Raw genomic sequence first — 115,343 nt, forward strand, 5'->3', positions numbered from 1 at the left:
CAGCGGTAGTGAAAGCAGAAGGGTCGAAGCTCCAAGCAGATGTTACGGCAGCCCGTACCTTGGTGAATGCCCTCAACGCATCGGAAAAAACACCGTTGAGCGCTCGTTTGGATACAGTGCAAGCAGCGATTGATTATGCGGCAAAAGTAACTGCCGCGACAGCAGCGGTAGTGAAAGCGGAAGGGTCAAAGCTCCAGGTAGATGTTACAGCGGCGCGCACCTTGGTGAATGTCCTCAATGCATCGGAAAAAACGCCGTTGAGCGCTCGTTTGGATACAGTGCAAGCTGCGATTGATTATGCGGCAAAAGTAACTGCCGCGACAGCAGCGGTAGTGAAAGCGGAAGGGTCAAAGCTCCAGGTAGATGTGACGGCAGCTCGCACCTTGGTTGATGCGCTGAATACGGCAGACAAAGCTCCCCTTATCGCCCGCTTGGATACAGTGCAAGCAGCAATTGATTATGCGGCAAAGGTTACGACAGCGACAGCGGCGGTAGTAAAAGCGGAAGGGTCGAAACTTCAAGTAGATGTAACGGCAGCTCGCACCTTGGTGAATGCCCTCAATGCATCTGACAAGGCAACGCTTGGAGCACGGTTAGATGCAGTACAAGCAGCAATTGATTATGCGGCTAAAGTGGCGACGGCAACAGCAGCTGTAGTGAAAGCGGAAGGAACGAGACTTCAGGCAGATGTGACGTCTGCGAGAACCTTGGTTGATGCGTTGAACACCGCAGAAAAAACACCGCTCATCGCCCGCTTGGACACAGTACAAGCTGCAATCGACTATGCGGCAAAGGTTACGACAGCGACAGCGGCGGTAGTGAAAGCGGAAGGGTCGAGACTTCAGGTAGATGTGACTTCAGCGCGCACCTTGGTGAATGCCCTCAATGCATCTGACAAGGCATCGCTTGGAGCCCGCTTAGATACAGTGCAAGCCGCGATTGACTATGCGGCTAAAGTTACTGCTGCGACAGCAGCTGTAGTAAAAGCAGAAGGGTCGAAACTTCAGGTAGATGTAACGGCGGCTCGCACCTTGGTAAATGCCCTCAATGCATCTGACAAAACGCCGTTGAGCGCTCGTTTGGATACAGTACAAGCGGCAATCGACTATGCGGCACAGGTTGCGACAGCGACAGCAGCTGTAGTGAAAGCGGAAGGAACGAAGCTTCAAGTAGATGTGACGGCGGCCCGCACCTTGGTGAATGCCCTCAATGCATCTGATAAGGCAACGCTTGGAGCACGCTTAGATACAGTACAAGCAGCAATCGACTATGCGGCGAAAGTTACTGCAGCGACAGCAGCTGTAGTGAAAGCAGAAGGGTCGAAGCTTCAAGTAGATGTAACGGCGGCGCGTACATTGGTGAACGCCCTCAATGCATCTGACAAAACGCCGTTGAGCGCTCGTTTGGATACAATACAAGCGGCAATCGACTATGCGGCACAGGTTGCGACAGCGACAGCAGCTGTAGTGAAAGCGGAAGGAACGAAACTTCAAGTAGATGTAACGGCGGCTCGCACCTTGGTGAATGCCCTCAATGCATCTGATAAGGCAACACTTGGAGCACGCTTAGATACAGTACAAGCGGCAATCGACTATGCGGCAAAAGTGGCGACGGCAACAGCAGCGGTAGTGAAAGCGGAAGGAACGAGACTTCAGGCAGATGTGACGTCTGCGAGAACCTTGGTTGATGCGTTGAACACTGCGGAAAAAACACCGCTCATCGCCAGGTTAGATACAGTACAAGCAGCAATTGACTATGCGGCGAAAGTTACTGCAGCGACAGCAGCGGTAGTGAAAGCAGAAGGGTCGAAACTTCAAGTAGATGTAACGGCGGCGCGTACATTGGTGAACGCCCTCAATGCATCTGACAAAACGCCGTTGAGCGCTCGTTTGGATACAGTGCAAGCGGCGATAGACTATGCGGCAAAAGTTACTGCTGCGACAGCGGCGGTAGTAAAAGCAGAAGGGTCGAAGCTTCAGGCAGATGTAACATCTGCTCGAACGTTGGTTGACGCATTGAATACGACGGACAAAGCTCCACTAAACACCCGTCTAGATATAGTGCAAGCTGCAATCGACTACGCGACACAGGTTACGACAGCGACAGCGGCTGTAGTAAAAGCTGAAGGGTCAAAACTTCAGGCAGATGTAAACGTAGCTCGTACATTGGTGAACGCCCTAAATGCGTCTGACAAATCAACGCTTGGAGCGCGTTTGGATACGGTGCAAGCCGGAATTGACTATGGAACAAAAGTAACTGCTGCGACAGCCGCGGTAGTAAAAGCGGAAGGGTCAAAGCTTCAGGCAGATGTAACATCGGCTCGAACGTTGGTTGATGCATTGAGCACGACGGATAAAGCTTCGCTGAACGCCCGTCTGGATATAGTGCAAGCGGCAATCGACTATGCGGCAAGAGTAACGACTGCGACAGCCGCGGTAGTAAAAGCGGAAGGGTCGAAGCTTCAGGTAGATGTGACATCCGCTAGAACCTTGGTGAATGCCCTCAATACATCTGACAAAACGCCATTGAGCGTCCGTTTGGATGCAGTGCAAGCGGCGATTGATTATGCGGCTCAGGTTACTGCTGCTACAGCTGCGGTAGTGAAAGCGGAAGGGTCGAAGCTTCAAGTAGATGTTACGGCTGCCCGCACCTTGGTGAACGCCCTCAATACATCTGACAAAACACCATTGAGCACTCGTTTGGATACAGTGCAAGCGGGAATCGACTATGCGGCAAAAGTGGCGACAGCGACAGCTGCGGTAGTGAAAGCGGAAGGGTCGAAGCTTCAAGTAGATGTTACGGCTGCCCGCACCTTGGTGAACGCCCTCAATGCATCTGAAAAAACTCCGTTAAATACCCGATTGGATGCAGTGCAAGCGGGAATCGACTATGCGGCAAAAGTGGCGACGGCAACAGCGGCGGTAGTCAAAGCGGAAGGAACGAAGCTTCAGGCAGATGTGACTTCTGCGAGAACCTTGGTTGATGCCTTAAACACGGCAGAAAAAAACCCGCTCATCGCACGCTTGGATACAGTGCAAGCCGCGATTGACTACGCGGCGAAAGTAACTGCTGCGACAGCCGCGGTAGTAAAAGCGGAAGGGTCGAAGCTTCAGGTAGATGTGACGGCGGCTCGCACTTTGGTAAATGCTCTTAATGCATCTGACAAAACACCATTGAGCGCTCGTTTGGATACAGTGCAAGCGGCAATCGACTATGCGGCAAAAGTGACGGCTGCAACAGCGGCGGTGGTAAAAGCAGAAGGGTCGAGACTTCAGGCAGATGTGACGAATGCGAGAAATTTGGTTGATGCGTTGAACACAGCGGAAAAAACCCCGCTCATCGCACGTTTGGATATAGTACAAGCGGCAATCGACTATGCGGCAAAAGTGGCGGCTGCGACAGCAGCTGTAGTGAAAGCAGAAGGGTCGAGACTTCAGGTAGATGTAACGGCGGCTCGCACCTTGGTGAATGCTCTTAATGCATCTGAAAAAACTCCGTTGAATGCTCGATTGGATATAGTGCAAGCGGGAATTGATTATGCGGCTCAGGTTACTGCTGCGACAGCAGCTGTAGTGAAAGCAGAAGGGTCGAAGCTTCAAGTAGATGTAACGGCGGCCCGCACATTGGTGAATGCTCTCAATGTATCTGAAAAAACGCCATTGAGCGCACGCTTGGATACAGTACAAGCGGGAATCGACTATGCGGCAAAAGTGGCGACAGCGACTGCAGCTGTAGTGAAAGCGGAAGGAACGAAGCTTCAGGTAGATGTAACGGCGGCTCGCACCTTGGTGAATGCCCTCAATGCATCTGATAAAACTCCGTTAAATACCCGATTGGATACAGTGCAAGCGGGAATCGACTATGCAGCAAAAGTGGAGACGGCAACTGCAGCTGTAGTGAAAGCGGAGGGATCGAGACTTCAGGCAGATGTGACTTCTGCGAGAACCTTGGTTGATGCATTGAACACGGCGGATAAAACCCCACTTATCACACGCTTGGATACAGTACAAGCAGCAATTGACTATGCGGCGAAAGTTACTGCTGCGACAGCAGCGGTAGTAAAAGCAGAAGGGTCGAAGCTTCAGGTAGATGTAACGGCGGCTCGTACATTGGTAAATGCCCTCAATGCATCTGACAAAACACCATTGAGCGCTCGTTTGGATACAGTGCAAGCGGCAATCGACTATTCGGCACAGTTTGCGACAGCGACAGCAGCGGTAGTGAAAGCGGAAGGAACGAAGCTTCAGGTAGATGTGACAGCAGCTCGCACCTTGGTGAATGCCCTCAATGCATCTGACAAGGCAACGCTTGGTGCACGCTTAGATACAGTGCAAGCGGGAATCGATTATGCGGCAAAAGTGGCGACGGCAACTGCAGCTGTAGTGAAAGCGGAGGGATCGAGACTTCAGGCAGATGTAACGTCTGCGAGAACCTTGGTTGATGCATTGAACACGGCGGATAAAACCCCGCTCATCGCCCGTTTGGATACAGTACAAGTAGCAATCGACTATGCGGCAAAAGTGGCGACGGCAACTGCAGCTGTAGTGAAAGCGGAAGGATCGAAGCTTCAAGTAGATGTAACGGCGGCTCGCACCTTGGTGAACGCCCTCAATGCATCTGAAAAAACACCGTTGAGCGCTCGTTTGGATACAGTGCAGGCGGCAATCGACTATTCGGCACAGGTTGCGACAGCGACAGCAGCGGTATTAAAAGCAGAAGGGTCGAAGCTTCAAGTAGATGTAACGGCGGCTCGCACATTGGTAAATGCCCTCAATGCATCTGAAAAAACACCGTTGAACGCTCGTTTGGATACAGTGCAAGCGGCAATCGACTATGCGGCAAAAGTGACGGCTGCAACAGCAGCGGTAGTAAAAGCGGAAGGGTCGAAGCTTCAGGTAGATGTAACAGCGGCCCGCACATTGGTGAATGCCCTCAATGCATCTGACAAAACACCATTGAGCACCCGATTGGATGCTGTTCAAGTTGCAATCGACTATTCGGCACAAGTTACGACAGCAACAGTAGCGGTTGTGAAAGCGGAAGGGTCGAAGCTTCAGGTAGATGTAACGGCAGCTCGTACATTGGTGAACGCCCTCAATGCATCTGACAAGGCGACGCTTGGTGCACGCTTGGATACAGTGCAAGCCGCGATTGACTATGCAGCAAAAGTAACGGCGGCGACAGCAGCTGTAGTGAAAGCGGAAGGATCGAGACTTCAGGCAGATGTGACGTCTGCGAGAACCTTGGTTGATGCGTTGAACACGGCGGATAAAACTCCGCTCAACTCACGCTTGGATACAGTGCAAGCGGCAATCGACTATGCGGCGAAAGTTACTGCCGCAACAGCAGCTGTAGTAAAAGCGGAAGGATCCCTGCTTCAAGATGATGTGGATGCAGCCCGTACCTTAGTGAACGCGTTGAATTCAGTAGAAAAAGATACACTGAATTCCAGACTTAGTAAGGTTCAGGAAATCGTAGATTATAACGTAAAAGTTCGAGCAGCAACCACCGCAGTAGATAAAGCTGAAAGTACGAAATTGCAAGTTGATATTAATGCAGCAAGAATTTTGGTAAACGATCTTCATACTGAAGACAAAGATGCTCTGAATACACGCCTCGATGGAATTCAGAAGGCAGTCGATTATTTGGCCAAAGTCAAGAAGGCAACGGATGCAGTAGTGAAAGCTGAGGAATCTAAGCTCCAGGCAGATGTAACGGCCGCAAGAAGCTTGGTGGGAGCACTCAACGAAGCAGAAAAGACAGAACTAAACTCCCGTTTAGATGCTATTCAGGAAGGTATTGACTATAATGCTAAGGTTAAAATCGCAACTGCAGCAGTCGAAAAAGCAGAAGACACCTTCTTACAAACAGATGTGACAGCCGCTCGAGTTTTAGTAAATGGACTAAAAGGCATCGATAAAACATCACTTACAGAACGGTTGGATGCGGTCCAGGAGATCATCGACAGTACAACATCAAACCAAGCCGCTACGCAAGCGGTGTTGAAAGCCGAAGTCTCTAAATCTCAATCAGATGTCAATACTGCCCGAGCTCTTGTCGATCAATTGAAAGATCTTTCTATGAAAGACAAGTTGAATCAGCGCCTTGATGCTGTGCAGAAACTCCTGGATTATAGTGATTTGATTGGTCAAGCCTATGCTGCGGTTATTAAGGCAGAAGGAAGCGAAAAGGCGGAAGACGTTGCGGCTGCTCTTGCTCTTATTGAGAAGTTGGATGAAGGTACGCTAAAAAATGCTCTTTCATCTCGTCTGAATGTTGTTCAAGCAGTAGTCAACGCCGTTATTGCAAACCAATTGAAATTTGATGAAGCGCGAGCTGCAGTCCAGAAAGCGGCAGAAAACACCAATAATGTGACCTATACTGCTGCACGTGATCTGGTAAACCAATTGCCAGCAAGTAATGCTAAGAATGAATTGGTCGAGCAATTGCAAGCGATTCTCGTAAAACTGAGCGAGGGTACAGCTATCAGTGAAGCGACTCAGGCTGTATTGAAGGCAGAAACGTCAAAAACGTTAGCAGATTACAAATATGCAATTGCTAAAGTCAATCCACTTAATTCAAGTGATCAGAAAACAAGCTTGGAAGGACGACTTGCATCTTTGAAGGAAACACTGGATTTGGCAGCTGCTAATGCTACAAAGCTCATCGATGCTAAAGTAGCAGTTGAAGGAGCTGAGAGACTTAAAACTCAGGAGGCAATCAATTTAGCAAAGACCTTGGTTGATGCGTTGAACACCGGTGCTGAGAAAACAAATCTGCTGAACAGACTTAAAGTGGTACAGGATAGTCTTACAAGTTCTTCTATGGTTGTTACGAACTTGGGTGTCACAAATCAAAAGGCCACATCATTGCGTATTACTTGGACAGCTCCAGCCAACGTAACCACATTCAAAGTGGAACGAGTACTGAATGGAACAGTCGAAAAGACAGTTTCACTAGTATCTTCCTCGGATGGATACAGTGACACAGGCCTGAAAGAGAAAACAGAATATGAATACCGTATCACAGTGAAGTACGGTACGCTGTCAGGGGAACCAGTTGTTTATAAGGTCCGTACACTCGCTGAAGGAGAAACACCTCCGGTTGAAGAACCAAAGCCGCAGCCGACTGACCCAGCAATGAATGTCTCAGGTTTCAAAACTAAGACTCAGACAAAGAACAGCATCACACTGGAATGGACAAAAGTACCTGGTGCGATCGGTTACAGATTGGAGCGAGTTAACGAAGACGGTATAGTTGAAAAGACTGTCAACTTGTCGACGGTGAGTTCGTACAATGATTCATCACTTGATCTGAATACGACCAATACGTATCGTCTTGCTGCTAAGAATAAGTTCGGTGCTTTCGGTGAAGTCAGTATCATTCAGGCGAGTACTCTTCAGGTAGAGGTTCCTCCAGCGCCTTCGATAACACAATTGGATGTAGATGGAGAAGGTGTCCTTCATTTTGTTGGACAAGGTACTGAGGGATATAATCAGTACATGGTCATTAAAAAAGCATCCGGCGTACAACTTGCTCGTTTAGCAGTTACGAATGACATTGAAAAGACTTACGTATTCAATCTTGCTGGCGATTACACTATCCGGATGGAGACGTACAATTCGGCTGAAAAAGTATCATCTTACAGTGCTACTCAAACCGTCACTGTCGCGACCTATATGGTGGAAGCACCAATTCCTCAAGACCTACAGGCGACTGTAGAGGTTGATGGGAATTACAATGCCTTTACCTCTTCGGTTATCAATGATGTGAATGGTTTAGCTGAAAAGTATTCCTTCGAGGTATACGATCCAAACGGAAAGAAAATCGCTTCAGGCATAGGGAAGGTAATTGGAGACCGTATTGTCTACACTTACAAAAAGTCAATTACAACAACTGTTACGGGGACGTATACGATTAAGGTCCGCGGCAAACATGGAGCAAGTACTTACGGCGAATATGTTACGAGTACTGTCGAAGTCCAATAAATAAACAATAAAAATACCCTTGCCAGGAATTCTGGTGAGGGTATTTTTATTGTTCGGCTCGGTCACAGGTAACGGAGGCCGGGTTTTATTTGCTCTCCAGACCACCTCTTAGAATGGATAACCGACTGCACTGGAAAGGATCAATTGTTTTTTTGGATAATACACGTTACTTCTTTAACTCTCCCTGAAGATTTGAAGAATAACAAAGTTACCCATAAGACACACTTCAGCATTGCCGATCGAATACGAATCATTTTCATATAGGATTTCACCCCCTGGATGTACCGGTTTGTCCGGGATTCCTATAATAGAATTTAATCGTATACGAATTATGGTAAAATGGAGAAGTTAGCAAAAAATGCGAGGATCGGGAAGTGAAAAGTGTGACAAATGAACGAATTCACGCTAGTTTAAACCGTGTCTCTAAGAAAAAACGAAGTAATTATGATATATCTGATGATACAAAGCGAGTGAATGAACTTGAATTAAACGAAAGCAGGCACCATCGAATTACCGCTTATCAAAAGGATCTGCTTGATTGGATTACAGCAGAAGGAAATGGTTCTTATCTATATTATTGGCTAAGTGATGCCTTAATAGGAAACGTAAGAAAAGATCCAGATGATATAAAAAAGATAAATGGATTTAAGACTTTGATACACCAAGCTAAAGAAAAGCCCAAAAGAGGAAGACCTAGGATAAATCCCTGATTTACCTTCTAAGGCTGAGCGATGCAGCTAGTAGATTTATAGAGTCTTAACCGCTCCTAAATGTATGCTGTAGGTTAGGGCGTTTATGTCAGTCACACACTTTATTTTCTGTTGATGAGTGAGTATTTTGAGTAATTGCTAGGAGAATTGATAGAACAGAAGTAGGGGATAAAAAATAATAGTTTGGAGGCTGTTATAAGCAGTTTTCTTCTATTTTTTACATGATATAATTAAGTGAGATAAAGTTACCGGTGGGAAAGACATGGCAAACCCGAAAGGGGGTGACGCCATGTCGCTTCTTGAACTGTGTCTTAAAATTCTGGAAGTATTCGTGAAGATGGTCAGCATTACGACTGGTTTATTGACTTTGCGAAACAGCTGGAAAAAAGCACGTAACAAGAAAAACCACCGGCAATAGGTTGGCTCCTGATCCGGTGGTTTTTCTCTTGTAGACAATCTCGCCGTGGTCGCCCACCGGCCTTTGTCTGAGGCGCGATGTTACAGCATCGCGTCTTTATTTTATGTTCTTATGCCAATAGTATACCATATCTATTTAATAATTATCCAAGTTGTCAGGAGAAAACAATAAATAATCAATGCAAAATCGTGGGCAGTCTTTTGAGTTCAATAATTTCCGCTGATTAGCTATAATTCTGGATTGGTTAAACTGAGACAGGTCGTTTAGGTTATAAATTATGTGTGCCATTAATCTTTCCCTGAACCGAATATATCGTTGTCGTGATTATATAGTTATTATTGAAGAGCTCCAGATTTAAAGGTATAATAGGAGTATATACAAATAATTACAACTTACAAGTATTCAATAACCTATGCACGTGTAAACATGAAGATAGGAATTTATTGAATACGGCGGACTGATGAATAATATCCATCAGAAGTGTAAGGAGTTGCTGTGTACATGTAGGCTAATTAAGTTACCCTATTCATGAAGACAGCAGACATGAGTTAGGTTAACTGAGTAGATGGCCAATCAAATTTTGATCATCCCAGCCCACCGCCCTCCTTGAGATGAAACACCATAAATTTATCGACAAATACAAGCTCTAACTCGAAAAATTCTCGAGTTGGGGCTTTTTCTATATACTGGCCCAGCTAAACGTTGGTTCAGCTAAAGTATGAGAAAAATAACGGATGGAGCGCGAAAAGAGACTCGTATTCAAAAGGGTCTTTTTTTGTGTTTCCTAATAAGAAGGGACGACGAAATGATGAATGAAGTTAATCCGTACCAACCCGATAGACGACGCATTATTAGCCTTCGGGAAGGAGAAGAGATTACCAGCTTCTATTTGATCAAAGATATCAGCTTTAATAAAACCGATGCTACTCCCAATCGGCCTGCAGCTGAGTACATGACAATTCATTTGATGGATGAAACGGGAGAGCTTCAGGCTAAAGTTTGGGGATTATCTCCAAAGGAGAAAGAAGATTATGAAAACCGATATAGAAAGTTTCGTCTTCTAAAAGTAAAGGCTTTGGTACAGCTTTATAAGCCAGCCAATAAGGAACCAATTTTACAGTTGAAATTAATTCAGCATCGACTTGCAGAGCGGACAGATGGATACAAACGACAAGAGTTCGTGCGATCAGCTCCTATCCAGCTTGACGAGGTGCTTGTAGCCATTAAAGAACGTCTTCAAGATGTGAGTGATCCAGTCTTAAGAAACATTGCTTTATTTTGCTATGAAAAGGCAGGAAAAAAAATAATCGAGTTTCCTGCAGCAAAGAATCTTCATCACGCATACTTCGGAGGTTTACTATATCATAAGTGGCGTGGTCTTGAAGCTATTGAATTTTATGGTGAGCAGCGCCCATTTTTGAATCTGGATTTAATGGTAACTGGCTGGCTCATTCATGACATCGCCAAAGTGGAAGAATTGCTTGTCGAGCTGGGGATCTGTTCGGATTATAGCCGGCGTGGTAAACTCCTTGGTCATATTGCAATAGCAACATTGTGGATCAGTGAAGCCTGTTTTCATTATGGTTTTGATATATATGATCATGTAGTGGAGGATCTAATGCACGTTGTCCTCGCACATCATAATAAAGCTGAGCACGGGAGTCCGGTACAACCGAGGTTACCCGAAGCGGTGGCTATCCATTACGTCGATATGATGGATTCAAGACTCCAGGGAATTGAAGATGCATTTATGATGATGAGACCTGAGGAAGAATGGACACCGAAGCTATTTATGTTAGAAAATCAATCCTTCTACCGAGGATCCATTTCAGAGGAAGCGGAGAAACCTCAGCAAGCCCCTTTCGCCGGACCATCAGATCCAATATTTGGAGGCGTGGCTTAATAGAAAATAATATAGAGTCGCTTACCCTGCGAACAACTACAAGAGATTAGGCGCAGCCCATAGAGGGCTGTGCCTTTTTCTATATTAAACACCATACCCGAACTTACATTCGGGATACGAGGGAGCGGAAAAAAGTAAATATGACAACATCGAATGAGAAAAAACAAAGTGAAAAGTCAAAATTTTTATGGTGGATGAGAATACAATTGAAGTTCGGAACAGAGGGCCTGTAAGTATGAATATCAAAAAATGTTTAGTTCCTATAATGGTTTTCATTACGATGCCAACACAGATTATCGCAAAGATAGAAATTCTATTGGACTTCTCAACCAAAGTAAGTGGGATTGAGTACAACGGAATTCTAATAGCACTCTGCGCCTTGTTATGGTGTATCTGGAAGACAAAAACAAAGCGGAAAGAAAAGGTGAGTTTTTACTCCAAGAATGCAAAGGAAATGATTCTGTCCACGGAAATTTCAGATAAAGTTCGGGAGGGATAATTGATGCTGTATAAAAAACGAAAATCTGACGTCGGATGTTCAATGATGCAAGTATTGACTGATCAAATCATCTATTTTGTAGGTGAAGAAATGGATACGCCAGAGGCTGCCTACCGAAAGGCAGCCAGTTTGATTGGTTTCGAAGCGGGAACCCTTCCGACATTTAAGGTTGTTTTAGGAAAGCTTATGGATCGATACAATCTCCTTGATAGGGAGGGATCAACAAGGCAGCTACTATTTAACGAGCGAGTAGAAATGAGGCAACTGAAATTAGTTCTTCAGCGGCAGTTAGAGCAGTTGATAATACAAGCTGGCGACCCCTCTGAGAAAGTCCGAGAACACGCATTTAGGGATTTGCAGACCCAGTTAAAAGAATATGGGGTACCGTATCGGACAATTGATGTTTATATGGAAGTTGGGAATCTAAAAGCCTGTATATGTGCTTTCGGTTGTTATCTTCAACTTGTTGAAGAATCAGGTGAAGATGTAATGCGCAGAGTGTACGGTATCTCCACAAATAAACCGGATTTTCTAATTCCAAGATTACCCAGATTAAAATGCTGCAGCTAATGACTTGGTAACAAAGAGTTGATTATCAAACACATTTAGTTTGTACAAGGAGGGAAAGATTTTGATCCTGAACTATATGACCTCTACAAAAGAAAAGAATCTGATTTTAAATCAAGGATTCATTCTTGAAGATGGAGCGATATTTGCAACAACTCAAGTTAAATCAATCATCTCTTCCAGTTTAGTGGAGTTTGAATTGGATGAAAATTGTTTTTATCATTTGTACGCTGGGGAATTAATTGATACGCTTCGCCAGATGGAAAAAGGAGCTGGACCATGTATGAGTATATTTGGAGTGCCCTTTGTCTGCGATCGCTCCGGACTACTCATGTTTGGTGAAGAGGTAATTAATCGGGGATATATGGGAGTCTGCTGTCCAACCATGGTTGGAGGAAATCAGCTACATTACAATGTCATCATTTTTGATATAGAAGAATTGAATAATCAGTTAATGGTCAATGTTTCAAACCAGGAGCAGTGATGACAATGAGATACTATAAACCAGAACTCTGGCCATCTATGCCATATGCATTTCATTAAACGGAAGCCTGTTATACGAAAGTATAACAGGCTTTTTCTATATGATTTAAGAATAACTTATATTGCTTATTGAGCTTTTATTAAGAATATGGTCCGCCGACTGACCAGATGCAGATCAGATCAAAAGTAAGAATTATCGATAATTGCTTCGCCATCCATAGTAAGTAGATTCATGAATATTTTACTTTATCCCACATAATTTGTACGCCTCATTAATGAGATTCCTAATAAGATCCGGAACTTCATCAGCATGCATTAACTCTGAGGCTTTTTTATTGAAACGAACCTTATCTAATTTTGAGTTGAAAGAATGTAGTACATAATTGATTTGTCCGATAATTCCTCGATTTTCATCAAAATTCGAAGCTGAAACGTTTCCCCCCGTCGGATACAACTCGTTTAATGCTTGGGCTACGATAGGAAGTGGTACCAGATCTTCAAATTCACCTTTGGGGATGAATGATAAGCTGAATCGGTCAAGACTTCCTTCGATCATTTTCTCAATCTCCCGCTTCTCCTTTTCAGCATCACTGTCAAGAAGAACACAGATTTTCACATTCGGAAAGTTATTGCGAAATAATTTAAAATTCTCCAGGACCTTTTGTTTTGATTTGCAATTCATAACGAGGATATTCCGACTGGCTAACGGTTTTCCAATTCGAATAGCCATAACAGGAAGTGCAGCTTCTTCCGAGGAGCCTTCGACAAGAATGATGCATTTACTGTTTTTGACCGTGTTTATGGTTAAAGTACTGTTTTGGAAAATATCATTTAGACGGATAGATATTCCTTGTCTGAATTGTTTATAGAGGTAGAATCCGACTTGAACATGAAGATCCATATGTGCTTTGGTAAGGTGTGCGTAGAAAACATCATTATGGTTAAGCGATACATCTCCATGAGGTATACCACAATGCGGGCAGATAAATTCTTTGTCTATTGGCATGGTGTTTGGAATAGAGTTTTTTAGCTTCTCTAGCTCTACAGCCATCGGAGCCAGTTCAGGCAAGTTTATCAATCCATCCATTAATCCCATTGCCTTATAAGTCTCTTGGCTGATAAAGGAAGTAGCTAAATAGAGAGCAAAATTAATCTCATATTTGGGCATCTCGACATCATTGAAATTGACTGTATTTAACAGTGATTTTGCACTTTGCGCCTGCCATCGGTACGATTTGGAGAAAAAATCATTCAATTGAATCAGCGGAGGAAAAAGCATAATTTGAAGAATATAGTTGGTAAAGTCGTCTTTGGAAGGGAGCAACTGTTCTTCTAGTTCTATAGAGTCATAGAGATCTTCGATATATATCAGATCTTCATTTTTTAAATTGAATTCATTTGTAATATCTTCGGCTAACTCAGAAGCGAAAAAATGAGTGAATGGAGTTAATTCAAATTTTATTTGGATTTCTGTTGGAACTTCGTGGGGTAAGTGGGTCTTGTACAAATCTAAAAGTGTATATCCCCAACTGGAATGATATAACTCTACCTTTTCCTTCAGGGATTTATCCTCCTGATCATTAGTACATAACTTGAACAGTTTTAAAAGTATTTCTTCGTGTTGAAACACTGTCATATCGTGAAAGACGCGCTTAATAACATCTAAAGGGAATATTTTCAAAGATTATCACTCCATTTGTTTATTGAGATATTTTCTATTATGAAATAAATGGTTATCAATCTCAATTCAAAATACTACTTTCAAAATCGATTGTATAGAACCGGCTACTCGTGAGTCATCTAAAGCTGAGGATTGTCTAACTATAAATTCCATCATATCAACAAATCCAATCATTTTCTTATCAAATTACAATTCGCCAAGATAATACACCTTATTATGTATACGATCGTTTACAGAAACAAGTGTGTGAGGTAATATAATCTTGAGGTAATGAAGATTTTTTTCTAAATCCTCCATTAGTCGGAAGTTGGATACGTGAACTTATATCTTAGTTTGACTCCGAAAGGACAAACATAGTGACGTAATTACCAGAATATGAGGGGGCTTTACAGTTGCGAGAAGGTGAAATCAAACGAATGTCTGCACCTCAAGATCTTCATAATTTTGAATTAATACCTCTGGACTATCTTATTCGAAATATCGGTGAGAATCATTTTTCCATCCACCGGGGGCCAACGGGTTTGGAGGTGCACGAGGCAAAATATGATAATGAAACCTTTCTATATGAAGGAAAGTATTATTTTGTCTCTGATTGCCCTACTTACAAATGAAGAAGAGGTAGTAAAGATGGTTTACTCATATTGGGAAGCGATTAAGACGTTAATCCTAATGTAGTTTTATATTTGATTATTAGCGGAGGGTTGAAAATGAAGAAATGGATCAATTTATCAATACTTCTTCTGTTGTATAAGATCTACATTGAGTTATTCGAGGTTTCTGAGCTCCCTACAATTGTCTCTATGACACACATACAGGCAATGGTAATCATTGACGTTGTATTAAAACTGATATTACATCCTGGTTTCTTTTATATTATCAATGCCGGCTGCCTCATGTATGTTTTGATTCGTATAGGCAAAGAAACTGATGAAAATGAGAAAATGAAATATACCAAGGATCTTTCAAGTCTAACTGTTCTTCTAATAGGATTTGTATTGTTCCCATATGTATCTGAATTGGTACATAATTTGACTTGATGAAATAAGACCTACAACAATAGAATTCTTCTTTTCTAATTCAATAGTCTACTAAAGAGTTGGAGCGTGTCTATAATGCACATTTTTTCAAGATTGAAATCCAAAAAGGTTGACGTTATTAAGGATGATCATCTTCTTATCGGTTCAACGCAATCGGGGAGAACTCACAATTGGTTAAATGAACGTGAAAAACTAAAAATGATTGCTAATTCACTTTTAGTTAAAGGCGAAGTACATTATGTGGACCTGTCCGTGAACGATAATAACAAATTTACAAATCTGCTACCAGGTTGCCAAACATATCAATACGCAAATGAATTCACTATTTTACTAACAGATTTTAAGAGAAAGTTTGATCAAAGAATCAAGCTATTCTCTGAGGGCAGATCGATTGCTGACCTTCCATTTATATATATGGTTGTGAACGAAACAGACGAGCTTCCTGAGGATTTAAGAATAAGTTTACAACTGTGTATGAAGTATCTGTTAGAAAAGCAGCGCATTGCCAAAATGGTATTTGTTTTGTACTCAAGTAAAGAGGATAGCTGGGATCAATACTACAAAATGAATAAATTCGTACCGATAAATTATTCCCCAAACCTTCTCAAGAGTTAAAGGACATATGAAGAAAGTTAGGATTCTCTCAAATCAACATTTATTGAATGAAGATAAGACGGATTTAAAACTTCGGCCATCATTAAACAGTCGCTTAATTATCTTCAATGAAAGGGAGCGTGCATCAGAGTGGAGATTATAATTTTTGTTGCTTCGATTGTCCTGTTCGTTTTGATAGGGCTAGGAATTAATATTTACAGCGCTTATTTGGACAAAAAGAGACATTGGGAACACGTTCAAAAGATGAAACATAAATGAATAGAACAGTATGTAAGGAATATAGACGCATTCGGCGTATTAAAAAGGGAGCATATCAATGGTTACAGTGACGGTGTATGTAAATAGCGAGGTGTTTTGTTGGATTGTAAACATTCTAAACAAAAGCATGACTTGTGAATGGGTGGGTTCACATAAAGACATGGAGTGATCATATGAAAGAATGGCTCTATGAGCTGCTTGAAAAATTGACAGGTAAGCACTATCACATTTTTGACAAACCATCACAAATAGAATACCTGGATGGAACCCAGTTTGTTTATTGCCGTTGCGGATCGATGGCAAAAATAAAAAGAATACAAGTCGTAACAATGTGGTGTCCACGCTGTCAAGTTTGGACGAATGAATATAATCGATTCAGTCAACATGATTGCGGAACTGATGTTCTTTCAACTAAAGACGGAGAATAGTTAAATCACGCCTATGAGGGCAATGATCTTCAATGAATAAATCAGTTCATAAGGAGAGATTCAACATGGAACTCGAAAATGATGAAATACATATTGTTTTGAGACATTTTCAGATATATAGCTCTGTAGAAAAAACCTTCACAAAAAAAGATATTGCCTTAAAGTATGCAGCCGAAATGGATAAACTTGAAAATAATAATTTGCCCGAACATGCAAGAGGATATCACACGGTTGTTACCTCAAAGCTGGAAGAAACATATTGAATAAATTAGTTCATAACAAAGGAGGATTAGTCCTATTAATATTAAAAATGAATTTATTAATGTGATAGGTAACACTTCAAATATACATCTTAATTTTGAAATTCGTAATAATGAAAAAACCATTGCTGATGTAAAAGAAATAATTGAGATTTTTTTGAAAGAGAATATATCTCTTAATAATTGGGGGCTATTTGAAAATCCTATTGATGGTTGCTATTGCTTTTTTAATAGTAAAGAACATCAATACGTATCTTTTGTAAATTATTTTACAGAAGATGAAAGATTTGTACCTACTCATTTGGATGAAGATAGTATTGAAGTACAATCGGACTCCATTAAACATGCAATTGAGCAATACTAAAAATAGAGTGTTCAAGAATCACAATGAATAATTCCGTGCATAAGGAGGAATGGATGTGAGTTTTAGATTTTTTATTTTTACAAACATTGTTCTCTGGCCACTAGCTATTATAAGTTACTTCAATCAATCAAAAGCACCCCTGGTAATAACCGCAATTTACTCAGTTGCATGGACATTATGGTTTATTACCTTTAATAAGAAATCTAGTAAAACAACATAGTGAATATTAAGTTGAATGGAGGTATCACATGGAACCAAAATTTTTAGTTACTGCTAAAAAATATATACATCCAAATGACGATGAAGCAAGGTGTAAAAAACTGCACTCTCTAACTGTTACAGTGGAATTTTATGACGAAAATTTAAAATACTGTTTGGAAAGCTTGTTCGAGGATCATCAATTTGGTTTGCATCTATTTAAGCGACCTCATAATTGGATTCCATTTGTAATGGTGAAAACATTGAGTGTGATGGATGAAGAGGATCTGTATACTCTAACTCTTGGTTCTCAACAGGGACATAGCTATTCCTTTACGGATGCGATAGCGCGGACAACAAAATATAATGTTGGTGATTTCGATATTCGACAACCCGCTGTAATTAACTTTCACCTTGAAGAAGATCTAAACGAAATCGAACCATTGATTATTAATACAGTTGAAAGATTTATACAAAAAGTCATGAAAATTGGACCACATCTGTCGGATGACAAGAATGTGTTCCGCATAGAACCCGCATAAATTGCGGGTTTTTCTTTTTTACGGTACATATTCTTGTCAAAAGCTAATGACAAGAATATGTACCGAATGCCGAAATAGGCCAAGAATATGTACCGTTAACCGATAATTAATATATTCAAAACCAAACCACCGGAAAGACGTCAAAAAAGCATGATATTACTGTAAGAGGGAGTAAGAATTTCTGGGCCGGACTAACAGGCAGGATTGTTCAACAATTTCACGAATAACCTTTAGGATAGACTTTTTACGAAGTTCGTAAAAAGGACGTTATACGCAATTGCACAAACACCTGAAACCATTTCCAAACACAATCGCAGCATATTGTAAATAAATTTCAATTAGGTGAAGCATGAAAGTTTTTGATTACTTAAGAGGCTCAACCTAAAAATTAGCGGTTGATATTTTCATCCTAATAAGCGTAGCCGATTGCATTCGATTAAAATACCAGCTTTGTAACATCGACGATTGCGCGTGAAATAATGTCGACGCTGATATGCTTTGATGCGATTATGTCTTCCTTCCAACGTCGCATTCGTCCAGCGGCAGCTATGGTAGTTCACAATTTCCTCTTCCCAATTTCGCATCGTTTTCAAGGCGCTTTGCATCGCTTCGTGCTCAAGGGCTTCCCCCTGCTGACACCAACGAGTAAACCCAAGCTGGGCCACATGGTGATTTGGCGAATAATCATACCAGTGAGAAACGCCTCTTTCCATTCCCATACCTCACGCAGCAGCGGCGAGAATGCCAGCAGTTGATCTAACTGAGTTCTGCTCTTTTCGGGTAAGGAATCTGCAGGCGGATTCAGCAGGCGATGATGACTTTTCAAGATGACTTTGGCCCGGGGGAAAAGGGTAGACTGAACTGATTTCCGGACCGCCTGGACACTTTCAATGACGCAACCGTGAACGTGGAACCGATCGGCAATTCGGAGCGCCCCCGGAAAACATTCGCTGAGCCAAGTGTGATACGTTTGAGCCAGATCCATAACAACTGCCTTGGGATTTAGGTTCAAAAAATCGGGATGTTGCTGGGCATACGCACGTAACGCATCCAGCTTTCGCCCAGCCAGCAGGTCTAGCATGGTTTCGCCTCGAAGATCGTGAATGCCAGTATTGTAGGTGTATCCTTTTTTGATCGCAAAGTCGTCGATGCCGAGCACCAGTTCTGGCGTGTCTTTGGCTTGACGCCAAGCCTGCTCAAGTAGACGCTCATTCTCTGCGGGCAAGGCCTCTTGATGCATGCGCTGAACCGTGCTGGCAGGTAGATCTTGCATTCTCGCCTATGCGCTGCCGTGGAGCCCAGTGCCTGGTTTACAGTCTGTGAGCGGAAAAAGACGGCTGTATTGTTCCTTGGGACCCACCCATGCATACGACCAAACAAACCCAATCTTGCACCGCGAGCAGGCTAAGCGCAGCGAGGGAATATGCAAAAAGCACTTTTTACCAAAGATGCTGACATGACGAATCTTGCGCGACTTATTGCGGCCATCTCGCTTCACCGCTTGTTCGGAGTGGCAGATTGGGCAGGGCTGTTTGTGTGCCACCGGTGAGGCTTCCAAATGCACTTCCGTTGCATTGTGGGAGAGAACGTTATGCAGTTGTAGCTCTGGTAATCCGAGCATTTCGTTAATATACTGGAGTGGCATCTGTCATTTCCTTTTCTTGTTGTTTGGTAGGACTTACAACAATACAGGATTTGCAGATGTTTTTCCATTTCTATCCTCGTTTTTTTTCCGCACTCAATTTTCAACCGCTAATTTTGGGTTTGAGCCTATATATGACTCAAATATGTAGCTATGTTACAACCGGAATATGTGAAAAGAGAAAATGTGAAGTGAATTTATTTTTAAATGATTTTATTAATAGAGTTTACAATACTGATTTACGAGATATTGGTTTCGAATGCTTAGATATTTCAGGAGCAGATGGAAAAAGGCCTGAAATTTCTTTCGTTTTTGGTGGACAAAAAACAGTAATAGAGGCTAAGACATTAGTTAATCCAGAAATAAATATAACAATATCCTTTACTGGTAGCGTCAAGAAGTTTGTGTAAAAGAGTAGAAGTAACTCTACGAGTGTGTTTTAGGTATGCAGGTGTTTCTGGGGCGGGGGAACCCCGCCCCCAGAAACAGGACGAGCGGAAGCTACTCTCCTTCCCGTGTTGGTATTGTTGGATAGCGGGCTTCGAACAGCTCATTCAGCTTCTTTTTCACCGCATCCACACCAAATCCTGGGACTACACGTTCTGCAAAGCGTTCATTGTAATCCGTCGCTTCCAAGTACACGATTTTCTCCGCCGCGTCCATATTGGTCAGACTATTCATTGGTTTGAGTCGCTTACGGATTTCCTTATTCATTCGCTCGATCGGATTCGACGTGTAGATGGCTTTGCGGATCTCCGCCGGGTACTTGTAGAACGTCAGTAAGGTTGACAACTGTTCTTCCCATGAGGCCATTTCTTTCGGGTACAGCTTGCCCCACCGGGCTTTGACCGTATCGAATGCGGCCCGGGCTAACTCTTCATCAGGTGCGGTATACACGGTCTTAAGGGCTTCAATGACATCGGTTTTGTGTTCCACCCGGATTTTAGGAAATGTCGCTCGCACTTTGTGAACCACACAGTGCTGCACATCGGCTTGAGGATACGTTTCTTTAAATGCAGCGTCGAGTCCCGGCAGGCCGTCAAACACCCCCAGCAGGACTTCCTGTGCACCACGGGTGTAGAGGTCTTTTAGGACTTCCCGCCAGCCCATTGGAGCTCTCTTGACCGCCGACGTAAAACCCGAGGATTTGACGATGTCCCTCTTCAATGCCCATGGCAAAATAGATGACTTCACCGTCGACGGTGCCTCGTTTGAGCTTCACATAGAGACCGTCCAGGTAAATCACGGAGTAGCGTTGGGCGAGCTGACGCGCCTGCCAGTTCTGAATGTCCTCCAGCACCGTTGCGGTAATGTTGCTCACGGTCGTTGCGGAATAATGGCTGCCGAACATACTTTCAATGAAACGGGCCACGTCTCGTGTGCCCATGCCGCTTTTGTACATTTGGATCACCGCCTCTTCCAGCCAGCCGTCTCTGCGTTGATACGGTTCAAACATTTGTGTCTGGTAGTATCCTTTACGGTCTCTAGGCACCTCTAGATCCTCCAAATGACCGTATTTGGTGTGCAGACTCCGTTTGTAATATCCATTGCGGCTGTTACGCTCACCCGCTTGCTCATTCTCCATGAAGTGCTGAATTTCCGTTCTCATGATAGATTCCAAGTTGTCTTTGACAAACGTAGTGACAAGATTTTCAAATAGATTATTCATGAGATTTTCGGGTACAATAGTCATCGAGTAGGGTTCCTTTCTTGGTGGTTTCGCAATCCCGAGAATACCCTACTTTTTTGTTGCCTGCTAGGCTCCAAATCTTGGTACACAACTTACTTTACGCCATCCCTTTACTGAAAAAATTGCTGAATTGATAGAGAACTTTAGGGGCAAAAATAAAGAGATACGCAAAAAGATTAACCGAAAAAATCCGAGATAATGGGTGTTAAACTGACTTTTGATGGAACAATATTAAGCTTATCAGCTATTTTAGGTAATAAATACAATGACTTAGAGAAGGAAGATCTAACCTCTAGAATATTTATGCAGTATACAATGAAGCTAAATATATGAGAAAAGGAAATGCAGAGTTCGGAAGTATAACTTTGGATGTTTCCAAATACATGAAGCTTAAGTTTAATAATCTGAATAAAGTGAAAAGAAATCTATATAAAAGACCTGAAATTAGTGATTTAGATGATATATATACTAATGGAGCTGAATTTTTAGAACATTCTATTAAAACTGAAGAGTATATTAAATCTGGTGAAAAGAAGTTAAATATTTCTCTTCAACTTACAGACTCAATTAGTGAAACCTTGGTTCCTTGTAGTGTACTAAGCTCTACGTTTTTATCCTCAACAAGCCACATTAAAGATACGATTAGATCAGCTGATAAAAAGCTGGGAACATACAATAACGAATATAAGAAAATTCTTATTTTTAACAACAATTTTTATAGACTGATGACGGGAATAAATGACGGATATGAAGAGTTAATTCGTGAGATACGCAATAATGTTAAAGAAAGTATTATAGATGAGGTATGGATTGAATACACAGAAGTGTTCACTGAACTTGATTATTCTGATTACATTGAAGCAGTTTCGGAAGACAGAAAAGGATATGAACGAATATTACGAAAAGTGAAAAATTAGTTCACTGAAAAAGCTTCTTTTAAGAAGCTCAGGCTGTCGAGAAAGTCTCGACAGCCTTCTTTATGCCCTAATTATTTAAGACGACACCGCGTTAATGTTGTATAATATAGGTAACTATTTATAGAACGGATGGTGTGTTGAATGTTACGTTCCAACCGAGAAAGACAACAATCCTACGAATTTGTTTCCATAGAAGATTTGGTCCCCGAAGACCACTTGCTTCGAAAGGTGGATAAATATATCGATTTTTCTTTTATTGATGAAATGGTTCGACCGCTATACTGCGCCGATAACGGACGCCCAGCTATAGATCCAGTTATTTTATTTAAGATGATTTTTCTTGGATACTTTTACGGTATTCGTTCCGAACGTCAATTGGAGCGAGAAATCCAAACCAACTTGGCCTATCGTTGGTTTTTGGGTCTAGGGCTTAGCGACAAGGTTCCTGACCATACAACGATTAGCTGGAACCGGCGGACCCGGTTTAAAGATACAACGATTTTTCAGGATATTTTCGATGAGATTGTTCTCCAAGGTATTTCGCACCGAATGATTGGCGGACGTGTTCTCGTGACCGATTCGACCCATGTGAAAGCCAATGCGAATAAACATCACTATACCAAACAACAAGTACTACAAAATACCAAAGATTACATTGACGAACTCAATACCGCCGTGGCTGATGACCGGAAAGAACATGGAAAAAAGCCCTAAAACCCAGAGAGGAAGTGAACGAAGAGAAAGAAATTAAAGTGAGCACAACTGATCCAGACAGTGGATATATGATTCGTGATGGCAAACCAGAAAGCTTCTTTTATTTGGACCACCGTACGGTCGATACCAAGTACAACCTCATTACCGATGTGCACGTAACGCCCGGAAATGTCCATGATTCCGTGCCCTATTTGTCGCGTTTAGGTCGCCAGCAAGATCGTTTTGGGTTTGCAGTTGAGGCTGTTGCACTCGATTCAGGATATTTGACTACACCGATTTGTCGGGGGCTACAAAGACGAAAGATTTTTGCCGTGATTGCTCACCGGAGGTTTCACCCCAAGCAAGGCTTGTTTCCAAAGTGGAAGTTTACCTTTGATCCCGAACGTAATCTATATGTTTGTCCAGCGAGTCACGAATTGAAATACAGAACCACAGACCGCAAAGGTTACCGACAGTATGCTTCCAATCCGGAGTATTGCAAGAGTTGCCCGTTGCTGGGTCAATGTACACAGTCCCGAAATCATCGAAAGGTGGTAACCCGGCACGTTTGGGAGGACAGTAAAGATTGGGTTCGGAACAACAGGCTCAGCAAGTCTGGCAAACAGCTGTACCGCAAACGAAAAGAAACGATTGAGCGAAGCTTCGCGGATGCTAAAGAGCTCCATGGGTTTCGCTATTGCCGTTTGCGCGGACTCCGGAACGTCAGGGAACAAGCACTGATGACGGCAGCCGTGCAGAACATGAAGAAGATGGCGATCCACCTGGATAGCCTGGAAAAGTAGGGGTAATCCCCCTACTTTCCCGATTTTACAGCCACCTAAACATGAAAAGAAACCCAAGATATTAAAATAACCTGGGTTTCTCGACACTCTGAGCTTCTTTTAAGAAGCTTTTTCTTTTCCTAAAAATTAACTTACATTTTTTCTACACAAAATTTATATATAATAAGGGAAATTGGAACGGAGCAGGTGAACATATTGTCTATACATCAAGTTTTAATTGCAGATAGTGAATGGAATATGAGAAAATCGCTTCGGTTTTATCTGGAGAAACAAGGGTTTTATGTAAAAGAAGCGACTACAGGAACAGAAGCACTGGAAATGTTAAAGAAGTACTCATTTGATATTATATTATTGGATATTATTTTGCCTGATATGGACGGATGGCAAGTCTGTAAGGTAGTCAAGGAAACCGTTTTTGTACCTATGCTGATATTAACGGAACAGGGAGATACTAAGGACAAGATTCGCGGGCTTAGGATTGGAGCTGACGATTACCTAACCAAGAATATTGAACCTGAAGAGTTATTAGCCCGCATATACTCCATTCTCCGGAGGGTAGCAATTACAAAATCCATGTTTGAAAAAGAAAGATCCCTTGAATTCCCTGGGTTAATAATATATCCAAAAAAGAGGGAGATTTATATTGATGGGATCTTGGAGGGGTTTTCTCAAAAGGATTTTGATTTGATTGTTACTCTTGCTCAAAGAAGAGAAAAAACTTTTACCAGAGAGGAATTGGTGGATAGTGTATGGGGATATGATTTCGAAGGAGAAAATCGTGTAGTTGATACCCATATAAAGAAAATTCGCCAAAAATTCCAAAACGCTGGGCTTAAATATAGTCCAATTCAGACGGTTCGGAGTATAGGGTATAGATTTTTTAAACAGGATTGAACAATTTATATAATTCAATATTACCTATAAGGACACCATGAGATTTTAGTGCTTGGTTATATGTTGATTGTTGTAGCTTTGACGTTAACTGGTAATCAGAATTAAATCATTTTAAGATGGTGAGCTGATGTTTTCTATTTATTCAAAACAAGTTGCAGAATTGTTAAGTGCGCTGGGGATATGGTCATTTCTGATAAGCATTGGAATTAGTATTTTTATAAGTATCATCGGAGTAATTCCTTCAGTTTTTATGACCACCGTAAATGTTTTGATTTTCGGATTCTACCCTGGTTTTTTGCTCTCGTGGATTGGTGAGGTCTTAGGTGCAGGGGTATCCTACAATTTATATCGATTAGGTGTTCAAAGAGTGAACAAGCTTAGAAGGGTAAATTATCTGTGGTTAAATAATCTTAACAATATGACTCCACTAAGGCAGTTTTTCATCTTGTTGTTGGCTAGGCTCATACCCTACGTACCATCCTCCATTGTAACATTGGTAGCCACCACATCCAGTATGACTTTCTTGAACTATATGTTGGCAACTGCTGTAGGCAAGCTTCCCTCCATTTGGTTAGAAACCTTACTTGCTTATGGATATGTAAAAGTAGAAAATAAATCAATGAAAATAATAATTACAATAATGTCACTACTTTCTCTATATATTATTATCCATACAAGTAAGATGAAAAATGGTAAGTTGAATGAAATTCACGAAAATGATCACTAATCCTAGAAATTTATGCATTGTACTATAAAATTGTGTGGTATTTGTGTTGTTTGAAAATAAAAATAGAAAATTTTATATCGGATTGACACAGTGAATATAAATACAATACTATAGCAATAGTTACAAAAAATTAATTAATTATTGCCGAATTTCGTATTGAAAACGGGGGAACCATTCTTGGGTGAATTATTCTTGAAAGCAAAGGAATATAGGGAACCTTTAACCGAACCCTCAGCTAACTCCGTAGGCATTGAAGGGAGAACCTGATTCTGAAAAAGTTTATTTTATCCGTAGTGGGGGCTGCAGTATTGTTCACTTCTGTTCCTGCAAGCACCTACGCAAGTGAAGTAAGTATTGAAAATGAAGTGAAAGAGGTATTGGGGACTCCTTATTTATGGGGGGGGACTACGGCGGCGGGTTTTGATTGTACGGGTTTCATATTGTATATATTAGATAAATTTAATGCAGGTGATTTACCGCGCACATCACAATCTCAAGCTAAAGTAGGCACACCCGTGTCTAAAGATGATCTTCGCGTAGGAGATCTGGTCTTTTTTAACACTTTTGGTACAGGAATTTCCCATGCAGGCATTTATGTAGGTGATGATCAGTTTGCTCATTCCTCAAGCAGTAAAGGCGTAAGAATTAGTAGACTCTCAGAGTCATATTATCGTGATCGTTATGTCACTGCTCGCCGTGTAGTGAGCGAAACTAGCTACCTCAAAATGATTAGTGAATGATGAGTTTGTAAGGTCAGCATCTGTTTTTTTACCTTTTTAATTTCTGGGTTTGTATGCATCCTCTTTAAGAAAAAGACTTCTCACAGGTTGTATTTTATTGTGAGAGGTCTTTTTGCGTCGAGGCTTAGTGTTTAGTGGAAGGTGTGAAAAAACGGTAATAATACAATTGACATACCCCCGAGGGGTACCCTTAGAAGATCGATTTTTCGGAAATGCCAACATTTTTTCTGAAGGTGAGAAAAGGTCTCTCGTTTCTTTCCATCCGGATCTATATAAATACTGGGAAACTACGACAGAAATCACGAAACCTATTTACGCGGGGCACAAAGGTTTAAAAGACGTAACCCGTATGCAGTTAATAGATCTTAACCTTTGGTTGCCTGGTGATATATTAATGAAAGCCGATAAGATGAGTATGGCTCACTCTTTAGAGGTTCGTGTTCCTTTCCTTGATAAAGAAGTGTTTGAGATTGCCCAGAAAATTCCTGCTTCATTATTGCTCGCAATAGGAACCACTAAATACATCTTACGTAAAGCCCTGGAGGGAATCGTACCTCATTCTGTGTTAGGTCGTCCAAAATTAGGCTTTCCTGTGCCTTTGAAAAAATGGTTATTAACCCCAATGGGTGATACCATCCTTCAACAAATTACAGAGAGTGGGGTGGACCAATGGATTCAACTAAATGTTGTTAAAGAGATGTTAAAACAACATCGAATGGGAACGGCCGATTATTCCCGCAAGATTTGGACGATTTATATATTTTCGTTGTGGCATTCCATGTATATTAAACAGTCTATATTCAGGCAAGCTCTAGTCAACTCATAACTCGATAATAGTAGTCAATTGTAGTCGCCTAATTTTGAGATAGCGTAAGCTACCGAGAGGAAAAATATTCAGATATGTGATCCTATCCATCTTAAATCGGGGACTAAATCAACAGTTGGTTGCGAATTATGGAATGACTGGAGAGGAAAAGGAAGGAACATGGTTGTTATTACCCGGATTGCTTTTTTCAATCACTTAAGCAAGGAACAATAACTTCATGAAATATGCAAACTTTCAACATCATATCCACATACAACTCTTCTACAATAAAAATATTAAAAGAAAGCAATTTACAGAGGAGGTACACAGATGGATTGGTCTTTGCTATTGCTGTTGATTTGTCCACTGATGATGGTATTGATGATGTTTGGGATGAGAGGAATGCATGGTAAAGACTCTCATTCAAACCAGTCACAATCCAACTGGACACTTCACGAAGACTATAATGAGTTAAAAGTAGAGAACGAACGAATGAAAAAGCAACTTCTAAGCTTGTCTAAATAACTCATATTAGAGAAAAGCATATAAAACTCCATTGAAATCGCCCATGGATAAATGGAAGACCTTATTAACCATTTTGACGGGGCGATTTCTTTGTACAAGCTATAAATCACGAACTCAGTCTGGCTAGATTTTGTATATAAATACACTTTTAGGATAATATAACTTAGGATGAACAAACATTAAAATTATGAAGGAGTAATAAAAATGACGACAATTTCACATTCTTCGGTTCAACATTTTCAAAGTTGTATTGATAGTTGTAACGACTGTATGCAAGCATGTGAAGAATGTTTAACCTCTTGTCTTAAAGAGACAGACGTGCAAGCAAGAATTCACTGTATCCACACTTTGCGTGATTGTGCGGATATCTGTGCAACAGCTGCCCAATGGATGGCTCGTGGAAGTATATACGCAAAAGAATTTTGCCAAGTCTGTGCAAAGATCTGTGACGATTGTGCTGCAGAATGTTCGAAATTTCAAGACGCACATTGTCAGAAATGTGTTGAGTATTGTCGTAAATGTGCAGATGAATGCCGTAAAATGGCTTCGTAAAGTTGAGGTTAGGTGATTGAGGGGAGCAATGAACGGAATTTTAGATAGTTGCACCCATGAGAAATAAAGAAACGACGAAAGCTAGTAAGAGCTTTCGTCGTTTTGCAATAGTTTATTATTTTTTAGTAACATTGACAGACTAATTCGCCCTTCGTCTAGTGTTGTCATCTAATTAGGATAGGCAATGTTAATTTGTGTTTAATTAGTAAGTCCATATGCTCCCTTATTTATCGATGTGTAACGGTGGGAATATGTTGATGTGTCATGGAGAATAATGGGATTAGATCTTGTCTAAGCCATCATACCAGCCGTATAACCATCCATAATGTTCGTTCGTTAATATTGTAATAATCTGAGGAGTTAAGATGGACAACAACCTAAATAATTCATTTCTGTCCCTATTCAAACCGGAAACAGCAAGCGGAAAAGCTGGAAAATGCTTCAGTCATACAGTCCGTGGTATATCTCTATGGCCTGCCGTGAAGCTCAAATGTGGCATCATCGATGGAGAGGCTGCCACTTTGCCATGGGATCGATGAAGAAGGAGTGCTCTAGAGGGATTTGAATGGGGAGGCCAGGAGGACCAAAAAAAAGGCCGGTAATGGGTTCAAAAAGACTTCTGTGACCATGATGCTCTTTGGGTGGAGGTTCCCCCCCATCAAAGGAAAATCACCCACCCAGCGACATACATATACTGACTTCCACTAACTTCTGTGTGAAGAAGGAAAAAATACTCAGTCCGCTAATCCGGTCTGCTTGTAAAACAGAAAGAGCTTTACTTTCCAAGCTCCATTGATAACTCTGCTTTGTTTGTTCAACCATAGCACCACGCAGAAAAAATAGTTAGGGTCAACACTGACAGAATAATAGCGATTAAGATGCTACATAATAAAGCAGCGCCTCCCCACTGCAAAAATGTTTCTAGCCCTTCGATAAACCTATAACCAAACCATAAAACATACTTACACTCCTCTAAACGGTTTATCTATTGATTTATTTGTGATGCTCTGAATGCTCCTCTTGTTGATTGTTTTGTTGTACGGGCTTATCCAGAAAATCCGAAATGGATTGAGGTACCGCTGTAATAACCAGGATGATGGATATGATCGATGAAATGAAATATACCCATGCCGCAGGACGATCTTTTTTCCACCTTCGTTTCGCTACAACGATAAACCATATGGACAAGAGAAGAGAGATGACTAAAAAAATGAGTTTAAGAGATGGAGCCATGGAGAAGAGCCCAGCACCTAAGGATGTTAATCCTAAGGCAATCAACAGGGTATGAAGCCAATGATGTGCAGATGCAAAGAGCGCGAAAAGGACAGAACTGATCGATTTGAGTAAGGTTCTTTCTTTTTTCAAGGGGGTTCACCTCCTTTATAAATTCTTTACACTTATTATAAGGATGAAATATGGAGTTGAGATGAAGTTATAACGAAGCGATGCCTGTTAGCAGAAACAACAAAGGAGCCATACCAATGTAATTTTAGCGGGGGATTTTGATGATCAGTCCATTGTAAAGGTAAGCGTCAAACGGCCCTCATCCTGATCTCAAGGTTTGGGCTGTTTGACGCTTACGATTTATTTGGTATGTAAGTAGCTCCTAGACCTTAATATCAACAGTTTGCCCTCGATACTGATCCGGTATTTTTGCCGTATGGTTCTGATGAGTGGCCTCAGTGTGTTGGTAATTGGTCGTTTGCTTAATTGCAGCCCCTCCATGCATACCTTCCATTCCACAATTTTTTGGCATATTACCTGCACTTGATACCTGGCTCAAACCTGTCATAAATAATTCCTCCTTGTTGTTTCATTTATTTAATTCCATTTAAAAATACCATTAATATGTGTCGGTTCAATGTAGACATTAAGGAGTTAAGCCAAGAATCAATAACTTCATGGAATGCCCAATGTTTCAACATCAAATCCACAAATCACTCTTCTATAATAAAAATATCAAAAGAAAGACAATTTACAGAGGAGGCACACAGATGGAATGGTCATTGTTACTATTGTTGTTATGTCCACTGATGATGATATTTATGATGTTTGGGATGAAAGGAATGCCTGGTCATGGATCTCATTCGAACCAATCACAAGTAGATTGGACACTTCACGAAGACTTTAATGAATTAAAAGTGGAAAACGAACGATTGAAAAAACAATTAAATATTGACTAGAAAATTTTATAACTAACAATCGAACAATCGTCCTAAGCTAAACGAAGGTGTCACACAACCTACCGTTTAGATAGGGCGATTTTTTTGTTCATTCACATATCAGGGCTATGCATCCCGATTATTTATATTTTTCCTTATTGTTTCTCCATACTTTCCCAAAATTCCGTTGGTATTCTTTTCTTACGGCAATAAAAAAAGTAGATAAATGTAGAGCTGCTAAAAGGAGGCGGGAATTTTGCTTTGCGCAATATTATTGGAATCGCACTTATCGTGATTATCATAATCAAGTAGCAGAATTAATGTCTTCTAGTTCTATCAATCCACTACTGATTGGGCGTTACCAAAGAGGTCTATATTTCCTGTCTGAGGGAGCATATCTTTTGGATCAACTTAATCAGAATATAAATAAAATGGTTAGATTGACGGAAGCGACGAACCTGGACTATCAAGTGTATGTCAATCGTTACAATGTATTGTTCCAAAACAAGGCAGTATTAAGTAATGTACCTCAAAAACTTACGATGCCAAGGAATTGTTTTTTATCTAATTTATCAGAGAATGCTGTAGCAGAGTCTACCGTAGTCGGAGATGTGCAACAGGCAAACAAGGCTATATATCAAATGGCTCAAGCGATAATGGAATTTGATAGCACAATTCAATGGGTAGATAACCAAACCAAGCAAACGATGTTGCAGGCACAACAGGCTTCCGAAGCAATGAATATGGAGAACGCAGCTACAACAAGTCAGACAAGTGGTTTAATACTGTAAAAAGTACTGTTATCATAGTGACAAGAGACGGTATTTGAACACTTCCAATCGAAAGAGCTGCTCATAGTCTGATTGCAACCAAACCGCAATAGGTTGAAAATGATCAGACGGTTTAATTTTTAGGAGGGATAAAAATAATTAGGTTTGATTTACCCTGAAATTGTATTGAATCTATGGAGAAAGATAGGAGTATAAAAATAATAAGGCTCGGCCAACCTATTTGTAAATTAATAGAAGGGGTGTTGAATTTGGGGGCATTGGGTACTCTTTTTCTTATAGCGGGTACAACTACAGTATGTTCTGGAAAGACTCAGCAGGTCTTTCCCATAGCACATGTGATTAATGATATATATTTACTGTCCCAGCTTTCGGATGAAGTCATACATATCTAAGGGAATATGAAGACGAGGAATTCATTCCATAAGTTACTGGCTCCAATCGAAGTATACGTTTGTGCGGATGAAGTAGGTTCCAACCATAATGAAGAACAGTTTAATACGAAGTATTACTCAGGATTGTTTCATGGATCAAAAACAATACGGGATGAATGTTCTAACCTCCAAATTATTGCAAAGTCGGTGTTGCCTGATGAGCAGTGGAGAATGGCTATAGGTACACCAGCTATTCTTAATGAGACATTCGGTGTCCACTAGACTTACTTTTATCGAATGGTTGTTGAATATGCTCAGGCTTCGGGGCAGACCTAGAGTCGATGAGTGAAGCTTCCTTACGTTCGAAGGTGATGTGAATTGAAAGAAGTATAACGGTTACAATGAGCATAAGCGCGGGACTGCGATATATCCATGGGGACTGGCTAAGGATTTTTTCTTCAATCTGCCCTTGAAGCATTAACAGGTGGACAAACTGAAAAATACCACTGATAACCATAAATGCTAAGATACTTTGGCTCCACTGTGAAGTGGGAAGCATATTAATGAGCATCGCGCCCGTCATCCCTGCCATCATGCCAGATAATGCCCCGTTCAGAAAGGCACCAATACTGATTATCGCCCCTATACTGCCACCTGCAATCATCCCGATAAGAACACAAATGAAAAGGGATAGCAGCAAGTTATGACTGAGTAACAAACCCGCAATCGTTCCTCCCCCAAAGCCGATGATCATGCCGCTTACCATTGGGGATATCATCGTGATCGTACTTGTAAGATTACAACGGTAGCGGTAAATGAAACCGAATGACCAACATGCCATGAAAACATAAAAGATTGTAGCAACCATCCAGCTTGTCATTTGTACAACCCCCTGTTTGTTGATAATGTATCGTATGGCCAAAGAGAGGGATTCATTCCACCCTAAAATATAGGGTAGAACTTCATAGTTTCCACACAATTTTTATGTAAAGTATAGTTAATAAAATTAAGATATTACAAATTGGAGGAAATGGAATGAAAAAGGTTTTAATCATTGGATCGTTAACGTTGTTATTAAGTGCCATTTTATCTGGATGTCAAGTAGGCAATAAAGACTCTGAAGCAGCAACCAATGAACCAAAGAGTACTACGATCTCAGAACCTTGGGTGGGGACTAAAAATACGACACGCATTAATACGTCTGATCCGACTCAGGCAGCAGTTCTGGTCTCCCGCACACTTTGGACGGCGGAGACAGAAAATAATAGACCCTCAAGTGTGGTTTTGACCGATGTGAGTAACTGGCAAATCGCTGCGGCTAGCACCGATTTGATTCATCACCCCAGCAATGGGCCGGTTCTCTTTTTTGGCAAAGAGAGTGTTCCTTCTGTAACAATAGAAGAGCTTAAGCGGCTGAAGCCGATGGGTGCTAAAGGGAATGAGAACATACAGATTGTTATTGTAGGGCCAGTATCGTCAAGCGTTGAAGAGCAATTGAACACCTTGGATATGAAGATCGATAAGATTGAAGGGGACGAGCCAGCAGCTGTTGCACAGGCCATTGATGCCTATTATGCAAAAGCAGCGGGTGAGCTTCCACAGGCCGTCATTGTTGGGTCCATGGATAGTCCTGAGTATACATTACCAGCTGTAAATTGGATCGCCCACATGCCAGAACCATTACTCTATGTGAAGAAAGACGAAATTCCTGCAGCTACAGTGGAAGCTCTGAATAAGCGCGGAGGAAAGGCGACCATCTATGTCCTTGGTCCAGACTCGGTTATATCCAGCAAAGTTGAAGAAGAATTAAAGTCTTATGGATCGGTAACCCGAATTGCAGGCGAAAATCCCTACGAAAATGCGATCGCTTTTGCCCAGTATAAAGATACTAACAATAATTTTGGATGGGGAATCACTACGCCCGGACATAACTTTTCGTTCTTGACGACAGATTCGACGATGCTGGCAATCGCTGCTGCTCCATTTAGTCATTTGGGCAAACACGCTCCGTTGATTTTTACAGAAAAGGATGGACTGCCGAATTCTGTGATGGAATATTTGATGAATGTTCAACCCAAATTTCAGAAATCACCTTCAGAAGGTCCCTACAATCATGCCTGGGTAACCGGTGAGAGCTCAACAATTTCTGCCACTACCCAAAGTGAGATTGATGATATGCTTGAGATTTCCCCTGCATCTGGCGGAAACCCGCATTCCGGCCATTAATTGTCATTCATAAACTGATATCAAATTCTTGATATCACTGAACAGGCTGGCACCGGTCAATTCTCGGTTGTCAGCCTGTTTTGGTACACATGATCCGTTGAAAGTCATGATAACCCAATCTTTACCCAATGTTTCAACATATTTTCTACATATTCAGTCCGTACAATAAAGATAGCTAATCAGATCATCAGGTAAGAAATGATAAAGTCGTATACCGAAGGGGAATCATATGAGAGTAGAATTATTTGAAATAGGCGGCTTTACAATTCGATCCTATGGAGTTGTCGTCACACTGGCGGTTTTGGCGGCGGTGGGAGTGGCATTATACATAGCAAGAGATACTTCTTTTCGTGAGCATATACCCAATTTGATGATTTACGTTATAGGTGGGGCAATTCTTGGAGCCAGAATCTGGCACGTGTTCTTTTTTCAATGGGACTATTTTTCGATGCATCCTTCAGAAATTATTGCAATCTGGAACGGTGGGATCTCTATACAGGGAGCATTGATTGGGGGGAGCGTTACCGCAGCAGCCTATGCCCGAATCCATCGGATCTCCTTCTGGGAATTAGCAGATATGCTTGCGCCAGCAATCATATTGGGACAAGCGATTGGTCGCATAGCCTGTTTTCTAAACGGAGATGCTTTTGGTTCACCTACTAATGCGGGTTTTGGAGTCGTTTATCCAGAAGGAACGTTAGCCTATGAGCAGTATGGAGCTGTTCCATTATGGCCGGCAGAAGTCTGGGAGGGACAGTGGGACTTTGTTGTCTTTGCTATTCTTCTTTCCTTAAAAAACAAGAAACTGCCTAGAGGTGTTCTTTTTCTATCCTACAATATTCTCTATGCAGCTGGCCGATTCTTACTGGAATATCTCCGTGGAGATTCTCCGCGGTATGCGCTCGACTGGACAGCTGGCCAATGGACTAGTGTTTCGGTAATGAGTGTGGCTCTGGTTCTTATGGTGTACTTTATAAGAAAACAAAGACTGGATACACCGATAACTAGCGGTACAGCGGGTTGAAGTAGATAAAATAAAGAATGGAGAGTGTGGGTATAATGTCAAAATTACAGGTATTGATCGTAGATGATGAGTGGAATATGCGGAACTTACTTCGTATTTATCTAATGAAAGAAGGATTTCGAATTCAAGAAGCTGCAACGGGTCAAGAAGCCCTGTCTATGATAAAAAAAAACACCTTTGATATCATATTGCTGGATGTAATGATGCCTGATATGGATGGCTGGCAAGTATGCAGGGCTGTCAGAGAAACAGATACCGTACCTATTCTGATGCTCACGGCACGTACGGAAACCAAAGACAAAATCCATGGACTTGGGGTAGGGGCAGATGATTATTTAACGAAGCCCTTTGAACCTGAAGAGTTATTGGCTAGAATGTATTCGTTAATCCGGAGGTCTACGATTACTCAAGTCTTGCAACCCCCACAATGGGTGCTGGATTTTCCAGAGTTAAATATTTTCCCGGATGCTCGAGAGATTCGTATTCATGAGGTTCCTGTAGATTTTACTCAAAAGGAATTTGATCTTCTTATGATGTTAGCCCAGAGCAAACAGCGTGCCTTTACCCGGGAGGAACTGGTTGAACGGGTTTGGGGACATGATTATGAGGGTGAAATTCGAGTGGTGGATACTCATATTAAGAATATTCGTGAGAAGCTGCATAGAGCTGGAATGAGTTATAATCCGATCCAAACGTTGTGGGGAGTAGGCTATAAATTTCAAGCGGCAGAGAATCAAGATGCGAAATAACCGTATAGGGTTAAAACTAGGACTTGTGATCATTACTGTACTCTTGATTGTTTTGTTATTCCTGGGCTTTGCCATCGACAAAATGTTCACAAATTTTTATACCGCCGAAATGCGAAAAGAAACCGAGGAGATTGCCTCCCACTTTTCGGTTATGGCTAATGCTGCCGATACGACATCCGAGCAGACCATGATGACTTTTGCGGAGTTTTCGAATGTTAGTATCTTTAATATTTTAGAAAATGGAAAAGTAAATCTTCACTCCGGTGTCCATGATTCAGCCGACCGAGCGTTTATTCGGAATTCTGACCTCGAAAAGATTTTTACCGGCAAAAAGGTTAGCTTGCTGTATGAAGATCCTGACGGACATCGTTATTTTGTTTCCGGTCAACCGATCTCTAGCGAAGGTGTCATTACCTCAGCCCTTTATGTAATGTCTTCTACGGAACAAATGGAGCAATCCCTATCTGGAGTAAGGAATTTGCTGATCCTCTCCGGGATGGGGGCATTTTTGCTAGCTTTGGGAATTACGTGGATTATCGCCCAAGTCTTGTCTCGTCCGCTTTTACAAATGCAAAAAGCTACTCGTAAAATTGCTATAGGTGAACTGGAAACCCGGATCGAGATCAAAAGTAGAGATGAAATCGGAAGTTTGGCGGAGGCCATCAATGATTTAGCGGCCGATCTTCAGCGTTACCGGGATACCCGTCAAGAGTTGTTCTCTAACATTTCACATGACCTGCGGACACCCATTACCTATTTGGAAGGGTACTCTAAAGTGGTTAGAGATCACCTCTATGAGACCGAAGAGGAGAAAGAACGTTACCTGGATATCATTTATCAAGAGGCGGTCCGGCTGCAGCATTTAGTCGATGATGTTTTCGATTTGGCAAAAATGGAAGAAGGGAAAATACCCCTTTTACTAGAACGGATCAACATGACGGACCTGGTGGAACAGGCTGTCCAAAAAGTTGAATTGAAGAGAAAAGAAAAAAGCTTAAGCCTGTCGTTCCATCCGTATGGCACCAGTTCTTTGGTTCTTGCAGATGGTAAACGGATGGAGCAAATCGTCTTGAATCTGCTGGAGAATGCCGTTCGCTATACAGAGAAGGGTAGCATTAATGTAGATTTGCAGTATACCACTACATCGGTAATCTTAATTGTTGAGGATACAGGGATAGGAATTCCTGAAGAAGACCTGCCTTATATTTTTGAACGGTTTTATAGAGTGGAAAAATCTCGTTCCCGTCAATTCGGGGGGACGGGATTAGGTTTATCCATCGTTAAAAAGCTAATTGAGTTACAGGGCGGGGAAATAACGGTTACCAGTAAGTTAGGCGAAGGTACCCGGTTTGAAGTTCACTTTATGCTGCAACCGAGCCATGGGGGGGAATCATGTGAAGAAAATTGAATGGCTTATATCCTTTCTCTTTATGGGAATAGGGGTCATGTGTATGACCCTGTCAGCCGTTTCTTTTCGGAGTGAGACGCTTCTTCAATTTGGCAGTTTCGTAAAAACATTTTTGATATGTGCAGTACTCATCGCGATAAGTTTGTTCCTGCTGCTGAGAGTATTGAATCTAAACAGAAGGTCAAAAAAATAAACCTTGCCAGTGTGGATAAAAGGGAGCAGTAGTTAATGCTGCTCCCTTTTTATTTCTATTTAAGAACGCTACCACCAAATAGAAAACGTTTTTCCCATTTGGTACCTTCAATGTTATCAATCCGAACTCCACCTGATTTTATGGAATAAGTTTGTATAATTTTACTGTTTCCGATATAAATGCCGTTATGCATAATTCGGGCCTTATTTTTGTTAATCCCCTTATAATCGGTTTCTTTGCTGCCACGGTAAGACATAAAGAACATAATGTCGCCCTGGTTTCAGGATTCTCCAGTTGGTTATGTCCATTCCGTTTTTTTGATATAAGCCCCTTGAGTCCTCGAATCTGCGGGTAGTATGATTCCCGTCCCTTCTAGATAAGCTTGTCTTACAAAATCAGAGCAATCGAAAGTTTTAGTGTTACTACGGATTGAACCAAACTCGTAAGGAGTGCCTAGATAATTCATTCCCTGTCTTATTACGTTCTCTCTCAGAGTACTCGCTGTTGCTGTCGACTGTAAAGGGAGCTCGCTAGCCGCATAGGTAGAAAGAATCCCAGATGGACTCGTGAATAATGTTATGGAGACGAAAAGATAGCTATTGTTTTTTTCATGTTGTGTTCCTCCTTATGTTGTCATGTGAATCTGCTCACATCCTAACATAGGGTTTTATAGATTTGTAAGGCGTAATATTTGGCACCATCATTTTCTATAAACTCCATTGAAACCACATAAAGTCCACATGATTCCCACAAGAACTTTAGCTACAATATGATTTTTTACAAGAACATTCTTTCTCCATACTTTTCCCAAAGTACATTGGTACGCTTGAAATACAGCAAGAGCATCAGAGTATTGTTAGACAAACTGTTCATTAAGAGGAGGAAATGATGCAGATGGACGAGTCGAGTATGCCGTCAGGGTTTAGAGTTTCTGGAAGTGCAGAAGGCATGATGGGCGCGGGGAACTATAATTCAGGTGGTGTGATGAGTGGCCTTTTATCTGGCTTGACTCAGTTGTTAGTTGTGGTGTTAATTCTTAGCCTGGCTATCGGACTAGGAGTATGGGTGAAGAACAAGTATTTTAAAGAATCATTTAACAGAGGGAAAGAATTCATTAGCAATGATCCTATGCTGAAGACGATAGTCGTTCTGGCATCCACCTTACTGGGTGTACTTGTGGTCTTGTATCTCTTGGGTATTCTGATGAATGGAGGATTTTATCCAAATCAAATTGGACTGATTTCCAGCTTAAGTGTTTCGGCAAAAATAACGTTTTTTATTATACTGTTGACCATCCTTATGATCATGGCATTGATTGCTTTCTTATTCAGCTATGTGAAACAATATATCACTATGGCTTCTTCAAATGGAGCTTTCCTTACCTCAGGAAAAAAAGAGAAGCCCACTCAAAAGGATAAAACAGCGAACGATTGAATCTAACATGGAATTGAAGAAATAACGATACGAAATTGGAGGGATTCAAAATGAAAAGCAATAATGGGTGGCTGAAACTAGCCATAATCTCGTTTGTTGGGTTAATTATCATGGTGGTAGGAGGAACCATGCAAGGGACTAGGAATGGTGTATCGATGGATCAGATGGAAAATATGATGCAACAGATGAACAAATTACAGCAGGAAATGATGCAAATGCAGCAAGGCTATATGGGACAACAGGGTTCTACTATGGGAAGCTCAGGCGGTATGATGGATGATGACATGAATATGAACAACGGCAATTCAAGCAGCAGTGGCGGCGGAATGGGAATGATGTAATCGTTCGAATAGTCAAATCCAATGGATTCAGGAAAAAGAACAAGCTGACTTCGGAAAAACCGGGTTACAGCTTGTTCTTTTCTTGTTAATAAATATTTGTGAATTTTTTCTATCTTTATGATTAACCCAATGTTTCTACATATTTTCTACATAGTCATTCCCTACAATGAGACTATAACAAATCATATTTTTATGGAGGTAACGATATGGATTGGTCTTGGCTAATCGCTCTGGTTTGTCCGTTAATGATGATATTTATGATGTTTGGTATGCGAGGTGGACACAGCCATGGTCCTCATAAGAAACAACTTTCCGCTGGTGAGGTACAGCAAGAATTATTGAATTTAAAAGCACAAAATGATTTATTGCAAAAAGAAGTGCAAGGGTTAAAAGATAAAGCAGTCGTAAGGGGGAATTAGGAATGAGTTGTTGTGGAAATCACAATCATGGAAAACAAGCCCACGAGGATAACGGTCATGATCACGGTGAAATAAAAAAACATGGTTGGTTTATGAAATTATGCTGCATCCTACCTATTGTTCTTATAGGGATTATGCTTGTAGCGAATTCTTCCAAAGGGGCATCTAGCAATATCTTAACATACAGCCTGTTACTTATTTGCCCGCTCTCACATTTAATATTGATGCCGCTAATGATGCGAAAGAGAAACATAAAATGATCCTTAATTACTTTAGTTGGAGGGCATAACTATACTATGAACAAAAAAATGATAATCGGTCTGTCTATCCTTATTCTTGCAGTAGGACTCACAGCATGTGGTAATGGTTCAAGTACGAAACTGAACTCTGCACTACCAGCTGCTAATAGTCAAACTGTAGAGTCGAATAAACCCTCCCCAGGAGAAGGAGCCTTGGAAGAAAGGGGAGTCTATTATACAGCGAATGAAGGAGGCAGCATCTCGAAGATAGATGCAGCCACCAATAAAGTACTAGATACCATTCAAATGGATGGAGCCGTTCACAATGTTCAGATTTCACCCGATGGAAAAACCGTTGGAGTAACGGTAGTCCCCGAAATGCCGGAGATGAGTGAGAGTGATGATAATCATAATTCCGATCATGACATGAACGGATCTGCGGTATTTTATGATACAGCAACAAACAATAAGATTCACCAGGTAGAGGTGGGATTACACCCTGCACATATCGTATTTACAGAAGACAATAAGTATATCCTGATCTCCAATAATGAAGATGATAATGTGACGGTTCTTGATGCCAAGACATATGGACAGGTAACAACAATTCCTACGGGAAAGGGACCGCATGGATTTAGAGTTTCTGCAGATAGTAAATTCGCTTATGTTGCTAATATGAAGGAAGATACCGTCAGCGTGTTAAACCTCCAAACGATGAAAGAAGAACAGAAGATTACGGCAGGACAGACTCCTGTTACAACAGGTATAACAAGTGATGGTCAAACCTTGGTTGTTACGCTTAACGCTGAAAATGCAGTTACCATAATGGATTTGGAAAAAGGTAGTAGTGTGAAAGTACCTGTTGGTGCAGGCCCTGCACAAGTCTTTATCCAGTCAGATGATCAATATGCCTTTGTTGCCAATCAAGGTACAGAGGAAAACCCTTCAAACAGCATTTCCAAAATCGATTTGAGTACACAGCAAGTGGTTGCAACCATAGAAACCGGCAAGGGTGCTCATGGTGTCGTAACAAGTACGGATAATATCCGCATATATGTAACGAACATGTTTGACAATACCGTCAGCGTCATAGATAACCAAGAAAACAAGGTGATCTCCCAGGTTAATGTAGGTGCAACTCCGAATGGTATTAGTTACACACCCTAAGCTGATATAGAGTTCATATTGATTTTCAATGAATGAGTACAAAGCGAGAGGGTAAGGACGTTGCAGAACATAAAACGTGGAGACGTTGTGATTATTGGTATCGTACTTTTCATTGTAGGTTTGATATACGGAGTGAAATGGTTTGATTCACGGAATGATACGTATGTTCAAGGCCAGTTAGTTGCCCAAATCACGGTGGATGGCAGAACATATAAGACCGTCAATTTAACAAAGGAAGAGCAAATTATCGATATCCAAACTAAATACGGACATGATACCTTGAAGGTATTTGATTACGGTATCCAGATGATATTTTCTGATTGTCCCAAAAAAATCGCCTTACAAATGGGCTTTATTTCGAAGCCTCATCAGCAGATCATTTGTATTCCTAACCGGGTGATGGTTGAAGTACTTAACCCAGGCGGTAATAAAAATGCGGATGAACTTGACGCTGTCATTTAACTTTTGGGATTTCCTTGAACAAAAATATTTATTTCTGAACTTCATTCATCCCCGTTTATTCAGAGAAGAAGAAAATATAGGAGGAGATACTAAATGAGAAAGAAGTTTTGGATTGGTCTTAGCACAGTTATATTAGCGATGGGTATTGGAACAGCAGTATATGCAGCGGGAGATGAAACATCCCACCTGAAGGACATGCTTCCCTTCATGAAGGAGATGCACCCTAATATGTCCGAAGATCAGTTATTAGACATGCATCAATCCGGAGACATGAGCAAAATGATGCAAGGTGCCGATATGAGCAAAATGATGCAATCGATCTAAGAGGGCTTTCAAATAACAAGCTGACTTCCCGTTTTGAACCGGTTGTCAGCTTTTTTCATTTTTAAGAATATGTATTCATACTTGTAGGAAGCACGAAGTCCTATAGAGTTTGTTGCATTTCCGACATCCATCACCTGCGAAATAAAAATCAGAAATTAAACTGGATCTTGATCGGTTAAACTGAGCTTAGGAGGGGGCATTATTCTCCTTTAAATTGCCCTAAAGGACTCCTCAGGCACATCGTAGAAGAGCAGTGTATGGATGTTGGGACTCACTGATTAAGATTTATGAGCCAAGAAGTAAATTCTCAATGTACTTTTCCAATAAATTCAGTCCCACTTGTCCAATACTTGATCCTGCTTTCACTGTGAATTCCTTGATTTTTTGCATAGCGGTAACCTTGTTAGTTTCAGGAGTTGTTTCATCTTTCAATTCATCAAGTGCAGTTTTTAAATTTAAATACTCTATCTTTGACGACGTTTTATCTTTGAATATTCTTAATAATTGTTCATCAAAATCATTATAATTTAAACCTCCATTTATTTCTTTTGCTATAATTCCCCTTACATTGGAGAGGATTTGTGGGTTGTGAATGTTTACTGTATCTACGTTACTAATGAATCCATTAAGATAGTCAGGACTTGTAATATCTAAGAAAGAGTCTGGTCTTGTCGTTGTAACCATGCTGTTGATTGGATCTGGTGAACCCAGGTCAATCATTTCAGAATGCAATCTATGTTTAATAGCTAACAACTTTGATTCTTGTTCATATTTAATATCTATTGCTAATCTTTTTGCTTCTCTAGCATATTTACTTATAATTTTACTCATCTCATTTACTTGATAAATTTGCATCCAATAGCATACTACTTGCTTGATTAACATCATTTGCACAAACTTCTAAAAAGTCAGTGAATTCAGTGAATGATCTTTCAAAGTTCTCTGAATCCAACGTTTGATCATCACAATAAAAAGAGTATATTACACCATTCTGAGTATTCATTTGATCTAGGTTTACGTTGAATCCCTTCGTTTTCTTAAGATAGTCTGAAAAAAGGGAGAGGAGCTTATCAATTTCATTTGACCATAACTGTTCATTGTTTACATATAACCTAAAAAGTAATCCTTTTGTGGTTTCTTTTAAAAAGGCTCTAGTTGATACTGAAATTTCTAATCTCCGATTATAAGGAACAATTTCAACCCCGCAGTTGATAAGATAATCTATAACTAATTTCTGTTGTGTTTTGCCTGCTTCCCGTTCTTTCTTATACTCTTCATCATCAAGTTCAAGCTCGACGTCAGAATTGAATATGTATTTCAAGTTATCTTCATACACATAGACTTTGTGAAAATATGGTTTCATTGCGGTACATATTCTCCTTAGGCCTTCGAAGTATTCGTCGTCGCAACATCTAAGAATAGCACTTTCAGTCAACTTCATAAAAACATGTGAAATATTCTCTTGTTTTCTGTTTAGCATCTCTCCAATTATCAGGAGAAGAACTTAATAGTTTATTTATATATACCTTATCTAATATCTTTAATTCATTGACAATTGATTCTGTTGTTAATTCACCGATTAACAATACCTTTTCCTGTAGGTTATTCATACGAAATCGCTCCTTATTTTCTTTTATTACTTTCATTTGGCTAATCTTAAGCACTATTAAACATGCTCTAATTTATGAACGTTGTAAGTAAGGTATTATCTTGATTGTATATTCGTGAAAGTTTTAAACTATCCTGCCATGAATACTGGAACGGACGTTGCGATGGAGGCAGTAGATGTAACTCTGATTCGAGGTGACTTGACGAGTATTCCTGATGCCATATATATGAGCCACAAGACAATGACTAAGACCCGCCAGAATCTGTTCTGGGCTCTTGGTTAAAATACTCTGGGTTATTCTTTGCTGCTGGACTCTTGGCGCCTTGGGTTGTAGGAGTGGCTATGGCACTTAGCTCTGTATCCGTAGTTCTAAATGCTCTTCGATTACAACGTGTAAAGCTATAAACATGAAGCGGGTCTGGTATCCCTTTGGTTATCAGAAGTTACGTGTCTCCTACTTTCGATGATTTCAAAAAAGACTTCGAAGAATATCGAGGCCACTGAAAAAGTCCCAATACTAATTTCTCTAAAGACTATACATCCAAGGTGTCAGTTGTAACTACGGGGAATATTTGGACTTCCGGCCGCTGTTGTCGTAAGAATTTCTTGAATTGTACCGCTGTTCGCGGATGAAATTCGGAGACAAAGGCGGTCGCTTTCGCTCCTACAGTTCCAAATTCCCCCTTCGCTACGCTCCTCTAATGTTTTTTAAATTCAAATTATACGGGCGTCTTTTAGAGGGCTATGAAAACTCCATTTCAGGACACCCTTCCTCGATCTTTTCGAGGAAGGGTGTCCTGTTTTGCTGTATATTTATTGTATTAATTCTAGGTGGTGACCCGGATGATTTCAAACCAACAATCCCTTAACCTCAGTCCATTTATGGCGTTTTACGATATCGTCGTACCTAAAGATAATATGCTACGACAAATAAATGACCTCGTAGATTTTTCTTTTGTCCATGAAGAATTACAGAATAAATATTGCCTAGATAATGGTCGAAATGCTGTGCCTCCCATTCGAATGTTCAAGTACTTACTTCTAATTCTCAAGGAATACATGCCTGAGTATCATGTTTAAGTTCTGATGTATGTTTTTCATAAGTTCGTTTGATATCAGTGCCCTTCCTCATCGCCAGTTTTCTCTCTATACCTATGGGAGTGTGGGATCCTGCCGTTTACTGTTGTATACCCTTCAAAGTGATGGTAATGACTGCCTCCTACCAAAGGAATTGCGGGCCCTGTTGTACCTCTAATTAGGTGAACATGCTGATCATTAAATGAGGTTTCTACATTATAATTATGAACATGCGGGACTCCACTAGGAGCTGGATTACGGAAAGAAACCGTTCGTCATCAACATTGAGCAAGTAACGAAACTGAATAATACCTTTCGAACTGCATTATGGTCGGGAGAATATTTTCAAGTTACAGTTATGAGCATTCCGGTTGGAGATGACATTGGTTTAGAAGTACACCCTCATACAGACCAATTTATCCGAATTGAAGAGGACCAGGGTCTCGTTCAAATGGGTGACTCGAAAAATAAGCTGGATTTTGAGACAATGGTCTACGATAACTATGCCATATTGATCCCTGCAGGCAAATGGCATAACTTAACGAACACTGGAAATATACCGTTAAAAGTTTATGTTATTTACGCGCCACCAGAGCATCCGACCGGAACCATACATGTTACAAAGGCGGAGGCAATGGTATCACATTGATAGACGACGCTTTAAATTTAGTATTTATAACTTCAGTTTCATTCAGCAGACAATTATCGAATAGAACAACTGATTTGAAGAAACATAATGTCAAACATGTACGCAATGCGCCAACATTAGTCCCCTCCTTAGTTAAATGAGCCTTTCACCGGATAAAGTTGAGTGAAAGGCTTCTTTCTCGTGTTCATATCCTTTTGCTATCTTCATAACTTCTTCATAAGCTGCAAATTTGTTCTTCATAACTCTCTTATATAGTGTAACTATAAGGAGGAGATACAAATGAAGAAACTTTGGATTGGATTATCAGCATTGGTACTTGTTATGGGGATTGGAACCGCTGGCGCTTACGCTGCAACAGCAAACAATGATACTAACGGCAGCAGTTTTTTCGAAAAAATGCTACCCTTTTCCAAACAAATGCACCCAAACCTGTCAGAGGACCAAATCAAGCAAATGCATGACAATTGCAGCACTTCAAACGGTACGGGAAGTTCAGGAATGATGCAGAATTCTCAATATAGCAGGGGTATGATGAACTTCTAATCCGATCATGATAAGATAAGACCTCATAGAAATGAGGTCTGTCTCATTTTAACAACAAAGCAGGTGATGAAGTTCGTGAAAATTTTAGTGGTGGATGATGAAGAAAATATCCTGCAGGTCATTAAGGCTTATTTGGAAAAGAATAATTATATTGTGTACAAAGCCGATACAGGAAGAGGCGCGATTCATCTTTTTGAAAACTTACAGCCCGATCTGATCGTGCTGGATTTGATGCTTCCGGATATGACCGGAGAGGAAGTATGCAGAATGGTACGTAAATCATCGAACGTTCCGATACTCATGCTGACTGCAAAGAGCAGTGAGGACGATATGGTGAATGGGCTCATGATTGGAGCCGATGATTATATTACCAAACCATTCAGCCCAAGAGAGCTGCTCGCCCGGGTGATTAGTCTTTTAAGAAGAACCAATCAGCGGGAACAAGGGAATATGTCACTGCTGTCATATGCGCAAGGCTGTTTAACAATGGATTTGGAACGTTATGAGGTGAGAATTCACGAGGAGCCCGTATCCCTTACCCATATGGAGTTTAAGCTGCTGGAAATTTTAGCGAAGCATCCGAAGAGAGTGTTCTCACGCCTTGAACTGGTTAACCTTACCCAGGGTGATACCTTTGAAGGATTCGAGCGAACCATCGATGTTCATATCAAGAATATTAGACAAAAAATTGGCGATGACCCTAAACACCCTGTTTTTATCGGTACAGTATTTGGAGTGGGATATAAATTCTTGGTGAGTCCGGATGAGAAATAGAGGCGGATTGAGCAGAAAGCTTCTTATATCCCATGCCGGTGTGGCTCTTGCTGCGCTTCTGTCTATTGTCCTGCTTGTCAACATAGTAATGAATGTTTCGTTCAACCAATATCAGAAAAACCAGGAGCGGGCGGAAATACAAACGTTACTGGAAGTTCTAAAAGAAGCTTATAATGAGTCAACCAGCCAATGGAATACAAATGTATGGATGATGATTTCGCACCAGGCGATGGTTAGTGAATATATCGTTCGTGTATATGACAAAGACCACCAATTGATTTGGGACACTAGCCAAATGGGGATGCAAAGAGAAGTGAATTCCCAGCCTAAGCAAGACACCATTACAAAAGCAATCGTAAAAGACAATCAGCAGGTCGGGACATTGGAATTTCAACCAGTGAACGAAACATCGCAAAGCCAAAATCAGCAGTTTCTGCGAATGTTTAATACATTGTTATGGGCCGCAATGATTCTCGTTATTGCCGGGACGTATCTGTTTAGCCGCTATATGGCCAAAAGCATTAGCAAGCCTCTTTTAGAGATTAAAGATATCGCTTCGCGAATGAGAGAGGGAGATCTCACTTCCCGGGTTGAAGTTATAAATCAAAATACAGAGATTGATGACGTGGGGCGTGCGCTCAATCATTTGGCTGAAGGGTTGGAAAAGCAAGATCAGTTAAGGAAATCACTGACTGCTGATGTGGCGCATGAGCTGCGAACGCCCTTAACTACTATACAAAGCCATTTGGAAGCTTTTCAGGATGGCATATGGGAACCGACGCCGAATAAGCTTCAAGTGTGTCATGATCAAGTCCTGCGACTGGTTCGACTCATCAGTGATTTGGAAAATCTGGCTGCAGTAGAGAATCCAATGGTTCAGCTGAAGACGGAGATCGTATCTCTTAACGATATTGTTGAGATGTCGTTAAATACAGTATCCAGCCAGTTTAGGCATAAAGGACTTACAGCTGACCTGATAAGTACAAATGACGTTTGGATCACAGGGGACCGTTCGCGGCTCGTTCAGGTATTCGTAAATCTGATAAGCAATGCATTCAAATATACGAGTTCTGGAAGTATTCATATTGAAGTGTTAAAAGAGAAAGCAGAGGGCGTAGTCATCGTATCCGATACCGGAATGGGAATACCTGAAGGTGAACTTTCCTATATCTTTGAACGTTTCTACCGCGGGGAGAAATCAAGGAATCGAAAGACTGGCGGAGCCGGAATAGGACTAGCGGTTGTTAAAGCCATAGTGGATGCTCATGCCGGATCTATTCATGTTGAAAGTGAGAATAAAAAGGGAACTACTGTTTGTGTTCGTCTTCCATTAATTCGATGAAAGGATGAGAGGAAATGATGATGGGTTATGGCTCTGGGTTCGGAACATTTGGATTAGTCATCAATTTTTTACTGATCGTAGGTGTAATCTATTTGGTGATAAAATGGGTTGGGGGCAATGGGAATTCACGATTTATTGACAATACTCCAGAGAGAATCTTGGATGAACGCTTTGCAAGAGGTGAAATCACGGAGGAAGATTATTACCGGATGAAGAGCATTTTGCGGGATTGATAACATTAATGGAGATATGGCAAAAGAACAAGGAGCCCACCTCATTTGATTTATCTCCCTCCTGGTTTGTTTATAATTCTAAAAAGATCATCTTTTGGGGAAACGAGAAATATTTGCTCAGAAAGAAACTTATCCATCAAGCAATTCTAAACCGGATGTCTTTAAATGTTCACTTGATCAGCGGTGAAACGTATTGTGGTGTATGTAAGGAGCATGAATTATAACCACACATAACTCATCTACAATAAAAACATCAACATAAGCAACATACAGAGGAGGTATACAGATGGAGTGGTCTTTATTACTGTTGTTGATTTGTTCGCTAATGATGATGTTTGGGATGAAAATGTTGCATGGTCAAGGATCTTTTTCAAACGGAACAAAATCAGAGTGGAGTCTTGAGAAAGAATACAATGAGCTAAGAGTGCAGAATGAACAATTGAAAAAAATCCGCCATTTGTCTAAATAAATCATATTCTTAGAAATAAATAAACGACATGAGAAGATAATACTGAGGAGGAATTTAAGATGGATTGGTCAATACTGCTGTTGTTAATTTGTTCGTTAATGATGATATTTATGATGTTTGGGATGCGGAGGACGCATGGTCAAGTTGGAGGCTCTAATCAGTCACAATCAGATTGGAGTCTTCATCAAGACTATAATGAGATAAAAGTGCAAAACGAACAATTGAAAAAAGAAATCGGAAAGTTATCCATTAACTAAGTGTACTATCCTAGTGTCTAAATTATATCTTCAATACAAAGGCATAAAAATGTACAGGAACTAGAATGTATGGTAGGTGAGAATAGTGTTTAAACATCGAGTGTTAATTGTAGATAATACAGGGCTACGAGAAATTCGATCCGCTTTTACTTATTGGGTCAATAATAGAAGCAACTACGGGTCAGGAAGCGCTGGCGATGATAAAAAATCATCCCTTTGATATTATCCTATTGGATGCCAGAATACCGGATATGGATGGATGCCAAGTATGCCAAATACTTAGAGAAACAGACACTATACCGATTCTTATGCTCTCATCGTGTACAGAACTCAAGAATAAAGTTCGTTGTTTTCGGATCGGTGCGGATGATTTCTTAACCAAATCTTTTGATTTGGAAGAATTGTTAGCCCGAATGAATGCTTTATTACGCCGGGTAGCGATGACACAAACTTCCTTTTCAATGGCAAATACGTTGAATTTCTCGAGGATAAAGCTACACTTTAATCTTAGAGAGATTCAAATAGATGAGACTGTTGTATCACTAACTGAAAAGGAGATGGAGTTACTCGCTACCCTTGCTAAGAACAGTCAATTCGTATCTACCAGAGATGAACTGATAGATAGTATATTCGGATACGATGGGGGGACACGTGTTATAGATTCTCATATTAAAAATATATGTAAGAAACTGAAAAGTGCGGGTTTAGAATATAACCCTATACAAACAATAAGAGGAGTTGGATACAAGTTCTTAGTTTTCACTGAGAACGAGTAGTGAAAAAATCACATTAAGCCGGGCTGAATAATGAGTTATCTTAATTAAAAAGGTCTAAGAAAAGAGGGGCATGCTTCGGCAGCTCCTCTTTTTGCTATATCAATTGGAAATGTTAGTAACTCAACTTGAGTAAAAATACATAAAACAGGGCATCCCTAATGAAAAATGAAATGAAGTAGGTGAGAGCATATTGGTATAAAAAAATAGTTATTACGATTGCCCTCTTTATTATGGTATTTCATCCGTCTGATACAGTTCACGGACAATAGAGGTACCGGCGAAAGTCGCTTTTATTCGGAACGGCAACGTAGGGTGTATGTAAATGGTACGGAGAGCCAGGTATCTAGTTCGGGGAAGGCTTTGAGCCTAGATTGGTCCGCTGATGGAGTGTTACTTTCCTATGTTGAAGAAGATGGAGAAAATCCGCCTCAGCAGAGCGTTAAGATCTATGATGTTAGCACCAAAAAAACAATAAAAATCTATAAAGGGTATTTGTCGAGGTGGACTCCCCACGGTAGTATTCTTGCCTATAAATACAGTACTGTGCTCAATGTTTCAGACTTGAAGAAGTTTAATAACGCTGCAATTGGAGTAGATGAATATGTCTGGATTCCTGACGGCAGCGGATTTATTCTATCAAAAAATGGCGACCTCACACCGGAAGGTTGAATGGGAGCGACGCTTTATAAGAAGATACTGCCGAAGAATTGGGCGGGGGCGAGCTCTTTGGAGAACGTCGAAAAATTTTATAGGCTATCGAATGAGATATCAAATAACGGTTCAAAAATCATTGCGGTCAATCCCAGTGATTTTTCTTTCTCGCGGAGCGGCAGCTGGCTTTCATTTGTTGTATCACCAACAGCATCCTGGTCTATGGACAGCAATATGGTTTGCGCGATCTCATCCGATGGTCGTCATTTTGAAGTATTGGATGAAATCATTTTAGAAGTCGGACGTCCGAAATGGGCACCTTCGAAAGACAGCTTAGCGTATATTGCAGGTGGGGGAAGACTTGTGTTTGGGTTTAAGGAGAAAGATTTAATGACGAAGGAATTCCCTACATTTACAACTTATACACCGGAGAATTACGCCGACTTGGATTTTGCTTGGAAGGACGACGATACGATTTACGTCTCTCGGGTTAAAGAAGCGGAATGGTCAAATGATTTTTCTAAACTCCCTTTGCCAGCTTTATATATTGTGGATACCGTATCAGGCGAACAAACCACCAAGGTTACAATTCCACCAGAAGGATATGGCGATTACGGTCCCGACTACATTCATTCCGTCGATAAATTGATTTGGATACGAAAATACCATTATACAGACACGAATATCTGGATTTCCAATCCTGGCGGAAGTGACGCATACCTATGGCTGAAAAGTGCCGCCTCGCCGGTAATTTATCATCGTCGAAAGGATTCCTAACAGTAATTTCATTCAACTAACGGAAAGATTAGATGAATAAACTAGCGGCAGTTTAAGAGTTTTTCTCGTGCTGTTTTTTTACTGGTGTCCATCTAATTTCAGGAAGAGTTTCCGCTTGTGTACCTAGTGGTTCTTCCGGATTCGGACCGGGTCTCTGGCCGCCGGACGTCCAACTGTATGCCAAAAACAGTTCATGCTCAGGCTACTTTTATTTTCTCTTAATAGTGTCGGTCGCATTACGGATACCTTCCTCTAGGTTATCAGTCTATAACTTATTTATCAAAGGCTGACGATTTCTTAGCTCCAAAACCTTGTAGAATCAACGATTCCAGTCTAAACTATATTTTCTTCATATATCTGAGTGGAAAATAGGGTTAGTGATGAGAGATAAGATGACAGAACAAAATGAATTTTTATTTGCTGTAGGCAAATTTTGTCAGTAAGTTGAGCGACGAAATGTACTAGAAATAAGTCCATAAAAATCACATTCTTTCAACATTGAGTCCACACATAATCCTTCTACAATGGAAATGATAAAAGAGAGCTTTTTATAAAGGAAGTAAACCAATGGTTTTATTTTGGTTACCGTTATTGATTCTCTAAATTTGTTGATATGAGTTAGTTCTTACAATTTTATTCGTTGCTTTCTTTTCATTCCGAACATCATAACTACCATTGAGTATGATGACTAATCATCGAGTATTAATTATTCATAGTGACCGAAATATCAGAAATTTGCTTCGGATTTTTTTATTGGAAAAAGGATTTTCGATAAAGGTAGCAGCAACGTGTAGTTATGCGTTAACTATGGTGAAAAAGCATTCTTTTAATATCATCCTATTGGATGACTTATTGCCGGATATAGAAGAATCCCATGTTCTCGAAATCGTTAAAGATACTAAATGGATACCACTCCTTGAGCTTTCTGCGGGCAAAGCAACATTGGATAAAGTGGGTTGTTTTGGGGTGGACAGTTACTTGGTCAATCCTTTTCATTTACAGGAAAGTTAAGCCGAATGAATTCTTTATTGAGCAGATCAACCCTAATACAAGCTTCACAAGTTCCTCTAACAGAATTACATGTTATGGATTCGTCGGATATGAAAATACGATTAGATGATAACGAGCTTTATATGCAGGGAACATCCATTCCTTTAACTAAAAAAGAGACTGTATTACTTGTTACACTTGCAAAGAGTAAACAACGTGTATTTACCCGTAAAGAATTGGTAGAGGAAATGTTTGGAATTGATTATAGGGGAGGATACCGAATTGTTTATACCCATATAAAAAACATACGAAAAAAACTTAACAGTGCAGGTTTGGAATATAGTCCTTAACAAACCATACGGGGAGTGGGATATAAGTTCCTTGTTTCTAGAGAGGACGAATAATGAACTCATGGGTCTAAAGGATTTGTAATGTTCTTTATAACTGTTTGATAATCCATTCTTTCTAAAGCTTTCAGGGAAGAAATATTAAAAGGCGGGTTGATATGAAATTATCGCGAAAGCTAATGCTCTTTATTTCCACCGTTACTTTGCTACTGACGATTTCACAAGGTACATACGCTATTCTTGGAATGGAATCTCAAATAGAACATATTGCTTCGCAAAAAATGATATCCAACAGTTCAATGGCGATGGCATTGATTAATGAGAAATTCCCAGGTGAATGGATATTAAAAGAAGGAAAGTTGTATTAAGGGGACCTTATCATTGATGGTAGCGATGTAGTGACGGATTCCATAGGGAGCTTAACAGGAGACGAAATTATTATATTCAAAGGAAATAAGAGTGTAGCTATATCAGGCGAGATGGAACAGGGTGAAGCAATGCTACCTGAAATCCAACTGCTATGAACGAATTTGTCAATTCCCCTGTATTCCCCTTTTAACCAAGGTGTTTTCAATCCTTTGGGCATAGAGACAAAACCTGATGCCATCTATATGAGCCGCAAGACAATGACGAACATCCGCCAGAATCTGTTCTGGGCTCTTGGTTACAATACACTGGGGATTCCTATTGCTGCTATCGGTCTCTTGGCTCCTTGGGTCGCAGGAGCAGCTATGGCACTAAGTTCTGTATCCGTAGTTCTAAATGCCCTTCGCTTACAACGAGTAAAACTATAATGATTTAGCGATACAGAAATCCTTTACAAAAACAAAAGTTTGTGACACCTACATTCGATGTTTTCTATAAAAAAAGACTTCGAAGTATATCTTCGAAGTCTTTTTGCAATCTTTCTTTATTACTGATTCATACCAGCCATTCCGCTTACAATCTCAGGATTAACCATCCCAAAGATCATGGCGATGTGTGCAACAACGAGAAACCCGCTGACGAGAATAAAGTGAAGCTTGAGCTTTCCTTCTTCCGAACGTTTACGGCCGATAAGCCCAAGCTCCAAAAGAGCCAGAGGCAGCAGGAAGAATACGCCACTGAGGTAAAATCCAACCGCGACTACGTCTACCCAGGAATGCCACTCTCCATTTACGGTCAGAGGGACAAAAGCTGTCGGGAAGAGATACAAGAAAACTCCTGTAAAGTAGAGACCGGCCAAAATACTGCAGATTCGGTTAAACGCCTTTAATCCACCCTGGACGTTTTTGTTGAAAAGGATAAAGAACTCGGTTACTGTAATAGTCTCAGCAAAAATGACGGGGATTGCCATAAAGATGATCAGATTCCACGGCTGGCTGTCCATAAGAAGGGACATGTAATGAGTCATGTTCATTGATTAATTCCCTCCATTTATATAATTACTGCAAGAGTTATCATATGTGGAAAGTTTGTAGAAGAGATTGGAGAAGGAGTATCAATAGATGGAAAATAGAGTTGAAGATATAGAGTATAGAATTCGTTTAGAAGATAGGTATACTACGTGGATTGAAAGTGAAGGGGAAGTATGGAATACCTAGGAGTGGATTCAGAATTACTCATGCGGTGGCTGATGGTATGGGGAGCCTGGGCAGTCCTCATAAGTTTATTGATAAATGTGGTCATAAGTGTTGTAGGAATCATTCCATCAGTGGCACTAACGACTGTGAATATGTTAGTCTTTGGTGTGGTTCCCGGGTTTCTTCTCTCTTGGATCGGAGAAGTTTTAGGGGCAGCCGTCTCTTATCTTCTTTATCGCAAAGGTACCTTAACTTATAAGGAGAAATATCGTCCGAATAAAACCATCAAATGGCAGTCCCAGATTCAATCATTAAGTCCGAAGCGTCAGTTTTTTAGCATAATAATTGTCCGATCAGCGCCGTTAATTCCTTCATCATTAGTCACTCTAATCTGCGTTATTTCCAAAGTAGGCTTTTCAAGTTTTATAGTTGCTTCTGCGATAGGTAAAATACCATCGTTGCTACTTGAGACACTCATTGGCTATGGATATGTTAATCTAATGGACACTAAATTCAAGTTAATGATTACAATTTTGTTTCTTTTATTGAGCACCATTATTTTTTATCTTGATAGAAAGAAAAAGGGATAATGCATGGACAATAGAAAAATAGTTACTTATATAAATAGGGTTTTTGCGTAATTAAAGCTCGAAAATCTGCATTATACACTAAAAAAGTGTAGAAACTATGTAGTTTAAAAATAAAAGTATAAAATTTGTGAAAGCATTGACAGGCGATTTCTTGATATATTAAAGTGTAATTAGTTACAAAATATTAACCAACTGCCGAATTTCGTATTGAAAACGGGGGAACCATTCCGGGTGAATTATTCTTGTGAGCAAGAGAATATAGGGAACCTTTAACCGAACCCTCAGCTAACTCCGTAGGCATTGAAGGGAGAACAAGGTTCTGAAGAAAGTCATTTTATCTTTACTAGGAGCTGCAGTTATTTTCACAACAGCTGTACCAAGTACTTTTGCAAGTGAGGTAAAACTGGAGAGTGAAGTGAATCAGGTACTCGGGACACCTTATTTATGGGGTGGAACCACTAAGGCAGGATTCGATTGTTCCGGATTCATCCTGTATGTACTAAAAAAGTTTAATGTGGATGATCTTCCACGCACTTCCCAGTCACAAGCTAAAGTAGGGACACCCGTTGCAAAAGAGAACTTACGATCAGGAGATTTGGTGTTTTTTAATACCTTTGGTAATGGTATCTCCCATGCCGGAATTTACTTAGGCGACGATCAATTCGCCCACTCCTCAAGCAGCAAGGGAGTAAGCATAAGCAAGTTGTCCGAAAGATACTACAAAGATCGTTATGTTACGGCTCGGCGTGTAGTAGATAAAGAGAGTTATCTTAGTATGGTTAATTAAGTAATAGGTGAGGGGGTATCCAGCAGCCATATATGGCTGCAGGATACCCCTAGTTTTTTAGAAGATCCCAGAACGGTCTGTTTTCTCATTTCCCTAATCCCACAGATTCCTCCTCAACATACAAAGGAGTCCCCTATATATCATGGGGACTCCTTTGTATGTTGGTCACTAATATCTTTTCAAATGGATATAATCATATGTTTGCTCTAGGGTATGTATGTGATGTTCTTATAACCTAATATCAATAGTTTGCCCACGATATTCGTCCAGTATATTTGCCTTTGGGTTTTGAATGGGTTCTTTAGCATGCTCGTGATTGGTGATTTTTTTGTCTCCTGTTCCCGTATGCATTCCATCCATTCCACAGTTCTTTGGCATATTAGCTGAACCTGATAATCCACTTAACCCATTCATATAATATTCCTCCTAGTAGTATAATTCAACTCTTTAATACCCTCTCATGGTAACACTTAAATGTACATTTTATATGTGGTAGGTGAGTAGAAGCCCAATTTCTTTTGGTTGGACAACTTGGAAGAAGTCTACACTCTCACTCGGATTCGTTAATTATTTTTAAAAAGAACATCATATCTTCATACTTTCTCCAAAATGTATTGCTATACTGTGAGGAGATTAAGAATGAAGGTATTGAAAAAAGGTGTATTAACAGCTACATTATCTGTAGCTTTTTTAACATTAACAATCACCAGTCCAGCTGCTTTAACGCCAGCGACACAAGCGGCACAAGCGGTAAAAGTAACTTCAATTGCAGTCAAAGGCCCTTCTAATCCTTTAAGGCCATCTGAAACCTTTCAGCTGAAGCCCACCGCGGTGACCTCACCCAAAGGCGGGAAAATAAAGATAACCTATTCTTCAAGTAATTCTAAAGTAGCAACGGTAAATGCAAGTGGATTAGTGACAGCGGTTGCTTCAGGAAAGGCTACCATTAATGTAAATTCAGGCGGCAAAAAAACATCTGTAGTAATAAATGTGGTAACTTCTGATCACAAACACTGATGCTTAACAAGAGAATTATGAGCATGATGCCAGTAAAATTATAAACTGAATCCCAGCAGTTCCTGATCCCTGGAAATAGATTGGCCAGAGCAAAAGATGTAATATTAAACGGCACTAAATGTAAAAAGGAAGGTAGTAAATTTCATGAATAAAAAAGTATTTATGTCCACGGCTATAGCGATAACTTTGATTGGTGTAGCTTTGGGCACCTATACAATCGCTGACAGGGGAAAAACTGAGCCGATTGGTGAAAAGCTAGCCCAAACAAACGATATTAAAAAATTGGTGAATGACTACAGCATGGGTAATGCCAAAGCCAAATCGGCTTCGATTACATCAAATCAGCTGACAGTGACAACGGATAATGATCAAAAATTGACCTACGGCCTGCCGAGGGATGAGTTTTTCGTTTCAATTGCGCCTTACGTTAGCCAAACACATCCCTGTGCCATACATAACCTGGCTGGGTGTCAGGGAGAAATGGCGAATACATCATTTAATGTCACCGTAACCGACCACAATAACAAAGTGGTAATAAAGGATGTTATTAAATCCCATGACAATGGTTTTATTGATCTCTGGCTACCGCGAGACCAAACGTTTCACGTAACGATTGATTACGATGATAAGAACAGCACCTCTTCCTTCACAACATCGGAAGGGGACAATACTTGTATCACTACGATGCAGTTATCGTAAAATCTACAAGTGGATAGGACTCCGGAACTCTAAAAATAGGGCGCTCCAGTAGCCACTTGGCTTGGGAGCACCCCTTTGGACTTTTGGGAACCGATAATATTTCATTCGCACCGTCTGCAACACTATCTGATTATATTGGAGATCACCAGACGCTGATCAATTTCCTGAATTAATTAAAAAAATCAATTCTTACATAAGCGTGAATAAAAAGGACAATCCTGATTAAGGGGGGATGCTTAGGAGGTGCAGTTTTCATGTCCCCTTACACAATTCTTTTAAAAGATTTTTTCGTAACTTATCAATAGAAGGGGTAGCCACATTACTCTTTTTGATTAGCATATCAAATTCTTCCTGAAGGCAGATCATCTCGGGTTTTGCTGCGGCTGTATGCTTTGCCATGGCTGTTTCAGCAAACTTTGTGCCCATGATAATTTTAAAAATTGGGGCAATCATAAAAACGGGAAGTTTTAAATAGTGAAGTTTTGAAGGTGTGATTTTAATGCCTAATTTAGTCAACACAGCAAAGCCTTCTTTTATCCCCAGAACCATTAATTTAATATCTGCATATGATTTTGCCAAAGCAAAATTATTACTATTATATTTATAAAGAGCGTTACCGATACTTGTAACCATTGCCACATGCGTTTTCTGCCACATATCCATGTTACTAGTTACAACTGATGAAATACCGGCATTGTTAAAAATATCTACTATTTTTTGTAGCCTTTCGGTTTTTTGGCGACTGTATTCTGAAAATGTAGTGGTCTGAAAAGCCCGCATGAATCCCTTGCCGATAAAGTAATGTACCCGGCCGTCTACACGTTCTCCTCCTGCGGACGGAAATCCTAGCATCAGGCGGTCACTACCCACTGCATGAACCCATTCGTCATAACCAGATGCTGTATTGACTACAAAGACAATATTTTTTGATTTATTTTGAGAAAGTATCGGCAATACACTGACTATCTGTGTTTTTTGCATTACTACGATTATGTAATCGAAAATATTGTCTGGCAACAGATGTTCAATCAAATTTACCTTTGCAATTTCTTCTCGGTTGTTGCCTGAATTCACGAGAATCATCCCGTTTTTTTTCAGGTCAACAAGTCTTGTCCTCCTTGCAAGGACAGTGATATCATATCCTGACAACGCAAGTCTCCCAGCGAAAATACTCCCGATTGTGCCTGCACCATAAATAAGAATTTTCAAGTGATCTCTCCTCTAAAAGTAATTAGTAATACCAAAGAAATAATATCAGCATATAGGACTCGCTGGTAAAGTATCACTGATCGAATTGGCCAATGTGCTTAACCTGGATAAAAGTACAATGAGCAGGACTGTAAATAATCTTGTAACCGATGATTGGGTTGAACGGATTACGGACCCAGAAAATCGACGTTATGTCCAACTAAGGCTAACAAAAAAAGGGTGGATACTCCATGAGAATATAAATTCCGTACTTCATTCGTATTTCGGGAGTGTAATGAATGATATTCCGGAGAACAAACGAACACAGGTTGTAGAGAGTCTGGAACTATTAATTAATGCGATAAATAAGAATAACTGCTGTTAGCCATTCGATGGGAACTTATATTTATTATTGGAGGTTCACCTACAATCTGCATAAAAAGTTGATCTATTTCATTGTTAAAGATCAACTTTTTATTGCACTGTGATAAAGTGAGAAGAGACACATTGTAGGGAGATTAATGACATTAATGTGGGCACTTTAATGTCATTTTTGTCGGATGACAAGAGTATGTTCCGCATAGAACCCGCATAAATTGCGGTTTATTTTTTTTTACGGTACTGATTGCCGAAATAGGCCAAGAATGTGTTCCGTTAGCCGATATAATTATGTTAGAGGACAGGACATGTAATCTAAGAACCGTATGTGCTTATCAACTTTAACTTAAGTTTTATTATAATCCATTCATCTGAGAAGCGAAGCTCTTTTCCTTAAATAATTGGTGTATCATCGGCTAAAAAAGCCAAACCTTCTATCCAAAAGCCGCCACAATTTAAGGTTTGCCAACCTGCTTGTTCGGATCGGTACAATAACACATGCATATAGACGTATAAACGCCTCTACCCTGCCGACATGCCAGTTCTGATCCACTTCTGAGGTTTATAGTTATTGCGTGTTAGCGATATGCATCCTACAATGAGGATCCTGAATTCTTAAGGACAGAGATAAGAATGGATCTCAGTTAGCGGTGGATTCAATTTATGGACAATGCCATTCCAGAGGCTCAGAAAAGTTTAGAAAACCGACCTTTTCCGGCGTTCTTGAATGTCAATTGGTGCCCACTCAAGATTTGTTTTATTGCATAGTTTATTGTATCCTTGGTCTTTTACCCTGAGGAACAGCTAAATCACAAGTTCGGATGACGAGTTTGGATACTTCAGAGTAACCCAAGCGATATATAGGCCAATTACAGCAGCCATTAGCAGGAGTATCGCAGAAATTAAGGCTAGCTTATCTAACTCTCTGGGGGAGACTGGAGGTTTGGAATTCCTTTTTTTATTTTGCATCGCACACTCCTCCTTTAAAAGAAAGTAACTCATACTGTATGTTATGAAAAAGGGGATATTCTGTTCGAAAATTAGGTTGAACACCAAGTTAATCCTTGAAGGAGAAATGATCTATGCGTAATTCTGTGGCTTCACCCCGTAAAAGGAGTCGGGAAATGTGCAAAAAAAAGGCGGAAACACTGGTGAAATCTATACAAATTAGTCCCCTTAATTTAACCAAAAAGGATTTTGCGGAATTGGATGCATTTCTCAGCCGTTTCTTCCTGCTAAACCCTAAAATGTTCACGGATTTATCTGAAGAAAACCTTAAGAAATTGCAGTTTCTTCTTGAAAGAATTAACTCGAGCATTCAGAAGCTTGATATTCAAAATACTCACATCTCCAGGTTCGTGTCCGACTGTCAGAGTCTATTAACCCAATATGCTAAAAAGTAAAAGCTGGGGGGATCTCGTTTGTATGAAAAAATCGATTAAATTTCCGAAAAGTGAAAAATTAACAATCGCACAAGTGATTTCGAACTATCCAAATGCACAGCCATTACCTTCCATCAAAGGAGGGACTGGAAAAATTGTTTATGAGCTGACGGAAGAACTGGTTAGACGAGGGCATAAGGTCTATTTATTTGCAGCTCTAGGGAGCAGGAGCAAGGCAAAGCTTATCCCCTATCCTAAGGGGCTCTGAGCGAGTTGACATTATCCATGACCATACTTTTCGTTCCGCTCTCGGCGTAACTAATCCTAAAATCCCAACGGTATGCACTGTGCATATCCCGGTCAAACGGCGGATTAAATACCCTGTATACGTAAGTAAACGTGCCCGCCATCTGATGGGGAACAACAAAGGCTTCTGCGTATATAATGGGATTAATACGCGTGAATATGAATTTAGCACAGAGAAACATTTATATCTGTTGTATATAGGTAGGATTATTCGGAATAAGGGTGTTTTGCAAGCTATACAAGTTGCCGAAAAGACTGGTAGCCGTTTTTGACCATATCTGCGATGACGAGTGCGTCTTTGCGGTCGCTTTTTGATGGGGTATTGTCGCGATTTTCTTTGTTCTTTTTAACGAGGTGTGGATTCACGAGAACAGCTTCAATTCCTTGGTCTGAGAGCCAGCGAGCCAGGCTCAGCCAGTAATGTCCGGTGGGTTCCATACCCACAATGATTTTGCTCAGCTTGTAAGACTTGAGCAGATCTTGAATCCAGCGTCGGAACAGGCGAAAGCCCTCGTCATGGCTGCCGAACTCAAGCGGCGATCCCAAAGCAATTCCCCGATAGCTCACTGCGCGAGCGACATGCGTCTGCTGGGCAATATCTACACCGACAACCAGATGCAAAGAGGAAATGTTTTCAATGAGTTGATTTTGCTTGTCCTGAGTTTTAAACTTCATAGTAGAGCGACCTCCTAAATGGTGAGATTAAAAGGGCTGTAGACCCGTATCCAACTCTCATGTTACAGAGGCGCTCTTTTTTGTTCAAACTCCAAATTATTCAGTTTACAGGAATTCTAACGGGAAACGATAGCTCAATAACGACACAAAGGCAGCCAGTCAATGGATCGGCTGCTCGACGAATGTCAGTACAGTTGGTATGCCGAAGACATTGCAATCCAGCTCTATTACTTGCTGTATGTATTCGGGGAAGATTCGAAGTCCGAACGGAAGGTGCAGTACGAACTTTTCATTAAACATTTCGAGCAAGGTTATACAGAGGATGGCCGTCATATGCCTGAAGGCTGGAAGGATCAGCTTGGGCTCTTCCTTAGACTACGCGAAATTATCGTTTTCGTCGGTATGCACCAAAGCTGGGATTTGAGTCAACCAGACGACTGGACACGCGATTTTTTGCGAGATAGTAGAATGCGAATTACAAAAGGAGTTTCGTTGATCGACGAATTTTGAACAACTAAAATGGAAGATATTATTCAACTCCCTCGAAATGATTTAATTATCTCACTCAGGCTCATGAATTCGCAGGATTTCTCCTTAATCAATGTGCGAAAGATGAAAGATTAGAAGAAGCAGGTGGCCGAGAAGACATAGAAGGGCATACGGAAACAGAGGTATTAATTTAATACCCATATCATTCCATATATGCACGTCTCCATTTCGCCTTAGTGATTCTCACTCCCATGTCTCAACGGGTCACAAGCCCTTTCATTCCTTCGTCACATCTAACTAAGGGGTGGAGGTCGGTCTTTCTAACGGAACGGGTCCGAGCCCTTTTGTTGAACGTCTCCCGATACTCCGTGCTATTTTATCCTGCGAATACATGAACCGGTGAGGATCAATTGGCTTTATGCTGCGTGTAGGAAAACTCTAGTCGAGTCATAAGTTTTGCCGCTTTTAGCAAGACAGACAAGCATACGTGCAACTTTCCCAATCAATTTCATAATCGATTTCATCTTCTTTACCTTCTTTTCCTTAACATTGTAGTGGTGCAAAGCCCGAACTTCCGAGTTGGTCATAACCATACACATTGTCATGAGATAGAGGAAATGACGTAGACGGGGGCGTCCGCGTTTGCTAAGCACCATTTTTCCTCGCCACTTCCCAGAACTTGCTTCAGCTAGGTTTAGACCGGCATGGCGTAGTAGAGCATTTCCGTGCGCATAACCACTTAGATCGCCAGCCTCGCCCAGAACGCCTGCTAAGCTGGTAGCATTCAGACCTGGTATTTCAAGCAGTTTTTGTGCATAAGGAATACGCTCGAGTATAATGTGGACTTCGTGCTCGATCTGTTCAAGTTGTCGCTGAGCTAAGTCATACTCTTCTAAGAGTTGCTTTAAATGAAGTTTGTAGGCTTGAAGTGCGTGCGTGGCACCCACACTGCATTTCGCAAGTGCAATAAGTTGCTCTGCTCGTTTGACGCCAGCATGACGTTTCACATATTTCTTCCAGCCAGTAAGAACTTGTTCAGTGGATAAAGGGCTGATTTCCTTCGGCAATGGGAAGAGCCTGAGTGTAGCGATGGCACTGGTGCAAGTAAGAATCTTAAATACCTGACGCAGTTCAGGAAAGACAATATCTACCCAGCGATGAATTTGGTTTACAGCACTGTTGAGACGTTTGGTCACCGTTTCTCGATTCGCCATAAGAATACGGAGTTCTTCGTAAGATTCTGCAAGAAATCGAACTGGAGAATAATATCCATTTTTAATCATATCTGCGATGACCAACGCGTCTTTATGATCGCTTTTAGATGGCGTATTGTCGCGGTTTTCTTTGTTCTTTTTAACAAGATGGGGATTAACAAGCACAGCTTCAATGCCTTGCGAAGACAGCCAGCGAGCCAAGCTTAACCAGTAATGACCTGTGGGCTCCATACCGACAATGACTTTATGAAGCTTGTTCGATTGTAATAAATCTTGGATCCAGCATTTGAGTAGATTGAAGCCTTCTAAATGGTTGCTGAATTTCAGGGATGTACCGAGTGCAATCCCTCGAAAGCTTACAGCTCTGGCAACATGGACTTCCTGAGCAATATCTACACCGACGACAAGGTGATGAACGGTAATGTTTTCAATAAGTTGATTTTGTTTTTCTTGTGTTTTAAACTTCATAGTAGAGCGACCTCCTGATGGGATTTTTGAGGCAATGACCTCGTGCGTAACCCCATCTTACTGAGGCGCTCTTTTTTATTCAAACTCCAAATTTTTCGTTTTACAGGAATTCTAACGGGAAACGTTAGCTCAATAAAAACAAGAAGACAGCAGATCTCAACGTGATCGGCTGCTTTTGTTAATCAAACGGGCAGGTTAGTTTAAAAGTTTCGCGAATACCCTACATATGAAATTATTCATAGAGTAAGATATTTTATCCTTCACGAATTTTATGCTGAGTGACGAGTGCCAAACCATGTGGACGCTGGGTGTGCAGCGGATTCCGGCTCAGGAAGAGGTGCTGAACCGTCTAGCTGCCTCTGCTGCGCCTAACAAAAAGATGATTTTGTCGCTTTTGGATCAAACACAACCTATGCCAACGCACCCCTTCATGATCTATGTATGGGAGGCCCTGAACGCAGGTCTGACCGAGCTGAGCTTGAGCAATCCTGAACAAGCATTGAAAAAAATAGAACAGACCCTTCAAGCATCTTGGGGCGCATTTAAAAGCTAATAAGAGACGGGGAGAAGCCAAATGAAAACAACGATATTCAGCCAAATTTCGATCGACGGAAAGCTCACTATGGGAGCAGGTAATTCGAGTAAGGAGCTTTTTTCTTTGTTTTCCAATGAGGATATGGAATTCATCCATCTATTTCGGGGGAATGTGCAGGGCATTATGGTTGGCAAAAATACAATTTTAACGGACAATCCCTTTCTTACTAATCGGTATGAGGAGAATAAAAATCCAATCCGTATCATTCCAACAACGACCTTCCAAATCACTATACTCTACAGGAAATGACACGCCAAGACTTTATAGAGTATGTAGATTTTCTTAAAAGGAATCCAATGGGAGGGAAAAGCCCATCACAATACCATAATCAACCCCCTAGCGATTATGGTATTTGGTCGATGATTGCAAATATTGAAAATTTCATAACCTATCTGCAACGATATGGATGGGAAGAAGCACCTCTGAAACCCTCAAGGTCGTTGATTTATCAAGAAGATAGACCAAAATTAGAGAAAAAAAAGATCACCGAATATAACTATTTAAATGATAATATTTGGGAACAAATAACCAACAAAATTCATTTATTAGATCCTCAATATGTGGCCTATCGTTATTTTATTGGAGGCGACTGGATTTCATTTAGTTGATCTTCTTACACTTAAACTAGACTGCTTGCAAAAAAGAGACGATGGGTATTGGATTGTTTCAGAGCGAGATAAAATCAAATCAGTTCCAATAAGTGAAGATATTTATAGCATGGTGAAAGCACAAAAGATATTTATTCATGAAAAATTTTCAGAAGAAGAAAACCCCGAACACTTCTTGTTTCTGAGATATAAGGGAAAAATGAAAGATCGTGGCAGAACATATTTGCAACCTTCTCTTATACGTCAACTGAATATTTTTGCTGAGCAGCAACAAATTATAGACCTGAACGGTAAAATATTTCGGTTTGGAGCGTCACCATTTCGCCACCGTTTTGGTATAAAAAAAATCAGTAATGGGGCCAGTATCCTAGATGTACAAAAACTATTGTCAAATGTAACTCCAGAAATGGCTGTTATTTATGCCAAGATCCACGATCATAATTTACAAGTTATTTGGGAACATTCTCATGAGTATGGGGCTGTACGCCTAGACCCGATAACCGGTGAGGTCATCCAGACTAAAATCCTTGATCAGGCCTATGAAAATAATGTAGATATCGATTGGTTAAAGAGAAATCTAACTGAAATCAGACTTGAACAAGGTTATTGTATTAAATCCCCTCGTACCCATTGTCAATTTTTGAGTCAAACTCATGAACAGCCCTGTATAATGTTTAAGTGCTCAAGCTTTTACATCGATTCTTCTTTTCTTCCTTATTACGATCAACAGATTTCCATGATTAATCAACAAATTGAAGAGGGAAGTATGCACGGGAGATCTCGTTTAGTCGAAATATTGAAGGGAAAGTTAGAAAAATTCGTTGAAATAAGAGAAAAAATTAACACTCAAAGTAAGGTGGAGCAGTCTGATGAGTATGAATCAAGTGGATAGTCCCTTGAAGGGATTCGAATCGTCTTGGTCTATCATTGAAAAGATCAAGAAAGCAAATGTTGTAAACTCACGGCAACTGTTGCAGAGATATGGACCAGAGCTTCCAATAACAGGCGGTTCTATTATTAGTAAAAAATATTTAAGTTTATGGACTTTTGAAGGATTCGATCACCAAAAACTTACTCAAGCACTAGGGTATTCATTAAGTGACCATACCGAGGGCATAAAAAAAAGATTAACTCAGATGTTTCCAACCTACATCAAGTCAGAATCCCTGTTTAGAGACACTCTTCATTTTTGCAAAGAATGCATGAAACTGAATTATCATAGCTTGTTGCATCAATTCAAATTTATAGAAACTTGTCCGTTTCATCTGTGTGCCTTAGACAGCGAATGTCCATCTTGTAAGAAATCCATCCCCTATTTATTACCCCGACATGAGTACGAATCGGGGTTTATTTGCAATTGTGAAGAATGCATAAATAATCAAGATGTCCAACAGCATTTAGTAGCTAGTCGTACCTTAAAAGATCCTAATGTTATCGCATGGTTAAGCCTAACAGAAGAAAATATAGAATGTCTTCAAAAAACAGTGATCTTCAGACCTTTTTTAGTGTCGAATTTAAACTAGATGGAAGAAATGATAAACCTTGTACAAGTAAATACTGACGAAGTTCACTACTCATCAATTTTTGATTTGAATATTGATGTACCCAATAGAGATACTGTGGAAATGAACTATAAAGATATTTATTTATCGCTTGCAAAAACACTAGAAGCATTTGAAAAACACCTTTTGTGTACTACCCTAAAAAAACATCAACATTGTATAAAGAGATTTGTTGGTATGTACAAGAGAAGAGATGAAAAGTTCCCACCTATTTGTCCCTACGCCTATGCTTACGTGTTTTGGAAAGAGAGTGTTTACCATATCAACCCTTTTATAAATGAGGGGAAGAGATATACTCATAAAAATATAAAACCTTTTGATCTTCCATTTCATTTTTTTGAAGAAGGCTTTAAGGAGCTATTGATGGTCTTTAATCGCAGTGATTATCGGATGATGAAGTGGATATTAAATCACTTATTATGGGAAGTAGCTAGTAAACATTTCAATAAAATGGCTAACAATCGCTAATCAGTATGCCAAATTACAGATTAGACCTTTAATTGATACCTCATACAAAGAAACTGACACAATGATCTTGTTTAATCTAAAGAAGAAAAAAATGCTGAAATATACTAATGATGAAACGCTTATGATCACAACATATTGTCCCTTCGAAAGTAAACCTACATTTGATCCTGAAGAGATTTCCTTTCTCCCAATGCGGTTGGCAATGTCAAAAGGAATGAGTGAAGAGAAGAAAGCAGCAGAAAAATACTTACAGGGATTGAGAATTCTCACTACGATTAGATAATCAATTTGAAGGTATCATCGTAAAACTCATTTCTGAAATCCCAATAATACAGTTTGTTTCAAAAGAAATATAAAGTTAACAAAGGCTTTTCTACATATTACTACGGATCAGACTACGTATTTACCTTTTGTAATTCGTCCAAGTGCGGTTCACTTATTATTTAGACCCTGGGCAAGAACTTAATCCCTTTTCCAAAAAAAGACGAGAATACATGCCATAAATTCATTTTTTAAGATGTTAAATTGAGAGAATAGTTAGGAAATGGTTACACTAAGAGATACTCGGCAAATTGTAAGTACATCAAACCTTTTTTTTACAACAGTTTCTCCATAATCATCACGTCTATAAATTCCCCATCCATAACACCTTGCTTCTCAAAAATGCCAACCTGTCGATAATCCATCTTTAGATATAATCTTTGGCCCCCTTGATTGAATGGGAAGGTGAAGAGAACGATTTTATGAAATTCATTTTCTTTTGCTATCTGCTCTAAGGACTTCAATAGAGAGCTGCCGATACCTTGCCCACGAAACCTGCGATCAATATAAATAGAAAGATCAGCTACGCCCCTATAGGCGCATCGTTGTGAATAGGGGTTAAGAGAGGCCCAACCAAGCACTTCTCCTTCTCTTTCCGCTACAACAACGCTAAAACGTCCCTGGTGATCTTGGAACCATGCTTCCATATAAGACGAATCTTTGGACTCGGTTTCCAATGTAGCAATCCGATCCTCAATACCCTGATTATAAATGCGAAGGATACTTTCTGTATCCGCTGATGTTGCCTTACGAACAATTAACGCAGTCATCATCTGTACCTTCCCCCTATATAAAATATATTTATTTATCACAATAATCACATAAATACGATGTTCTGTTCGAACCTAGAAATCAAATATTCATCGCAGGATTAATAATTTAATGCAGAAATAAATAAGGGGAATCACCCTGTTGCTGGTGTGCCACATCTGCAGTGAGATAAAGTACGTACACTTTGATCATTAGGATTTTGCGTTCTTCTGGGAAGGATCGCGTGCTACGCAGTTATTCAGTAAGCCTAAGCGCCGAGTCATTATTTGAAATAACTCTCGTGCGTTTTCCATTATTTTCACCTCATACATAAGTTATAATCGTAAAACTTGCAAAATGCAACTAAAAATCGAAATGGGTAAATCATGATTTTGGAAGGTCGATATTATAAAATTAGTGTGGCTTTATTAAGTTTTTACATTGCGATAACATAAAGCGCGATTATTATATAATGATTTAATTATATAATGATATACAAATAGAAAGGGGTTGAGAAGAATGCAACAACCAATTCATCTTTATTTTCTTTGTATCCAGAATCGTTGCCGAAGTCAAATAGCCGAGGCTTTTGCCAGACATTATGGTGGTGATCATGTGGTCGCTGAAAGTGCCGGACTTGAATCCGGAGATATCCATCCATATACCATTGAAGTCATGAAGGAAATAGGAATTGATATTTCAAACAAAAGCTCAAAAACAATTGACATGAAAACGTTTATGCAATCGAAAGTCATTATAAAGTTATGTGAACAAGTCAATGAAAAATGTCCAATCGTTCCCTTTGCCATCAAAAATGTTCAATGGAATGTTATTGATCCGTTAACACATGATGGTCTTCTGGGAGACGTAAGAGCTGCAAGGGACGAAATCCAACAGAAAGTTATTGCGCTATTGAAGGAAATGAAAATACCAGTTAATGAGTAAAAATCTTTGTATCGATTTCGGGTGTAGTATCATCGAGTATTCAGTTGTGGTCATGTGGATGAGCATTGTCCGCATTGCCTTCAAGAGTGGAAAAGGTACAATGAGGTTCGAAGATCTGGCAAAATTTTAAATAAACCTAATGTATCTACAGAAATAGCCTTTCTTGATTTTGAAGGAATCAAACAATAATATATGATTATATATTATTTTGTTCGTATTCTTGAGAGGACTGTGTATATGTTCGATATGGAAATGGCTGGAAAACTGAAATTATTAGGTGACAAAACCAGACTCACAATAATGGGACTACTGAAAGATAAAGAATGGTGTGTGTGTGATCTAGTGGGGATTTTAGATATGACTCAGCCCAATGTCAGTCAACATTTAAGGAAATTAAAGGCGCTGGGAATGGTTAAGGAAAGAAGAGGTGGACAATGGGTATACTATTCACTTGATGTGGATGATAAGCCTTTTATTCAAACCGTTCTAGATACTCTACCCGATACTCAGACGTTGCTGTCTTTGTTAAAAGAGAACTATACTGAGGCTGATTGTGATTAATCGAATGATTTAAGTCTCATGAAGGAACATTTAGATCCCGATTTTTATATAACCATATGCTTATATAAGCATATGGTTATATAATGATGAAGGAAAAGGAGGAACGGAATATGAGTTTTTCTCTAGATGATTTGGATGAAATATCATTGGTATTAAAGCTATTGGGGGATAAAACGAGGCTTACCATGATGAAACTGTTGGAGAAGCAAGAATGCTGTGTATGCGAACTTGTCGAAGTTTTCAAAACGAGTCAACCGTCTGTCAGTCAGCATTTACGCAAACTAAAGGATGCAGGTCTGGTAAAGGAAAATCGGAAGGGTCAATGGATTTTTTATTCGATCAATTCTAATAGTATTCATAATGAGTTAATTCAGAAATTGCTGAACTTTGTTCCTTCACAAGATCATGAATTGGAAGAGCTCGATAAGAAAGGTCTTAGAATTTCTTGTAATTAATACGTGCAAGGATCTAAGTGATAAGGAAAACTTATCAAAGGAGATTGAACAATATGAGTCAAAGAGAAAAGAAGTTGTCTTTCTTGGATCGTTATTTAACCTTATGGATCTTTGCGGCAATGGGAATTGGGATTTTGATCGGCTTTTTGATACCTAGCTTTTCGGAAGGTTTATCGAAGATGCAGGTCGGATCGACTTCAATTCCTATAGCCGTGGGATTGATTCTGATGATGTATCCACCGCTGGCTAAAGTGAAGTTTGAGAAACTGGGAAGAGTATTTAAGGATTGGAAAGTCCTACTGCTCTCCTTGGTGCAGAACTGGATTATCGGTCCAGTATTAATGTTTCTGTTAGCCATCTTATTTCTGAGCGATATGCCGGAATACATGATTGGTTTGATCATGATAGGTTTGGCTCGATGTATTGCTATGGTTCTCGTATGGAGTGATCTGGCAAAAGGCGACCCGGAATATACAGCAGGTTTAGTAGCTTTTAACTCCATATTCCAAATTATTTTTTATTCCGTTTTTGCATATCTGTTCATCACAGTAATGCCCGGATGGTTTGGCGTACAGGGAGCAGTTGTAGACATTACGATGGGGCAAATTGCGGAAAGCGTAATGATTTACTTGGGTATTCCATTTGCAGCTGGAATATTGACGCGAGTGATTGCGCTGAAGACAAAGGGTGAGGCTTGGTTCGAGAAGGTTTTCTTGCCAAAGATTGGTCCTCTTACTTTGATTGCCCTTTTATTTACAATCGTGTTGATGTTTTCACTTAAAGCAGATTTAATGATTCAGCTACCTATGGATGTCGTTAGAATCGCTATACCGTTATTAATATACTTTGTCATTATGTTTTTCTTGTCCTTCTGGATGTCCAAAAAAGCGGGAACTTCTTATCCGGTAGCAGCCTCACTTTCTTTTACTGCAGCCAGCAACAATTTTGAACTGGGTATTGCAGTGGCCATCGGTGTGTTCGGATTAAATTCAGGGGCGGCATTTGCCGCTGTTATCGGACCGCTTGTTGAGGTGCCTGTTCTTATCGGGCTTGTAAACGTCTCATTATGGTTCGGAAAGAAGTACTTTAATAAACCGTCACCTGCTGCCTAAACAAAGCATCAAAAATATAGTTACTATTACCTTCAATATAAAGGAGATTATCTATCATGGAAAAGAAAACAATTTACTTTTTGTGTACTGGAAACTCTTGTAGGAGCCAGATGGCTGAAGGCTGGGCAAAGAAATACCTCAGTGATGAGTGGAATATTTACAGTGCAGGTATCGAAGCACATGGTCTTAACCCTAAAGCAGCGAAAGCTATGAATGAAGTAGGTATTGATATCACGTCTCAGACATCCGATATTATTGATTCAGAGCTATTAAATAACGCTGATCTGGTGGTTACCTTGTGTGGAGACGCTGCTGATAAGTGCCCGATTACACCTCCAAAGGTGAAACGGGAACACTGGGGATTTGATGATCCTGCGAAAGCGCTAGGAACTGACGAAGAGAAATGGGCTGTATTCCAGCAGGTCCGTGATCAGGTCGGAGCACGAATTAAACAATTTGCTGAAACCGGCGAATAAGGAATAGTCCAGCCGGGAGAAATCCCGGTTTTTTTCTACAGAAAGGAGATTAAATATATGAACTCTATTGAAATCTATGATCCAGCGATGTGTTGTTCCACAGGAGTATGTGGTCCGAGTGTTGATCCGGAATTAATTCGGATCTCTGCAGTGGTGCATAACCTGAAGAAAAGGGACGTCAATGTTTCCCGTTATAACTTGTCCAGTGAGCCGGCTGCTTTTGTTGCGAATGAAGTTGTTAAACAATTACTGACTGATGAAGGCCCAAATGTATTACCTGTAATTATGGTAGATGGTCAGGTCGTTAAGAAACAAGGTTATCCTACTAATGAAGAGTTAGAGAACTGGACAGGGATTCCGGCTTTTGAACTTACGATGAAGCCTAGAGTGCGTTTAGATCTAAAAGTGAAGTCACAATAAACGAAAGAAGGGTCAACATGTCTATTCGGTTCGATCCACATACCATCCTGAAAACGCCATATTTTTTCTTTACAGGTAAAGGTGGCGTTGGGAAGACTTCAACTGCTTGTGCAGTAGCAGTTGCCTTAGCGGACGCCGGTAAACGGGTTCTGCTCGTGAGTACCGATCCGGCCTCTAATTTGCAAGATGTCTTCGGCCGGGAGTTGTCCAATCAACCCGTCGCAATTGAAGGTGTGCCCAATCTTTTTGTCGCAAATTTAGATCCGGAGTCCGCTGCGGAAGAGTATAAAATGAAAGTTGTTGCCCCGTATCGTGGAGTCCTACCTGATTCAGTTATCAGCACCATGGAAGAACAGCTATCCGGTGCATGTACCGTTGAAATTGCAGCTTTTGATGAATTTACGACGCTGCTTACTAATGAACAATTAAAGTCTCAATTTGATCATATTCTGTTTGATACCGCACCTACAGGTCATACACTGCGTTTATTACAATTGCCATCGGCGTGGAGTGGATTTCTGGATGAAAGTACGCATGGTGCATCTTGTCTGGGGCCTCTGGCTGGTTTAAAATCCAAAAAAACACTATATAACGAAGCCGTCCGCACCTTATCAGATGGTGAAATGACGACGCTAATTCTGGTTACCCGTCCGGAACAATCTCCGCTAATGGAAGCAGCACGTGCATCGTCAGAACTTCGGGGAACAGGTATCAAGAACCAAATGCTGGTCATTAATGGTTTGCTGTTATCTCACAGCGAAGAGGACCCTGTATCTAAAGGGTTTTATAACAGGCAGCGGCGGGCTTTGGAACAATTGCCTGCTGAACTCCAGGAACTGCCGAATTATGTTATTCCATTAGCTCCATTTAACGTGACTGGACTTGAAAGCTTACGTAATCTTTTCCAATCGGATCCGTTGGCATCTACCGAAAAAGTAAATGCTGTGGAGATTGACCGTTCCATTCCGGATCTTGGTGGTTTGATTAATGATCTGGAGGAAAGTGGTATTCGAGTGATCTTTACAATTGGTAAAGGAGGCGTAGGAAAATCCACGGTAGCTTCTGCGATTGCTGTAGGGCTTGCAGAACGTGGACACCGGGTCCATCTCAGTACGACTGATCCTGCCGCCCATCTAGAGTATGTGTTTGGAGAGAATTCAGATCGCATCACACTCAGTCGAGTCGATCCCAAAATCGAACTGGAGAGATACCAGGCAGCAGTCATTCAACAAAATTCGGAATCGCTTGATGAAGAGGGACTCGCTTTTCTAGAAGAGGATTTAAGATCGCCGTGCACAGAGGAAATCGCAGTGTTTAGGGCTTTTGCTGATTTGGTTGAACATTCAGAAGAGGAAATCGTAGTGATTGATACGGCGCCGACCGGACACACCCTATTATTGCTTGATGCAACTCAGGAGTATCATAAAGAAATTGCCCGTTCCTCTGGATGGATTCCAGATTCCGTTCAACATTTGCTCCCTCGTCTTCGTAATCCGAAGGAAACCAGTGTCGTAATCGTCACGTTAGCGGAGGCAACACCTTTTTATGAAGCCTCTCGTTTAGAGTGTGATCTGGAGCGTGCCGGCATTCCAACAAAATGGTGGGCCATCAACCAAAGCTTTGCTGCTGCAGGAACAAATGACAAAGTTCTGAATGGGCGTGCTCATGCCGAGCTACAATGGATTAGTAAGGTTAAAGAAATCTCTAATGGTCATGTGGCAATCATTCCTTGGAAACCGGACGAAATTACAGGGTATGAACAATTGAAAGCTTTGACGGGAAAGTATCTCAAGATAGGAAAGAGAGTGAATGAGGAAAAATGACGATTACGGATGAAGCGAAGCAGTTTATTGAGAACATGATGAAGGAGGCAGGGGTCTCTACTTTGCGGTTTGCATATTCCGGAGCAGGATGCTGTGGACCCAGTTATCAATTGTCGCTTGAGAAACCGCAAGAAAATGATGCGGTGAGCGTAGTAAATCATATTCAAATTGCGGCAGATTCCCGGGTGGCTGACCAAATCGGCGGACTTGTCCTTGATTTTGTGCAGGACGAGCAAGACGCAGGACTAACTATGAGTGGCGGCAGCAACTGCTGTTAAGCCGACAGGAGAGAGCTATTATGGCAAATTACCACGCACTTATCGAGAATAAAGTATATATTGGTGGAGAGAATGCTTTGCTTGAAGCCCTTAAAGAGAATGAGATTACAGATGTGTTTGATTTGAGAGATAACGGAACGGAGGCAGAAGGCTTTCCAACCGAAGTAACCCGTCATCACTTCCCAATCGTAGAGGATGAAGCAGGCCAAGGGTCTTATGTGAAAGCAGCTATTCAGGCAGTTACAGACGCAGTGAACAGTGGAAAGACGGTGTATTTTCATTGTGCAGGGGGTCGTAATCGCACAGGAACAGTAGCCACTGGAGTTTTACTTGAACTAGAAATGGCTTCTACCGTAGAAGAAGCGGAAGCTTTGGCCAAAGAAAAACGTCCAGACATCAATATCAAGCAAGAAATGCGTGATGTGTTGAGAGGGTTTTATGTCAGCAGAAAATAAAGTATTAGACTGAATATCTTTATTTCACGCGGCTTTTCGAATTGTCATACCGTCAGACCCCATAAATAAGTTTAAACTGACCCAAGAAATTGAAACAGCGACAGCAAAGGACGAGAAAATAAAGTCCTAGACTGTCGCTATTTCATTGAACTAACGTTCCACGTTAGTTGAAACATTATTTTTGTTAATGTTCTATGTCTTTCCAATTTAAATAAGCTTGGAACATCTCAACAAAAGTAAGATTATGTTTACTTGAAATATTCTTAACCACCTGAATAAATCCTCTGAGTTCAACCTCTTTATTTTGAAAACCAATCGTATTGACGAGTTTTTTTATCTCCGAGTATATCGTCGACCATCGCGTACACCCCTGCACCTTTAACGCTAAATTCTTTATACAGTCTATCCACTGTTACAAAAGAAGGGTTGGGTGTTTAACGTAATCTAAATTTAATAACAACAGCAGACATCAAATTGGCCAGTTGCCGTTGATTGGGCTATAGTTTCCCCGTTAGTGTAATACTTTCTAGCCTCAATTTTCATTTACCTTTAGATCTCTATAAATATAATTAGGCACGAAATTGATATATAACAGTTCTGCGATCAATTCAATTACTGTTTGGGTTACTATTACTGATGCTGCGATTGTAGCCATCTCTTCTGGTAAGGTAAGGGCCAGAGGAAGTACAACAAGGGAATTTCGTGTTCCTGCGCTAAAAATCAGTGCACGCCCATCTGGTGGCCCGATACGAAAAATAGATGATATCGTTCGAGAAATAACTGGTGACACAATATGAAATAATACATAAATTGGTATCACTGCAATAATGACATTGAAATCCTTTACAACCCTATCAATTTGAGAGCCTATCACTAAAAAGAGTACGAATGCCATAAGCGGGACGGGGAGCCACGCAGTGTAGTCCAGTGCTTTAATACCTCGTGTGCTTTTTTTATTTGAGAACTGAATAGCTAAAGCGAATAGTAAAGGAATGATGATTAAATAAACAAAAGCTTCAATAAAAGGACCAATTCTAACTATTTGTGATGCCTCATTACCAATGAACAGCCAAAGATAAAAAGGCAGCATAATCATTTGGACAACAAAAAGTACTGGAGTAGAAGCAAGAATTAACTTTTCATTTCCTTTACCCAATTGGGTAAATACTATGACATAGTCTATACATGGAGTTAGAAGTACCAAGCAAACTCCAATTAGAACTGGGGTAGGCTGAGGAAAAACCTTGATTAATAAGAATACAAGCAAGGGAATTAAGATAAAGTTAACAAGCAATAAGGCTCCTATGAAGCGTCCATTAGAGAATGCTTCCTTTAATTTCAGAAATGGAATTTGACAAAACATACTGAATTAAAGGACAGCAATCACAAAGGAAACCAAGGATTCTAGGAAGCCACCTATTCGTGGACTTATTAATCCCACTATCCCTCCAACAATTAAGGCTACTACGTATACGGAAATTTGGTTCGTTTCTAAACTCTCCCTTTGAGGCACCTATCCACACTCCTCTTGTTTACCCGGATTATATCACACAGTTTTGTAAGTGTTCTTCTAATGCCTATTAATAACATATTGTTTTTTATTTTCTAGGTTTCCCCCTTGGTAATAACTATGAACAAACCAATTTTAAGCAGGATAGCTCAATAAATTTTGTTTAAAGAATTAGGATTCCTAATTCTTTTTTTAATTTCATTCAAGTATCCACTTGAATATTTCCGAAAAAAGAGTATAGTATATTCAAACAGACACTTGAATGATAATGGAGTGAGAAAATGGGTAAAAAAGATACTTGTGAGATTTATTGTTACGATGAAGAAAAGGTGATTCGAATACGCGGGGATTTACAAACAATTGATATATCTAGTGTTTCCCAATTGTTTAAAGCTATAGCTGATGAAAATAGAGCAAAAATCACCTATGCATTGTGTACGGATGAAGAGCTATGTGTTTGTGACATAGCAAATATAATAGGGTCAACGGTGGCTAATGCTTCTCATCACTTACGAACACTTCATAAACAAGGGGTTGTGAAGTATCGAAAAGAAGGGAAGTTGGCATTCTATTCATTAGTTGATGAACACATTAAACAGTTAATCATTATTGCTTTAGCACATAGTAAGGAGGTTGAGATAAATGTCTGATCAACAAACGAAATTATCCGAACAAGAAATGAAAACCTATAGGGTTCAAGGGTTTACCTGTACAAACTGTGCAGCTATCTTTGAAAATAATGTTAAAGAACTACCAGGTGTACATGATGCAAAAGTGAATTTTGGAGCATCTAAAGTTTATGTTAAAGGTACGACAACAATTGCAGAATTAGAAAAAGCTGGAGCATTTGAAAATCTAAAGATTCGCGATGAAAAAGAACAAAGAGTAGAACGTGAACCATTTTGGAAGCAAAAAGAAAACATTAAGGTGTATATTTCAGCTATATTGCTTGTTATTAGTTGGTTTTTAGGAGAGCAATATGGGGAAGATCATCTTCTTCCGACGATTGGTTATGCAGCGTCCATTTTAATTGGCGGATATTCACTATTTATTAAAGGTCTAAAAAACATAAGCAGATTAAAATTCGATATGAATACGTTAATGACCATTGCTATTTTAGGAGCCGCGGTAATTGGTGAATGGGGTGAAGGAGCAACAGTTGTTATTTTTTTCGCTATCAGTGAAGCATTAGAGCGTTATTCAATGGATAAGGCTCGTCAATCTATTGAATCATTGATGGATATTGCTCCAAAAGAAGCGTTAATTCGTCGTGGAAATGAAGAAATGATGATCCACGTTGATGATATTCAAGTTGGAGATATTATGATCGTAAAGCCTGGTCAAAAATTGGCTATGGATGGAGTTGTCATTAAAGGTACTTCTACGTTAAATCAGGCTGCGATTACGGGTGAAAGTGTTCCAGTAACAAAAACAATTGATGATGAAGTGTTTGCTGGAACTTTGAATGAAGAAGGGTTGCTTGAAGTTAGAGTAGCAAAACGAGTTGAAGATACTACACTTTCAAAAATTATTCATCTTGTTGAAGAAGCTCAAGCAGAACGAGCACCTTCTCAAGCGTTCGTCGATAAATTTGCGAAATACTATACACCAGCTATTGTTGTCTTGGCTCTGTTAATCGCTGTTGCTCCTCCATTACTATTTGGCGGTGATTGGAGTGAATGGATTTATCAAGGTTTAGCTGTATTAGTGGTTGGTTGTCCGTGTGCATTAGTTGTTTCAACTCCGGTTGCCGTCGTCACTGCAATAGGAAATGCTGCAAGAAATGGTGTTTTGATCAAAGGTGGAATCCATTTAGAAGAAGCAGGAGCCCTTAAAGCGATTGCTTTTGATAAAACTGGGACATTAACAAAAGGTATTCCTGCAGTAACAGACATCGTGACGTATAGTGGAAACGAAAACGAATTAATGATGGTAACTGCAGCTATAGAAAAAGGATCGCAACACCCACTTGCTTCAGCCATTATGAGAAAAGCAGAAGAAATTGGATTGAATTTTAATAGCCTGTCAGTTGAAGAGTTCCAATCTATAACAGGTAAAGGGGTAAAAGCAAAAGTAAATAATGAAATGTATTATGTTGGAAGTCCATATCTTTTTGAAGAATTGCATCAAACGATTGAAACTTCTATTAAAGAAAAAATTATTCATATGCAAACAGAAGGAAAAACTGTAATGGTGTTAGGGACGAAAATAAAGATTCTGTCGTTAATTGCCGTAGCAGATGAAATGAGAGAATCGTCCAAAGAAGTCATCAGTAAATTAAATTATATGGGAATTGAGACAGTGATGCTGACCGGTGATAACCAAAGAACCGCAGCAGCAATTGGAAAACAAGTCGGTGTTTCTGATATTAAAGCTGATTTACTACCCGAAGATAAGTTGAATTTTATTAAAGAACTTCGAGCAAAGCATCATAGTGTAGCAATGGTCGGGGATGGCGTAAACGATGCACCAGCACTTGCAGCTTCTACTGTTGGTGTAGCGATGGGTGGTGCCGGGACTGACACAGCCTTAGAAACGGCTGACATTGCGTTAATGTCTGATGATTTAAGAAAATTGCCATATACCATTAAATTAAGCCGCAAAGCTCGTGTCATCATCAAACAAAATATTACCTTCTCTTTAGCAATTAAAATAGTGGCATTACTGTTAGTTATGCCTGGTTGGTTAACGCTATGGATAGCAATATTTGCCGATATGGGGGCAACATTGCTTGTGACATTAAACAGTTTAAGGTTATTGAAAGTTAAAGAATAAATTTAATTATGTAATCAAGGCAGTAATCTATTAAGCTAACTGGACACGATAGCATTCCTGTAGAGCGTTAATTATCAGCTTTGCAAAAAAACAAGCGCCTCGGTACGATGGGAGTACGCAACGGGTCATAGCCCTTTAAATCCCATCATCCAGGAGGACGCTCTACTATGAAGTTTAAATCGCAGGACAGACAAAATCAACTCATTGAAAAAATTACCGCCCAGCATCTAGTCGTAGGAATCGACATTGCTCAGCAAACGCATGTCGCTCGTGCTGTTAACTTTCGAGGAATCGTGGTCGGTAATCCTCTATCCTTTTCTAATGATGAAGAGGGTTTTCAATTCCTTCTTCGTTGGATTCAAACGTTGCAATCCACACACGCTTTAACGGAGGCTATTGTTGGTATGGAGCCTACCGGGCACTATTGGTTTAGCCTATCCAACTGGCTTTCGGATCGCCAGTTTGAAGTCGTTCTAGTCAATCCACATCTCGTGAGAAAAAATAAGGAGAACCGCGACAATACGCCATCCAAGAGCGACAAAAAGGATGCTCTGGTCATCGCTGATATGGTCAAAAACGGCTATTATTTGTTCATTCGCAACACACCAGAAGCCTTCGAAGAATTACGTGTCTTTCTCTCAAACCGCGACTCTGTCGTAACGAGACTCGTTAGTGCGAAGAACCAAATCCATCGCTGGGTCGACGTTGTTTTTCCTGAGCTGCGACAAGTCTTCAAAAACATCATGTGTACAGGTTCACTAGCCACACTTCGTCTTTTTCCTACACCCGAAGAATTGTATAAACTTCAGCCTCAAGACGTCCTGCAAGGTTGGAAATCGGTTATGAAACGGCATTCTGGTGAACCAAAGGCCAAAGCTCTTATCTCTTTTGCTAGCCGTTCTGTTGGCACTAAGCAAGCATTGCATGCCTACAAACTTCACTTGAAGCAACTTCTCGATGAGTACGACCTTGCTTGCCTGCAACTAAAAACGGTAGAGACAGAGATTGTTGCCGTTCTAAAACGTATTCCATTTGCTGAATCCATGCTTGCTGTCAAAGGGATAAGTGTTATTTCACTAGCCGGTATTCTAGGTGAGGCAGGGGATTTAAGCGGATTTGTGCACGGCAATGCCTTGCTGCGCCATGCTGGGCTAAACCTCGCAGAAGCTAGTTCAGGCAAATGGACTGGACAAATGAAGATTAGCAAACGAGGACGATCTCGTCTCCGCCGTTTCATCTTTATGATGACCATGAGTTTAGTAGCAAGTAATTCGGAGTTTAAAGCCATGCATACCTACAATGTACAAGTAAAGAAGATGAAGAAAATGAGGTCTATTATGAAACTGTGTGGAAAGTTAGCTCGAATACTTGTAGGGATGGCCCGCAGTGGCGAAGCTTACAACCCTCCAAAAACAATGCCTATTCAGCTCGCAGCTTAACCTATAACCTACCGTTTCGTAGCACGAGTATTGGCTTATTTGCAGGATTTCAAAGAAAGCACGGAGTACCGGATATATTTAACCAAAGGGCACAGACCCGTAACGATAGCAAGACCGGCCTCCACCCCTTGGACAGGCGTAACGAAGGAATGAGAGGGCACAGACCCGTTGAGACATGGGAGTGAAAACCTCCAAGGGAGGCGTGGAGAAAGCGTGCAGTAAATGGAATTATATGGGGCAGGATATGTTCCCCACTATTCCCGTGCGTCTTCATGTTGCCGAAGTCTAACACGGAGTTCCCCTTCTGATCTTTCACCCCTTACCCACCGGGCGAAATCCTGCGAATAAGCGAGTATTAGTGAGAAAACTATATCGTATCGAGGGAGTTAAACATAAAGGGTTCCACATATTAGTCATGCATAATATGTAGAACTCTATATTTTATTTGATTTTCATAAGTTTAGGTCTTGATAATTTTCAGTCTAAAACATTATTTTCTTCTGACATTTACCCTTCACAATCAATAAAATTCTACCATGTGAAGACTATTTCCAAACGGACATAGTCTTTTTTTATTTAACTGTTGTAAAATACAACAGTTGTGTGTTACATTTTAGTGGGAGGGATGAAGATGAAAAGAAAAGGAATACATCAACCAACCATTGAGGATGCCATTGAGATTAGTGGAATAGAAACACTGCATCCTGGAGGCTTTGCTTTAACTAAACGCACTGCAGAGATTGCAGAGCTTAAACAGGGGATGCGGGTTTTGGATGTATCCAGTGGAAGAGGAACTCAAGCAATATTTTATGCAGAGAACTATGGGGTTCAGGTGACTGGATTAGACATCTCAGTAAAAATGATCGAGTCCGCGTCGAACTCTGCTAGATTGGCCGGTATGACGGGCTGTGTCTCCTTCCGTCAGGGAGATTCTCAGGCTTTACCCTTTGGTGATGATACCTTTGATGTGGTAATTAATGAATGTGCGGTTGGAATCCCGGATGATTCAGAACAGGTTCTGAATGAAATGGTGCGTGTTGTGAAACCTGGTGGTACCGTAGTGATCCATGAATCCATCTGGAAAAAGCAAGTGACGGAAAATGAGAAGGAAGAACTAGCTGAAAGGTACGGAACGACTCCTTTGGAATTAGAGCAATGGAATGAAATGCTGAGAAAATCGGGTGTCGTCAACATTATTGCGGAGTATGAAGAATGGTCACAACCGGAAAAATTCTGGAAGGTTCGAAAAGATCGAGATGTTAAGCATCATTCGAAGCTGCTTACTTTACCCGAAAGACTGATAACCTTGAAACGGATTGTGCAGAAGCATGGAATTAAAGGTGTATTTAAGGTTATGGAGAACGAGAAGATTTTTTTTAAAGCTGTACTAGATGGCAAGATAGGATATAGCCTGTATAAAGGGGTTAAAGGTTCGTAATATTTCTCTATTCATTATTGAGGTGAAACCATGGAAAATGTAGATTTACTTAGGAATTTAATGAGAGCTTTCGATAAAAACATTGGTGCTCTAGAGAAAACACAACTCATGTGTTGCGGAGCAACGATCGGACAATGCCATGCTATTATGGAAATTGGGCTTGCGGGTGAAATCTCACTCATAGATCTGGCTAATGTACTTAATCTGGATAAAAGCACCATGAGCAGAACGGTAAATAACTTAGTAGCAGATCATTGGGTTGAAAGAATTATTGATCCGAACAATAGGCGTTATGTGAAGCTGATGCTTTCAACCAAGGGACAGGTTTTAAATGAGCAAATTAGTGCTGTTCTTAATGCATACTTTGGAAAGATTATGAATGATATACCGGAGAACAAACGGGAGCAGGTTACAGAGAGCCTAGAACTGTTGATCTATGCGTTAAATAAGAATAACTGCTGTTAACTACATTCTCGGTTAAAAAGAAAGGATGAACAACAATGTCCAAAGTTGTAGATACCATTGTCATTGGTGGTGGGCAGGCGGGTCTCGCATCCGGTTATCATTTGCAAAAGGCTGGACTGGATTTCATGATCTTGGAAGCCGGTGATCAGCCGGGGGGGGCTTGGCCACAATATTATGATAGCCTTAAGTTGTTTTCTCCTGCACGATATTCGTCATTACCAGGTTTCGCTTTCCCAAAAGATTCAAACGAGTACCCGTTACGTGATGAGGTCATCTCCTATCTACGTGTATACGCTGAGAAGTTCAAACTTCCATTAATGTTAAATAGCAAAGTGGAACGAGTCGAAGCTGTCAACGGCGGCTTTGATATCATAACTTTAAATGGCAAGAGATATCGAACCAAATCGACTATTAGCGCATCGGGTTCTTTTCATCGTCCATATATTCCTAATCTTCCTGGAACTGAGTCTTTTCAAGGAAACCTTCTTCATTCGTCCGAATATAAACGACCTGAACCGTTTCGCGAGCAGCGTGTTATCGTTGTGGGACGGGGAAACTCGGGCGTTCAAATCGCAGTAGAACTGGCCGATTATGCCACCGTATCTTTAGCTGTTCAACATCCAGTCAAATTTACTCGTCAACGATTTCTAGGGCTTGATCTTCATTTCTGGTTGAAAATGACTGGAGTTGATACATTTCCATTCTATCGAATCGGTAAGGAACCTCCGAGTCCCGTTTCTGTATTCGACCTTGGTGGATACCGTAAGAAAATAGACAACGGCAATCCGAATCAAAAACAAATGTTCTCAGGTTTTTATCCTGAAGGTGTCATTTGGGCGAATGGAGATAAGGAACCCGTCGACAGTGTGATATTTGCCACGGGCTATCGTCCTAATATTCCGTTTCTTCATCAGACTGGTGCGCTTGCTATGGATGGCAGACCACAGCATGTTGCCGGTGTGAGCACAGAAGTTCCGGGACTGTATTATGTAGGATTAGCGAATCAGCGGTCATTTGCGTCAGCTACGATACGAGGTGTAGGAGCAGATGCTAAATATGTTGTACAACATATTACACGGTTCCTTCGAAAACCATAACTCCTGAACTAATCAAATACAGTCAGTTTTGAATAATACATGGATGTATTGGGATGAATGGAGTTGATTAATTTTATATTTGCATTTTGCAAATAATTATAATATAATGAAAACAACAGTTGATAATAAAACGCCCGATTTTTATGTTATTTCAGTCGATTGGTAGGATAATCATGTATATTTTTCATTTTATATATTTGCATAACGCAAATAATATTCCGTGCCATTGTAAGGAGGTGAGAGGTAATGAATAATGACTCAGTTAAGTTTACAGATGAAATTTGTTGTCCAGATGCTAAGGTTCAACGAAAAGTGAATATCGAAAATGAAGAAACATGTTGTAATGAACCCGAAGATAAGGGGTGTTGTCCTGCAGATGAGAATTAGTTATTTGGGATTTACCGTTACATCATTTGATTTGAATCGAAAAAGGAGACCACTACCATGAAAAAAATCGATGTGTTTGATTCAGGGGGATGTTGTTCAACCAACGTTACAGATCCTAAAGCTAAAATGAATTCCATTCGTTTCTCTGCAGCTGCTAATAATTTATTTGTAAAAGGTTATGACATTAACAGATATAGTTTACTAAGCCATACAGAAGTATTTAATTCTAATGAACAAGTAAAGACGCTAATGGATGCTGATTTGAACAATTTACCTATCACAATAGTTAATGGGGAAGTCGTAAAAACTCAAGATTTCCCATCTAATGAAGAGCTTTCAGAATGGCTCAATATTTCCGTCGAAGAGATATTAAAAAAACAAACGGTGAATATTCAAATTAACTCTTGTCAAGATTCCGAATGAATGTAGTGACATTGCCCAAACAACAGGCACCTTGTGGGTTATTAATCTCACATCCACAACGATTAGCTTGAACTTGCTCTCGTATATGTTTAATTGGATACTGATTTTCTTGAACAGCTTTTATTAAACGTTCTCTTGTCCATCCAAAGCAGTAGCAAACAGGGACATCCAGCGCATCGTCTTTTTGGAACACCGATACTTTGAGCATATCTTTGTCAAAGGTCTGATCATAGCTAAAATAAACAACTTCGCAAGATGAATTAGAGCAAAAAGAGTAAGTCGATTCAGCGTGAATAGTTTCTAACGCTGTTGGTTGAAGCAATGCTTTGAGCGTAATCGTTTGAATGCTTTTGCCTTTTTGGTGACAACCAGGGCATTGAGAAGGTATTGTTGGTTTTTCTGTGGATGTTTGACAACAGCTATCCATTTTTTATCACTCCTTATACAGTTTTGAATGTGCGAATAGGTGTAAATCTGGCTTCCTTACACGTACAAGTATCGTTGGCGATAACGATATTTCCCATTCCGTTTAATACAAACACTTCCGTCTTCGGAAAATCGCTAAAATCTCCATAACAAAACGCATCCCATTGTTCTTTACCCTGTACAAACAAATGTCCGGTACTATTGTAGCATACGCAATTAAAAGCAACAATCTTCTAAAAAAGATCCAATAATTAAAACAACCTGGGAGGTACTACAGATGATTCCATTATTTGATGTTAATAAAATTGATATTACACCTTATTTATTTTTCACTGGTAAAGGTGGAGTTGGTAAAACTTCAACAGCATGTGCAACAGCTATATCTTTAGCAGATCAAGGAAAGAAAGTTCTATTGGTAAGCACAGATCCCGCGTCCAATTTACAAGATGTATTTAATACGAAATTAGATATGCATTACAAGGAAATACCGGAAGTGCAGAATCTTTATGTTGCAAATTTGGATCCTGATCAAGCGGCTCAAGAATATAGAGAAAGCGTAGTTGGTCCCTATCGTGGAAAGCTCCCTGATGTGGTCATTCAACAAATGGAGGAACAACTTTCCGGATCATGTACGGTAGAAATCGCATCGTTTAATGAATTTTCTACACTGTTAACGGATAAGAAAATCCAGGCTGAATTCGATCATATTGTTTTTGATACAGCACCAACTGGACACACTTTAAGATTGCTTCAACTACCCAATGCATGGAATGAGTTCTTAGAGGATAGTACAGAAGGAACCACAAGTATGGGATTACTCGCTGGGTTAAACGAACGGAAAGACGTATACGAACAAACGGTGAAGGTATTATCTGATCCCATGCAAACGTCGTTAGTGCTTGTCACTAGAGCAGATACTGCGCCACTACAAGAAGCAGCTCGTGCTTCAAAAGAGTTAGCTGACACGGGAATTCGTAACCAAATGCTTATCATTAACGGGTTATTGAATCATCCTATGTTATCCGATGCTACGGCAGCCGCTTTCGCTACACGTCAAGAAGAAGCTCTAAACCGCATTCCTGAAGCATTAAAGACACTTGCTACATGGGCTGTCCCACTAGTGCCATTTAATATTACAGGTGTAGAAAATGTGCGCAAACTTTTCGACGAAACGCAAAGCATCCCAGATCAAATCTCAGAACTAACGGATGTGAATTATCCTCATCTGACTACAATTCTTGATGATATTATAGAGCGTAATCAAAGAGTAGTTTTCACGATGGGTAAAGGGGGCGTTGGCAAGACAACTGTGGCGAGTGCAATTGCTGTTGGATTAGCAGAACGCGGCAAAAAGGTTCATCTAACAACAACGGATCCAGCTGCTCATCTTGATTATGTCATGCATGAAGATATTAAGACACTCATCTCGATGAGTAAAATTGATCAAAAAGAAGAAGTTGAAAAATACAGAGAGGAAGTCTTAAACAGAGCACGTGAAACTATGGATGAACAAGGTGTTGCTTACGCAGAAGAAGAACTAAATTCTCCGTGTACCGAAGAAATTGCTGTATTTCGTGCTTTTGCTAATATTGTCGAGCGTGCGGACAATGAGATTGTCGTGATAGACACAGCTCCATCAGGTCATACACTACTGCTACTCGATGCTACGGAATCTTACCATAAAGAAATTGCAAATTCTTCAGGTGAAGTCCCTGTATCTGTTCAAAACTTATTACCTCGATTACGGAATGAACAAGAAACAAGTATTGTCATTGTAACTCTTGCAGAGACAACACCGGTTTATGAGGCGGAACGACTGTCTGTGGATCTACAACGTGCTGGAATTACACCAAAGTGGTGGGTTGTGAACCAGAGTATGATCATGACTCATACCCAAGATCCAATTCTTCACACAAGAGCATTGGGAGAACAACTATGGATTCAGCGCGTGAAAGACACATCCGATGGAAATTTCGTTGTTATTCCATTGCATAATCAAGAGATTATTGGTTATCAAGCACTCAAACAATTAGTAACAAACTAAAAATGACCTGGAGGAAGAGAATATGAAGATTTCGGATAGTGCTAAAGTATTCATTGAGAACATCATGAAAGATAATGAAGGAAAGATCCTTCGTATATCCCAAACAAGTTCAGGATGTTGTGACCCAAATGTAAACCTTGCATTGGATGATGCGAAAATAGAGGATCATATTCAAACCATTAATGATATTCAAGTTGTGATAGAGCCAGAGAGAGTTACTATTTTAAACAACATTATTTTAGACTTAGATGAAGGGAATTTAGTGATACTGAATGAAGGATCTAGCTGCTGTTAAATTCCATTATGTAATACTTGCATAATGCAAATAAATAAAGTATAACTAAGGGAAAGGACAGGAGGTAAGTCACTTGGAAAATTTGCGGGATATGTTTCAGATTATGACTCGGAGATTCGGAGTATTGAATAAAGTATGCTGTACAGCGGGTGGAATTGATATCTCTCCCATACAGAGCCACATCCTATATGAAATAGATAAACAGCATAATCCTAACATACAACAAGTAGCCGATACACTTGGAACAGATATTACAACATTTAGCCGTCAGATCCAAACTTTAGTTAAAATGAAGCTTGTACAAAAGACACCAGATCCTAGTGATCGTCGTATCTATGTCCTTTCCCTAACTGTTGAAGGAAAGTTTATTGCTGAAACGATTGATCAACAAATGAATTCATATTTAACGGAAGTATTTTCGCATATGAATGAGTTTGAGCGCCAAACTGTTATTCGTTCTATTCAGTTGCTTAATGATTCTATGGCTAAATCAAAAGTGTGTTGTTCACCATAAGGATATGAAACATTCGTATCGTTGCATTTTGCAAATTCATAACATCTAATCCTCTCGATTAGGGAGGGAATTTTGTTGATTTAGCCAAGGAGTTAGTATACCTTACGACGAATGATCCTGCAGTTTAGATCGATCACATAGCAGCTGAAGATATCGAAGATATGATAACCAAATGTTGTAAGAGGACAAGAACATATACCTTTTGAAATCCGCGCAGGGCGCGGATTTTTTATTATGGCTTAAGCCAGTTGAGTGCGTGAAACGCACGAAACAAAAAACCACCCGCTATGCGGGTGGAGGGAACGAGGGTTTGACCACCAAGACCATTCCGATAGAATTGAGATGTTCAGGCTCAAAGGAAAGGAATGGTCATAGATGGCAATCAAGAGCTATAGTCTAGCTCACACGAAGTGGATATGCAAATACCATATCGTGTTCACCCCGAAGTATAGACGGAAAGAAATATATAATCAAGTGAGGAAAGATTTGATCGAAATCTTCAAGCGTTTATGTAAATACAAGGGGTCGAGATCATAGAGGGTCACTCACATGATGCCAGATCACGTACACATGCTGGTAGCGATACCGCCGAAAGATCGCCGTGTCCACGTTCATGGGATATCTGAAGGGGAAAAGTTCGCTCATGATCTTTGAGAAGCATGCTGGGCTAAATTATAAGTATGGGAATCGAAAATTTTGGGCGGAAGAGTACTATGTAAGCACCGTGGGTTTAAATGAAGCCACCGTAGCCAAATACATTCGTGAACAAGAAGCACATGACCAAGCCATAGATAAATTGAGTGTAAAAGAATACGAAGATCCATTCAGTGACAAAAGGAACAAAAAGAAATAAGCCCGTTTAACGGGTAAGTGAAAATGATAAATTACACTGAGCCTGAACAAATGTGTGGTCAGGCTAGCGTCTTTAGGCGCAGTTTGGCAACAGGGGGTTATACCCCAAGAGCAAACCACCCGTTGGACGGGTGGTCCTGATTTTATGGGTACAAGTTCTTGTCCTTTGCTCGGGACAAGAACTTGTACCCATTGCCAAGAATGGACAAGAGCTTGTTCCTATTACCGTAAACATTTTTTTTGAAAAAGTCGTAAATAAGCGACGATGGTAGTGTATGCAGGGTAAATACAGGCCATTGAATGTTGCGAATGTTTTATGAATAAAAAACTAATTTCCGCTCAGTTAAATCTGGCTCTGATCTTAGATGTATCGAGCGGTCACTTATTGCTTCGACGTCCTGCCGGTCATGGGTAACAAACAGGCAGGTCATCTCCGCTTTCTTTAAGATCGTCCGCAGCTCGGAACGGATCGATTCCTTTAGCCCCGCATCGAGGTTGCTGAAAGGTTCGTCCATCAGCAGAATCGTCGGCTTCTGCGCCAGCGCCCGAGCGAGCGCCACCCGTTGCTGCTGCCCGCCGCTGAGCTCATGGGGATAACGTTCCTTGAATTCGCCAAGCTGGACAAGGTCAAGCATTTCCTCCAGACGCTTGGCCCGCTCTTTTCTCGGAAGCCGGTGAAGGGCGAACTCGATATTTTTCCGGACATTCATATGAGGAAAAAGCGCGTAATCCTGGAATACCATCCCGACACCCCGTTGCTCCGGCTGTACAAAGGTACTTTCATTGACCACAGGAGCGCCGTTAATCCGGATTTCCCCTCCAGCCGGAATCTCCAGGCCCGCGATCAGCCGCAGCAGCGTGCTTTTTCCGTTGCCGCTTGCGCCGACAATGCCGACAATATCCCCTTTTTCAATGGAGCAGGAGAACCGTTCGATAACCGGGGGAATCCCCCGTCCGTAAGAGAACGAAAGATTATGGATTTCTACAATACTCATTTTTCCCACTTCCTGTCTAAGCGATGCATTACATAAACCGAGATGAAGCTGATGAAGATAATAAGCAGAGACGGGATGGATGCTTCGAAAATTTGTTCGTCGTTCGCGTACCGGTAAGCTTTTGTAGCCAGGGTCTCGAAATTGAAAGGTCTGAGTATCAAAGCAAGCGGAAGTTCCTTGCAGATTTCCACAAAGGTTAAGATACAACCGCTCATTACCGCCCCCTTGATCAAAGGCAGATCCACTTTAATAAATGTTTTCGTCATCCCAAGCCCCAGCATCCTGGATGCTTCCGTAAATTTCTGTCCCGTTTTCTCAAATCCGACTTCCACAGCATTGAATCCTGTAGCCATAAACCGGATCACATAGCCCATAACCAGCATGGCCAGGGTTAAACTGAGCACCAGAGGTGTTCCGTTTAATGCAAACTGATGATGAACAGCGGCCCAACCTTTATCCAACTGCAGGAACACGACCAGCACGCCGATGGCAATAATCGCTCCAGGAATGGAGTAGCCGGCGGTTACCGCTTTGGAGAGAAAAAATGAAGCTGTAGAACGCGAACGATTCGCAGCGGCTACAATCAGCGCAAACACCATAATAATCAGTGTGGAAACAGCAGCCACGGACAAGGTCTGATAGACAAGATGGACAAAGTCCCCATTCCACATGGTGTCGAAGGTCCAACTGGCCCATTCGATCAATTGAAGAAGCGGAAACAGGAAAGATGCACACCAGACAATCATACAAAACACGGCTGCCGATATTCCCGGCAATCCGGTAAGTCGTCTTGGCACAAGCGGTCTCGATTTGCTGGTTGTAGAGCTGTAAGCCCGCCGTTTGCGAAGCAGCATTTCGACAAAGAACAGGCCTAGCACAATAATCATCAGCCAGGCGGCAAGGCGCATGGCCGAATCGGCATCGTACATCCCGAACCAGGTCTGAAAAATTGCCGTAGACACGGTCTGTATTCCGAAATAGCTGGTGACTCCGTAATCGCTCAGCACCTCGAACATGACCAGACTGACGCTACCTGCAATGGCCGGCCGGGATAATGGAAGGGCGATACGGATATAAATGGACCAGCCATTTCTTCCAAGCAGCCGGGCGTTCTCAATATAAGAAGCGCTCTGTTTTTCCAGGAACGATTTGGTGATCAGGTATACGTAAGGGAACAGAAACAAGGTGAATACAATAACCGCGCCCCGCATTGAAGAAAACGTAATAAGTTCCTGATCGGGGACGATCCCGAGCCGGTTCCGAAGAGTGGTCTGGACAACACCGGTGTAGCTGAACATCGTGCTGTACGTAAATGCGGCAATATAAGGAGGAATCGCCAAAGGCAGGACCAGTGCCCACCTGAAGAACCGTTTCCCCGGAAAATCAAACACCGCTACTAGCCAGGCTAGCGTGACACCGAGCAGTCCTGTAAGTACGGCAACCGTCATTGTCAGCTGAACCGTCTGGGAAATATAATCCTTGACCAGATACTGCCTGATTTGCACCCAGTTTTCGTTCGGCGGATCAAAGATCGAGAGGAATACGAAAAAAATGGGCAGCAAAATGACTGCTGCCCCCGCTAAGCTTACGATCCGCCAAACGCTAAGGCGTCTTTTTAACTTTACCTTAACTGCGTTTAGATGCATATGTTATTTCCAGCCTGTTTTGTTCATGATCTCAATCGCCTTGGCATTGTGAACGCCCAGTTTGTTGAAATCGATTTGCTGCGCTTTGAAAGTTCCCCAGGTTTTGAGCAGTTCAGGCAGCTCTGTTTTTGCATTTACCGGGAACTCATAGTTTTCATTGGTAACCATGGTCTGCGCTTCTACGCCGGTCAGGAATTCAATGAGCTTCAAGGCATTTTCCGTATTCTTGCTGTGTTTGATTACTCCTGCGCCGCTGATATTTACATGAGCGCCTGTTGTTTCCTGGTTCGGGAAGAATACACCGATGTTTTGCCCGACCTTCACTTCTTCAGGATCATCCGAGTTCAGCAGCAGACCTACATAGTAAGTATTCATAATCGCAACATCGCCCACACCGGCAACGATAGCTTTCGCCTGGTCACGGTCGTTTCCTTCAGGAGTACGGGCCAAGTTGGCAACAAGTCCTTTGGACCACTCTTCAGCGTTCACCTCTCCGTTCAGTTCAATGAATGACGACAGAAGGGACTGGTTATACAAGCTTGAGGAAGGACGGACAAGTACTTTACCTTTCCAAGCAGGGTTTGTCAGATCCTCGTAGGTGGACAGTTGTTCGGGTTTAACCCGATCCTTAGCGTATACAATCACACGGGCGCGTGTGGAAAGTCCGATCCACTCATTGTCGGGATCACGAAGTTCTTGAGGTACGTTTTGATCGATGGTTTCCGAAGTTACCGGCTGAAGCAATCCGGACTGCTTGGCATTGTTCAATACGCCTCCGTCAACGGTAAGGAACAAGTCAGCCTGTGTGCTTTCTCCTTCACGCTTAAGACGCTCAATCAATTCCTCTGCTTTGCCATCGATAAGATTTACTTTGATTCCGCTTTCCGCAGTGAATTTTTCATACAGCAGGGCGTCTACGTCATAACTGCGAGCGGAATAAACATTTACTACTTGCTCAGCAGCCTGTGCAGTTGCAGTTGGCTGGTTCTCCCCCGAGTTAACGGCGCTTGTTTCATTGGTCTTGTTGGCGCCGCAGCCTGCCAACAGTCCGACAGTCAAGATTCCTGTAAGCAATGGAACTAAAAACTTTCTATTCATCATACCAATATTCATCATACCAAAACATCCCCCTGAAATTATAATGATTCTCATTCTCATTCTCATTCTCATTAAGGGATATGATAACTTTTATGATCTCTTTATGTCAATAAAAATAAAACTCAATTATCAAGGAAATTCAAAAAGAAATTGAAAACGAGCATCTTTAGCCACTTCCTTGTTGAATAAATTCCATATATAAGAATTTTATGAGTTTACACAAACTATTCCCGAAATTGCATCCGTTTGACATAGCGAAACTGAGGCAAAGAAGCAAGGATTTGAAGTCATGGTTGGAAAGTTCCATTTGCTACGAGTGAGCGTACTTTCCTTTGAGTGCGTTCGAAGGAGGTTTGTGTCAATTAACAAACACTTGAGTGCATCAATAGAATTGATTCAAGTGCTATCTTTACTGAAGAAATTAAAAATGTTATAGAGAACGAAACTATTAGTAATGCCAGGGCCATAGCTAACTTTTCTTCCAGCATACTTCCACTACTGATAAGAACACCTACGGTTTCACTCCAAATTGGAAATGCTATAACAGCAGTTAGTGTAACCCCGAACAGCGGGCAGTCATGGCTTCAGCTGCTCGTCACCTACTCGATCAGATAACTAAGATTCCTGGAACTGATGAAAATGGAAAAATCGATGCTGTCGCGCTTGATAAGTGGATTTCTGAAGTTCGTCGCCTATGCCGCCAGTTCGCTCGTGCTGAGAGTGGCGATCAGAGTATTGGCCAATTACTCTCCAAGACTCCCGTTGGGGAAAATGGATTGTGGCCATGTGAAGTAGTATGTGAGGCGATGGAGAGTATTGTATCGTCAGGAATCGAAAAAGGGTTTCATAAAGGTGTTATTAATTCTCGCGACGCATAATGGCTTAGCGGCAAGATATTGTTCAGCGGATATTCGTGTTGAATCAGTTAATCATCCTACATGAGAAGAATAGAGCGGAGCAGATAAAATGGTGTTCAGAATAGTATTTTAAATGAATGAATTTGGACTTTTGGAGTAAAGGTGGGGTAGATCATCCTTATCCTTATGATGTGACTGATGACCCGCTGTGATTAAAATGCTGGTAAATTTAACTTTGACGTTAAATTATGCTACTTAATTTAGGCTCCGATTCTCCCCGGTAGTGCATACTCTGTTACAATTACCCTGTCTAATGATTTCCGGTACGCTCTATGCCAGCAAGGATAGATGTGATGGAGTAGCTTTTCTTTGCTTGAATACAGTATTCAGCAACTTCCGTACAGGCAATCCCGCCAGCTTCGCGGCGTTATGGTTCAGCAGAAACACCTCAGGTATATAATTAAAATTCAAATAGGTTAGCCCACTGCCGATTCCGATTTAAAATTACCGTAATCTAATACATTAATTGGCCCAAAAAAAGCCCTCATTTTTTCCTCTCCTAAGAGGAGAAAGAATTGAAGGCTTTTTGCCGGGATAGTATCTTATCATTTCAAAACAATTGTGGAAATTGTTTTATCACTCCGTCAGTAATTGCATCCGCCATTTCTAAGGCTTCCCTCTCAATTTTGTCAAACACCTGAATACCAGACTTGTAATCTTGATTCAGAATCGACAGCGCTTCTGATTTAGTTAATGCCAGATGTTCATAGAACATTTTCCTGAATTCTTCTTTCGATAAATATGGATTAATGCGGCTTAGAAATTCCACGATCTCGTCTGCGTTAGAGTACCATCTTTTCTCTGCATCTGCCGCGGATTTTTTATCGCCAGCCTTTGCTGCTTTTACAAGATCCGCAGCGATTGTTAAGTGCTCTTTGATCAGATTACTGTATGTTTTCGCTGTACTGTCTCCATAGAAGGGTTTGAGTGAATTCCCCATATCGGTGCGTTTTGGAGGAGACGTGTTAAAACAAAATCGGTGTCAGGTAAATTAAAAATAATACTAATGATAGCCATTCTGGTCCATACAACATGTTGTTCCCATAGTAACAACCCGTCTTGTTAGAAAAGTTGGTACTTGATTTGGAATAATATAAGGTATACCTTGTGTGGAATATCTAAATCCCCAATAAGGATACATACTCTTTAGCCTCCTTTGAATGTGTTCCCACCATATTATGGTTAATACGCCCAAAATGTTCAAAATTCGTAGAGAACAAATACAAGACAAAAAAGAAAAAAGACAAATAATCTTGAGCATAATGGAACAAGCAAGCGCCATATATTTTTGGAAATGAGTAAATCTTAGGGGTTGTGTAAGTAACATTAGTTATTAACAGAATGGGTGGAGGGATTTATTTGTCAGACGCCTTTGTGGCCCGGTCACTAGATGAAATTCGTTTTTGGTCGCGAATTATGAAAGAACACTCTTTGTTCCTTCGATTAGGCTTCAGATGCGAAGATACTCAATTGATCAATGAAGCTAATCATTACCAAGCTATTTTTGAAGACATCGAAAGAAGAGCTCATTCTTTCCAAATGAACACCGATCCTCAAACGATCAGAGAATTTAATGTAGAAGTACACAATGCCGCCGCCCCAGTAGCGGCAGTTAGGAGTCTTTCTCGTGCTATTTGTTTACTCGTGTCCATCTAATTGCAGGAGAGTTTCTGCTTGTGTTCCTAGCTTCATTTGATCGGAATCGCAAGTGCATTCTCTTAACATCATCAATAAAGCCTCCGAGTCTATCCTGAAATCTGTTGACGAGCTAAAGGAAACTATCAGTTTATGTAATCTATAATTATTAGTCATATCCTTCCCTTAAGAACAGTGAGTGGGTCATTTTTTTGATTATCAATAAATACATAGAATGCACATTCTTTCAACATTATATCCACATATAAGTTTACTAGAATATAAATATAAAAAGAAAACAACTTAAATAGGAGGAATACAAATGGATTGGTCTTTATTGCTGTTGTTGATTTGTCCGCTGATGATGATATATATGATGATTGGAATGAAAGGAAGCCATGGTACTGACTCTCGGTCAAACCAATCTATGATGGATTGGACACTTCATCAAGATTTTAATGAGTTAACGGTGGAGAACGAACGGCTGGAAAAACAACTTTTAAGCCTTACCAAATAGCAAATAAAGAGATAGCCCTAAGCGACTTGTGCTTATGAGCTATCTCTTTTGCTGATTATCAAAATCTAATTAATTTCTTAACTAAGAATTGAGTTTATGTCGGTCTGATCCTATATGAAACATTAAACCGGCAACAGCCCCCAGATCTATAGAGAGAAGTGAGCGATAGCTTTGGTTCAATTGAATTAGGTCTTGCCGCATATCCAAATATGCAGACCATGAACCTAATTTGATGTTACGGCCAAATAGAAGGTTATAGCCGTTTAAAATCGCTGTATTGAAGGGTGGAAACAAGGTGGGGTGAAGGAAATATAAGATGTTAGCTGATGCGGGACCTAAACCTTTAATACCTAGATTGTCCAAGTGGTTAATCTCATCAAGGATATCTTTTTCTTCATGGGTCTGAGAAATCTGTTTTAAAAAATGTCCAAACGCAAGTTGATGTTCATCATTTTCATAAATATCGGGGATTCCAAGCTTTGGTTTCCAATAAAAAGCGTGAGCTGCTCCTTTGAAAACTTGCTTTTGTTTGCATATCGCTTCCATCACAAATTCAAGTGAAGAACCTTTAAAGTCGTTTCCAAACACCCTCGCCAGACAGCTCGAAGAGATTCTGGCTGAAGTTGAGCGTTTACTGTGACAAATTCCGGGCACTGGGGAGATGCTTACCGTGCCGGCGTGGCTGTAGTTACGTTGGCGGGATTTCTTGCGGAAGTGGGGGATCTAAGCGGTTACGAGTATAGACAGCAGATTATTCGGCTGGCCGGACTGAACCTCAAAGAGAACAGTTCCGGAAAGAAAAAAAGCAAGTCAGAGGGTAAGCCGTCAAAAGAAGGTGTGGATATCCAAAGTGCGATCACAGGAAGTATCCATGGGCTGGGGACAAAGTTCCCCAATCTCTATTCCCGCCACCGGCTTCACCAGAAAATATTGTCATCCTTACATGACTTCTCCATCTCTCAACAAGTCAATGGCTGAAAATCTAAGAACGAATGAGCAAACAAGAGAAAATATTAATTTATAGTGGGAGTGATAAAAAATGGATAACTGTTGTCAAACATCCGTTGAGAAGCCAACAACACCTTTACAATGTCCTACTTGTCATCAAAAGGGTAAAAGTATTCAATTGATTACACTCAAGGCTATGCTTCAACCAACCGCATTAGAAACCATCAACCCTGAATTACCTTACTCTTTTTGCACTAATTCATCTTGTGAAGTTGTATATTTTAGCGATGTGCAGACCTTTGGCAAAGATATGCTCAAAGTATCGGTATTCCAAAAAGACGATGCATTGGATGTACCTGTTTGCTACTGCTTTGGATGGACAAGAGAACGCTTAATACAAGCTGTTCAGGAAAATCAGCATCCAATTGACCATATACGAGAACAAGTTCAAGCTAATCGTTGTGGATGTGAGGTCAATAATCCCCAAGGAGCCTGTTGTTTGGGCAATGTCACTACATTCATTCGGAGCCTTGACAAGAGTTAGTCGCTTGTCATCTATTCAGCAACAATTCTTACGAAAAGAGAAGGAAGACGATATTCTGATGTAATTGATAACAATGTAGGTAACTTTGTGTCATTTATGTAGGCAACATTGTGTCATTGGACAGCTGTGCTGTAGATAACGCGAGCCGATTGAACACCGCTCATGCCCATTAGCAACGCAGCCCGCAATGATTCTAATCAAAGGTGGAGCATTCCTAGAGATTGCTGGAGCTTTGCATGTTATCGCTTTTGATAAAACATGAACCCTTAACGGAAGGGAATCCGCTCGGTCGCTTTTTCACGGGCAAGGATTTTCCAGTAATGGGGGGCTTGGTTCACACTGGAATCCCTGGAAACGACTTCGCCATCCAATGGAATTTTCTCTCCTGGTTTGACGATCATGATTTGACCAATGGAGACTTCGGCTACAGCTTTCCTAACTCATTTCCCACCTTCTTAACCCATACATCGGATGGAGATAAATCCATCAATCAACGAATGAATACGAAGTTTGGGCTTACGAGATGGAAGTGGAGATAGTTTATTACAGGTAAATGACGCATAGGAAGCGATTTGCCTTCTTTTCATGCTTAGTGAAAGAGCTACCCTCTTATACAAAAAGGGAAGATTAATGAAGCAACATTTATTCACTTTCTCCAATGTTCCCGAGGAACAAGGAAGACATGTAAATAGCTAAGAACATCGCGATCTAGGCAAGTTCTTAGCTATTTGTATTTTTTAGTTTGTAGTCGCTATCCTAACTTTTCTTTAGGGGTACCGCGTCCACTTTCCTTAGTTGATGCTACCTTTTTCTTTCCTTTGTTCATTTTAACGCTTTCTTGAAGCGCTTCTAATAGATCAACGACAACATTAGTTTCTTGAACGGGCTTCAAAACAATGTTTTGGCCGGCAATTTTAGACTGGATAGCGGCCAGTAATCTTTCTTGCTCCGGATTGGTATAAGAAGCTAAATCTGAAGTCCCTGACATGCCCTTAACGATCTGTAAGGCTAACTTCAACTGATTGGGATCGACTGAAATGTTGTTGGGGATGTTGGGAACATTCTCAGATGGTCTAATTTCATTCGCGTAGTACATGGTGGCCAATTGAATACAAGTTCCATCAATAGGTTTCAGTATACATAATTTTGTGCTAGAACGAAGCGTGAATTTGGCGATCGCCAGTCTTTTCGATGCCTCAAGGGCCTTAAGAAGTAAATAGTATGCATTACTCCCGTGATTATCAGGTCCAAGAAAATAAACCTTCTGAGTAAACATTAAATCCACTTGTTCTTCCTTCACAAAATCAATAATCCGTATCTGCTTGCTAGCATCTTCTTGAATTTGATCTAGCTCATTTTTTTCGAATGTTACATATTGATTTGTATCAAGTGGATAGCCTTTAATTAGATCTTCCGGTTCAACTGAGCTTTGACATGTGGGGCAATAACGCTGGTTTTTGATTGTGCCATGGCAGCTTTTGTGGAGAAGATGAAGAGCAATCTCTTTCTCCTCCGTGGCAGCATATAATTTAACCGGTATGTGAACTAATCCAAAACTGATAGCACCTTTCCATATCGTATGCATGGGAGCACCTCCTAAAGTTGCTAGTAAAAAGTCATTCCCATTAATTAAACAAATAAACCGCTTCTCCATTTATAGGATTGCGGTTTATTTGTTTTATTGATATCGTTCATTTTTCGAAAAATTCATTTAGCAATACATGAACCTTCCGTAGATCACTCTTTTTCAAAGATACTAGCGTGTCCATTAATTGATTTAACAAAGCGTCCTTCTCATTTAAAACGGACCTTTGATGTTTAGTATATACGAACAAATCAATAATCTGAACTTCAAGAGCATCGGCGATTTTCAGTAAATTTACTAATGTTATGTTTTTTTCAGCTCTTTCAACTCCACCAATATATGAAAAGTGAAAGCCAGCCTTCTCAGCAAGTTGCTCTTGCGACAATCCTTTTTGCTTTCGAATATCTCGGATTCGTTGTCCAATTTTCTGGATTATTGAAGTTTCCATGATTACACCTCTATATGTAAGTGTAAACAATGGAGCTGATGGGATACACGTATATATACATATCATAATATTAAAATGATATGTATACGTATTATTTTATGTTAAATGGTTATAGTGATTATTGAGTACATCAACTAGATAGGGAAAATGAAGACCATTCCTTTCAAGCTGATGTTTTGGAGAGCAATGGGTAAAATGCAAAAGAGGTGAGGGTGATGAGTAAATTGAATTTAACAATTATATTGGGACTAGCCACTGTCTCGAAGAATGGATTAGAGTTTAACGGGAAGATTTATACCAACGCTACAATGTTAAAATTCCATTGGTTTAAAACCGCTCAAATAGAGGGTCAGTGGGAAATACCGATTTTTTTCAACCCTTGTGACTTGACAGAAATTATGTTGTTTGACATTGATTCAATAACCTATGCAAACATTATTGAACCCTCAAGGAATGTTAACCCTGAGATGAAACAACTATATCATGATGCGATTAATTCTTTGAAAAAGAGATTGAAAGAGTCAAAAAAGAAATTATGAAATGTTGATTAAGTCTTGAATCGAAGTGTCTAATGCTTCTGCAAGTTGAAATAAAAAGTGGACTTGAATTCTTTGTCGCCCAGCCTCGATATTGGCAATTGATGGTCTAGAAATATTAAGTTTTAAACCAAGATCTTTTTGTGTGATGCCACGTGTCACCCGACTTGAACGAATATTGCCCCCAATTATTTTGTACCAATAGTCTTCATTCATTATTTTAACTCCTCTCTTAATCTACTAACTATAGTATTTCCAAAGAGAGAATTAATTAGTATATTTCTAAAAACATTTATGTGGTGGGTTTGGAATCCAAACTATAGGGAATAAGGATATTCAGAATAACGTAGAAGGGGGTTAAATATGAGAGTGCCTATAACTGTGCCTCGGAACAAAAGATACGGTAATAATTATTGGAATTCTGAAGGTCCTAAAGTAGAGATGCGGGAAGTCATTCTCTATAGTGACCTAGAGTTTGATCATTGGTTACTAGTGGAGACTAATCCTCTGGTAGAAATTTATTGTGAACAACATAAAGAAATAAGTTTTGTAATCGATGGAAAGTTACACACTTCAATCTTTGATATGTGGATCAAATATACGAATGGTGAGGAAGAATATACTGAAGTTAAATATGAAAATGAATTAGTTCCTACACATCCTAATTACACACGGAATATGCGACAAATCCAGGCACAGAAAGAATGGTGTGAACAGGAAGGTGTAGCTCATAAACTGATGACTGATAAGATAATCCGTGTTCATCCAATAGGTTTAGAAAACCGACTAAAGATGCTCTCAGCTGTTAAAGCTCAACATTCAAAAGAAAAAACGGAAGATATTTTAAAAAATATCTCCAGGTTTAAGCAAACAATCGGTTCTCTACATGAGCACATGAATGGGAAATACAACTTAGGCGACGTCATGGCTGCATGTTACTGGTTAACCTATACAGGTAAAACTCTCACGAATATTAATGACCAACTTTGGAGCTTGAGTACGGAGATATGGAGGGCTGAAACCGATGCGAATGATTGAAAAGGAAGGTCTTCTTACTGATCAGATTAATCCTGAATTTTGGCCTACAGTCGATGAATCGTCCTTGGAAGCAGATGATCTATTAATTTATCAACAGCGTAAAGAGGCTGTAATGCTGTATTTCAAAAGAGAAGCAAGCCAGATGAAGATTTATGAAATCACGAAAGTCAGTCCTCGAAATTTACGTCGCATAATCACTAGATGTATCTCTCGTGACCCAAATGGTGAAGCTTGGGGTTTCCGAGCATTAATACCAAACAAAACTACAAAGAACTATGCTTTAAACATGATGGATCGAAAACAAAATTCGTCTCGAAAATCTGGTGAATTTAAGTTGTTGCTTGAAAAATATCCTGATATTAAGGAATTGATCGACGATTTGTACCTTGGCCGGAAAAGAAGGTCACTCGAACCGGCTATGAAGCCCTTACATATTCACAAAAAATTTGTAGAGGCATGCAAAGAGAAAATGATTCCATTAAGTCAATATCCATTTAATACAGACCGTCTAGGGAGCCGTGCACTATATCGTTACCTCCGTCGATTGGGGCAAGATTACTTTGGTAAGGCAGCTTCGAGATATGGTCATGATGCTGAACAAAAAGCCAGAAATAGTGGTAGAGGGGAACAAAATCATCCAATTACCCGTACTCCTTATCAACAAGTTCAATTTGATGCACATCGAATTGATGGTGTTTTCTCGGTTGAGTTAGTGACACCTGAAGGGGAGACTGTTGTATTAATCCTGGAACGATTCTGGATTTTAACGATAATTGATGTCGCGACACGAAATGTCCTAGGGAAATACATTTCTTTAAATAAAGAATATAGTGCGAGTGATGTTATGATGTGCATTCGAGATGCCATTATGCCCCATGTACGTCCACAACTCACTATTGATGGCCTTACCTATAATGGTGATGGAGGATATCCATCTGAAATTTTCCCTGAGGCCCAATGGGCTGTGTTTGATGTGATTTGTTTTGATAATGCCAAGTCTCATTTAGCTAGCTTAGTAAAAGATCGATTACGGCAATTGCTCGGATGTACAACCAATCTAGGTCCTGTGGATTTACCTATGAGAAGAGGTATTATCGAACGATTCTTTCAAACCTTAGAGGAATCAGGGATTCATCGACTACCAAATACTAGCGGAAGTCATCCTAAAGATCCAAGAAGAACCGATCCAGAGAAAATGGCGATAAAGTATCACATCACCTTTGAACATTTGAAAGAACTGGTCGATGTACTGATTTCTAATTACAATGGAACGCCTCATGGTGGCATATACCATCAATCGCCATTGGAGTTATTAGGTAAACGGCTTGCGAACGGAATGATTCCACGACAGCTTGATGAAAATAACCGCAGCGGGTTATTGTTTCTTCAAACCACAATAAAAAGAACGGTAAGAGGTTCCTTAAAATCAGGGAAGAGACCTTACATTCAATTTGAGGGTGTGGAATATCGAAGTGATCGTCTTTCACAGAGCGCTCACTTGATAGGTTCAGAAATTTCCCTTCATGTAAATGTCGATGATCTTCGTACCATTCGTGCTTTTCATTCTGATGGTAGTGAAATCGGATATCTTACTGCAGCGGGGAAATGGTCCATTTCACCTCACACCTTACAGACTAGAAAGGCGATCAATCGCTTGGTAATACGCCGATTAATTCATCTTACACAGTGGGATGATCCGATTTTTGTTTACTACAGTTACAATATGAATTTAGCCAAGAGCGGTAATAAGAAGAGTGCCAACAAGGTAACCCAACTTGAAGAGGTAATCAAAGATTCCTTTCCTTTTATGGACGGTGTCTCAGAACGGGATGCAGCATTACAACATGCAGTTAAAGTGAATGAAGCACTGGACAAAGCAAGAAAAACCGTAAGAGATAACCAAGATCAACAATCCGGTAAGATGGAAGAGTTTCTTGCAAATTACAAGACCATTAATTCTAAATAACCTACTTACATTTCAATTTTTAGGAGGCCTAAAAATGGAAAGACCAAAACTGCCTCTGGGTACACATCCAGTTGAAATGGGCGGATACATCCTTCCTACTATGGAGGTAAAACGGTTAATGGAAAGATTGACAAGAGTTGTGATGAATCGTTTACCAGGAATGATTGTCTACGGAAGGCCACGAATTGGTAAAACGAAATCTGTTGAGTTTGCATTAAATTATCTGCCAACGCAGATAGGAGAGAACTTTCCTATATTGAGAACAAGGTGCAAAAGTTATCGAGTACCGACTGAAGAAAAGTTTTTTGGAGACATCCTTAGTGATTTTAAGTTCTCATTCCCTGCGAAACGAAGTCCGACCGCTATGCGACAACAAATTGTTAATTTAATGTTGGAGCAAGGAGAGAGATCAAAACTTCGGAGGGTTATGCTTGTTATTGATGAAGCTCAAAGATTGACTGAACTTCAATATAACTGGCTAATTGATATCTATAATGATTTGGATAGTGAAAAAATCAGTATGACGGTTATATGTGTTGGTCAGTCTGAGCTGATAGATCGAAGAACATATTTCCTTGAAACAAAAAAATCTCAAATCATTGGGCGATTTATGACAAATGAGCATGAGTTTTTTGGCATACGCACTTTGAAAGAAGTTGAGCATTGCCTAATGTGCTACGACGAAGTATCGGAATACCCAGAAAATAGCGGGTACACCTACACTCGCTATTTTTTTCCTGAAGCATTTAGTAAAGGATATCGACTGAAACAATGTGCTAAAGAGGTTTTTGACATTTTTAAAGATATTCGTAAGGAACATGGTTTATCCAAAAAAATGGAGATTCCTATGGAGTATTTTATATTTTCCATAGAGAATGCACTAAAGCTTAATGGAGCAACAGGAAGAGAAGTTGAATGGTTGACAACTAACCACTGGAAAGAGGCAATAAATAATTCGGGATATATAGAATCCGAAGTGTTTATGGCATTGGCATAGGAGGGAGGAACGATATGGTTGCTATATGGAGGAAGGAATGGATCAGGCCATACGAATCGGCTTGGTCCATTTTCGAAAAATTTAGTTATGCTAATGTCATCAATAGATATACCATTCTTAAGGTTGTTGGAAATGATGAAGTAAAATCAATCAAGAATATGCATGTTGGAAACCATTACAGAGATTTGTTAACGCTAAAGGGCTTTGATGAGAAGATATTAGAAAAGTACCTAAATGTGAATTTACATACACATACGAACCATACAATGAACGAACTGCTTCGTCCACTTGGACCAAACTTAGGGAATAGTCAAACTTGGTTTGCTCCACATTTACGATGGTGCCCTAGTTGCCTAAATCATGGTTATCATAGCCTGTTACATCAGTTTACTTTGTTTAAGAACTGTCCTATACATAGTGTAAAGCTTGCTGAGGAATGTCCCGTTTGTAAAGTAAAGATACCTTTTTTATTGAGTGATACTGTTATGGACAAAGCTTTTACTTGTAAGTGCGGCCACAAATATTCAAATCTACACTGGGACCAATGGATTAAGAACTTAACTATTAATGATCATCGTGTATACGATTGGATCAACAAAACTGATCGAGATATAAATAATGATCCAATAATTTATATCCCAAGTCATATTGATTTCGACGTTTTAAACAACCTAAAAAAGAAAGAGTTCGCAGAAGAATTTATAATTAGTAATATGAAGCAAGTTGGAAATATAATGGATGAGTCAGTTCTTTTCGAGGAAATTTTCATAGAGAATCGATTTATTTTTAAAGCAATTGATAAAAAAATCCAAAAATCACTCTGCCTACATAAACTTTGTATAAGGCGTTTGCAGTTACTTTTAAAAGAAGAGGGGGCAGATTTCCCGTCTATTTGTCCTTCTGCTTATTCCTATATATTCTGGAGACAATCGATTCTTGGGTCACCTTATTTTTATGGACATTTAAAAGGACTGAATAATACAGGGAGAGAAAAAAATGACTTTAACGCAATTTCCCCCTTGTATAAAGAAGAATTAAAGCAACTATATATAGCAGCTAAGGATACTCTCGCCCGTGAGATGATAACTGATACCAAACCTCTGAAATGGATTATTAATAAAGCTTCAGCATATTTGTATAGTCAACTCTTTATCAATTGGTTTAACTTCGCAGAAGAGGGTTCTAGTAATATACGAGTTCCTAGGGGAGAAGCTTTGAAAAAAATAATTCAGGAAGGTATGAACTTTGCGTTTGCTATTGAAAGAGACTATCAGGAACAAATCATCATTCGTTTCATTCCAGGAAGCAATCGTCAAATTGGACAAGATCACCAAGAATATGATAAAAATGAATGTAATCGTTTGAATAAAAGAGAGATTAGAATGCGTTCTTATATTCCTTTAGCTGTTTCAATGATGTCATTCGAAAACCAGGAAGCAAAGAAAAGAATGCAAATATATGTGGACCAGTATGTGGCGAAACTAAAATTATAGTGAGGTATCAATGATGACTTCTAAGAATTGAAGGAGGTTCACGGATATGAGAACAATCGTTATCTCAAATACCGAATAGCCATGGATATTATCGAACTTTTATGGAGTTTGTTTGATTAATTACGATTCAAAATGTGACAAGCTTGGAGAATATATTGATGAATGTCATTCATTTTTAGAATTTGTTTGGGAAATCCAACGTTTGACGAAAAATCTCGAGAGTCAGGGCAACAGGTGGAAATCATGATGGTTTTGACGATTAATAGGCAAAATGCAAGTATACGTGGTTCAGTATGTGGCGAAACTAAAATTATAGTGAGTTACATACAAAGGAGAATCCTGATGAAAAAAAATAAAATCCTGGCATCAATGAATCGATATGGTCATAATAAAGACGAAGCCAATATGGAGATATATCGCGAAGAAATAGCAAAAGATCGTTGGGATGTTCGTAATCTTGGGATACCTTTTAATACGACAAGAGCAGAATACTTTCTGACTTTTGAGAAAATAGATATTACATTTAGAGAGCTTATCAAAAAATATATACAGCATCGCTTGTTTGTTCAAGATTCAATAAAGTTCTCTACTGCTCGAAGTGAGGTTATGACGTTAGTTCCCTTCATAAAATTCATTGTGCTAAAAAATCCACACTGGGTAGATCTTAAGTCTCTTACACGAAATGATATTTGTGAATACTTTGAAAGTCTCAAAAACTCACCAATGAAAGGAAACAAATCCTCAAATTATAGAGTAAAGAAGCCCACTGATTATTTCATTTGGCGTATGATTGGTGGATTAGAGAATTTCCTTTATTATCTGCAACGATATGAGTGGGTAGAAGCACCAGGGGTACCAATCAGAAAATTGATTTATCAAGAAGATCGCCCAAAACTTAAACCGAAGAATGATGAGGATTATAAGCATGTGTCCGATTATGTTTGGGAACAGATTTTGGCAAACCTTGACCTTCTTGATGATCAGTATGCAACTATCCTTTTATTAATGGAAGCATCTGGATTCCGTTTAATTGACATCTTAAACTCGAATCAAGATTGTTTGATAGAAATTAATGATCAATACTGGGTACGGTCTGGTAGAAAAAACTCCAGATATGAATTTCCAATGGTACCTATTCAAAAGGATCTCGCAGAGTTAATGAAAACATATAGGAATAAAGTAAAAGAATTACTGGGAAAAGATCACCCTAATAAATTATTATTTATACGTTATAAAGGGAATAAGGGAGTTGGAAAACAAATTCTACAACTATCCTTTTTAAGGAGTCTAGATAGATTTGCAGAAAGAGCAAATATCACAGACGAGTCTGGAAATGTTTTTCATTTTACAGCCAATGGCTTCAAACATCGTTTCGGTTTGAAATTGATGAAAGCAGGATTAAATATGGCTCAAGTTCATCAGATGATTTCAAATGTCACCTCAGAAATGCCAATGATCTATGCAAGGAAAATTCAAAAAGAAATGCAAAGCTAAGAAAGACTGATCTTCAACTGTAGACTGACACAAATTACCCTACCATATAAACCTTGATTTCACGGTTTTTTTTGGTATTTGGTAGGGAACTTTGTGTCGAAAATTTGTGACACAAATTTCCCTACTCGATTAGAGAATGACACAAAACCACCTACTTGTTAGGAGTAATGACACAAATTTCCCTACTCGATCGGAGGGGCGAATAAAGTTTTTCACTTGGAATAGGATTTAAATACTCTTTGTGAAGATTCTGTTATTGTAGATGGAACATTCATAACTCTAATTTTATAGTGCACTTCTTTTAAATGATGTTGATTTACTCTTTATTTCAGTAATTTGATAATTTATTTTATAGTGGTTTCGATGATTGAGTATACGTATGATTAATAATGTGGACCGAAGTAGACCGGCGAGAATGCAATCAAGACAATACATTTGTATTTTTTATAATATATGAAGGACTGCTTAGTATCGCTATAAAAGAAAAGTGATTAACTACGGCGGCATTGCTAATTTGGCTATTGCTGTCGTTATTTTTTTTCACTCACTTGCCAAGGGAAGGTGAATGGGATTCCTCTTAAATCAACTATTGTTTTAGTAATTCTACTATATATTGCATAATTTTGAATCCATCGACATCCCCAGACTAGTACTTTATTTTTATAAACTCTGATATTACAACAACATTTATTTACATTCGATAAAAATAGTGGAAATTCGACACGCTAAAAACATCGTCAGACTTTGCTGACGATGTTTTGTTGTTATAACTACATAAAGATCCTCCCTTATGGGACTAAAGTTCGACAAAAAGGAGGTATATTCTTCCTTAATGAAGAATGTTTGAGTATGGAAGATGCTATCAGAGGGAACTAACATGAAATGATTAATAGATCCAAACAAAGATCTAGGAGTATCAACTACATCTAAAGTAGTTTTATTCTGAAATACCAGCAATATAGAAAGCTAACAGATGGGACATTATTTACATTTACGAATTTGGATATAGAGGATCAATGATTTTGTTCCACCTACATTACTACATAGAATAAATTTTTAACATAATATCATCTTATAATTAGGAGAATGAGTATGTATATTTCGAGTATTTCTATCGAGAACTTCCGAAACTTTAAGAGTAGTACATCTATAAACTTTAACGAGGGTATGAATGTAATTATAGGCCATAACAATTCTGGCAAATCAAATTTACTTAAAGCCTTAGAACTAGTTCTTAGTGTGAATTCACCTAAAAGGCTCTGTGTGGATGATTTTAACAAGGAAGTCACAGTTGATGATCTTAAGAAAAACTCCCCCAGAGTAACAATTTCAGTGATATTTACCGAATCCAAAAATGAAGATGAATTTTCAGAAGATTTAGTCACAGTAGCGAACTGGCTTATCGAGTTAAAAGAGCCTTATCAAGCAAAGTTGACTTACTCTTTTTATTTACCAGAAAAAGAAGAAGAAGAATATATTAATGCGATGAAATCTGAAAGCTCGATAAACATAGAAGACTACTGGCTCCTTATAAAACATAAGTTTTTAAGGAAGTATAAGTCTAATGTATACGGCGGGGATATTTTACTAAAGCAACTCGCTGACACAGAATCATTAAATAAAATTGATTTTCAGTTCATAGACGCAATTCGTGATGTTGAACGTGATTTATTTACTGGAAAAAACACTCTATTAAGAGATGTTATTGATTTTTTTATGGATTATGGAATAAAAAATAATGACCAAAAAAATAAAGATAAGAAAACACAACAAGAAGAAATCGAAAAATTAAAAAAAGACTTTTCTGTTAATGCAGCTGCTCTAATTAAAACCCTACAAGATCGAATGGAACATGGAAAAATCGAGATGTTAAGTTACGCCAAGGATACAGGAGCTTCTTTTGGTAATGCTGTGCCTGATTTTGATGGGAATATTTTAGATTCTGAACTTTATTCAGCTCTTAGATTAATTGTGAAATACGAAACTGGAATAACAATACCTGCCACTCACAATGGTTTGGGTTATAATAATCTGATTTATATGTCCTTGCTACTTGCTAAGATGCAAAAAGATGCTTCCGGTGATTATTTGGGAAGTAACGCTAAGACATTTCCTATTTTAGTAATTGAAGAACCTGAAGCTCATTTACATCCAGCAATGCAATATAAATTTTTAAAGTTTCTTAGGGAAAATGGTAAAAGTAAAGCAAGACAGATTATTATAACAACACATTCACCAAACATAACTTCAGCGGTTTCTTTAGATGAAATAATGTGCTTCCATCGAACTGATAAAAACCAACTGAATATTGCCTATTTGGGAAGAATTTTTGAGAACGATCCCAAAGGTAAAGCTTACATAGAAAGATTCTTGGATACAACTAAATCTGATATGTTGTTTGCAAAATCAGTGATTTTTGTTGAGGGACTAGCAGAACAATTAACAATGTCTATATTTGCTAAATATATTGGCCATGATTTAGAAGGTGATCACGTAGCTGTAATAAATGTTAATGGAAGATATTTCGATCACTTTCTCAAGCTTTTTGATACAAACCAAAAATTCACTCTACATAAAAAGGTAGCTTGTATTACAGATTTAGACCCTGTGAGAATAGAACTCAAAAACATATCAACAAGTTTTAGTGATGATTTGGATAAAAGTAATTTGGATGATGATACCAAATGCTTCCCTTTTGAATTGTATACAGATCCAGATAAATATAGATACTCCTCTTGTACTAATTCGTTAGTATATCAAGTTCAACCTTATAACATCCGTTGTTTTTCCCAGCAAATCGATCAAGGGAAAACCTTCGAATATTCTTTATGTTTTGAGAATCCTGGTTGTTCTTTAATTCTAAATAAAAACATGACAAATTATAAAGAACTCGTCGATTTATTTAATTTATTTAATACTGAAAAACCATTTGAGTCTATTCTAGAAAGGCTAGGAAAAAGAGGAGGATTACGTGCACGAATTACCGATGGTATTGATAAAAATACTGGGACTCAGAAAAAAGAACATGTTCTCGCTGCCAGATACCTTAGCTCTGTCAGTAAGGGGGAGAATGCTTATGAACTGGCATACAATATGAATCAAAATTTAGAAAGTGCTAATAAGATACCTTTTCAAGTTCCTCAATACATAAAGGATGCGATCGTATGGATTTCGAATTAATATCTGCCGACTCTACAATTCCAATTGAAACTCACTTTAAAGTCGTAGCAGGGCCCGGGGCTGGTAAAACAAGATTTCTAATAAACCATATTCAGAATATACTGCATCAATCTCAGCGACTAGGTCGAAATAAAAAAATAGCATGTATTACCTATACTAATACTGGCGTAGAAACTATTTTAAAAAGACTCCCTAATGGGCATGATCACGTCGAAGTATGTACTATTCATAGTTTTTTATTTCTGCATGTAGTAAAGCCATTCTTATCTTTAGTTAGTAAGAAACATAATATTAATATTCATAAAGTTAAGGGACCTAGTGAACACTTAATATCAGGTTTTTTTAAACAAAGTGGATTGGAATATAGATACAGACTATCTAACGTTGAAGTAACAAAGGAATCCTTTTGGTTTATTGATAATGATAATGTTTGTAAGCTTCACATCAAAGGCAGAAAAGCAGACATGCACGAAAACCTGTATAGATACAAACAGATGTTTTGGGAAAAGGGAATCCTTCATTATGAAGACATTCTAGCCCTATCATGGGAAATAATGATTTTAAATCCAGATGTTTTAAGAGTCATTCGTTCTAAATTCCCATATATTTTTATTGATGAGTTTCAAGACACATCTCCTATACAAACAAAAATCATAAAACTGATTGCAGAAAAAGAAACGATTATTGGAGTTATTGGAGATTCAGCTCAATCAATTTACAGTTTTCAAGGTTCTGATATTATACAATTTGAGGAATTCAATCTAGAAAACAATGTAAACTACAAGATGGAAGACAACCATAGAAGTACAGTACAGATCATAGATTTGTTAAATTCAATTCGACCTAATATTTTTCAAAAAAGCCCTAATAATAAACAAGGGAATTTGCCGACTATTCTTATCGGGCACCCCTTGAACGCAGTAAAATATATTGAAGATTCACTCAATCTCAATAGTGAAGAAGAACTTTATACACTCTCTTTTTCTAATAAAAGGGCTAATTCTATAAGAGATAAGATAGATTATACGGACAATATCAGATCCGAAACACTCGAATCTATTTTCACCAATAATGATAGCTCTAATGAACGAAGAAAAATCATAGTTCCCATTATTAAAGCAATAGAATATGCACGCCTTTCCAACTTTAAAAAAGCAATTCAGGAGATAAATAAGATTTCCAATCAAATAATCAATGAAAGAAAAGGATTGGAGATCATCCAGCAATTATTAACTGACTATAGCAAATTTAATGATCAACCAATCCAAAAACTATATGAGAAAATTTTGACTCTAAGCATCAATATACCTGTTATTTCCAAAAGGGAAATTCCAACAAAAATAGAGGAGTTCTATAAAAATAAGAAGTATTCAGAACTCGCTTTATTAATATCAAGCCAAGACATTGTTGGTAAAGATCGAACCATACATCAGGCAAAGGGAAATGAATTTGAGAATGTATTAGTGAATATTCTTCCGCATAAGCAAAATTACTCAGAAAAGAGAGAATTGGGATTTCTTTTAAATCCTGATGTGATTTCAAAAGAAGACCACCGAGTTTATTATGTGGCTGCAAGCAGAGCAAAGTCTAATCTGTTTTTTTGTGTACCAAGTTTGTCTCTAAATGCTACAAAAAAACTAAGCAAACTTTGCAAAATCCATCCTCTAACATAAGTCTTAGTAAATGCATTTACAAATTGTTGTCTAGCGATCGGACCGTAGTTAACCCTCATAAGCATACCATTCTAAGCGTGAGTCACTCCTTACGAGCAGGTAAGACCCCTTGAAGACCGACGAGGTAGATAGCTTGGAGGTGGAAGTGCGGCAATGCATGGAGCAACCAATACTAATCGCACTATGGCTTATCCAAAAAATAAAACACAGATTTGTTTAGGATTCAGTTTTCAGGTGATTACGCCTGTACACACCGAAATTCATTTAAACATCCGTGATGAACCCAATTTCTAGCGACAGGTCTGTTTCACAGACGCATGTTTGGTGGCATAGCAGAGGGGTTCCACGCGTACCCATCCCGAACACGACCTTTTTAGCCTTCCACCGCCGGTGGTACTTGGCGAAAGGACTTGAGACTAGATCGACGCCAAGCTAATCTAAAGCATCTCCTTAAGGTGATGCTTTTTTGTTTTAATGTTCGAAGTAAGGTGAAAAGTACAAATCATAATGTTGTCATCTACTATAAAACCTAGAAAGTGTCTGAAGACAAGAAATTGGTCTCTTTGCCGATTTGATATTAAGCAAAATAGGATGTGATAAAGTATTTAGAAAGTTTAGTCGTTTTTTTTCAGTCTGTTATGACAGAGGCAGAGAATTTAGAGGCTGTCATTGTTACCTTAAAGAAATTGACCTTTGAAAGTGAGAGTAGAATTTATCTAGTCTGTGGGAGCTACGGTGGTTTTGTTTCTACGATTGTGGGAGCCAGAAGAAGAGATAAGATTAAGGAAGTGGTTTTGATATTCCAGCTTAGTTTCATTCAGCTCACCGCCTTCGAAACTTTGGGCCATAATGATCCGCACTTCTTCTTCCGAGTAATGCTCTTCATGCCCGACAGGTTTGACTCCAAACAGACGAAGAATTACCCGCGATGTTCCATTCAACGCCACAATAAAAGGATGCATGATTTTGCCGAACCAATACAGCGGAGGTGAGAGAAGCAGCGTCAGCTTCTCGGCGAACTGGATGGCAAGCGTCTTCGGCGCCATCTCCCCGACAACCACATGTAGAAAGGTAACAAAAATAAATGCAATCGCATAGGACGCTACGGAAGCGCTCGCTTCGGATAAATTAAATAAATCGAAAACCGGATACAAAATACGTTCTACTGTGGGCTTGCCAATAGCTCCAAGTCCTAGAGCTGTAACTGTAATCCCGAGCTGACACGCGGATAGATAATAATCCAGATCACCGACGACTTTTTTAGCAATAATAGCCTTTTTATTTCCTTCATCAATCAATTGTTCTATCCGTGACATTCGGATTTTAACGGCAGCAAATTCCGATGCTACAAAAAAAGCTGTCAATACAATTAACACTGCAAGAATAAATAAATTCATGATCGTTATTAAGTCCAATCCTTCCCATCTCAAAGAGGGACTCACCTCCAAATTGTAGTCAGATTACACTTCTTAATCCGCTAATGGGTTTAACAAAAGTACCGTCTGAGGCGGATCAATTCAGGAGCACAATCCATTTGCAAAATCGCCTTCCCATTATTGTTCAGCCCCCCCTCGAAATATATACGAAGGAGTATAACATAAAAGCACTTAAACCATCCAGTTGTACGTCATGGTTTGGTAAGTCGGGTGATCTCTCACTCTTCTCTTATTCCCCCAAGAAAAGATGTTGTAATACTTTCTTCACAAGATCTTCAAATCCATCTCCTACTATTGTAAATAGAGGTTAGTTATTTAGGCCAACTAAGGAGGTGGAAAGATAGTTTTACTATGGACTTTAAGAGCTGTCCTGACCTCACCTAAGCTTCATGAAACTCTATACTATAGTGAGGAAATGTGATGACAAAGTTTAATTTCAGCATAAAGAAAAATTCAAATCCCAAGAATCATCTGCATCTACGTATTAATATTTTCTTTTTTGGCGTATTCATAATCTTTTCAATTCTACTCATTCAATTGACAGTTCTACAATTTGTGGAAGGACCTGTAATGGCTGAGCAAGAGAATATCAGTGTAACAAGGACGGCTCCTTTACTCCCTGTTCGTGGGACGATATATGATTCTACTGGGCAAACGAAGCTGGCTTATTCTGAACCCTCGTACTCCTTGTATATTACTTTATTTAAGAACTATAGTGAACAGAGCGGAGGGTCACCAAACCCTAATCGAAAAGAGATTTTGGAGTTAGCAGAGAAACTGAGTAAAGTCTTCCAGCAGTTAAAAAATATAAACACCGCTGATTATAGTGTAGAACAAATTATCGAAGCTATGGACTTAGAGTATAAACAGGCCCTTGGCTATACTCCCAGACTCATAAAAAGCGGACTTTCGAATCAAGAAGTAGCTTATTTTATGGAGAATAAAATGGAATATCCCGGTGTGTCAGTCGTAGAAGAGACGATCAGAAAATACGACCCGGATACAATAGCCGTTCAGGCGATCGGATATCTGAAATCCTTCAAAACATCAAAGACCACTGTCAAGTATAAAGAACTCGATAGATTGAATGCCGAACAAACGGATCCTGGACTGATCTACTCTGAACTCGAAGATGTAGGCGTATCAGGACTGGAAATGCAGTATCAGGATTTGCTGCGCGGAAAAAATGGTTTTAAGCAAATTGCTATTAATGCCGTTAATTTGCCGGAAGAGGGTTCGCTGCCTGTTACACAACCGCCGATCAAAGGATACGATCTCGTCTCCACTCTTAATAAAACAGTTCAAATGAAGACTGAACAAGCTATCATAGATCAGTTGCAATGGTTGCAGCGAACGCCCGTATCCGGGAAGCTCCACCCCAACGCGAAGACGGGCTATGCAGTTGCCATGGAGGTGGAAACCGGAAACATAATCGCTATGGCAAGTATGCCAGATTATGATCCTAATGCCCCTTGGGATTATGAGAAGATCAAGTATATTTATCGCAATGGAACAGTGGAGTCTTTTCCACCAAATGATTCAGGACAGCATCCTGAATCCACTGTGCTCCTAGGTTCAACGATAAAACCGCTCAGTGTTCTAATCGGACTTAATGAAGGCTTAATCACACCAGGTACTACGTATATGGATCAAGGATATGCTGAATTCGGTAGGGATAATTCAAGAGTCCGTAATTCGGGAGGCAAAGCTTTTGGCTTGTTGACTCCTGTAACTGCAATTAAGAATTCATCCAATGCATTTATGGTTGACTTAATTGGCGAACAATTGTGGAGGAAATACGCAGATCAGTCAGTGGAAGTCTGGGATAAATATATGAAAGAATTCGGTCTAGGAGTGGAAACCGGGGTAGATTTGCCGCGAGAGTTTAGAGGACGAATTGAATATAACCAGAAAAACCAATCTCAGCTTTCAAGTATGGCTTTCGCTTCGTTCGGGCAGCAGGGTAAATATACAGCGTTGCAACTTGCACAATATACAGTGATGCTTGCCAACAAAGGTAAACGAATGGAGCCTCATCTCGTTAAAGAAATCCGAGATACTAACGGAAGTGTCATTCAAACCATTGAGCCGAAAATCTTAAACGAGGTTTCGTACGAAGATGAGTTATGGCAAACGATTCACCGTGGAATGGCTACGAATGTAGACAGCGCATTTCAAGGGTTTCCTTATGATTTCGCCAGAAAGACCGGAACATCCCAACAAACGATTTATAAGAATGGTCAAGCTATAAATGTGGAGAACGGAGTTTTCATCGCCTTTGCACCAAGAGAAAATCCGAAGCTTGTAGTTGCTGTTGTCGTTCCTGAAGGTGGTTACGGTTCACAAAGTGCAGCTCCCATTGCACGGAAAATTTTTGATGCTTATGATGCGGTGTTCGGATTAACTATGTCGCCACAAAGTTGACCAGTGATCTGAAAGACCTCAAGATAAGAACACAAATGCAGACTCTTTATGAAAACCGCGTAAATCGCGGTTTTTTTATTACTAAAAATCACTCGGGCTCCCCCCGGAAAAGATGTTGTAATAATTCCTTCACAATATCTACAAAGTCCATCGTTACCCTTAGAGATGTACGCTCATTACACTGCAAAGATAGGTGGTTTTGATTGCCAAAACAAAATAAGAACAAGGCTTGGTTACAGCATTTCATGTTAGTGTTAATCGTCTTAATCGCAGTTATCGTAACTGAACGTTTGCTTCAACCCAAAGAGCTTGTTATGCCGCAAAGCGAATCTTCATATGTGAATGAATTAGAGAAAGAAGCAGACAACACTTTTGCTGTGTATAGCGGGTCTACATTTGTAAACAGCTATACTACGCTAGGAGAAGCTATTAATTATGCTGAATCCACTCGATTAGCATCAGTCCGAGAAAAGGGATCTAATGCTTTACTGTGGAACAATTACCGTCCGTATTTGGTATACCAGAGTGAAATACTTGTGGCTGATTTTTCAGAATACGCAGAGGCTGTACAGTTCGCCAGAGGTAATCTGGGAACTCGTGTGTACCATGTCAGCAGTGAAAAGACAATATGGACCCTACAACCATTGCCGGCTCAGGTCCAGCCCCTTGATGCCGTACTAGTTAACCAAATGCCGGAGCTGCCGCGGGGTTGTGAGGTGACGAGTCTTGCGATGCTACTAAAACATGCTGGAATCGAGGCGGATAAAATGATACTTGCAAAACAAATTCGCAAAGATCCGACACCGTATTCCAAGATTAATGGTTCAGTTACATTTGGCAATCCTTACGATGGCTTTGTCGGCGATATGTACTCCTATGATAATCCGGGATACGGCGTCTACCACGGGCCGATTAAAGATCTGGCTGAGATGTATTTGCCTGGGCAGATCATTGATATGACTGGCAGCAGCTTTGACGATATGCTGGTTACTCTCACTCAAGGGAAGCCTGTGTGGGTTATAGCCAATACTTATTTCACTTCGTTGCCTATTGAGATGTTTGAAGAGTGGGATACCCCAAGTGGTCCAATCAAGATTACCTACAAAGAGCATTCCGTGCTCCTAACGGGCTATGATGAACGCTACATTTACTTCAATGACCCTTTGACCGAAGTGATTAACCGTAAAGTGAAGATCAACTCGTTTCGTGAAGCATGGGAGCAAATGGGCAGACAAGCCATTACTTATTCGAATTGAGACTAAAGGAGTGTACATCAAGTGTTAACCTCAAAAATTAAAACATACGTGATCCCAGCTCTAGTGTTTGTCAGCTTATGGGCAGCCTTTTACACAGGACCCTACGCCGTTGTATCAGCTAACGCCCATACACCCGCACCTGTCCGAAGTCTATCGCTACAGGCCAAATCGGCCATCCTTCTTGAAGTAGAGACAGGACAGATCTTATACCAGGCGAACGCAGATATCGCCTATCCGCCAGCCAGCATGTCTAAGATGATGACGGAGTACATCGTGCTTTCCGAAATCAAGGGCGGACGGTTAAACTGGGAGGATCAGGTGGCCGTTTCAAAAAGAGCCCAGGATACTGTGGGATCCAAGGTGTTTCTAGCGGAAGGCGATACACATACCGTTAGAGAATTGTTTACGGCAAAGGCAGTGGGGTCGGCTAATGATGCGTCAATCGCACTGGCTGAACATATTGCCGGCAGTGAAGAAGCCTTCGCCATGAGAATGAACGTTACTGCAAAAGAACTTCAGTTAACC

General features: G+C 40.1%; 118 protein-coding genes, 1 rRNA gene, 16 pseudogenes and 2 riboswitches (1 of these 137 running past the window's edge). Of the genes and pseudogenes, 106 read left to right on the forward strand and 29 right to left on the reverse strand.

The features are described 5' to 3' along the window. The first annotated feature begins 8 nt into the window (after window positions 1-8). The 7 genes from M2444_RS23545 (at window position 9) to M2444_RS23575 (ending at window position 12,569) form a co-directional block, all read left to right on the forward strand. Complete coding sequence (locus M2444_RS23545) at window positions 9-7,988, forward strand: fibronectin type III domain-containing protein (RefSeq protein WP_280788223.1); 7,980 nt, start codon at window positions 9-11, stop codon at window positions 7,986-7,988. Between the two features lie 383 nt (window positions 7,989-8,371). Next, on the forward strand, window positions 8,372-8,698 hold the full coding sequence (locus M2444_RS23550) for a hypothetical protein (RefSeq protein WP_094875832.1): 327 nt from the start codon (window positions 8,372-8,374) through the stop codon (window positions 8,696-8,698). Between the two features lie 289 nt (window positions 8,699-8,987). Then, on the forward strand, window positions 8,988-9,116 hold the full coding sequence (locus M2444_RS23555; RefSeq protein WP_256990371.1) for a hypothetical protein: 129 nt from the start codon (window positions 8,988-8,990) through the stop codon (window positions 9,114-9,116). 805 nt (window positions 9,117-9,921) lie between these two features. After that, window positions 9,922-11,019 carry a phosphohydrolase gene (locus M2444_RS23560; protein WP_280788224.1) on the forward strand — a complete coding sequence of 366 codons (1,098 nt, stop codon included), beginning with the start codon at window positions 9,922-9,924 and terminating at the stop codon, window positions 11,017-11,019. Between the two features lie 235 nt (window positions 11,020-11,254). Further along, window positions 11,255-11,518 (forward strand): hypothetical protein, encoded by a 264-nt coding sequence (locus tag M2444_RS23565; protein WP_280788225.1) that lies wholly within the window; start codon window positions 11,255-11,257, stop codon window positions 11,516-11,518. Window positions 11,519-11,521: 3 nt separating this feature from the next. Further along, window positions 11,522-12,088 carry a hypothetical protein gene (locus M2444_RS23570; RefSeq protein WP_280788226.1) on the forward strand — a complete coding sequence of 189 codons (567 nt, stop codon included), beginning with the start codon at window positions 11,522-11,524 and terminating at the stop codon, window positions 12,086-12,088. 61 nt (window positions 12,089-12,149) lie between these two features. Beyond that, complete coding sequence (locus tag M2444_RS23575; RefSeq protein WP_280788227.1) at window positions 12,150-12,569, forward strand: hypothetical protein; 420 nt, start codon at window positions 12,150-12,152, stop codon at window positions 12,567-12,569. A 240-nt stretch (window positions 12,570-12,809) separates the two neighbouring features. On the opposite strand, the gene M2444_RS23580 is transcribed toward M2444_RS23575, so the two are convergent. Beyond that, entirely contained in the window at window positions 12,810-14,249 is a 1,440-nt protein-coding gene (locus M2444_RS23580; RefSeq protein WP_280788228.1) for a TOPRIM nucleotidyl transferase/hydrolase domain-containing protein, read from the reverse strand. A gap of 392 nt (window positions 14,250-14,641) precedes the next feature. On the opposite strand from M2444_RS23580, the gene M2444_RS23585 reads away from it, so the two are divergent. The 7 genes from M2444_RS23585 to M2444_RS23615 all read left to right on the forward strand — a co-directional run bounded on the left by M2444_RS23585 (window position 14,642) and on the right by M2444_RS23615 (window position 17,951). Then, window positions 14,642-14,860: a hypothetical protein gene (locus M2444_RS23585; RefSeq protein ID WP_280788229.1), complete on the forward strand. Its 219-nt coding sequence runs from the start codon at window positions 14,642-14,644 to the stop codon at window positions 14,858-14,860. Between the two features lie 96 nt (window positions 14,861-14,956). After that, window positions 14,957-15,286, forward strand: a complete 330-nt coding sequence (locus M2444_RS23590) for a hypothetical protein (protein ID WP_280788230.1) — start codon at window positions 14,957-14,959, stop codon at window positions 15,284-15,286. Between the two features lie 75 nt (window positions 15,287-15,361). Further along, complete coding sequence (locus tag M2444_RS23595; RefSeq protein ID WP_280788231.1) at window positions 15,362-15,901, forward strand: hypothetical protein; 540 nt, start codon at window positions 15,362-15,364, stop codon at window positions 15,899-15,901. Between the two features lie 431 nt (window positions 15,902-16,332). Beyond that, window positions 16,333-16,587: a hypothetical protein gene (locus M2444_RS23600; RefSeq protein ID WP_280788232.1), complete on the forward strand. Its 255-nt coding sequence runs from the start codon at window positions 16,333-16,335 to the stop codon at window positions 16,585-16,587. Between the two features lie 65 nt (window positions 16,588-16,652). After that, complete coding sequence (locus M2444_RS23605; RefSeq protein ID WP_280788233.1) at window positions 16,653-16,850, forward strand: hypothetical protein; 198 nt, start codon at window positions 16,653-16,655, stop codon at window positions 16,848-16,850. Window positions 16,851-16,911: 61 nt separating this feature from the next. Beyond that, window positions 16,912-17,211 carry a hypothetical protein gene (locus tag M2444_RS23610; protein ID WP_280788234.1) on the forward strand — a complete coding sequence of 100 codons (300 nt, stop codon included), beginning with the start codon at window positions 16,912-16,914 and terminating at the stop codon, window positions 17,209-17,211. Window positions 17,212-17,459: 248 nt separating this feature from the next. After that, entirely contained in the window at window positions 17,460-17,951 is a 492-nt protein-coding gene (locus M2444_RS23615; RefSeq protein WP_280788235.1) for a hypothetical protein, read from the forward strand. A gap of 404 nt (window positions 17,952-18,355) precedes the next feature. Here M2444_RS23615 and M2444_RS33615 read toward each other — a convergent pair. Further along, a pseudogene (locus M2444_RS33615) lies at window positions 18,356-19,596 on the reverse strand (ISL3 family transposase). Between the two features lie 188 nt (window positions 19,597-19,784). On the opposite strand from M2444_RS33615, the gene M2444_RS23635 reads away from it, so the two are divergent. Continuing rightward, on the forward strand, window positions 19,785-20,003 hold the full coding sequence (locus M2444_RS23635) for a hypothetical protein (RefSeq protein ID WP_094868930.1): 219 nt from the start codon (window positions 19,785-19,787) through the stop codon (window positions 20,001-20,003). Window positions 20,004-20,094: 91 nt separating this feature from the next. Here the strand turns inward: M2444_RS23635 and M2444_RS23640 are convergent. Then, window positions 20,095-21,286: pseudogene (locus M2444_RS23640) on the reverse strand (IS256 family transposase). A gap of 326 nt (window positions 21,287-21,612) precedes the next feature. Between M2444_RS23640 and M2444_RS23645 the strand changes: the two are divergent. The 9 genes from M2444_RS23645 (at window position 21,613) to M2444_RS23685 (ending at window position 28,478) form a co-directional block, all read left to right on the forward strand. Next, entirely contained in the window at window positions 21,613-22,200 is a 588-nt protein-coding gene (locus M2444_RS23645; RefSeq protein ID WP_094868929.1) for a hypothetical protein, read from the forward strand. Window positions 22,201-22,341: 141 nt separating this feature from the next. Then, a protein-coding gene (locus M2444_RS23650; RefSeq protein ID WP_256989708.1) for an IS1182 family transposase occupies window positions 22,342-23,696 on the forward strand; the annotation gives its coding sequence in 2 pieces (ribosomal slippage) (window positions 22,342-22,912 and window positions 22,912-23,696; 1,356 coding nt in all). A 195-nt stretch (window positions 23,697-23,891) separates the two neighbouring features. After that, complete coding sequence (locus tag M2444_RS23655) at window positions 23,892-24,590, forward strand: response regulator transcription factor (protein WP_373455871.1); 699 nt, start codon at window positions 23,892-23,894, stop codon at window positions 24,588-24,590. A gap of 127 nt (window positions 24,591-24,717) precedes the next feature. Further along, on the forward strand, window positions 24,718-25,317 hold the full coding sequence (locus M2444_RS23660) for a TVP38/TMEM64 family protein (RefSeq protein ID WP_094868928.1): 600 nt from the start codon (window positions 24,718-24,720) through the stop codon (window positions 25,315-25,317). Between the two features lie 132 nt (window positions 25,318-25,449). Then, window positions 25,450-25,582: riboswitch (cyclic di-AMP (ydaO/yuaA leader) on the forward strand. Between the two features lie 4 nt (window positions 25,583-25,586). Continuing rightward, window positions 25,587-26,057: a C40 family peptidase gene (locus tag M2444_RS23665; protein WP_094874472.1), complete on the forward strand. Its 471-nt coding sequence runs from the start codon at window positions 25,587-25,589 to the stop codon at window positions 26,055-26,057. A 349-nt stretch (window positions 26,058-26,406) separates the two neighbouring features. Beyond that, window positions 26,407-26,883: an asparagine synthase-related protein gene (locus tag M2444_RS23670; protein WP_419884385.1), complete on the forward strand. Its 477-nt coding sequence runs from the start codon at window positions 26,407-26,409 to the stop codon at window positions 26,881-26,883. 309 nt (window positions 26,884-27,192) lie between these two features. After that, window positions 27,193-27,387 (forward strand): DUF2933 domain-containing protein, encoded by a 195-nt coding sequence (locus M2444_RS23675; protein WP_094874474.1) that lies wholly within the window; start codon window positions 27,193-27,195, stop codon window positions 27,385-27,387. 270 nt (window positions 27,388-27,657) lie between these two features. Next, window positions 27,658-27,939, forward strand: coding sequence for a four-helix bundle copper-binding protein (locus tag M2444_RS23680; RefSeq protein WP_481857529.1), 282 nt, complete (start codon window positions 27,658-27,660; stop codon window positions 27,937-27,939). Window positions 27,940-28,304: 365 nt separating this feature from the next. Next, window positions 28,305-28,478, forward strand: a complete 174-nt coding sequence (locus tag M2444_RS23685; RefSeq protein ID WP_179281768.1) for a hypothetical protein — start codon at window positions 28,305-28,307, stop codon at window positions 28,476-28,478. Window positions 28,479-28,932: 454 nt separating this feature from the next. Here the strand turns inward: M2444_RS23685 and M2444_RS23690 are convergent, their stop codons facing one another. Further along, entirely contained in the window at window positions 28,933-29,304 is a 372-nt protein-coding gene (locus M2444_RS23690; RefSeq protein WP_094874476.1) for a hypothetical protein, read from the reverse strand. A 241-nt stretch (window positions 29,305-29,545) separates the two neighbouring features. Beyond that, window positions 29,546-29,731, reverse strand: coding sequence for a hypothetical protein (locus M2444_RS23695; RefSeq protein WP_094874477.1), 186 nt, complete (start codon window positions 29,729-29,731; stop codon window positions 29,546-29,548). Between the two features lie 202 nt (window positions 29,732-29,933). On the opposite strand from M2444_RS23695, the gene M2444_RS23700 reads away from it, so the two are divergent. The 3 genes from M2444_RS23700 (at window position 29,934) to M2444_RS23710 (ending at window position 31,545) form a co-directional block, all read left to right on the forward strand. Then, entirely contained in the window at window positions 29,934-30,122 is a 189-nt protein-coding gene (locus tag M2444_RS23700) for a DUF2933 domain-containing protein (protein WP_094874478.1), read from the forward strand. Window positions 30,123-30,502: 380 nt separating this feature from the next. Next, window positions 30,503-30,892, forward strand: a complete 390-nt coding sequence (locus tag M2444_RS23705) for a hypothetical protein (RefSeq protein WP_094874479.1) — start codon at window positions 30,503-30,505, stop codon at window positions 30,890-30,892. A gap of 398 nt (window positions 30,893-31,290) precedes the next feature. Beyond that, entirely contained in the window at window positions 31,291-31,545 is a 255-nt protein-coding gene (locus M2444_RS23710) for a hypothetical protein (protein WP_143812216.1), read from the forward strand. Here the strand turns inward: M2444_RS23710 and M2444_RS23715 are convergent. Continuing rightward, a complete protein-coding gene (locus M2444_RS23715) occupies window positions 31,520-32,143 on the reverse strand; it encodes a hypothetical protein (RefSeq protein ID WP_094874480.1) in 624 nt (207 codons plus the stop codon). The genes M2444_RS23710 and M2444_RS23715 overlap by 26 nt on opposite strands. Before the next feature lie 155 nt (window positions 32,144-32,298). On the opposite strand from M2444_RS23715, the gene M2444_RS23720 reads away from it, so the two are divergent. The 4 genes from M2444_RS23720 to M2444_RS23735 all read left to right on the forward strand — a co-directional run bounded on the left by M2444_RS23720 (window position 32,299) and on the right by M2444_RS23735 (window position 36,670). Next, window positions 32,299-33,489, forward strand: coding sequence for a cell wall-binding repeat-containing protein (locus tag M2444_RS23720; RefSeq protein ID WP_094874481.1), 1,191 nt, complete (start codon window positions 32,299-32,301; stop codon window positions 33,487-33,489). 229 nt (window positions 33,490-33,718) lie between these two features. Next, window positions 33,719-34,513 (forward strand): prolipoprotein diacylglyceryl transferase, encoded by a 795-nt coding sequence (lgt, locus tag M2444_RS23725; RefSeq protein ID WP_094874482.1) that lies wholly within the window; start codon window positions 33,719-33,721, stop codon window positions 34,511-34,513. A gap of 35 nt (window positions 34,514-34,548) precedes the next feature. Next, the gene (locus tag M2444_RS23730; protein WP_094874483.1) at window positions 34,549-35,262 is read left to right on the forward strand and encodes a response regulator transcription factor; all 714 of its coding nucleotides are present in this window, start codon (window positions 34,549-34,551) and stop codon (window positions 35,260-35,262) included. Beyond that, window positions 35,252-36,670, forward strand: coding sequence for a sensor histidine kinase (locus M2444_RS23735; protein WP_094874484.1), 1,419 nt, complete (start codon window positions 35,252-35,254; stop codon window positions 36,668-36,670). Before M2444_RS23730 ends, M2444_RS23735 begins: the two co-directional genes overlap by 11 nt. Window positions 36,671-36,918: 248 nt before the next feature. Here M2444_RS23735 and M2444_RS23740 read toward each other — a convergent pair. Next, window positions 36,919-37,329 (reverse strand): annotated as a pseudogene (locus tag M2444_RS23740) (C40 family peptidase). A 428-nt stretch (window positions 37,330-37,757) separates the two neighbouring features. Between M2444_RS23740 and M2444_RS23745 the strand changes: the two are divergent. The 6 genes from M2444_RS23745 to M2444_RS23770 all read left to right on the forward strand — a co-directional run bounded on the left by M2444_RS23745 (window position 37,758) and on the right by M2444_RS23770 (window position 41,249). Continuing rightward, window positions 37,758-38,297, forward strand: a complete 540-nt coding sequence (locus M2444_RS23745; protein WP_143812217.1) for a hypothetical protein — start codon at window positions 37,758-37,760, stop codon at window positions 38,295-38,297. A gap of 50 nt (window positions 38,298-38,347) precedes the next feature. Further along, a complete protein-coding gene (locus M2444_RS23750) occupies window positions 38,348-38,638 on the forward strand; it encodes a hypothetical protein (RefSeq protein WP_094874487.1) in 291 nt (96 codons plus the stop codon). A gap of 206 nt (window positions 38,639-38,844) precedes the next feature. Beyond that, on the forward strand, window positions 38,845-39,057 hold the full coding sequence (locus tag M2444_RS23755) for a DUF2933 domain-containing protein (RefSeq protein ID WP_094874488.1): 213 nt from the start codon (window positions 38,845-38,847) through the stop codon (window positions 39,055-39,057). 296 nt (window positions 39,058-39,353) lie between these two features. Next, window positions 39,354-40,463, forward strand: coding sequence for a YncE family protein (locus M2444_RS23760; protein ID WP_094874490.1), 1,110 nt, complete (start codon window positions 39,354-39,356; stop codon window positions 40,461-40,463). A gap of 60 nt (window positions 40,464-40,523) precedes the next feature. Beyond that, window positions 40,524-40,925, forward strand: coding sequence for a NusG domain II-containing protein (locus tag M2444_RS23765; RefSeq protein ID WP_094874491.1), 402 nt, complete (start codon window positions 40,524-40,526; stop codon window positions 40,923-40,925). A gap of 93 nt (window positions 40,926-41,018) precedes the next feature. Then, window positions 41,019-41,249: a hypothetical protein gene (locus M2444_RS23770; protein ID WP_094874492.1), complete on the forward strand. Its 231-nt coding sequence runs from the start codon at window positions 41,019-41,021 to the stop codon at window positions 41,247-41,249. A gap of 285 nt (window positions 41,250-41,534) precedes the next feature. Here M2444_RS23770 and M2444_RS23775 read toward each other — a convergent pair whose 3' ends face one another. From M2444_RS23775 to M2444_RS23785, 3 genes are all read right to left on the reverse strand, one after another. Further along, on the reverse strand, window positions 41,535-42,137 hold the full coding sequence (locus tag M2444_RS23775; RefSeq protein ID WP_143812437.1) for a hypothetical protein: 603 nt from the start codon (window positions 42,135-42,137) through the stop codon (window positions 41,535-41,537). Then, a complete protein-coding gene (locus M2444_RS23780) occupies window positions 42,082-42,612 on the reverse strand; it encodes a hypothetical protein (protein WP_094874494.1) in 531 nt (176 codons plus the stop codon). The genes M2444_RS23775 and M2444_RS23780 overlap by 56 nt, the downstream gene beginning before the upstream one ends. A 64-nt stretch (window positions 42,613-42,676) precedes the next feature. Then, a complete protein-coding gene (locus M2444_RS23785) occupies window positions 42,677-42,859 on the reverse strand; it encodes a hypothetical protein (RefSeq protein WP_094874495.1) in 183 nt (60 codons plus the stop codon). A gap of 135 nt (window positions 42,860-42,994) precedes the next feature. On the opposite strand from M2444_RS23785, the pseudogene M2444_RS23790 reads away from it, so the two are divergent. Then, window positions 42,995-43,263 (forward strand): annotated as a pseudogene (locus M2444_RS23790) (heavy metal translocating P-type ATPase); the annotation flags it as partial. A gap of 438 nt (window positions 43,264-43,701) precedes the next feature. Continuing rightward, a pseudogene (locus M2444_RS23795) lies at window positions 43,702-43,902 on the forward strand (transposase); the annotation flags it as partial. A gap of 71 nt (window positions 43,903-43,973) precedes the next feature. On the opposite strand, the pseudogene M2444_RS23800 reads toward M2444_RS23795, so the two are convergent. Beyond that, window positions 43,974-44,189: pseudogene (locus M2444_RS23800) on the reverse strand (YmaF family protein); the annotation flags it as partial. Between M2444_RS23800 and M2444_RS23805 the strand changes: the two are divergent. The 14 genes and pseudogenes from M2444_RS23805 to M2444_RS23870 form a co-directional block, all read left to right on the forward strand. After that, window positions 44,189-44,584, forward strand: a pseudogene (locus M2444_RS23805) (cupin domain-containing protein); the annotation flags it as partial. The pseudogenes M2444_RS23800 and M2444_RS23805 overlap by 1 nt on opposite strands. 279 nt (window positions 44,585-44,863) lie before the next feature. After that, window positions 44,864-45,127: an FAD/FMN-containing dehydrogenase gene (locus M2444_RS23810; protein WP_094874686.1), complete on the forward strand. Its 264-nt coding sequence runs from the start codon at window positions 44,864-44,866 to the stop codon at window positions 45,125-45,127. Between the two features lie 66 nt (window positions 45,128-45,193). Next, entirely contained in the window at window positions 45,194-45,901 is a 708-nt protein-coding gene (locus M2444_RS23815; protein ID WP_094874685.1) for a response regulator transcription factor, read from the forward strand. Continuing rightward, on the forward strand, window positions 45,891-47,243 hold the full coding sequence (locus M2444_RS23820; RefSeq protein WP_094874684.1) for a sensor histidine kinase: 1,353 nt from the start codon (window positions 45,891-45,893) through the stop codon (window positions 47,241-47,243). The genes M2444_RS23815 and M2444_RS23820 overlap by 11 nt, the downstream gene beginning before the upstream one ends. A 14-nt stretch (window positions 47,244-47,257) precedes the next feature. Further along, entirely contained in the window at window positions 47,258-47,476 is a 219-nt protein-coding gene (locus M2444_RS23825) for an SHOCT domain-containing protein (protein ID WP_094874683.1), read from the forward strand. A gap of 286 nt (window positions 47,477-47,762) precedes the next feature. Further along, window positions 47,763-47,945 (forward strand): DUF2933 domain-containing protein, encoded by a 183-nt coding sequence (locus M2444_RS23830; protein ID WP_094874681.1) that lies wholly within the window; start codon window positions 47,763-47,765, stop codon window positions 47,943-47,945. A gap of 59 nt (window positions 47,946-48,004) precedes the next feature. Continuing rightward, complete coding sequence (locus tag M2444_RS23835; protein WP_094874680.1) at window positions 48,005-48,202, forward strand: DUF2933 domain-containing protein; 198 nt, start codon at window positions 48,005-48,007, stop codon at window positions 48,200-48,202. A 164-nt stretch (window positions 48,203-48,366) separates the two neighbouring features. Then, window positions 48,367-48,978: a response regulator transcription factor gene (locus M2444_RS23840; RefSeq protein ID WP_256990066.1), complete on the forward strand. Its 612-nt coding sequence runs from the start codon at window positions 48,367-48,369 to the stop codon at window positions 48,976-48,978. Window positions 48,979-49,338: 360 nt separating this feature from the next. Then, on the forward strand, window positions 49,339-49,647 hold the full coding sequence (locus tag M2444_RS23845; RefSeq protein ID WP_143812463.1) for a hypothetical protein: 309 nt from the start codon (window positions 49,339-49,341) through the stop codon (window positions 49,645-49,647). Window positions 49,648-49,704: 57 nt separating this feature from the next. Beyond that, a complete protein-coding gene (locus tag M2444_RS23850; protein ID WP_143812229.1) occupies window positions 49,705-50,406 on the forward strand; it encodes a hypothetical protein in 702 nt (233 codons plus the stop codon). 684 nt (window positions 50,407-51,090) lie between these two features. Continuing rightward, window positions 51,091-51,417, forward strand: a complete 327-nt coding sequence (locus M2444_RS23855; protein ID WP_341136375.1) for a response regulator transcription factor — start codon at window positions 51,091-51,093, stop codon at window positions 51,415-51,417. A 5-nt stretch (window positions 51,418-51,422) separates the two neighbouring features. Then, window positions 51,423-51,746 carry a winged helix-turn-helix domain-containing protein gene (locus M2444_RS23860; protein WP_094874675.1) on the forward strand — a complete coding sequence of 108 codons (324 nt, stop codon included), beginning with the start codon at window positions 51,423-51,425 and terminating at the stop codon, window positions 51,744-51,746. Window positions 51,747-51,901: 155 nt separating this feature from the next. Next, a complete protein-coding gene (locus M2444_RS23865; protein ID WP_094874674.1) occupies window positions 51,902-52,111 on the forward strand; it encodes a hypothetical protein in 210 nt (69 codons plus the stop codon). A 231-nt stretch (window positions 52,112-52,342) separates the two neighbouring features. Next, a pseudogene (locus M2444_RS23870) lies at window positions 52,343-52,537 on the forward strand (hypothetical protein); the annotation flags it as partial. A gap of 119 nt (window positions 52,538-52,656) precedes the next feature. Here M2444_RS23870 and M2444_RS23875 read toward each other — a convergent pair. Next, window positions 52,657-53,142, reverse strand: coding sequence for a DUF6803 family protein (locus M2444_RS23875; protein WP_094874673.1), 486 nt, complete (start codon window positions 53,140-53,142; stop codon window positions 52,657-52,659). A 171-nt stretch (window positions 53,143-53,313) separates the two neighbouring features. Between M2444_RS23875 and M2444_RS23880 the strand changes: the two genes are divergently transcribed. Both M2444_RS23880 and M2444_RS23885 read left to right on the forward strand, forming a co-directional pair. Next, window positions 53,314-53,895 carry a TVP38/TMEM64 family protein gene (locus M2444_RS23880; protein WP_094874672.1) on the forward strand — a complete coding sequence of 194 codons (582 nt, stop codon included), beginning with the start codon at window positions 53,314-53,316 and terminating at the stop codon, window positions 53,893-53,895. A 183-nt stretch (window positions 53,896-54,078) separates the two neighbouring features. Then, a riboswitch (cyclic di-AMP (ydaO/yuaA leader) is annotated at window positions 54,079-54,210 on the forward strand. Window positions 54,211-54,214: 4 nt separating this feature from the next. Then, complete coding sequence (locus tag M2444_RS23885) at window positions 54,215-54,682, forward strand: C40 family peptidase (RefSeq protein WP_094874733.1); 468 nt, start codon at window positions 54,215-54,217, stop codon at window positions 54,680-54,682. Between the two features lie 228 nt (window positions 54,683-54,910). On the opposite strand, the gene M2444_RS23890 is transcribed toward M2444_RS23885, so the two are convergent. Then, entirely contained in the window at window positions 54,911-55,096 is a 186-nt protein-coding gene (locus M2444_RS23890) for a hypothetical protein (protein WP_094874732.1), read from the reverse strand. Window positions 55,097-55,321: 225 nt separating this feature from the next. Between M2444_RS23890 and M2444_RS23895 the strand changes: the two genes are divergently transcribed. Both M2444_RS23895 and M2444_RS23900 read left to right on the forward strand, forming a co-directional pair. Continuing rightward, a complete protein-coding gene (locus M2444_RS23895) occupies window positions 55,322-55,699 on the forward strand; it encodes an Ig-like domain-containing protein (protein ID WP_094874731.1) in 378 nt (125 codons plus the stop codon). Window positions 55,700-55,843: 144 nt separating this feature from the next. Further along, entirely contained in the window at window positions 55,844-56,398 is a 555-nt protein-coding gene (locus M2444_RS23900) for a CueP family metal-binding protein (protein WP_094874730.1), read from the forward strand. 252 nt (window positions 56,399-56,650) lie between these two features. On the opposite strand, the gene M2444_RS23905 is transcribed toward M2444_RS23900, so the two are convergent. Beyond that, the gene (locus M2444_RS23905; protein WP_094874729.1) at window positions 56,651-57,607 is read right to left on the reverse strand and encodes a ketopantoate reductase family protein; all 957 of its coding nucleotides are present in this window, start codon (window positions 57,605-57,607) and stop codon (window positions 56,651-56,653) included. A 52-nt stretch (window positions 57,608-57,659) separates the two neighbouring features. Here M2444_RS23905 and M2444_RS23910 point away from each other — a divergent pair, with 52 nt between their 5' ends. Beyond that, complete coding sequence (locus tag M2444_RS23910; RefSeq protein WP_094874728.1) at window positions 57,660-57,971, forward strand: MarR family winged helix-turn-helix transcriptional regulator; 312 nt, start codon at window positions 57,660-57,662, stop codon at window positions 57,969-57,971. A gap of 797 nt (window positions 57,972-58,768) precedes the next feature. On the opposite strand, the gene M2444_RS23915 is transcribed toward M2444_RS23910, so the two are convergent. Continuing rightward, the gene (locus M2444_RS23915) at window positions 58,769-58,933 is read right to left on the reverse strand and encodes a hypothetical protein (RefSeq protein ID WP_179281782.1); all 165 of its coding nucleotides are present in this window, start codon (window positions 58,931-58,933) and stop codon (window positions 58,769-58,771) included. A gap of 155 nt (window positions 58,934-59,088) precedes the next feature. On the opposite strand from M2444_RS23915, the gene M2444_RS23920 reads away from it, so the two are divergent. Beyond that, window positions 59,089-59,367, forward strand: a complete 279-nt coding sequence (locus M2444_RS23920) for a hypothetical protein (protein WP_143812462.1) — start codon at window positions 59,089-59,091, stop codon at window positions 59,365-59,367. Window positions 59,368-59,389: 22 nt separating this feature from the next. Then, window positions 59,390-59,918, forward strand: a pseudogene (locus tag M2444_RS33500) (glycosyltransferase family protein); the annotation flags it as partial. Here the strand turns inward: M2444_RS33500 and M2444_RS23930 are convergent. Then, a pseudogene (locus tag M2444_RS23930) lies at window positions 59,905-60,327 on the reverse strand (IS110 family transposase); the annotation flags it as partial. The pseudogenes M2444_RS33500 and M2444_RS23930 sit on opposite strands and share 14 nt — an antisense overlap. Before the next feature lie 162 nt (window positions 60,328-60,489). On the opposite strand from M2444_RS23930, the gene M2444_RS23935 reads away from it, so the two are divergent. Next, on the forward strand, window positions 60,490-60,837 hold the full coding sequence (locus tag M2444_RS23935; RefSeq protein WP_094874726.1) for a hypothetical protein: 348 nt from the start codon (window positions 60,490-60,492) through the stop codon (window positions 60,835-60,837). 395 nt (window positions 60,838-61,232) lie between these two features. On the opposite strand, the gene M2444_RS23940 is transcribed toward M2444_RS23935, so the two are convergent. After that, window positions 61,233-62,498 carry an IS110 family RNA-guided transposase gene (locus M2444_RS23940; protein WP_094874725.1) on the reverse strand — a complete coding sequence of 422 codons (1,266 nt, stop codon included), beginning with the start codon at window positions 62,496-62,498 and terminating at the stop codon, window positions 61,233-61,235. 295 nt (window positions 62,499-62,793) lie between these two features. On the opposite strand from M2444_RS23940, the gene M2444_RS23945 reads away from it, so the two are divergent. The 6 genes from M2444_RS23945 to M2444_RS23970 are packed head-to-tail and all read left to right on the forward strand — an operon-like array spanning window position 62,794 to window position 65,731. After that, window positions 62,794-63,051, forward strand: a complete 258-nt coding sequence (locus M2444_RS23945; protein WP_280788236.1) for a hypothetical protein — start codon at window positions 62,794-62,796, stop codon at window positions 63,049-63,051. Between the two features lie 21 nt (window positions 63,052-63,072). Further along, window positions 63,073-63,342 (forward strand): dihydrofolate reductase family protein, encoded by a 270-nt coding sequence (locus M2444_RS23950; protein ID WP_280788237.1) that lies wholly within the window; start codon window positions 63,073-63,075, stop codon window positions 63,340-63,342. 47 nt (window positions 63,343-63,389) lie between these two features. Continuing rightward, a complete protein-coding gene (locus tag M2444_RS23955; protein ID WP_094873147.1) occupies window positions 63,390-63,701 on the forward strand; it encodes a hypothetical protein in 312 nt (103 codons plus the stop codon). Beyond that, entirely contained in the window at window positions 63,652-64,593 is a 942-nt protein-coding gene (locus M2444_RS23960) for a site-specific integrase (protein ID WP_143812187.1), read from the forward strand. The genes M2444_RS23955 and M2444_RS23960 overlap by 50 nt, the downstream gene beginning before the upstream one ends. After that, window positions 64,571-65,224 (forward strand): TniQ family protein, encoded by a 654-nt coding sequence (locus M2444_RS23965; protein ID WP_094873144.1) that lies wholly within the window; start codon window positions 64,571-64,573, stop codon window positions 65,222-65,224. Before M2444_RS23960 ends, M2444_RS23965 begins: the two co-directional genes overlap by 23 nt. Continuing rightward, on the forward strand, window positions 65,225-65,731 hold the full coding sequence (locus tag M2444_RS23970) for a hypothetical protein (RefSeq protein WP_143812186.1): 507 nt from the start codon (window positions 65,225-65,227) through the stop codon (window positions 65,729-65,731). Window positions 65,732-66,327: 596 nt separating this feature from the next. Here M2444_RS23970 and M2444_RS23975 read toward each other — a convergent pair. Beyond that, window positions 66,328-66,822 carry an arsinothricin resistance N-acetyltransferase ArsN1 family A gene (locus tag M2444_RS23975; protein WP_042132212.1) on the reverse strand — a complete coding sequence of 165 codons (495 nt, stop codon included), beginning with the start codon at window positions 66,820-66,822 and terminating at the stop codon, window positions 66,328-66,330. Between the two features lie 499 nt (window positions 66,823-67,321). Here M2444_RS23975 and M2444_RS23980 point away from each other — a divergent pair, with 499 nt between their 5' ends. The 9 genes from M2444_RS23980 to M2444_RS24020 all read left to right on the forward strand — a co-directional run bounded on the left by M2444_RS23980 (window position 67,322) and on the right by M2444_RS24020 (window position 73,327). Then, window positions 67,322-67,747 (forward strand): arsenate reductase ArsC, encoded by a 426-nt coding sequence (locus M2444_RS23980; RefSeq protein WP_042127998.1) that lies wholly within the window; start codon window positions 67,322-67,324, stop codon window positions 67,745-67,747. 237 nt (window positions 67,748-67,984) lie between these two features. Further along, the gene (locus tag M2444_RS23985) at window positions 67,985-68,308 is read left to right on the forward strand and encodes an ArsR/SmtB family transcription factor (protein ID WP_094873140.1); all 324 of its coding nucleotides are present in this window, start codon (window positions 67,985-67,987) and stop codon (window positions 68,306-68,308) included. 110 nt (window positions 68,309-68,418) lie between these two features. Beyond that, entirely contained in the window at window positions 68,419-68,763 is a 345-nt protein-coding gene (locus M2444_RS23990; RefSeq protein ID WP_094873138.1) for an ArsR/SmtB family transcription factor, read from the forward strand. Between the two features lie 53 nt (window positions 68,764-68,816). Then, window positions 68,817-69,875, forward strand: a complete 1,059-nt coding sequence (arsB, locus tag M2444_RS23995; RefSeq protein ID WP_042128004.1) for an ACR3 family arsenite efflux transporter — start codon at window positions 68,817-68,819, stop codon at window positions 69,873-69,875. A 56-nt stretch (window positions 69,876-69,931) separates the two neighbouring features. Further along, window positions 69,932-70,351 (forward strand): arsenate reductase (thioredoxin), encoded by a 420-nt coding sequence (gene arsC / locus M2444_RS24000; protein WP_094873137.1) that lies wholly within the window; start codon window positions 69,932-69,934, stop codon window positions 70,349-70,351. A 57-nt stretch (window positions 70,352-70,408) separates the two neighbouring features. Next, a complete protein-coding gene (arsD, locus tag M2444_RS24005) occupies window positions 70,409-70,771 on the forward strand; it encodes an arsenite efflux transporter metallochaperone ArsD (RefSeq protein WP_094873135.1) in 363 nt (120 codons plus the stop codon). A 17-nt stretch (window positions 70,772-70,788) separates the two neighbouring features. Beyond that, window positions 70,789-72,594, forward strand: a complete 1,806-nt coding sequence (arsA, locus tag M2444_RS24010) for an arsenical pump-driving ATPase (RefSeq protein ID WP_094873134.1) — start codon at window positions 70,789-70,791, stop codon at window positions 72,592-72,594. Then, window positions 72,591-72,872 (forward strand): iron-sulfur cluster biosynthesis family protein, encoded by a 282-nt coding sequence (locus M2444_RS24015; RefSeq protein WP_094878541.1) that lies wholly within the window; start codon window positions 72,591-72,593, stop codon window positions 72,870-72,872. The genes arsA (M2444_RS24010) and M2444_RS24015 overlap by 4 nt, the downstream gene beginning before the upstream one ends. A gap of 20 nt (window positions 72,873-72,892) precedes the next feature. Continuing rightward, a complete protein-coding gene (locus M2444_RS24020; RefSeq protein ID WP_094873131.1) occupies window positions 72,893-73,327 on the forward strand; it encodes a protein-tyrosine phosphatase family protein in 435 nt (144 codons plus the stop codon). Between the two features lie 532 nt (window positions 73,328-73,859). Here M2444_RS24020 and M2444_RS24025 read toward each other — a convergent pair. Beyond that, window positions 73,860-74,840 (reverse strand): annotated as a pseudogene (locus M2444_RS24025) (arsenic resistance protein). A gap of 278 nt (window positions 74,841-75,118) precedes the next feature. Here M2444_RS24025 and M2444_RS24030 point away from each other — a divergent pair. From M2444_RS24030 to M2444_RS24065, 8 genes are all read left to right on the forward strand, one after another. Beyond that, complete coding sequence (locus M2444_RS24030; protein ID WP_094873130.1) at window positions 75,119-75,487, forward strand: ArsR/SmtB family transcription factor; 369 nt, start codon at window positions 75,119-75,121, stop codon at window positions 75,485-75,487. Beyond that, window positions 75,480-77,612 (forward strand): heavy metal translocating P-type ATPase, encoded by a 2,133-nt coding sequence (locus M2444_RS24035; RefSeq protein ID WP_094873129.1) that lies wholly within the window; start codon window positions 75,480-75,482, stop codon window positions 77,610-77,612. Before M2444_RS24030 ends, M2444_RS24035 begins: the two co-directional genes overlap by 8 nt. A 167-nt stretch (window positions 77,613-77,779) precedes the next feature. Next, a complete protein-coding gene (locus M2444_RS24040; RefSeq protein WP_094873128.1) occupies window positions 77,780-79,051 on the forward strand; it encodes an IS110 family RNA-guided transposase in 1,272 nt (423 codons plus the stop codon). 631 nt (window positions 79,052-79,682) lie between these two features. Continuing rightward, on the forward strand, window positions 79,683-80,489 hold the full coding sequence (locus M2444_RS24045) for a class I SAM-dependent methyltransferase (RefSeq protein ID WP_179281710.1): 807 nt from the start codon (window positions 79,683-79,685) through the stop codon (window positions 80,487-80,489). A gap of 30 nt (window positions 80,490-80,519) precedes the next feature. Continuing rightward, window positions 80,520-80,954 (forward strand): MarR family winged helix-turn-helix transcriptional regulator, encoded by a 435-nt coding sequence (locus M2444_RS24050; RefSeq protein ID WP_094873125.1) that lies wholly within the window; start codon window positions 80,520-80,522, stop codon window positions 80,952-80,954. 35 nt (window positions 80,955-80,989) lie between these two features. Beyond that, complete coding sequence (locus tag M2444_RS24055) at window positions 80,990-82,051, forward strand: FAD-dependent oxidoreductase (RefSeq protein WP_094873123.1); 1,062 nt, start codon at window positions 80,990-80,992, stop codon at window positions 82,049-82,051. Between the two features lie 246 nt (window positions 82,052-82,297). Beyond that, a complete protein-coding gene (locus tag M2444_RS24060; protein ID WP_179281709.1) occupies window positions 82,298-82,438 on the forward strand; it encodes a hypothetical protein in 141 nt (46 codons plus the stop codon). 57 nt (window positions 82,439-82,495) lie between these two features. Continuing rightward, complete coding sequence (locus M2444_RS24065; RefSeq protein WP_094873122.1) at window positions 82,496-82,861, forward strand: arsenic metallochaperone ArsD family protein; 366 nt, start codon at window positions 82,496-82,498, stop codon at window positions 82,859-82,861. On the opposite strand, the gene M2444_RS24070 is transcribed toward M2444_RS24065, so the two are convergent. Beyond that, a complete protein-coding gene (locus tag M2444_RS24070) occupies window positions 82,836-83,288 on the reverse strand; it encodes a putative iron-sulfur cluster-binding metallochaperone (protein WP_094873120.1) in 453 nt (150 codons plus the stop codon). The genes M2444_RS24065 and M2444_RS24070 overlap by 26 nt on opposite strands. Before the next feature lie 276 nt (window positions 83,289-83,564). Here M2444_RS24070 and arsA (M2444_RS24075) point away from each other — a divergent pair, with 276 nt between their 5' ends. From arsA (M2444_RS24075) to tnpA, 4 genes and pseudogenes are all read left to right on the forward strand, one after another. Then, window positions 83,565-85,331 carry an arsenical pump-driving ATPase gene (gene arsA, locus M2444_RS24075; protein ID WP_094878796.1) on the forward strand — a complete coding sequence of 589 codons (1,767 nt, stop codon included), beginning with the start codon at window positions 83,565-83,567 and terminating at the stop codon, window positions 85,329-85,331. 22 nt (window positions 85,332-85,353) lie between these two features. Then, window positions 85,354-85,626 (forward strand): hypothetical protein, encoded by a 273-nt coding sequence (locus tag M2444_RS24080; RefSeq protein WP_094873117.1) that lies wholly within the window; start codon window positions 85,354-85,356, stop codon window positions 85,624-85,626. Between the two features lie 73 nt (window positions 85,627-85,699). After that, window positions 85,700-86,140 carry a MarR family winged helix-turn-helix transcriptional regulator gene (locus M2444_RS24085; RefSeq protein WP_094873115.1) on the forward strand — a complete coding sequence of 147 codons (441 nt, stop codon included), beginning with the start codon at window positions 85,700-85,702 and terminating at the stop codon, window positions 86,138-86,140. A gap of 375 nt (window positions 86,141-86,515) precedes the next feature. Further along, window positions 86,516-86,993 (forward strand): annotated as a pseudogene (tnpA, locus tag M2444_RS24090) (IS200/IS605 family transposase). 313 nt (window positions 86,994-87,306) lie between these two features. Here the strand turns inward: tnpA and M2444_RS24095 are convergent. Genes M2444_RS24095 through M2444_RS24105 form a run of 3 tightly spaced genes read right to left on the reverse strand, consistent with a single transcriptional unit; the run spans window position 87,307 to window position 90,734 of the window. Beyond that, window positions 87,307-87,987 carry an ABC transporter ATP-binding protein gene (locus M2444_RS24095; protein WP_038592528.1) on the reverse strand — a complete coding sequence of 227 codons (681 nt, stop codon included), beginning with the start codon at window positions 87,985-87,987 and terminating at the stop codon, window positions 87,307-87,309. Beyond that, complete coding sequence (locus M2444_RS24100) at window positions 87,984-89,633, reverse strand: ABC transporter permease (RefSeq protein WP_094873114.1); 1,650 nt, start codon at window positions 89,631-89,633, stop codon at window positions 87,984-87,986. Before M2444_RS24100 ends, M2444_RS24095 begins: the two co-directional genes overlap by 4 nt. 3 nt (window positions 89,634-89,636) lie before the next feature. Continuing rightward, window positions 89,637-90,734: a Fe(3+) ABC transporter substrate-binding protein gene (locus M2444_RS24105; protein WP_094873149.1), complete on the reverse strand. Its 1,098-nt coding sequence runs from the start codon at window positions 90,732-90,734 to the stop codon at window positions 89,637-89,639. A 575-nt stretch (window positions 90,735-91,309) separates the two neighbouring features. Here M2444_RS24105 and M2444_RS24110 point away from each other — a divergent pair. Beyond that, complete coding sequence (locus M2444_RS24110; RefSeq protein ID WP_094873112.1) at window positions 91,310-91,609, forward strand: hypothetical protein; 300 nt, start codon at window positions 91,310-91,312, stop codon at window positions 91,607-91,609. A 589-nt stretch (window positions 91,610-92,198) separates the two neighbouring features. Here M2444_RS24110 and M2444_RS24115 read toward each other — a convergent pair. Then, window positions 92,199-92,695 (reverse strand): annotated as a pseudogene (locus M2444_RS24115) (acetylglutamate kinase); the annotation flags it as partial. Window positions 92,696-92,989: 294 nt separating this feature from the next. On the opposite strand from M2444_RS24115, the pseudogene M2444_RS24120 reads away from it, so the two are divergent. Beyond that, window positions 92,990-93,265: pseudogene (locus M2444_RS24120) on the forward strand (DUF2935 domain-containing protein); the annotation flags it as partial. 340 nt (window positions 93,266-93,605) lie between these two features. Beyond that, the gene (locus M2444_RS24125; RefSeq protein WP_094873110.1) at window positions 93,606-93,800 is read left to right on the forward strand and encodes a DUF2933 domain-containing protein; all 195 of its coding nucleotides are present in this window, start codon (window positions 93,606-93,608) and stop codon (window positions 93,798-93,800) included. An 81-nt stretch (window positions 93,801-93,881) separates the two neighbouring features. Here M2444_RS24125 and M2444_RS24130 read toward each other — a convergent pair whose 3' ends face one another. Further along, on the reverse strand, window positions 93,882-94,388 hold the full coding sequence (locus tag M2444_RS24130) for a hypothetical protein (protein WP_256989973.1): 507 nt from the start codon (window positions 94,386-94,388) through the stop codon (window positions 93,882-93,884). 4 nt (window positions 94,389-94,392) lie between these two features. On the opposite strand from M2444_RS24130, the pseudogene M2444_RS33620 reads away from it, so the two are divergent. The 3 genes and pseudogenes from M2444_RS33620 to M2444_RS33625 all read left to right on the forward strand — a co-directional run. Then, window positions 94,393-94,613: pseudogene (locus tag M2444_RS33620) on the forward strand (transposase); the annotation flags it as partial. Between the two features lie 226 nt (window positions 94,614-94,839). Then, on the forward strand, window positions 94,840-95,292 hold the full coding sequence (locus M2444_RS24140; protein ID WP_094873107.1) for a putative iron-sulfur cluster-binding metallochaperone: 453 nt from the start codon (window positions 94,840-94,842) through the stop codon (window positions 95,290-95,292). Window positions 95,293-95,528: 236 nt separating this feature from the next. After that, the gene (locus tag M2444_RS33625) at window positions 95,529-95,831 is read left to right on the forward strand and encodes a hypothetical protein (RefSeq protein WP_280788238.1); all 303 of its coding nucleotides are present in this window, start codon (window positions 95,529-95,531) and stop codon (window positions 95,829-95,831) included. Window positions 95,832-96,043: 212 nt separating this feature from the next. On the opposite strand, the gene ku is transcribed toward M2444_RS33625, so the two are convergent. Both ku and M2444_RS24155 read right to left on the reverse strand, forming a co-directional pair. Beyond that, the gene (ku, locus tag M2444_RS24150; protein WP_179281708.1) at window positions 96,044-96,877 is read right to left on the reverse strand and encodes a non-homologous end joining protein Ku; all 834 of its coding nucleotides are present in this window, start codon (window positions 96,875-96,877) and stop codon (window positions 96,044-96,046) included. 106 nt (window positions 96,878-96,983) lie between these two features. Continuing rightward, window positions 96,984-97,325 (reverse strand): helix-turn-helix domain-containing protein, encoded by a 342-nt coding sequence (locus tag M2444_RS24155; RefSeq protein ID WP_094873104.1) that lies wholly within the window; start codon window positions 97,323-97,325, stop codon window positions 96,984-96,986. A gap of 215 nt (window positions 97,326-97,540) precedes the next feature. Here M2444_RS24155 and M2444_RS24160 point away from each other — a divergent pair, with 215 nt between their 5' ends. Then, window positions 97,541-97,864, forward strand: coding sequence for a hypothetical protein (locus tag M2444_RS24160; protein WP_094873103.1), 324 nt, complete (start codon window positions 97,541-97,543; stop codon window positions 97,862-97,864). Here M2444_RS24160 and M2444_RS24165 read toward each other — a convergent pair. Continuing rightward, the gene (locus tag M2444_RS24165) at window positions 97,859-98,077 is read right to left on the reverse strand and encodes a helix-turn-helix domain-containing protein (protein WP_094873101.1); all 219 of its coding nucleotides are present in this window, start codon (window positions 98,075-98,077) and stop codon (window positions 97,859-97,861) included. The two genes, M2444_RS24160 and M2444_RS24165, sit on opposite strands and share 6 nt — an antisense overlap. A gap of 147 nt (window positions 98,078-98,224) precedes the next feature. On the opposite strand from M2444_RS24165, the gene M2444_RS24170 reads away from it, so the two are divergent. The 8 genes from M2444_RS24170 to rrf all read left to right on the forward strand — a co-directional run bounded on the left by M2444_RS24170 (window position 98,225) and on the right by rrf (window position 110,135). Continuing rightward, window positions 98,225-98,899 (forward strand): TnsA endonuclease N-terminal domain-containing protein, encoded by a 675-nt coding sequence (locus M2444_RS24170; RefSeq protein WP_094873100.1) that lies wholly within the window; start codon window positions 98,225-98,227, stop codon window positions 98,897-98,899. Next, the gene (locus tag M2444_RS24175) at window positions 98,886-100,865 is read left to right on the forward strand and encodes a hypothetical protein (RefSeq protein WP_094873098.1); all 1,980 of its coding nucleotides are present in this window, start codon (window positions 98,886-98,888) and stop codon (window positions 100,863-100,865) included. The genes M2444_RS24170 and M2444_RS24175 overlap by 14 nt, the downstream gene beginning before the upstream one ends. Window positions 100,866-100,899: 34 nt before the next feature. Continuing rightward, window positions 100,900-101,862, forward strand: coding sequence for an AAA family ATPase (locus M2444_RS24180; protein ID WP_094873097.1), 963 nt, complete (start codon window positions 100,900-100,902; stop codon window positions 101,860-101,862). 14 nt (window positions 101,863-101,876) lie between these two features. Next, window positions 101,877-103,355: a TniQ family protein gene (locus M2444_RS24185; protein WP_094873095.1), complete on the forward strand. Its 1,479-nt coding sequence runs from the start codon at window positions 101,877-101,879 to the stop codon at window positions 103,353-103,355. 342 nt (window positions 103,356-103,697) lie between these two features. Beyond that, window positions 103,698-104,849: a tyrosine-type recombinase/integrase gene (locus tag M2444_RS24190; RefSeq protein ID WP_179281707.1), complete on the forward strand. Its 1,152-nt coding sequence runs from the start codon at window positions 103,698-103,700 to the stop codon at window positions 104,847-104,849. A 1,092-nt stretch (window positions 104,850-105,941) separates the two neighbouring features. Continuing rightward, window positions 105,942-108,029 (forward strand): ATP-dependent nuclease, encoded by a 2,088-nt coding sequence (locus M2444_RS24195; RefSeq protein ID WP_094873092.1) that lies wholly within the window; start codon window positions 105,942-105,944, stop codon window positions 108,027-108,029. Further along, window positions 108,014-109,702 carry a UvrD-helicase domain-containing protein gene (locus tag M2444_RS24200; protein ID WP_094875818.1) on the forward strand — a complete coding sequence of 563 codons (1,689 nt, stop codon included), beginning with the start codon at window positions 108,014-108,016 and terminating at the stop codon, window positions 109,700-109,702. Before M2444_RS24195 ends, M2444_RS24200 begins: the two co-directional genes overlap by 16 nt. Before the next feature lie 320 nt (window positions 109,703-110,022). Then, window positions 110,023-110,135: ribosomal RNA gene (gene rrf, locus M2444_RS33630) — 5S ribosomal RNA — on the forward strand. A 355-nt stretch (window positions 110,136-110,490) separates the two neighbouring features. Here rrf and M2444_RS24205 read toward each other — a convergent pair. After that, window positions 110,491-111,117, reverse strand: a pseudogene (locus tag M2444_RS24205) (hemolysin family protein); the annotation flags it as partial. Window positions 111,118-111,558: 441 nt separating this feature from the next. Between M2444_RS24205 and M2444_RS24210 the strand changes: the two are divergent. The 3 genes from M2444_RS24210 to M2444_RS24220 all read left to right on the forward strand — a co-directional run. Then, window positions 111,559-113,562, forward strand: coding sequence for a peptidoglycan D,D-transpeptidase FtsI family protein (locus M2444_RS24210; protein ID WP_094875816.1), 2,004 nt, complete (start codon window positions 111,559-111,561; stop codon window positions 113,560-113,562). Between the two features lie 203 nt (window positions 113,563-113,765). Continuing rightward, complete coding sequence (locus M2444_RS24215; RefSeq protein ID WP_256989721.1) at window positions 113,766-114,818, forward strand: C39 family peptidase; 1,053 nt, start codon at window positions 113,766-113,768, stop codon at window positions 114,816-114,818. Window positions 114,819-114,839: 21 nt separating this feature from the next. Next, a protein-coding gene (locus M2444_RS24220; RefSeq protein ID WP_094869058.1) for a D-alanyl-D-alanine carboxypeptidase family protein crosses the window boundary here: on the forward strand, window positions 114,840-115,343 show its 5' end (the start). It continues 816 nt past the right edge of the window; 504 of the gene's 1,320 nt are visible here — the first part of the coding sequence; it begins with the start codon at window positions 114,840-114,842; the stop codon falls past the right edge of the window.

The sequence above is a fragment of the Paenibacillus sp. PastF-3 genome, assembly GCF_029893135.1.
Lineage (GTDB): Bacteria > Bacillota > Bacilli > Paenibacillales > Paenibacillaceae > Paenibacillus_AQ > Paenibacillus_AQ nitricinens.

Bases quoted from the DNA above. Each gene is read 5' to 3' on its own strand.
- M2444_RS23555 (WP_256990371.1), top strand. From the start codon at position 8,988: ATGTCGCTTCTTGAACTGTGTCTTAAAATTCTGGAAGTATTCGTGAAG.
- M2444_RS23560 (WP_280788224.1), top strand. From the start codon at position 9,922: ATGATGAATGAAGTTAATCCGTACCAACCCGATAGACGACGCATTATT.
- M2444_RS23565 (WP_280788225.1), top strand. From the start codon at position 11,255: ATGAATATCAAAAAATGTTTAGTTCCTATAATGGTTTTCATTACGATG.
- M2444_RS23570 (WP_280788226.1), top strand. From the start codon at position 11,522: ATGCTGTATAAAAAACGAAAATCTGACGTCGGATGTTCAATGATGCAA.
- M2444_RS23590 (WP_280788230.1), top strand. From the start codon at position 14,957: ATGAAGAAATGGATCAATTTATCAATACTTCTTCTGTTGTATAAGATC.
- M2444_RS23595 (WP_280788231.1), top strand. From the start codon at position 15,362: ATGCACATTTTTTCAAGATTGAAATCCAAAAAGGTTGACGTTATTAAG.
- M2444_RS23600 (WP_280788232.1), top strand. From the start codon at position 16,333: ATGAAAGAATGGCTCTATGAGCTGCTTGAAAAATTGACAGGTAAGCAC.
- M2444_RS23605 (WP_280788233.1), top strand. From the start codon at position 16,653: ATGGAACTCGAAAATGATGAAATACATATTGTTTTGAGACATTTTCAG.
- M2444_RS23615 (WP_280788235.1), top strand. From the start codon at position 17,460: ATGGAACCAAAATTTTTAGTTACTGCTAAAAAATATATACATCCAAAT.
- M2444_RS23645 (WP_094868929.1), top strand. From the start codon at position 21,613: ATGAGAAAAGGAAATGCAGAGTTCGGAAGTATAACTTTGGATGTTTCC.
- M2444_RS23660 (WP_094868928.1), top strand. From the start codon at position 24,718: ATGTTTTCTATTTATTCAAAACAAGTTGCAGAATTGTTAAGTGCGCTG.
- M2444_RS23670 (WP_419884385.1), top strand. From the start codon at position 26,407: ATGCAGTTAATAGATCTTAACCTTTGGTTGCCTGGTGATATATTAATG.
- M2444_RS23675 (WP_094874474.1), top strand. From the start codon at position 27,193: ATGGATTGGTCTTTGCTATTGCTGTTGATTTGTCCACTGATGATGGTA.
- M2444_RS23680 (WP_481857529.1), top strand. From the start codon at position 27,658: ATGCAAGCATGTGAAGAATGTTTAACCTCTTGTCTTAAAGAGACAGAC.
- M2444_RS23685 (WP_179281768.1), top strand. From the start codon at position 28,305: ATGGACAACAACCTAAATAATTCATTTCTGTCCCTATTCAAACCGGAA.
- M2444_RS23695 (WP_094874477.1), bottom strand. From the start codon at position 29,731: ATGACAGGTTTGAGCCAGGTATCAAGTGCAGGTAATATGCCAAAAAAT.
- M2444_RS23700 (WP_094874478.1), top strand. From the start codon at position 29,934: ATGGAATGGTCATTGTTACTATTGTTGTTATGTCCACTGATGATGATA.
- M2444_RS23710 (WP_143812216.1), top strand. From the start codon at position 31,291: ATGAAGACGAGGAATTCATTCCATAAGTTACTGGCTCCAATCGAAGTA.
- M2444_RS23715 (WP_094874480.1), bottom strand. From the start codon at position 32,143: ATGACAAGCTGGATGGTTGCTACAATCTTTTATGTTTTCATGGCATGT.
- M2444_RS23720 (WP_094874481.1), top strand. From the start codon at position 32,299: ATGAAAAAGGTTTTAATCATTGGATCGTTAACGTTGTTATTAAGTGCC.
- lgt (WP_094874482.1), top strand. From the start codon at position 33,719: ATGAGAGTAGAATTATTTGAAATAGGCGGCTTTACAATTCGATCCTAT.
- M2444_RS23730 (WP_094874483.1), top strand. From the start codon at position 34,549: ATGTCAAAATTACAGGTATTGATCGTAGATGATGAGTGGAATATGCGG.
- M2444_RS23735 (WP_094874484.1), top strand. From the start codon at position 35,252: ATGCGAAATAACCGTATAGGGTTAAAACTAGGACTTGTGATCATTACT.
- M2444_RS23745 (WP_143812217.1), top strand. From the start codon at position 37,758: ATGGACGAGTCGAGTATGCCGTCAGGGTTTAGAGTTTCTGGAAGTGCA.
- M2444_RS23750 (WP_094874487.1), top strand. From the start codon at position 38,348: ATGAAAAGCAATAATGGGTGGCTGAAACTAGCCATAATCTCGTTTGTT.
- M2444_RS23755 (WP_094874488.1), top strand. From the start codon at position 38,845: ATGGATTGGTCTTGGCTAATCGCTCTGGTTTGTCCGTTAATGATGATA.
- M2444_RS23760 (WP_094874490.1), top strand. From the start codon at position 39,354: ATGAACAAAAAAATGATAATCGGTCTGTCTATCCTTATTCTTGCAGTA.
- M2444_RS23770 (WP_094874492.1), top strand. From the start codon at position 41,019: ATGAGAAAGAAGTTTTGGATTGGTCTTAGCACAGTTATATTAGCGATG.
- M2444_RS23775 (WP_143812437.1), bottom strand. From the start codon at position 42,137: ATGATGTTAATCAAGCAAGTAGTATGCTATTGGATGCAAATTTATCAA.
- M2444_RS23780 (WP_094874494.1), bottom strand. From the start codon at position 42,612: ATGAAACCATATTTTCACAAAGTCTATGTGTATGAAGATAACTTGAAA.
- M2444_RS23785 (WP_094874495.1), bottom strand. From the start codon at position 42,859: ATGAATAACCTACAGGAAAAGGTATTGTTAATCGGTGAATTAACAACA.
- M2444_RS23810 (WP_094874686.1), top strand. From the start codon at position 44,864: ATGAAGAAACTTTGGATTGGATTATCAGCATTGGTACTTGTTATGGGG.
- M2444_RS23815 (WP_094874685.1), top strand. From the start codon at position 45,194: ATGAAGTTCGTGAAAATTTTAGTGGTGGATGATGAAGAAAATATCCTG.
- M2444_RS23820 (WP_094874684.1), top strand. From the start codon at position 45,891: ATGAGAAATAGAGGCGGATTGAGCAGAAAGCTTCTTATATCCCATGCC.
- M2444_RS23825 (WP_094874683.1), top strand. From the start codon at position 47,258: ATGATGATGGGTTATGGCTCTGGGTTCGGAACATTTGGATTAGTCATC.
- M2444_RS23830 (WP_094874681.1), top strand. From the start codon at position 47,763: ATGGAGTGGTCTTTATTACTGTTGTTGATTTGTTCGCTAATGATGATG.
- M2444_RS23835 (WP_094874680.1), top strand. From the start codon at position 48,005: ATGGATTGGTCAATACTGCTGTTGTTAATTTGTTCGTTAATGATGATA.
- M2444_RS23855 (WP_341136375.1), top strand. From the start codon at position 51,091: ATGACTAATCATCGAGTATTAATTATTCATAGTGACCGAAATATCAGA.
- M2444_RS23860 (WP_094874675.1), top strand. From the start codon at position 51,423: ATGAATTCTTTATTGAGCAGATCAACCCTAATACAAGCTTCACAAGTT.
- M2444_RS23865 (WP_094874674.1), top strand. From the start codon at position 51,902: ATGAAATTATCGCGAAAGCTAATGCTCTTTATTTCCACCGTTACTTTG.
- M2444_RS23875 (WP_094874673.1), bottom strand. From the start codon at position 53,142: ATGAACATGACTCATTACATGTCCCTTCTTATGGACAGCCAGCCGTGG.
- M2444_RS23880 (WP_094874672.1), top strand. From the start codon at position 53,314: ATGGAATACCTAGGAGTGGATTCAGAATTACTCATGCGGTGGCTGATG.
- M2444_RS23890 (WP_094874732.1), bottom strand. From the start codon at position 55,096: ATGAATGGGTTAAGTGGATTATCAGGTTCAGCTAATATGCCAAAGAAC.
- M2444_RS23895 (WP_094874731.1), top strand. From the start codon at position 55,322: ATGAAGGTATTGAAAAAAGGTGTATTAACAGCTACATTATCTGTAGCT.
- M2444_RS23900 (WP_094874730.1), top strand. From the start codon at position 55,844: ATGAATAAAAAAGTATTTATGTCCACGGCTATAGCGATAACTTTGATT.
- M2444_RS23915 (WP_179281782.1), bottom strand. From the start codon at position 58,933: ATGCAAAATAAAAAAAGGAATTCCAAACCTCCAGTCTCCCCCAGAGAG.
- M2444_RS23920 (WP_143812462.1), top strand. From the start codon at position 59,089: ATGTGCAAAAAAAAGGCGGAAACACTGGTGAAATCTATACAAATTAGT.
- M2444_RS23935 (WP_094874726.1), top strand. From the start codon at position 60,490: ATGGATCGGCTGCTCGACGAATGTCAGTACAGTTGGTATGCCGAAGAC.
- M2444_RS23940 (WP_094874725.1), bottom strand. From the start codon at position 62,498: ATGAAGTTTAAAACACAAGAAAAACAAAATCAACTTATTGAAAACATT.
- M2444_RS23945 (WP_280788236.1), top strand. From the start codon at position 62,794: ATGTGGACGCTGGGTGTGCAGCGGATTCCGGCTCAGGAAGAGGTGCTG.
- M2444_RS23950 (WP_280788237.1), top strand. From the start codon at position 63,073: ATGAAAACAACGATATTCAGCCAAATTTCGATCGACGGAAAGCTCACT.
- M2444_RS23955 (WP_094873147.1), top strand. From the start codon at position 63,390: ATGGGAGGGAAAAGCCCATCACAATACCATAATCAACCCCCTAGCGAT.
- M2444_RS23960 (WP_143812187.1), top strand. From the start codon at position 63,652: ATGTGGCCTATCGTTATTTTATTGGAGGCGACTGGATTTCATTTAGTT.
- M2444_RS23965 (WP_094873144.1), top strand. From the start codon at position 64,571: ATGAGTATGAATCAAGTGGATAGTCCCTTGAAGGGATTCGAATCGTCT.
- M2444_RS23970 (WP_143812186.1), top strand. From the start codon at position 65,225: ATGGAAGAAATGATAAACCTTGTACAAGTAAATACTGACGAAGTTCAC.
- M2444_RS23975 (WP_042132212.1), bottom strand. From the start codon at position 66,822: ATGACTGCGTTAATTGTTCGTAAGGCAACATCAGCGGATACAGAAAGT.
- M2444_RS23980 (WP_042127998.1), top strand. From the start codon at position 67,322: ATGCAACAACCAATTCATCTTTATTTTCTTTGTATCCAGAATCGTTGC.
- M2444_RS23985 (WP_094873140.1), top strand. From the start codon at position 67,985: ATGTTCGATATGGAAATGGCTGGAAAACTGAAATTATTAGGTGACAAA.
- M2444_RS23990 (WP_094873138.1), top strand. From the start codon at position 68,419: ATGAGTTTTTCTCTAGATGATTTGGATGAAATATCATTGGTATTAAAG.
- arsB (WP_042128004.1), top strand. From the start codon at position 68,817: ATGAGTCAAAGAGAAAAGAAGTTGTCTTTCTTGGATCGTTATTTAACC.
- arsC (WP_094873137.1), top strand. From the start codon at position 69,932: ATGGAAAAGAAAACAATTTACTTTTTGTGTACTGGAAACTCTTGTAGG.
- arsD (WP_094873135.1), top strand. From the start codon at position 70,409: ATGAACTCTATTGAAATCTATGATCCAGCGATGTGTTGTTCCACAGGA.
- arsA (WP_094873134.1), top strand. From the start codon at position 70,789: ATGTCTATTCGGTTCGATCCACATACCATCCTGAAAACGCCATATTTT.
- M2444_RS24015 (WP_094878541.1), top strand. From the start codon at position 72,591: ATGACGATTACGGATGAAGCGAAGCAGTTTATTGAGAACATGATGAAG.
- M2444_RS24020 (WP_094873131.1), top strand. From the start codon at position 72,893: ATGGCAAATTACCACGCACTTATCGAGAATAAAGTATATATTGGTGGA.
- M2444_RS24030 (WP_094873130.1), top strand. From the start codon at position 75,119: ATGGGTAAAAAAGATACTTGTGAGATTTATTGTTACGATGAAGAAAAG.
- M2444_RS24035 (WP_094873129.1), top strand. From the start codon at position 75,480: ATGTCTGATCAACAAACGAAATTATCCGAACAAGAAATGAAAACCTAT.
- M2444_RS24040 (WP_094873128.1), top strand. From the start codon at position 77,780: ATGAAGTTTAAATCGCAGGACAGACAAAATCAACTCATTGAAAAAATT.
- M2444_RS24045 (WP_179281710.1), top strand. From the start codon at position 79,683: ATGAAAAGAAAAGGAATACATCAACCAACCATTGAGGATGCCATTGAG.
- M2444_RS24050 (WP_094873125.1), top strand. From the start codon at position 80,520: ATGGAAAATGTAGATTTACTTAGGAATTTAATGAGAGCTTTCGATAAA.
- M2444_RS24055 (WP_094873123.1), top strand. From the start codon at position 80,990: ATGTCCAAAGTTGTAGATACCATTGTCATTGGTGGTGGGCAGGCGGGT.
- M2444_RS24060 (WP_179281709.1), top strand. From the start codon at position 82,298: ATGAATAATGACTCAGTTAAGTTTACAGATGAAATTTGTTGTCCAGAT.
- M2444_RS24065 (WP_094873122.1), top strand. From the start codon at position 82,496: ATGAAAAAAATCGATGTGTTTGATTCAGGGGGATGTTGTTCAACCAAC.
- M2444_RS24070 (WP_094873120.1), bottom strand. From the start codon at position 83,288: ATGGATAGCTGTTGTCAAACATCCACAGAAAAACCAACAATACCTTCT.
- arsA (WP_094878796.1), top strand. From the start codon at position 83,565: ATGATTCCATTATTTGATGTTAATAAAATTGATATTACACCTTATTTA.
- M2444_RS24080 (WP_094873117.1), top strand. From the start codon at position 85,354: ATGAAGATTTCGGATAGTGCTAAAGTATTCATTGAGAACATCATGAAA.
- M2444_RS24095 (WP_038592528.1), bottom strand. From the start codon at position 87,987: ATGAGTATTGTAGAAATCCATAATCTTTCGTTCTCTTACGGACGGGGG.
- M2444_RS24100 (WP_094873114.1), bottom strand. From the start codon at position 89,633: ATGCATCTAAACGCAGTTAAGGTAAAGTTAAAAAGACGCCTTAGCGTT.
- M2444_RS24105 (WP_094873149.1), bottom strand. From the start codon at position 90,734: ATGATGAATAGAAAGTTTTTAGTTCCATTGCTTACAGGAATCTTGACT.
- M2444_RS24110 (WP_094873112.1), top strand. From the start codon at position 91,310: ATGGCTTCAGCTGCTCGTCACCTACTCGATCAGATAACTAAGATTCCT.
- M2444_RS24125 (WP_094873110.1), top strand. From the start codon at position 93,606: ATGGATTGGTCTTTATTGCTGTTGTTGATTTGTCCGCTGATGATGATA.
- M2444_RS24140 (WP_094873107.1), top strand. From the start codon at position 94,840: ATGGATAACTGTTGTCAAACATCCGTTGAGAAGCCAACAACACCTTTA.
- M2444_RS33625 (WP_280788238.1), top strand. From the start codon at position 95,529: ATGTTATCGCTTTTGATAAAACATGAACCCTTAACGGAAGGGAATCCG.
- ku (WP_179281708.1), bottom strand. From the start codon at position 96,877: ATGCATACGATATGGAAAGGTGCTATCAGTTTTGGATTAGTTCACATA.
- M2444_RS24155 (WP_094873104.1), bottom strand. From the start codon at position 97,325: ATGGAAACTTCAATAATCCAGAAAATTGGACAACGAATCCGAGATATT.
- M2444_RS24160 (WP_094873103.1), top strand. From the start codon at position 97,541: ATGAGTAAATTGAATTTAACAATTATATTGGGACTAGCCACTGTCTCG.
- M2444_RS24165 (WP_094873101.1), bottom strand. From the start codon at position 98,077: ATGAATGAAGACTATTGGTACAAAATAATTGGGGGCAATATTCGTTCA.
- M2444_RS24170 (WP_094873100.1), top strand. From the start codon at position 98,225: ATGAGAGTGCCTATAACTGTGCCTCGGAACAAAAGATACGGTAATAAT.
- M2444_RS24175 (WP_094873098.1), top strand. From the start codon at position 98,886: ATGCGAATGATTGAAAAGGAAGGTCTTCTTACTGATCAGATTAATCCT.
- M2444_RS24180 (WP_094873097.1), top strand. From the start codon at position 100,900: ATGGAAAGACCAAAACTGCCTCTGGGTACACATCCAGTTGAAATGGGC.
- M2444_RS24185 (WP_094873095.1), top strand. From the start codon at position 101,877: ATGGTTGCTATATGGAGGAAGGAATGGATCAGGCCATACGAATCGGCT.
- M2444_RS24190 (WP_179281707.1), top strand. From the start codon at position 103,698: ATGAAAAAAAATAAAATCCTGGCATCAATGAATCGATATGGTCATAAT.
- M2444_RS24195 (WP_094873092.1), top strand. From the start codon at position 105,942: ATGTATATTTCGAGTATTTCTATCGAGAACTTCCGAAACTTTAAGAGT.
- M2444_RS24200 (WP_094875818.1), top strand. From the start codon at position 108,014: ATGGATTTCGAATTAATATCTGCCGACTCTACAATTCCAATTGAAACT.
- M2444_RS24210 (WP_094875816.1), top strand. From the start codon at position 111,559: ATGACAAAGTTTAATTTCAGCATAAAGAAAAATTCAAATCCCAAGAAT.